Origin of the sequence: Actimicrobium sp. CCC2.4 (assembly GCF_034347385.1) — a bacterium.
Classification (GTDB): Bacteria; Pseudomonadota; Gammaproteobacteria; order Burkholderiales; family Burkholderiaceae_D; genus Actimicrobium.
Map to the genome: position 1 here is coordinate 4,023,423 of NZ_CP133777.1, position 115,343 is coordinate 4,138,765.

At 56.4% G+C, this 115,343-nt stretch carries 90 protein-coding genes and 2 tRNA genes (2 of these 92 cut by a window edge); 25 read left to right on the forward strand and 67 right to left on the reverse strand.

Annotation, left to right across the window (positions count from 1 at the left end):
• The 27 genes from RHM62_RS18485 to rfbB all read right to left on the reverse strand — a co-directional run.
• Positions 1–990, reverse strand: partial view of a nucleoside-diphosphate sugar epimerase/dehydratase gene (locus RHM62_RS18485; protein ID WP_322123487.1) — the 5' portion only. The gene continues 933 nt to the left of window position 1, outside the view; the window shows 990 of its 1,923 coding nt (coding positions 1–990); it begins with the start codon at positions 988–990; its stop codon lies off the left edge, out of view.
• Positions 991–1,092: 102 nt separating this feature from the next.
• Entirely contained in the window at positions 1,093–1,653 is a 561-nt protein-coding gene (locus tag RHM62_RS18490; protein WP_322123488.1) for a sugar transferase, read from the reverse strand.
• Positions 1,650–2,615 carry an SDR family oxidoreductase gene (locus RHM62_RS18495; RefSeq protein WP_322123489.1) on the reverse strand — a complete coding sequence of 322 codons (966 nt, stop codon included), beginning with the start codon at positions 2,613–2,615 and terminating at the stop codon, positions 1,650–1,652. The genes RHM62_RS18490 and RHM62_RS18495 overlap by 4 nt, the downstream gene beginning before the upstream one ends.
• Positions 2,616–2,714: 99 nt before the next feature.
• Positions 2,715–3,881, reverse strand: coding sequence for a glycosyltransferase (locus RHM62_RS18500; RefSeq protein ID WP_322123490.1), 1,167 nt, complete (start codon positions 3,879–3,881; stop codon positions 2,715–2,717).
• Between the two features lie 34 nt (positions 3,882–3,915).
• Positions 3,916–4,809 (reverse strand): hypothetical protein, encoded by an 894-nt coding sequence (locus tag RHM62_RS18505; RefSeq protein WP_322123491.1) that lies wholly within the window; start codon positions 4,807–4,809, stop codon positions 3,916–3,918.
• 79 nt (positions 4,810–4,888) lie between these two features.
• Positions 4,889–5,485, reverse strand: a complete 597-nt coding sequence (locus RHM62_RS18510) for a histidine phosphatase family protein (RefSeq protein WP_322123492.1) — start codon at positions 5,483–5,485, stop codon at positions 4,889–4,891.
• 8 nt (positions 5,486–5,493) lie between these two features.
• A complete protein-coding gene (locus RHM62_RS18515; protein WP_322123493.1) occupies positions 5,494–6,507 on the reverse strand; it encodes a glycosyltransferase family 1 protein in 1,014 nt (337 codons plus the stop codon).
• 43 nt (positions 6,508–6,550) lie between these two features.
• On the reverse strand, positions 6,551–7,537 hold the full coding sequence (locus RHM62_RS18520; protein WP_322123494.1) for a glycosyl transferase family 1: 987 nt from the start codon (positions 7,535–7,537) through the stop codon (positions 6,551–6,553).
• Positions 7,534–8,580: a glycosyltransferase gene (locus RHM62_RS18525; RefSeq protein ID WP_322123495.1), complete on the reverse strand. Its 1,047-nt coding sequence runs from the start codon at positions 8,578–8,580 to the stop codon at positions 7,534–7,536. Before RHM62_RS18525 ends, RHM62_RS18520 begins: the two co-directional genes overlap by 4 nt.
• The gene (locus RHM62_RS18530; protein WP_322123496.1) at positions 8,577–11,537 is read right to left on the reverse strand and encodes a glycosyltransferase; all 2,961 of its coding nucleotides are present in this window, start codon (positions 11,535–11,537) and stop codon (positions 8,577–8,579) included. The genes RHM62_RS18525 and RHM62_RS18530 overlap by 4 nt, the downstream gene beginning before the upstream one ends.
• A 3-nt stretch (positions 11,538–11,540) precedes the next feature.
• Positions 11,541–13,718, reverse strand: coding sequence for a glycosyltransferase family 2 protein (locus RHM62_RS18535; RefSeq protein WP_322123497.1), 2,178 nt, complete (start codon positions 13,716–13,718; stop codon positions 11,541–11,543).
• Positions 13,715–14,701: a glycosyltransferase family 4 protein gene (locus tag RHM62_RS18540; RefSeq protein WP_322123498.1), complete on the reverse strand. Its 987-nt coding sequence runs from the start codon at positions 14,699–14,701 to the stop codon at positions 13,715–13,717. The genes RHM62_RS18535 and RHM62_RS18540 overlap by 4 nt, the downstream gene beginning before the upstream one ends.
• On the reverse strand, positions 14,698–15,903 hold the full coding sequence (locus tag RHM62_RS18545) for a glycosyltransferase (protein WP_322123499.1): 1,206 nt from the start codon (positions 15,901–15,903) through the stop codon (positions 14,698–14,700). Before RHM62_RS18545 ends, RHM62_RS18540 begins: the two co-directional genes overlap by 4 nt.
• The gene (gene wecB / locus RHM62_RS18550) at positions 15,896–17,020 is read right to left on the reverse strand and encodes a non-hydrolyzing UDP-N-acetylglucosamine 2-epimerase (RefSeq protein ID WP_322123500.1); all 1,125 of its coding nucleotides are present in this window, start codon (positions 17,018–17,020) and stop codon (positions 15,896–15,898) included. The genes RHM62_RS18545 and wecB overlap by 8 nt, the downstream gene beginning before the upstream one ends.
• Entirely contained in the window at positions 17,017–18,594 is a 1,578-nt protein-coding gene (locus RHM62_RS18555) for a polysaccharide deacetylase family protein (protein WP_322123501.1), read from the reverse strand. Before RHM62_RS18555 ends, wecB begins: the two co-directional genes overlap by 4 nt.
• Positions 18,591–19,964 (reverse strand): phenylacetate--CoA ligase family protein, encoded by a 1,374-nt coding sequence (locus RHM62_RS18560; RefSeq protein ID WP_322125448.1) that lies wholly within the window; start codon positions 19,962–19,964, stop codon positions 18,591–18,593. The genes RHM62_RS18555 and RHM62_RS18560 overlap by 4 nt, the downstream gene beginning before the upstream one ends.
• A 58-nt stretch (positions 19,965–20,022) precedes the next feature.
• A complete protein-coding gene (locus tag RHM62_RS18565; RefSeq protein ID WP_322123502.1) occupies positions 20,023–20,772 on the reverse strand; it encodes an ABC transporter ATP-binding protein in 750 nt (249 codons plus the stop codon).
• Between the two features lie 4 nt (positions 20,773–20,776).
• Entirely contained in the window at positions 20,777–21,607 is an 831-nt protein-coding gene (locus RHM62_RS18570; protein WP_322123503.1) for an ABC transporter permease, read from the reverse strand.
• 109 nt (positions 21,608–21,716) lie between these two features.
• Entirely contained in the window at positions 21,717–22,103 is a 387-nt protein-coding gene (locus tag RHM62_RS18575; protein ID WP_322123504.1) for a GtrA family protein, read from the reverse strand.
• An 11-nt stretch (positions 22,104–22,114) separates the two neighbouring features.
• Entirely contained in the window at positions 22,115–23,935 is a 1,821-nt protein-coding gene (locus RHM62_RS18580; protein WP_322123505.1) for a hypothetical protein, read from the reverse strand.
• Between the two features lie 213 nt (positions 23,936–24,148).
• The gene (locus tag RHM62_RS18585) at positions 24,149–24,904 is read right to left on the reverse strand and encodes an SDR family NAD(P)-dependent oxidoreductase (protein WP_322123506.1); all 756 of its coding nucleotides are present in this window, start codon (positions 24,902–24,904) and stop codon (positions 24,149–24,151) included.
• Between the two features lie 3 nt (positions 24,905–24,907).
• Positions 24,908–26,203, reverse strand: coding sequence for an FAD-binding oxidoreductase (locus tag RHM62_RS18590; protein ID WP_416172273.1), 1,296 nt, complete (start codon positions 26,201–26,203; stop codon positions 24,908–24,910).
• Entirely contained in the window at positions 26,197–27,630 is a 1,434-nt protein-coding gene (locus tag RHM62_RS18595) for a UbiA family prenyltransferase (RefSeq protein ID WP_322123508.1), read from the reverse strand. The genes RHM62_RS18590 and RHM62_RS18595 overlap by 7 nt, the downstream gene beginning before the upstream one ends.
• A gap of 100 nt (positions 27,631–27,730) precedes the next feature.
• On the reverse strand, positions 27,731–28,276 hold the full coding sequence (gene rfbC, locus RHM62_RS18600; RefSeq protein ID WP_322123509.1) for a dTDP-4-dehydrorhamnose 3,5-epimerase: 546 nt from the start codon (positions 28,274–28,276) through the stop codon (positions 27,731–27,733).
• A complete protein-coding gene (rfbA, locus tag RHM62_RS18605) occupies positions 28,273–29,163 on the reverse strand; it encodes a glucose-1-phosphate thymidylyltransferase RfbA (protein WP_322123510.1) in 891 nt (296 codons plus the stop codon). The genes rfbC and rfbA overlap by 4 nt, the downstream gene beginning before the upstream one ends.
• A gap of 8 nt (positions 29,164–29,171) precedes the next feature.
• Complete coding sequence (gene rfbD / locus RHM62_RS18610) at positions 29,172–30,062, reverse strand: dTDP-4-dehydrorhamnose reductase (RefSeq protein WP_322123511.1); 891 nt, start codon at positions 30,060–30,062, stop codon at positions 29,172–29,174.
• The gene (gene rfbB / locus RHM62_RS18615) at positions 30,059–31,126 is read right to left on the reverse strand and encodes a dTDP-glucose 4,6-dehydratase (RefSeq protein WP_322123512.1); all 1,068 of its coding nucleotides are present in this window, start codon (positions 31,124–31,126) and stop codon (positions 30,059–30,061) included. Before rfbB ends, rfbD begins: the two co-directional genes overlap by 4 nt.
• 395 nt (positions 31,127–31,521) lie before the next feature.
• Between rfbB and RHM62_RS18620 the strand changes: the two genes are divergently transcribed.
• A complete protein-coding gene (locus tag RHM62_RS18620) occupies positions 31,522–32,892 on the forward strand; it encodes a Fic family protein (RefSeq protein WP_322123513.1) in 1,371 nt (456 codons plus the stop codon).
• Between the two features lie 36 nt (positions 32,893–32,928).
• Here RHM62_RS18620 and RHM62_RS18625 read toward each other — a convergent pair whose 3' ends face one another.
• On the reverse strand, positions 32,929–33,633 hold the full coding sequence (locus RHM62_RS18625) for a pirin family protein (RefSeq protein ID WP_322123514.1): 705 nt from the start codon (positions 33,631–33,633) through the stop codon (positions 32,929–32,931).
• A gap of 132 nt (positions 33,634–33,765) precedes the next feature.
• On the reverse strand, positions 33,766–35,502 hold the full coding sequence (locus tag RHM62_RS18630; RefSeq protein ID WP_322123515.1) for a Fic family protein: 1,737 nt from the start codon (positions 35,500–35,502) through the stop codon (positions 33,766–33,768).
• Positions 35,503–35,865: 363 nt separating this feature from the next.
• On the opposite strand from RHM62_RS18630, the gene RHM62_RS18635 reads away from it, so the two are divergent.
• The gene (locus RHM62_RS18635; RefSeq protein WP_322123516.1) at positions 35,866–36,150 is read left to right on the forward strand and encodes a hypothetical protein; all 285 of its coding nucleotides are present in this window, start codon (positions 35,866–35,868) and stop codon (positions 36,148–36,150) included.
• Between the two features lie 558 nt (positions 36,151–36,708).
• Here RHM62_RS18635 and RHM62_RS18640 read toward each other — a convergent pair.
• The 13 genes from RHM62_RS18640 to nirB all read right to left on the reverse strand — a co-directional run bounded on the left by RHM62_RS18640 (position 36,709) and on the right by nirB (position 54,420).
• Positions 36,709–38,223, reverse strand: coding sequence for a DEAD/DEAH box helicase (locus RHM62_RS18640; protein ID WP_322123517.1), 1,515 nt, complete (start codon positions 38,221–38,223; stop codon positions 36,709–36,711).
• Between the two features lie 6 nt (positions 38,224–38,229).
• Positions 38,230–38,308 (reverse strand) — tRNA-Ile (locus RHM62_RS18645).
• Between the two features lie 126 nt (positions 38,309–38,434).
• Positions 38,435–40,948 (reverse strand): RNA polymerase sigma factor RpoD, encoded by a 2,514-nt coding sequence (gene rpoD / locus RHM62_RS18650; protein WP_416172274.1) that lies wholly within the window; start codon positions 40,946–40,948, stop codon positions 38,435–38,437.
• 267 nt (positions 40,949–41,215) lie between these two features.
• On the reverse strand, positions 41,216–43,012 hold the full coding sequence (gene dnaG / locus RHM62_RS18655; RefSeq protein WP_322123518.1) for a DNA primase: 1,797 nt from the start codon (positions 43,010–43,012) through the stop codon (positions 41,216–41,218).
• Between the two features lie 9 nt (positions 43,013–43,021).
• Positions 43,022–43,471 carry a GatB/YqeY domain-containing protein gene (locus tag RHM62_RS18660; RefSeq protein ID WP_322123519.1) on the reverse strand — a complete coding sequence of 150 codons (450 nt, stop codon included), beginning with the start codon at positions 43,469–43,471 and terminating at the stop codon, positions 43,022–43,024.
• Between the two features lie 105 nt (positions 43,472–43,576).
• Entirely contained in the window at positions 43,577–43,789 is a 213-nt protein-coding gene (rpsU, locus tag RHM62_RS18665; RefSeq protein ID WP_008451879.1) for a 30S ribosomal protein S21, read from the reverse strand.
• A 111-nt stretch (positions 43,790–43,900) separates the two neighbouring features.
• Positions 43,901–45,097: an NAD(P)/FAD-dependent oxidoreductase gene (locus RHM62_RS18670; RefSeq protein ID WP_322123520.1), complete on the reverse strand. Its 1,197-nt coding sequence runs from the start codon at positions 45,095–45,097 to the stop codon at positions 43,901–43,903.
• Between the two features lie 47 nt (positions 45,098–45,144).
• Positions 45,145–46,317, reverse strand: a complete 1,173-nt coding sequence (locus RHM62_RS18675) for a YbdK family carboxylate-amine ligase (RefSeq protein WP_322123521.1) — start codon at positions 46,315–46,317, stop codon at positions 45,145–45,147.
• 11 nt (positions 46,318–46,328) lie between these two features.
• Complete coding sequence (locus RHM62_RS18680) at positions 46,329–47,534, reverse strand: cation:proton antiporter (RefSeq protein WP_322125450.1); 1,206 nt, start codon at positions 47,532–47,534, stop codon at positions 46,329–46,331.
• Positions 47,535–47,849: 315 nt separating this feature from the next.
• Positions 47,850–48,839 carry a DNA-binding protein YbiB gene (gene ybiB, locus RHM62_RS18685; RefSeq protein ID WP_322123522.1) on the reverse strand — a complete coding sequence of 330 codons (990 nt, stop codon included), beginning with the start codon at positions 48,837–48,839 and terminating at the stop codon, positions 47,850–47,852.
• 9 nt (positions 48,840–48,848) lie between these two features.
• Positions 48,849–51,638 carry a molybdopterin-dependent oxidoreductase gene (locus tag RHM62_RS18690; protein ID WP_322123523.1) on the reverse strand — a complete coding sequence of 930 codons (2,790 nt, stop codon included), beginning with the start codon at positions 51,636–51,638 and terminating at the stop codon, positions 48,849–48,851.
• Positions 51,635–51,964, reverse strand: a complete 330-nt coding sequence (nirD, locus tag RHM62_RS18695) for a nitrite reductase small subunit NirD (RefSeq protein WP_322123524.1) — start codon at positions 51,962–51,964, stop codon at positions 51,635–51,637. The genes RHM62_RS18690 and nirD overlap by 4 nt, the downstream gene beginning before the upstream one ends.
• A gap of 20 nt (positions 51,965–51,984) precedes the next feature.
• The gene (nirB, locus tag RHM62_RS18700; RefSeq protein WP_322123525.1) at positions 51,985–54,420 is read right to left on the reverse strand and encodes a nitrite reductase large subunit NirB; all 2,436 of its coding nucleotides are present in this window, start codon (positions 54,418–54,420) and stop codon (positions 51,985–51,987) included.
• A gap of 259 nt (positions 54,421–54,679) precedes the next feature.
• Between nirB and RHM62_RS18705 the strand changes: the two genes are divergently transcribed.
• From RHM62_RS18705 to RHM62_RS18720, 4 genes are all read left to right on the forward strand, one after another.
• Entirely contained in the window at positions 54,680–55,894 is a 1,215-nt protein-coding gene (locus RHM62_RS18705; protein ID WP_322123526.1) for a nitrate/nitrite transporter, read from the forward strand.
• 1 nt (position 55,895) lies between these two features.
• Positions 55,896–57,596, forward strand: a complete 1,701-nt coding sequence (locus tag RHM62_RS18710) for a bifunctional protein-serine/threonine kinase/phosphatase (protein WP_322123527.1) — start codon at positions 55,896–55,898, stop codon at positions 57,594–57,596.
• A gap of 106 nt (positions 57,597–57,702) precedes the next feature.
• Positions 57,703–59,067, forward strand: a complete 1,365-nt coding sequence (locus tag RHM62_RS18715) for an NAD-dependent succinate-semialdehyde dehydrogenase (protein ID WP_322123528.1) — start codon at positions 57,703–57,705, stop codon at positions 59,065–59,067.
• A 383-nt stretch (positions 59,068–59,450) separates the two neighbouring features.
• A complete protein-coding gene (locus RHM62_RS18720) occupies positions 59,451–61,721 on the forward strand; it encodes a hypothetical protein (RefSeq protein WP_322123529.1) in 2,271 nt (756 codons plus the stop codon).
• A 207-nt stretch (positions 61,722–61,928) separates the two neighbouring features.
• Here the strand turns inward: RHM62_RS18720 and RHM62_RS18725 are convergent, their stop codons facing one another.
• The 3 genes from RHM62_RS18725 to RHM62_RS18735 are packed head-to-tail and all read right to left on the reverse strand — an operon-like array spanning position 61,929 to position 64,922.
• Positions 61,929–62,735: an ABC transporter ATP-binding protein gene (locus RHM62_RS18725; protein WP_322123530.1), complete on the reverse strand. Its 807-nt coding sequence runs from the start codon at positions 62,733–62,735 to the stop codon at positions 61,929–61,931.
• A gap of 2 nt (positions 62,736–62,737) precedes the next feature.
• A complete protein-coding gene (ntrB, locus tag RHM62_RS18730; RefSeq protein ID WP_322123531.1) occupies positions 62,738–63,661 on the reverse strand; it encodes a nitrate ABC transporter permease in 924 nt (307 codons plus the stop codon).
• 10 nt (positions 63,662–63,671) lie between these two features.
• Positions 63,672–64,922 carry a CmpA/NrtA family ABC transporter substrate-binding protein gene (locus tag RHM62_RS18735; RefSeq protein WP_322123532.1) on the reverse strand — a complete coding sequence of 417 codons (1,251 nt, stop codon included), beginning with the start codon at positions 64,920–64,922 and terminating at the stop codon, positions 63,672–63,674.
• A 239-nt stretch (positions 64,923–65,161) separates the two neighbouring features.
• On the opposite strand from RHM62_RS18735, the gene tsaD reads away from it, so the two are divergent.
• Together tsaD and RHM62_RS18745 are read left to right on the forward strand one after the other, a co-directional pair.
• Entirely contained in the window at positions 65,162–66,196 is a 1,035-nt protein-coding gene (tsaD, locus tag RHM62_RS18740; RefSeq protein ID WP_322123533.1) for a tRNA (adenosine(37)-N6)-threonylcarbamoyltransferase complex transferase subunit TsaD, read from the forward strand.
• Positions 66,189–67,451 (forward strand): putative Na+/H+ antiporter, encoded by a 1,263-nt coding sequence (locus RHM62_RS18745; protein ID WP_322123534.1) that lies wholly within the window; start codon positions 66,189–66,191, stop codon positions 67,449–67,451. Before tsaD ends, RHM62_RS18745 begins: the two co-directional genes overlap by 8 nt.
• A gap of 106 nt (positions 67,452–67,557) precedes the next feature.
• On the opposite strand, the gene plsY is transcribed toward RHM62_RS18745, so the two are convergent.
• Complete coding sequence (gene plsY, locus RHM62_RS18750; protein WP_322123535.1) at positions 67,558–68,160, reverse strand: glycerol-3-phosphate 1-O-acyltransferase PlsY; 603 nt, start codon at positions 68,158–68,160, stop codon at positions 67,558–67,560.
• Between the two features lie 19 nt (positions 68,161–68,179).
• Positions 68,180–68,674, reverse strand: coding sequence for an aminoacyl-tRNA deacylase (locus RHM62_RS18755; RefSeq protein ID WP_322123536.1), 495 nt, complete (start codon positions 68,672–68,674; stop codon positions 68,180–68,182).
• 37 nt (positions 68,675–68,711) lie between these two features.
• Here RHM62_RS18755 and RHM62_RS18760 point away from each other — a divergent pair, with 37 nt between their 5' ends.
• The gene (locus tag RHM62_RS18760) at positions 68,712–69,692 is read left to right on the forward strand and encodes an endonuclease/exonuclease/phosphatase family protein (RefSeq protein ID WP_322123537.1); all 981 of its coding nucleotides are present in this window, start codon (positions 68,712–68,714) and stop codon (positions 69,690–69,692) included.
• Between the two features lie 6 nt (positions 69,693–69,698).
• Here RHM62_RS18760 and RHM62_RS18765 read toward each other — a convergent pair whose 3' ends face one another.
• The 6 genes from RHM62_RS18765 to RHM62_RS18790 all read right to left on the reverse strand — a co-directional run bounded on the left by RHM62_RS18765 (position 69,699) and on the right by RHM62_RS18790 (position 74,774).
• Positions 69,699–69,923, reverse strand: coding sequence for a hypothetical protein (locus RHM62_RS18765; protein WP_322123538.1), 225 nt, complete (start codon positions 69,921–69,923; stop codon positions 69,699–69,701).
• A gap of 152 nt (positions 69,924–70,075) precedes the next feature.
• Positions 70,076–70,990 carry a site-specific tyrosine recombinase XerD gene (xerD, locus tag RHM62_RS18770; protein ID WP_322123539.1) on the reverse strand — a complete coding sequence of 305 codons (915 nt, stop codon included), beginning with the start codon at positions 70,988–70,990 and terminating at the stop codon, positions 70,076–70,078.
• Positions 70,983–71,480, reverse strand: a complete 498-nt coding sequence (locus tag RHM62_RS18775; protein WP_322123540.1) for a methylated-DNA--[protein]-cysteine S-methyltransferase — start codon at positions 71,478–71,480, stop codon at positions 70,983–70,985. The genes xerD and RHM62_RS18775 overlap by 8 nt, the downstream gene beginning before the upstream one ends.
• A 369-nt stretch (positions 71,481–71,849) precedes the next feature.
• Complete coding sequence (locus RHM62_RS18780; RefSeq protein ID WP_322123541.1) at positions 71,850–73,130, reverse strand: TRAP transporter large permease subunit; 1,281 nt, start codon at positions 73,128–73,130, stop codon at positions 71,850–71,852.
• The gene (locus RHM62_RS18785; protein WP_322123542.1) at positions 73,127–73,687 is read right to left on the reverse strand and encodes a TRAP transporter small permease; all 561 of its coding nucleotides are present in this window, start codon (positions 73,685–73,687) and stop codon (positions 73,127–73,129) included. Before RHM62_RS18785 ends, RHM62_RS18780 begins: the two co-directional genes overlap by 4 nt.
• Positions 73,688–73,796: 109 nt before the next feature.
• On the reverse strand, positions 73,797–74,774 hold the full coding sequence (locus RHM62_RS18790) for a TRAP transporter substrate-binding protein (RefSeq protein WP_416172340.1): 978 nt from the start codon (positions 74,772–74,774) through the stop codon (positions 73,797–73,799).
• 166 nt (positions 74,775–74,940) lie between these two features.
• Here RHM62_RS18790 and RHM62_RS18795 point away from each other — a divergent pair, with 166 nt between their 5' ends.
• The 3 genes from RHM62_RS18795 to RHM62_RS18805 are packed head-to-tail and all read left to right on the forward strand — an operon-like array spanning position 74,941 to position 78,502.
• The gene (locus tag RHM62_RS18795; RefSeq protein WP_322123544.1) at positions 74,941–76,977 is read left to right on the forward strand and encodes a PAS domain S-box protein; all 2,037 of its coding nucleotides are present in this window, start codon (positions 74,941–74,943) and stop codon (positions 76,975–76,977) included.
• Between the two features lie 30 nt (positions 76,978–77,007).
• Positions 77,008–77,595, forward strand: a complete 588-nt coding sequence (locus RHM62_RS18800; protein ID WP_322123545.1) for a response regulator transcription factor — start codon at positions 77,008–77,010, stop codon at positions 77,593–77,595.
• Positions 77,596–77,611: 16 nt separating this feature from the next.
• Positions 77,612–78,502, forward strand: a complete 891-nt coding sequence (locus RHM62_RS18805; protein ID WP_322123546.1) for an AEC family transporter — start codon at positions 77,612–77,614, stop codon at positions 78,500–78,502.
• 598 nt (positions 78,503–79,100) lie between these two features.
• Here the strand turns inward: RHM62_RS18805 and queG are convergent.
• On the reverse strand, positions 79,101–80,189 hold the full coding sequence (queG, locus tag RHM62_RS18810) for a tRNA epoxyqueuosine(34) reductase QueG (protein WP_322123547.1): 1,089 nt from the start codon (positions 80,187–80,189) through the stop codon (positions 79,101–79,103).
• Positions 80,190–80,239: 50 nt separating this feature from the next.
• Between queG and tsaE the strand changes: the two genes are divergently transcribed.
• From tsaE to RHM62_RS18825, 3 genes are all read left to right on the forward strand, one after another.
• Positions 80,240–80,725: a tRNA (adenosine(37)-N6)-threonylcarbamoyltransferase complex ATPase subunit type 1 TsaE gene (gene tsaE / locus RHM62_RS18815; protein ID WP_322123548.1), complete on the forward strand. Its 486-nt coding sequence runs from the start codon at positions 80,240–80,242 to the stop codon at positions 80,723–80,725.
• Positions 80,689–82,053, forward strand: a complete 1,365-nt coding sequence (locus RHM62_RS18820) for an N-acetylmuramoyl-L-alanine amidase (protein WP_322123549.1) — start codon at positions 80,689–80,691, stop codon at positions 82,051–82,053. The genes tsaE and RHM62_RS18820 overlap by 37 nt, the downstream gene beginning before the upstream one ends.
• Positions 82,054–82,262: 209 nt before the next feature.
• On the forward strand, positions 82,263–83,837 hold the full coding sequence (locus RHM62_RS18825) for a methyl-accepting chemotaxis protein (RefSeq protein WP_322123550.1): 1,575 nt from the start codon (positions 82,263–82,265) through the stop codon (positions 83,835–83,837).
• A 56-nt stretch (positions 83,838–83,893) separates the two neighbouring features.
• On the opposite strand, the gene RHM62_RS18830 is transcribed toward RHM62_RS18825, so the two are convergent.
• Positions 83,894–84,547, reverse strand: coding sequence for a VTT domain-containing protein (locus RHM62_RS18830; RefSeq protein ID WP_322123551.1), 654 nt, complete (start codon positions 84,545–84,547; stop codon positions 83,894–83,896).
• A 115-nt stretch (positions 84,548–84,662) separates the two neighbouring features.
• Here RHM62_RS18830 and mutL point away from each other — a divergent pair, with 115 nt between their 5' ends.
• The 3 genes from mutL to RHM62_RS18845 all read left to right on the forward strand — a co-directional run bounded on the left by mutL (position 84,663) and on the right by RHM62_RS18845 (position 87,577).
• Positions 84,663–86,501, forward strand: coding sequence for a DNA mismatch repair endonuclease MutL (gene mutL, locus RHM62_RS18835; RefSeq protein WP_322123552.1), 1,839 nt, complete (start codon positions 84,663–84,665; stop codon positions 86,499–86,501).
• Positions 86,498–87,463 carry a tRNA (adenosine(37)-N6)-dimethylallyltransferase MiaA gene (gene miaA / locus RHM62_RS18840; protein WP_416172275.1) on the forward strand — a complete coding sequence of 322 codons (966 nt, stop codon included), beginning with the start codon at positions 86,498–86,500 and terminating at the stop codon, positions 87,461–87,463. Before mutL ends, miaA begins: the two co-directional genes overlap by 4 nt.
• A 37-nt stretch (positions 87,464–87,500) precedes the next feature.
• Positions 87,501–87,577 (forward strand) — tRNA-Met (locus RHM62_RS18845).
• A 108-nt stretch (positions 87,578–87,685) separates the two neighbouring features.
• On the opposite strand, the gene RHM62_RS18850 is transcribed toward RHM62_RS18845, so the two are convergent.
• Complete coding sequence (locus RHM62_RS18850) at positions 87,686–88,090, reverse strand: DUF393 domain-containing protein (RefSeq protein ID WP_322123553.1); 405 nt, start codon at positions 88,088–88,090, stop codon at positions 87,686–87,688.
• A gap of 526 nt (positions 88,091–88,616) precedes the next feature.
• On the opposite strand from RHM62_RS18850, the gene hflK reads away from it, so the two are divergent.
• The 5 genes from hflK (at position 88,617) to RHM62_RS18875 (ending at position 92,556) form a co-directional block, all read left to right on the forward strand.
• Positions 88,617–89,678, forward strand: coding sequence for an FtsH protease activity modulator HflK (gene hflK / locus RHM62_RS18855; protein WP_322123554.1), 1,062 nt, complete (start codon positions 88,617–88,619; stop codon positions 89,676–89,678).
• Positions 89,675–90,649: a protease modulator HflC gene (hflC, locus tag RHM62_RS18860; RefSeq protein WP_322123555.1), complete on the forward strand. Its 975-nt coding sequence runs from the start codon at positions 89,675–89,677 to the stop codon at positions 90,647–90,649. The genes hflK and hflC overlap by 4 nt, the downstream gene beginning before the upstream one ends.
• Positions 90,650–90,827: 178 nt before the next feature.
• A complete protein-coding gene (locus RHM62_RS18865; RefSeq protein ID WP_322123556.1) occupies positions 90,828–91,088 on the forward strand; it encodes a hypothetical protein in 261 nt (86 codons plus the stop codon).
• A gap of 58 nt (positions 91,089–91,146) precedes the next feature.
• The gene (locus tag RHM62_RS18870; RefSeq protein WP_322123557.1) at positions 91,147–91,485 is read left to right on the forward strand and encodes a CzcE family metal-binding protein; all 339 of its coding nucleotides are present in this window, start codon (positions 91,147–91,149) and stop codon (positions 91,483–91,485) included.
• Positions 91,486–91,689: 204 nt separating this feature from the next.
• The gene (locus RHM62_RS18875) at positions 91,690–92,556 is read left to right on the forward strand and encodes a mechanosensitive ion channel family protein (protein ID WP_322123558.1); all 867 of its coding nucleotides are present in this window, start codon (positions 91,690–91,692) and stop codon (positions 92,554–92,556) included.
• A gap of 245 nt (positions 92,557–92,801) precedes the next feature.
• Here RHM62_RS18875 and RHM62_RS18880 read toward each other — a convergent pair whose 3' ends face one another.
• From RHM62_RS18880 to RHM62_RS18930, 11 genes are all read right to left on the reverse strand, one after another.
• The gene (locus tag RHM62_RS18880; RefSeq protein WP_322123559.1) at positions 92,802–93,572 is read right to left on the reverse strand and encodes a DUF6683 family protein; all 771 of its coding nucleotides are present in this window, start codon (positions 93,570–93,572) and stop codon (positions 92,802–92,804) included.
• Positions 93,573–93,713: 141 nt separating this feature from the next.
• Complete coding sequence (locus RHM62_RS18885) at positions 93,714–96,809, reverse strand: efflux RND transporter permease subunit (RefSeq protein WP_322123560.1); 3,096 nt, start codon at positions 96,807–96,809, stop codon at positions 93,714–93,716.
• Positions 96,810–96,811: 2 nt separating this feature from the next.
• The gene (locus tag RHM62_RS18890; RefSeq protein WP_322123561.1) at positions 96,812–97,954 is read right to left on the reverse strand and encodes an efflux RND transporter periplasmic adaptor subunit; all 1,143 of its coding nucleotides are present in this window, start codon (positions 97,952–97,954) and stop codon (positions 96,812–96,814) included.
• 40 nt (positions 97,955–97,994) lie between these two features.
• Positions 97,995–99,317, reverse strand: a complete 1,323-nt coding sequence (locus RHM62_RS18895; RefSeq protein ID WP_322123562.1) for a TldD/PmbA family protein — start codon at positions 99,315–99,317, stop codon at positions 97,995–97,997.
• Positions 99,317–100,750, reverse strand: a complete 1,434-nt coding sequence (locus RHM62_RS18900; protein ID WP_322123563.1) for a TldD/PmbA family protein — start codon at positions 100,748–100,750, stop codon at positions 99,317–99,319. The genes RHM62_RS18895 and RHM62_RS18900 overlap by 1 nt, the downstream gene beginning before the upstream one ends.
• 373 nt (positions 100,751–101,123) lie before the next feature.
• Positions 101,124–102,812: an ABC transporter ATP-binding protein gene (locus tag RHM62_RS18905; protein ID WP_416172276.1), complete on the reverse strand. Its 1,689-nt coding sequence runs from the start codon at positions 102,810–102,812 to the stop codon at positions 101,124–101,126.
• An 8-nt stretch (positions 102,813–102,820) separates the two neighbouring features.
• Positions 102,821–103,975 carry an ABC transporter permease gene (locus RHM62_RS18910; RefSeq protein ID WP_322123565.1) on the reverse strand — a complete coding sequence of 385 codons (1,155 nt, stop codon included), beginning with the start codon at positions 103,973–103,975 and terminating at the stop codon, positions 102,821–102,823.
• An 11-nt stretch (positions 103,976–103,986) separates the two neighbouring features.
• Positions 103,987–104,925 carry an ABC transporter permease gene (locus tag RHM62_RS18915; protein ID WP_322123566.1) on the reverse strand — a complete coding sequence of 313 codons (939 nt, stop codon included), beginning with the start codon at positions 104,923–104,925 and terminating at the stop codon, positions 103,987–103,989.
• Positions 104,926–104,942: 17 nt separating this feature from the next.
• Positions 104,943–106,937 (reverse strand): M3 family metallopeptidase, encoded by a 1,995-nt coding sequence (locus RHM62_RS18920; RefSeq protein ID WP_322123567.1) that lies wholly within the window; start codon positions 106,935–106,937, stop codon positions 104,943–104,945.
• Positions 106,934–108,724, reverse strand: coding sequence for an ABC transporter substrate-binding protein (locus tag RHM62_RS18925; RefSeq protein WP_322123568.1), 1,791 nt, complete (start codon positions 108,722–108,724; stop codon positions 106,934–106,936). The genes RHM62_RS18920 and RHM62_RS18925 overlap by 4 nt, the downstream gene beginning before the upstream one ends.
• Positions 108,725–108,814: 90 nt before the next feature.
• Complete coding sequence (locus RHM62_RS18930) at positions 108,815–110,602, reverse strand: ABC transporter substrate-binding protein (RefSeq protein WP_322123569.1); 1,788 nt, start codon at positions 110,600–110,602, stop codon at positions 108,815–108,817.
• Positions 110,603–111,149: 547 nt separating this feature from the next.
• On the opposite strand from RHM62_RS18930, the gene RHM62_RS18935 reads away from it, so the two are divergent.
• Both RHM62_RS18935 and RHM62_RS18940 read left to right on the forward strand, forming a co-directional pair.
• Positions 111,150–113,948, forward strand: coding sequence for a TonB-dependent receptor (locus tag RHM62_RS18935; protein ID WP_322123570.1), 2,799 nt, complete (start codon positions 111,150–111,152; stop codon positions 113,946–113,948).
• Positions 113,949–114,567: 619 nt separating this feature from the next.
• A protein-coding gene (locus RHM62_RS18940) for a TonB-dependent receptor (protein ID WP_322123571.1) crosses the window boundary here: on the forward strand, positions 114,568–115,343 show its start. 2,077 nt of this gene lie beyond the right edge of the window; only the first 776 of its 2,853 coding nucleotides appear in the window; its start codon is at positions 114,568–114,570; the stop codon falls past the right edge of the window.

The following is a 115,343-nucleotide window of genomic DNA, read 5'->3' on the forward strand; positions in this document are numbered from 1 at the left end:
TTTCTTTAACGAATTCAATTCCTGTTCGATTGTGTACAACGCGAACTCGGACAGCTCGAACAGGATCAGCCGTGACGGCCGTTGCCGCAGTATTTGCCGGCACAATTCGGAACCGATCGAACCGCCCGCACCGGTGACCATCACCGATTTCCCGGTAATGCATTTCGCCATCAGTTCCTGCATCGGCTCGACGGCATCGCGCCCGAGCAAGTCCTCGATCTCGATTTCGCGCACGTCCTGCACTTGGGCAAGGCCGCTGATCAGGCTTTTGAACGGCGGCGTTACCAGCGTCCTGATCTTCAGCGGTTCGAGCTTGTCCAGGATACGGCGCTGGCTCCCCTTCGACAGCGAAGGCATCGCCAGCAATATCTTGGTGATTTGCATGTCGGCGACCAGCTCCGGCAATGCATCCGGCGCATAGACACGAATCCCGGCGACGGTCGAACCTTGCAGTTCTTGCTTGTCATCGATGAACGCGACCGGACGATATTCGTTCGAATTCGCCAGCGCAATCGCCAGCTGATTACCTGCCGATCCAGCCCCATAAATCGCAACCCGCATGCCACCAGCCACGCCACTGACCAGCATGAAGTAACCGCGCGCCAGAAAGCGGCCCGCCGCAACGTACATGATCGTGGTGATCCAGTAGATGCCAAATACCCCGCGCGAGATACCGTTCATGCCGGTGGTGAACACGACCAGCATGACCAGCAAAATGACGGACAGCGTTACGCCCACGGCCACTGCGTACATGATGCGATGGTCGATGAAACGGATGACAGCGCGGTACAGACCGAGCTTGATGAAAATCGGAAGGGAAATCAGGGGAGCGAGCACGATCAGCCAGAGGTACGGCTGCACGACGGCCATCGAAAAACTATCGTAGCGCAGCCAGATCGCCAGGCAAAAGGTCAGCGGCAGGCACAACAGATCGACCAAAACGAACAAGATCTTTTTTTGCAGACGAGAAAAATCAGACAGCTTCATCATGGTGAGCAACCCGGAAAATGGACAACTGGCATTGAGCTGCAGACATAGTTATTTGAGCGGGATGACAATCACCCACTTCGGAAAATCAGGCTAGCAGCTTAATCAATGTGTAACACCATCTTTGCGAATAACTTTCAAAAAAGTCCGGAAAATGATGATCAGATCGAATCGGAAGGATTGATGCGTCAGGTAAAACTTGTCGAGCATGACCTTCTCCGGAATCGGCAATTCATCCCTGCCGTTAATCTGCGCCCAGCCTGTTAGCCCCGGTAATATCTTGTCGATCCCGTGTTCGGTACGTAATGCGATCAGGTCAAACTGATTAAACAATGCCGGACGAGGACCGACGAAACTCATGTCGCCGACAAGGATACTCCACAGCTGTGGCAATTCATCGAGACTTGACTTGCGCAAGAAGGAGCCGATCGGGGTAAGAAACTGATCGGGGTCAGTCAGCAGGTGGGTAGCGACGGCAGGGGTGCCCACACGCATGGTGCGGAATTTAGGCATGCGGAAGAGTTTGTTGTGGCGGCCGACGCGGTCGGACCAGTACAACACCGGACCCGCTGAAGTAAGCTTGATCGCAATTGCCAGCAATGTGGCGGGAATGAATAAAGCCAGAAAAGCGAGTAATGCCAAACCAATATCAAATGATCGCTTCATGAATTCGACGGGTAGTAACGCGAAAGGAAATCGGCAACCGTTTTGTCGATCGCATCCTGAACACTGATTACGGGATGCCATCCCAACAGAGATTTTGTCGATGTGATGTCAACTTGCAAAGAATCCAGCAACCTGCTCGCCTCCTGCGACCGCCCGGCTAGCGTAGCAATAAAAGAAACTACCGAGGCTGGCAAAGGAAATAACCGGGCAGGCTTTCCCATCGCCTTCGCCAGCATCCGCAACAGATCGGGCGTACTCAAGTCGGCATCATCAGAAACACAAAGAGTATTTCCGGCGGCCGCCGGATGAACACAGCAGACAATCAACAGGTCGGCGAGATTTTCTACGGCAACCATGCTGCGCTTGTTCCGGATCGCGGACAACGGAAGAGGAAGTCCCGCATGCACGAATTGCAACAACCTTAAAAAGTTGGCACGGACACCAGGGCCATAGACGAGCGGCGGGCGAACAATAACAAGCTCCAAACCTGTCTTCCGAGCCAGTTCTCGTAATGCTATTTCAGCCTCGTATTTCGAAATACCGTAAGCATCAAGCGGATTGGGAATATCAAACGAAGAAAATGGATTGGCCGATGTCGACTCACCGTTGACTTTAATGCTGCTGACATAAACGAATCGCCGCACTCCTGCGTCACTAGTTTGACGGGCAAGGTTCAGCGTCGCGTCCACGTTTATCAATCGAAAAGCAGCCAATGAATCAGACTTCGACTCCGTCATTACATGAACACGGGCAGCAAGGTGGATGACAGCATCACAACCATTAAGTGAATTGCCCCAATCCGTTTTCGACAACAAGTTACCGATAGGAACATCGGAAGGCTGGCTCTTGGTTCGTGTGGTCGACACAATTTCATGATGCCGCAATCGCAACATCTCGCAAACTGCACGTCCAACAAAGCCGTTAGCACCTGTTATTAATATTTTTGCCACAGCTAAACCCAAAAAAACTCGCGCCACGAGATTAATTAATCTATAAACAAATCGTTATTGAACAATAAATTTTATAAATATTAATCGTAAAAAAATTAAATATTTTTTTTATCAAGAAAATTTTTTTTCAATATGTTTCGGTCGAACCTCATTATATAAATTTAAATAATTCAAGCCAAGAGCATTACCGGAAAAAAACTTTTCATATCGAGCACGCGCAGCATTACCCATCTTTAATGCCAATACTTCGTCCTCGAGCAAACGGTTACAAGCGTACGCAAATTCGTCAGGTGATTCGGGAGAAACAACAAATCCGGTCTGTTCATTTAGATTCACATAGGACGTGCCGGACCCGACCTCACAACAAACCATCGGCTTGCCAAACATTGCAGCCTCCACCAATACCATTCCGAACGCCTCCGACCGGACATGAGACGGTAAAACTAATGCGCGACAACGATTTAACAGAGCAATTTTCTCGATATTGCTAACCTGCCCGGCAAATATGATGTTCGAAACATCAAGCGACTGCGCAAGATTTTTCAGCGCGACCTTTTCCGGCCCAGATCCGGCAATCACGATCGTCCCGGATATCGCTTTCGCAGCTTGAACTAGGGTATGCAGACCCTTGTAATAGCGCAACACTCCCAATGACAACAGGAAAGGCTGGTCGCCAATAGGGAGGCGGGAAAGCACATCATCAGAGCTGCCGACGGCCTCGCCTCTGTAATCGACAATACCCAACGGAATCACCCGCAAACGAGAACCGACTACGGAGCTATTCAGCACCACGCTCGTCTTCGCGTAGGCAGGCGACGTTGCCACTATCACCGACATCGCTTTTAACATGCGCCGCATTAGCGGTGCATAAAAAACCCCTAACAACTTCTGACGAACAATGTCCGAATGGTACGTCATCACCGATGGTTTGCCGCGACCTGCTAGCTGATGAAGGACATCTGCAAATGGCCACGGAAAATGATAATGAACGACATCTGCCCAAGCCAACAGCTTGCGAAAACGACGAAAAGCATCGACCCCACCCAAATCACAAGAGGCAGGTGCGATCACTGATCGCGCGCGAACAACCTCCCCTTCCGGCGCGTTGATCGAATGAGGATCAGGCTGAGGAGAAAGTACAAAAATTTTTGCCTCGACGCCAAGCGCTGAAGTGGCAAGACAAATTTGCCGAATTGCCTCTTGCAAGCCGCCAGGAGGGTCCGGGAAATAGGTTCTATAAACATGAAGAACACGCAGAGGTGGATTGTTCTCAGTCAATATCAACTTTCAAATCAAACTGAACATCAATTATTTAACACGCATCATGTTTGGGCACTATAGATCCTGTGTGCGGATGGATGTTAGAGGCAAAAAAGTCATTGAAATGTTGTTGCCACAATGTAGAAACCATTTCCATCTTAAAAATTAAATCTGGAGTAAATTCTCCTTTGAAATCTGCTTCGAGTATTTGAGAGCGCATCCGATCATAAAGTATTTTTTCATAATCGGTAACACAATAGGATAACAATTTATTGTCATCTATTGGATATGAAATATATTTCCAACCTGATGTTATTGAAAGAAAGGTACTGAAAAGTCGCTCAATAATAAACGGAAGAAAAGGGGTAGGACTAGTATGCCCTGTTTCCTTCATAACAGCGCGAGTTACAGTATGCTCCGGATTATTTTCTAAAAACTCCGCTATTGGCAGTAGCCAGCCTCCCACAAAACCTGTCCAAAACTTCTCCGAACCTACCCAAAAATTCGAATATAGCAAAATGTTCGGACCATGCCTAGGTACAAGTTTTAAATTAATATCCAATTTACAAACGTCAAATAATTTTTGAGCCAGAGTACAGAGCCCAGGATGCGCAATTTCACCCTGCATCCAAACGTTAAATGACCAGTATGCTATTTGAGGAAACGGATTTATAAAATAAACGTCATAACCTGGGTTGTCGTGAATTAAATTCAAAAATTCAGTAGAACTTATTTTGCACTTTAAGGAAAATTTCGGAGAAAAAACCCCGGTTTGACTCTTGTTCCTATACATACCGTTACGATAAATCTCCAAGAATATTTGAAACTCACGCCAATCAGGACGACTATTTTCTAAACGAATTAAAGGCGAAAAGTTTTTATCGGAGATAGATTGATCAATCCGGTAAATTGGCTCATAAATAGATACAGAAAGATTTTTATTCATTTTTATTAACAATCAGCAATAAGAACCAAAAAATTAAATAAATGAATAAAAATTATATAAAAAATCCATGCTACGACACTTATACATGTCCAACGCGTTCAAGACAATATCGATTTAAATCATATCGCCATCGTACATTTGTGAAAGATGCGTTAGGGACAGTGAAGGATGGATAACTAAGTTCAACCTTCATTCCAAGAAGTTTCTGAAGGATCACACTAATTGGTCCACCGTGAGCAACAATGGCTATCAGGCCAGGCTCTTGCGAAAGAGGCATTAGTATGGTGTCGACCCAATTACATACCCGAGTACTCATTTGAAAATGTGATTCCCCATCTGCGTATTCATTTTTTATATTTTTGGAAAACTCTGGATATTTCAAATTAAAATCAGCCTCTAACCAAGTTCCGAATTTTCCAGGGTTTGTCTCGGCAAGTCGTTCGTCAAACCGTATTAAATATTTTTCTGAAAATATCAATTCTGCAGTTTGTTTTGCACGCAACCAAGGACTACTAAAAATCAACGATGGCTTATTAAAATTGAAAATTTCTAACGTTTTAGCCAAATTTAAAGATTGTTGCCTACCAATCTCTGTTAATTGATCATCACGATTAGATATCAGTAAGCCTTTTGCATTTGCGTTTGATTGTCCATGGCGAATTAATAATAAATCCATGCTTGTACCTATTCAATAAATGATGAGGTTAATATTTTATGAAATACCTGTGCAGATTGGGCTAGCCCAAACCTATTTAACGTATCGTTAAATGCATTTTCCCTCATGGTTTGACGCAATTTATCGTTAGAGTAAAGTTCCTCCATCGCAATGGTCCAGTCGTCATAATTATTACTTGCGAGGAAACCAGTGTCGAGATGAGAAATTACATTTTCATAAACTGGGGACTTGGAATAAATTCCAGGGATACCAAGGCTGCCGTAATCAATATACTTAATACAAGATTTACAGCTGTTAAAAAATAAGCTTTCGTTATCTTCACGCCCACCCAAAGGTACGATACCAAATATATAACCTGCTTGCCTTAGGGCCAGTTTATATTCGACATTACCAAGGAACCCCATTGGTTTTAATCTTGGAATTATTGACATTTCCGGAAACTCATCACCCCAAAACTCCAAAACTACTTCTGAATGTCGATTCATAAAGTCGATAACAGCCTTGAAGAAATCTTTCCGGAAATTAATTAGTTTAATACCATCTGTATTTGAAAACAATATTTTACTAGGACTTGATTCTTCCCAACCAATTGAAATTTTTTTCGCAACATTACTATCAAACCCATTTTCTATTATTATTGAACTAGGTCGAATTCGATGTAATTTTTCTTTTAATACCTTATTTGAAACTGTAATAAATTTTGAACTTCGAAGAAACCATATTATATTCGCTAATAAGTCATCATTCAAATTTGTTACGCTATATGTTGGGAGATCAATAATCCAATCATCAAGATCGTAAATCGTAGTTAACCCAATATTATTTGCAAGGCGCATTATTTCAATCGCACGACTCGACGTATGCTTATTAAATAAGACAGCATCGAAATTTTTCAAATGATTGATTGTTATGTCATCTTCAACGATTTGTTCCCACGTAATCATCTCGTTATTTTTCAAATATGCAAGTAACGGTCCAAAACGTGCCGATATCGAACGAGAAAGCAACTTGTCATGAGACAAGGAAACTCGCTGGACTACTAGTAATCTTGGAATTAGAGCCACTCTAAACACTTTCTTTCGCTAATATCCTGACGAAAAGGGAACCAAAGGCCTTGGCTGTATGGCGACCAATAACTCGCTGATAAGCAGCCGATATCATATTTTCACGTTCTACCGACGATATAACGACCTGCTCAATAACTTTGGCCAAATCAACATCCGAATTTGTGGGTGCATACCATACATCATTTTCAAAGTGCTCCCGCTGCCATTCACCATCAGATAATATAAGTGATTTCTTTAATAGCGCACCCTCCAAGCTAGAACGAGCGGGGGGATCTAAACTTATCTCTACCATTAAATTACAATTAGCTATCATTGAACGTAAAAGTACGCTACAGGGCTGTATAAATGGAAAAAATACAATCCCGGCATGAGCTTCTTTTGTACATTGAAGATAGTATTCGTAATCTCTCATTCCTCCAACAAAGACCCCATTCATATTTAATTTATTAAGCGCTCGAATGACTTGAAGTTGATTTTTTATTGGCTCTATTAACCCCATACATAACACGAAATCTGAAACATCGGAAATCGTACAAAATACATCTAGATCAACTGGTGATAAAAATCTATCAGAGATGCCTGCAAATAAAACTCTAATTTTATTATCTTGAATCGGTATGTATTGAATAAAATTATTTAGTTCGGATTGCGATTTAAAAATAATGATATTCGCATTATTACAAAATTCAGTTATTCTTGTAATTTCTAGATTTGAGGGCGACTCATTCCACCAAACGTTAGGAAATAAAACCACTTTTTTATGTTTTATTAAAGCCTCTTGTACAATAGCCCATCCGTCAGGATGTACAGAAAAATGAATAATTCCGTCATAGTAATTTAATGGGCGACTACCAACTCCATAAATATCAGCTTTAACACCGTGCTCATTTAGTATCTCGGAAATCTGGACTTGCTCTGATTCACCACCACCGCTTGTAGTGAACGCAGTACTATATGTCGTCAATAAAAATTTAAGATCCGTCATTGAATATGTCTGCCGTCTATAAAAAGAATATCAGCCCAAATTCCATCATTTGATCGCTCTAAGAATAATTGGCCTTTTTTTGTGTACAAGTCTGGCCTCGGGCTATTCAAACGTTCAAGCAACACTTCAACCCAGCGACTTAAATCATCATCAAATCGCATTACGTCATTCGACAAACAAATTTCTTCTGCTGCGGTTCCTCCTCGAACGACGACGCTGGTACCAAAATGCATTGCCTCCAAAACCGGTACGCAGTAGCCTTCATGTCTACTCATTACGATTAATGCATCTGAATTTTCATAACAATAAAATAAATCGATATCGTCCAAAGTTCCATTGAATTCAATAGTGTCGAGAATATTAAGATTACGTGCAAAATTAATTAAATATTTGACATATTCATAATTTGGCATGGATCCAACGACGGAAAGTGTTGCAGGAAATTGCAATTTTCGAAGCATTGACACGAGACTAATTCCATCTTCAATACACTTATGAGGAACAACTCTCCCAACCATTAATAGCCGTTTGGCAGAGGAATCAGAACCACGAATCACCGGTTTATGCTGAAATATTGGCATATCATAAAATACAGGTGGGATAACTGAAACAAAAGAACCATTAATAAATCCGGATAAATAGTTTTTTGAACTTAGTGAGTTGGCAACTACAACATCAAATCCACACAATTTCGGCAACTGATCAATAGACCGTTGACATAATTCTGCAGTAACAGGATCAATATCTTGCAGCAGCGCTGGCTGGGTCACCCCGTGGAAATAGCATATTTTTCGACAATTAATTTGCAGTAGTCTGTCTAAAAATGGATCCAATATGGAATAACTAACTACTAAAATATCGTCACTTCGGATGTCTTTGAAAATATTTTCCACCGGCCGAATATCATGATTTCCAACCGTAAAACGCTGCGCATAAATTTCGGCATCGTATCCTAAACGCCTGACGCATCGAGCAATACCCAAACAATGATTGCCAACTGCATCGCCTGAAAAAATATCGGGAGCGCATATGAATATCGTCATTGTAACGAGCCCATGATGCCAATTTCTCGTAACCTCGCTGAATAAGCTGCTGCTACGGTAGAAATGGAATAATCACTAATAATTCGTTGCTGACCGGCGTAAGCCGTTCGCTCTCTTAAGGTGACATTTTCAAAAACCAAACTAATTTTCTCGGCAGCGACATAGACGTCAGGATCGCACCAGTATTGTCCCTCATGAAACAAATATTCACCAGGTTGCAAGGGTACAAGAACACCATCCACCAAAAATGAAGTTTCCGATTCGCAATAATCGATGTTGCCAGAAAAGTTAGTTACGATAACTGGCTGTCCAATTAGCATCGCTTCAGCAATAACACGTCCAAATCCCTCGCTACGGTGCAGCGATATATAACAGTCACAAGAAGCCATTAAATTAATCGCATCTTGCCGAGGTAGTAATTCTGTAAGTATGCTTATACGCTTGTCCGCTTTGGCAATAGCTACGATCTTCTGCCAGATGGGATCGGACTCGACAATGTTCATCGCTTTTACTACAAGACCTACCGGAGCATCTTTTTTCGAAAATGCGAGTTGAAAAGCCTGAATTCCTGCTAGCGGATTTTTTCTAGATAGCCAGGACTTGCCATCAAACAAAATATAAAACAGGAAGTGATCTTCATGAAGACCAAAGCGTTTTCTTGTATTTTCTGTTACGACAGGCAATGAAACTGCCATCGGCATTTTGAATACCGGAGTGTCTGAATTACGGGAAAATGCTGATCTCACATAGTCGCTTTGCGCCCAGATTTCGTCAACGAATTGCCGTACCCGACTAAAGGGAGCTGGCCAATGCGGTAACTCCCAAGGCCATGCACCGATTTTATAAACTGCGGAATCGATCAGATGAATACCACCTTCAAGAGGAAGCCGCATCATCTCGGTTGGAGGTAGGCAAAAAAGAGTGACTGGATATTTAATTACGTCCGTAATCAAATGATTCATCGAGTTATCAACTCGTTGCGGCCCATTGATAGGTGCATTAATCAATGCACATGGAATTGAAGCCAGTTCCAAGGCTTGGGCGGCCATGCGTGCATCTTCACCAAGACCAAGTACACCTTGAGGGAATCCGACAATATTTACCCCAGGTAGCGTTGTATTTCTCCTAACTACCTTAGCTATATACGAACTTGTCCCGTGATTTTGAGAAGCATGCTCTATTTCAAAACATGAAAATAACGGGTACTCCATTTTTCCATGCAAATTCCACCAGGAAATCAACTGGATTGAGGAGTCGTGGCTGACCAAGTCTATTGTTGACTGTAGATCGGGCCTATCTCTCCATATCAGAAAAATGAATAACGGAAGCGACTTCTGCTCACCTGAAATTTCCCAAATATAAGGAGTGCATAGTGTTTTAAGTAGCGAATCAACCGACCATTGGACCCTGACATAGGTCCCTTGTCCATGAATCGTCCACCATTCCAATAATGCAAGCACACCATTAAGACAAGTTAAATCAAATGCTTTTTGCAGATCTGATCGACTATCAACGATGGTAAGAAGAAATCGAGGTACAGGCAATACGCAATGACTCCCCGTTTCACTATTATCCAAAAGATAATCTGTCCATCCACTCTTTTTATCTAATTCATTCCCAGTTGGGCTGCAAAGCCAAAAGATTAAACCTACGGCACAGTGTTTTGATAACTCGGAAGATTCGATTTTATTCAAAAATTCGACATCCTGCGATCGCAGCTTCCAAAACAATGCTGGATATTGCGTCGCTCCCAAAGACTTCCACCAGAAATACAAGTCCAAACGCCCGTAGGGCGATTGAATATCAAATTTAACGGTCTCAGGACGAGTTCGTACTAGATATTTAAATCTACGGGGTACTGCAAATAATGTGGATTCAGAATCAGTCTCATAGGAGTGCAGCCATGCTTGTGCTGACCATCTAATTTTTTTGTAAGCTAATTGACCGTGCTGATCCCACCAGTCAAGCAAACCTGTCCAGCCGTCATAGGAAGAAATGTCGAAAATTTCACGCAGATCTGATCTATTTTTATAGAGCAATAAAATAAATCGCGGAACAGGAAATTCCAAGCTGTCTTGAATGTCGGCCTGCTCTGTCAAGAAGCTCAATAGGCATGCATTATCCAAAAAGAAATCTTTTCCGCAACTTCTTAACCAAAACTCAATAGATTTGGAGTGCAGACTGTAAAAATCTTCATAGTTTACATTTTTAAGATATGCTTGATCTTGAGATCGAGGGTCCCAATATAAATCTGGATATTCCTTGTATCCCAGACTGCACCACCAAATATAAATTCCTAGTCGATCTTCAATGCAATTACATTCGAATTCACTTGGATTTAATCGATACTTCAACAATAATCTGATACCCAGAGGAACTGCAAATAACATTTCGCTTGATATTCCAGTAACGGTTTTTAGCCAATCGCTCGCCGACCAGAAAATTCTTGTGTAAGTATTTTTACCATGCTTGTCCCACCAAGTTATCAGACCCAAGCGGCCTTCGAACGTACTTTGATCAAACGATAGTTCAAGATCTGTACGCGCCCGAAGAATTAACAATAAAAACTGCGGGATTGGAAATTCGGGAAGAGTTTTAAAATTTACCGGTGCCATCAGACAATCCATCAGCCCGGGATTATTGGCTAGCAATCCTTCAACGTTACTTCTTAACCATAATTCAATACTGCTGGAATGCAAACTAGTCAGTTCATAAGGCGTACTGTTATCTATATATGCTTTATCTTGAGAGCGTAATTTCCATGTGAAGTCTGGATATTCCTTATACCCGAACGCGGACCACCAGAAATACAATGTCAAGCGCTCGTCAAGCGTAGCATAGCCGTAGCTCTTTAAGTCCTGCCGAAATTTGAGTAGAAAATAAATACCATTTGGCAAAGCGAATAACTTTTCAGGGGATGGATGCTCCTGAATTAGTAGCCACGTAGAGCGAGCCATCGCTTATTTCACCATAATATTTTCGACTCTTGGAGGCCATGCATAAGCAAAATCCTCACTTTCAAGAGTCAAATTCGGAGAATAACAAGGATCGCGCAATAAACTTTCTCCCCATCTGGATTTAATATAATCCACCTCGGAATTGAATCGAGATATTTTTTCGGGCGTATCTTCATACCCGCGAGTGGCAGATTCATGATGATAAAGCTCGGCATAAGGCGTCCAGATATTTCTGTACCCCTGATTTTTTACCCTGAGACAAAAATCTACATCATTGAACGCAATCTGTAATTTCTCATCGAGGCCACCAACATCCTTGAAGATAGTTTGACGTACGACCAGGCAAGCGGCCGTTACTGCACTCATTGAACTTCTAAGCACCGCACGGGCAAAATAGCCTGGGCTAGAACCGGGAAAACGTTTATGTGAGTGCCCCGCAACGCCACCGACACCGATGATGACACCGCCATGCTGCAATCCGCCATCCGGATAAAGCAACTTGGCCCCGACACAGCCAACATTGGGCTGGATCGCGAGTGAAACCATCTCGCTTAGCCAGTTATCATTGATCACTTCAATATCATTATTCATCAGGCAAACAAAATCAGCCTGACTTGCAAGTGCAATTCGATTATTTAAGGCAGAGTAATTAAATGGCAATTCATCACGAACTACTCTTATTCTGGAGTCGCTTTTAATTTCATCAAACAATTCGAATGTCGCTTCTTCTACCGATCCGTTATCGATAATAGTAATCGAATAATTTTTGTAATCGGTCTTTTCAACAATCGATTCGATGCATTGACGTACTAATTTAGCCGCATCTCGCGTCGGGATAATGATTTCGACCGATGGCAATATCGCTGGCAAGGCGTAACAAACCTGGTTAAAACCGTTTTGGGATGGCGCTTGCCTGACTGTCCCGACGACACCTTTTCTGTCGAGATGCTCGGCAATAGCGCGTAAGGCTGAAACTTGCGCGTACGGCTTGGATTCATGGCTGGCAGAAGTGCTAAGTGCATGCAGACGCCAGTGGTACAACACGCGAGGGATGTGCTTTATCTTCGCCTCGCCAGCGTGATCGAGGACGCGAAGTGCCAGATCGTAATCCTGGGCACCTTCGAAACCCTCCCTGAAACTACCTATGCTTCGCATTACTTCGGCGTTATAGACGCCAAAGTGACAAATCATGTTTTGGCCCAGCATCAAGTCATAATTAAACGAGCATTTGAAATAGGGATCCGACCGCGAACCATCTTCGGCTATCTTGTCCTCGTCAGTATAAATTAAAGCCACATCCGGATTTTTATTAATTACTTCAGCAACACAATATAAAGCCAACGGATGCAAGACGTCATCATGGTCTAACAGGGCGATATACGATCCTGTAGCCAATTCCAGGGCAGAATTGGATGCCGCGCTAATATGGCCATTTTCGCTTCTGAAAACCACCTTGATTCTCGGATCACTTTTCTCGTAGGCGATCAGTTTTTCTTTTAATTCCGTATCTGTGGAAAAATCATCTGCTATGCAAAGCTCCCAGTTTCCGTAAATTTGGTTTTTTACGGATTCAATTGCTTCCTTTAGATATTTTCCCGGTGTATTGTACGTAGGCATCAAGATGCTAATCAGTGGATCACTCTCTGATTTCTCCGATAATTGACGTATTTTCAGGATTTCATCGCGTCTCGGTTCATGTGCCGTTATCCACGCCTGATAAGAGCGACTATTTGCCAGGCTATTTGTCGTTACCGCCACATTTTTCTTGAACAGCTTTTTATTTATTTTCTTGAGTGTTGATATATAAAAACTGTCTTTGGCTGGCAGCAACTTAATTTTCATGTCCAGAATTGAAAAAAAACCTTTGTGCGACAACGGGTCGAATCTCAAGCCCTTTAAATTAGCCGGAAATACAATTTCCTGGCTAACAATGCCATTTTCAAATAATTCAAGTGTGATGGCTGATGATTCGGTAAGACCTTCTCCAGAATCTGGATAAATTTTTATTGGTGAAATTATGGGATCTCTGGATAATACCCTAAAATTAATTTCTACCCTGCGTCCTGCCAGCCTCTGCCATTCTTGAAATTCAAACTGCGGATCACCATTTGTCGCTTCCCATTGATAAGCCTGGTCAGATGACTTTACAACATTTCCCAAAGGGAGAATCTTTACATTCATTTTTTAATCCGTGATCGATAAATATTTTTCAAGGGCTGAGTAACTGAATTCCAGTTTAAAAAATCAGGATTTTTTGCTGGAGTAACGAGCCTGTCTGGCATTTCCCTTACTTCAATAATTTCAATTATCGCCTTCACAATACTGGCATCATCATCAGGATCGACATAATTTACATTATCAAAAAAGTATTCTTTGGCGGAGCCAATTGCGGTAACGGCGATGGAGCACCCCGATGCATAGGCCTCCAGTGCGGCCAATCCCGGTGTTTCCAGCGTACTTGGCAAACAGAATAACTCACATGCGCTGTATGCCGAGCGCAGCAGCGGTGAATAATGATCGATCGGACCGACGTAGATTACCTGGCCGCCACCTACCGCGATGCATTGGTCTGCATACGCAACATCGCGCTTGTGACCGATTAGTACGAGCTTCATATCCGGAAAATGTTTCATTGCCCGAATCAACGCCAGCTGATTTTTTCTTGGTTCGATATTTCCTACGTTCAGAACAAATTTTTCCTGTATATCGAAATTATTCCTGAACAATTCAGGAGGAACTGTTTGAAAAAAAATATCGTCAACGCCGTTATAGACAGTTTCAAACTTATCCAGGGGCAAGCTCAGTACCCGGGATAGCATCTGCGACTCCAGGTCGGAATTGGTCACCACACAATCTGCCAGCTCCAGCTGGATTCGTATTTCATCCGCCGGATAGAGGTGTTTTGTTTCTTCCGTCATCCACAGACTCGACGACACGAACAATGGCAGACCAAGTTGTTTTATGAACCGGCAAAAATGCGATGAACCACCGATACACGAAAAAAAATGCACTGCGTCATAGTCCATGAAGCAAGGATTCCAGGGATCGAACAGCGATACCTCGACACCATGCGATGACAGATGCTTTTTATAGGCAAGCAACTGAACCTCTCCGCCACCCGGCGTATGAAACGCCATCGGGTAAGTAGCAAATAATACTTTCAATTACTTTTCCTCAAAATTGACAACATCGCGGTCATTCTTTGTCCCCACGTATTCACACCCACAAACTTGATTGCTTCCGCGGCGGTCAGTTTCCCGCGGATGATCTGTTTTTCAATGGCGGTCACAAATGAGTTCGCATCGCTCCCTACTTCAAGACCGGAGTGACACGTCTTGCTAAAATCCAGCGGCGTGGTGACTACGGGCAAGCCCGCCGCGAGGTATTCATAATATTTCATAGGGAACATTGATTTTGTGTAGTCATTCAACAGTGTTGGCAATAAGCCGACTGCCATATGCGCCAGATATCGCGGTAAATCGTCGTAATCCTTGTAGCCCAAAAAATGTACGTTGGATCGCTGGCGTAGGGTTTTTATCGCCGTATTGTTCTGGCCTTCGCGCTCTTCTCCGATAAATATCCATTGCCAGTCGGGCCTCAATCGAGTCGCCTCATTGATCAGCTCGAAATCAACTTTAAAATCCGACAGAACGCCGTGATAGACGATACGAGGTTCGGCAACATGCGTCAGGTCCAACGGTATTTCTGTTTTATTCAGCGCGCTATTGAAGTGCACAAAATCAACTACATTCGGGTGGTAATACGTATTGCTGTTATGCGGTGCGCACTTCAATCTTAACGATTCGGAAGTTGTGAAAACGGCATCACATCGGTTCAATAGCAACAACTCTTCACGGTTAAATGCCTGCGCATCCACTCCTGGCACAGCGGCTAGGTCGTCGACGCAGTGATACGCCAATTTCCCGGTCTCCAGGCTATCAATCGCACCAAGCATGAACGGGTGATAGGTCCATACCAGCGGTTGCACGCTATGTTTATTTTTCAGGAACCGCGCAATCGTGGACCTGAGCAAGGCCTGATTAAACAGGCGAACCACGGGAACATGGTGCTTGCCAGGGAACATTAATGGCGGCAACACCCACAGGTTCGGCTCCACTTCTTCTGGCCCGGCAATCAGGGTATTGACTCCCCTGATCAGGCGGCGAAACAGTCGGTTCCAATCCCGACGACTGGACGCAGCGGGATTACGCAAACCAACACTTTCAACGTACAGTATTCGCCATCCCCTTTCAGCCATCCAGCGGGCAGTGTGCTGCTTGTTGGTCCAGTACGGCGTGTGCCAGTCTGCCGTTGAAAACAGGATGCAATCGCCAGGCGGCACACAATCTTGCGCCTGATCATCCATGAAACTCCTCGAATTCCTCATCAAGCAGGCTGGAGACGATCCGCTGCGCTGCATGACCATCGCCGTACGGATTTGCCCTGTTTTTCAGATTGGCACCTTGCTCCGGATGATCCAGCCAATGTATGACCGCTTGCGCTATCCGATCAGGAGACTGTCCGGCTAGCGTGGCAAAGCCGGCATCGACGCCTTCCCGGCGCTCGGTATGCGTTCTCATGACAACCACCGGAACACCAAAATAGGGGGCTTCTTCCTGGATCCCGCCAGAGTCACTCACAATTAATTGACTGCGACTGATCAGGTAGAGACTGGTCTGGTAGCTGACCGGCGCCAGCAACATCAGGTTAGGAATATTGCCCAGCAAGCGCAAAACAGGCTCTTGCACAGCCGGATTCAAGTGGACCGGGAACACCCACTGGTGATCGGGATAGCGGGCACACAAACCCTTGAGCATGCGGCAGATGCCGTCCAACATTTCGCCAAAATTTTCCCGGCGGTGACAGGTGATCAAGACGATGGGCCGGTCACCGGATAGCGTGCGAACGACATCCGGTATCGTCACGGCCAGTTGCTGCGGCGCCTTTTGAGATTGCACGATGGCATCGACGACGGTATTACCCGTGACGACAACATCCTTGCGTTGTATTCCCTCCGACAACAGGCAATCCCGTGCCAATCCGGTTGGTGCGAAATGCCGGGTAGCGATCCTTGTGAGCAAAGTTCGATTCGCTTCTTCAGGAAACGGATTAGCAAGATCCCCCGTTCTCAATCCCGCTTCGACATGGCCAATCCGAATGCCGTGATGAAAGGCGGCAAGGCCACAGCAAAAGGCGGTTGTCGTATCGCCCTGCACCAATATCCAGTCGGGCCGCTCCCGAACCAATGCTTCATCCATCTGAAACAGGAGACGAGACGACAAGATATTCAACGACTGCCCCGGACTCATCGTATCGAGTGACATGGTCGGGCAAATCCCGAAAGCCTCCAATGCCTGCAGCAGCATTTCCCTGTGCTGGCCGGTCGAACAAATAACCAGGTCAACGCGGCCACGCAATGCTGCAATGACAGGTGCCAGCTTGATCACCTCCGGGCGCGTACCTAATGCAACCATCACCTTCATGCGAACTGGTCTCCATGAATGGCTTTCATATGACGGCCCTTGAATTCAACCGCAAGGTCGTAGTCCGAACGACCGTTTCGACTGCACGGAATGTCGATACTGAATCCACCGGCAGCGCCAACGACTTTCGCTTCAGACTTCATGCCGAGGAAATCAAGCGCATCGTTTTCGTTCATGAAGAGGGGTTGCGATGCCCGCGTGCGTATGTGCTCAACGAATCGTCGATGGGCATCAATGCGTGAGTCTTCATCTTGCCAGCCATACTGGTAGCGATCAGAAAACGGGTGATCAAGGTAGCCAAACAAGGTATTCGTTTCATAGGCAACATCAAACGCCTCCTTGAAAATGCGCAGCGAATCACCTTCCGACAGCATGGATTCGCCATGCAACATGCATTGCTGGCTATGCCCCACAAATCCTTGCGGCAGATTCGCAAGATATCCGCCGCGAGCCAGGTTAAATTCCGGATCATTGCGAATAATTCCTCCGATGCATCCCTGATAGCCCGCATCTGCCAGCGCGGCGAGTGCGTAGTCCGGACTCTGATGGAATGGCGATACCGCATATTTCACGGTTATTCCGGTAACTTGTTTGATCTCGTCCGCCGACATGGCACCTTCCACCATTGCGGCATCGTAATTGCCGCCCCAGTTAGGCGCATGCGTCTTCGTGTGGGACAGCACGCTGCCGCCACTATCGATTAACTCGCGCAGAATGCCGTGGTTTTTTTCTGCTTCAAGATTGCTGGTGTGAACAGCCAGCGAAAAAGGCACGTCCATTTCGCGGTAGGCATTCCACAACGCGCGTGCAGACTCGATATCCTCGTCACAATCCAACCGCATGGTGATGGCTGCATCGTATCCCCAGGGAATCTCCCGAAGGACCGGATGACAAGTCAGTTCCTGATGGCGATAGGACGACAAAAAGCTTTCCACAAGTCGCCATTCAAAAGAATCGATCGGTCCGACCGCCCGGTTAAACCAGAGAATCGACGTAGTCGAACGATCAAAAAGTGCTGCGTAACTGCCGTGGGAAACGTCATTGATCTGCAGGCTGGCGAGTTCGTTTTGAACTGGAACTTGCCAGGCACTTCCCAGTCCCCACGCCGAGCCGTCAGCACGTATCGCCCCGTATCCGAGATTATTCCACTCATCCGTGAAATCAAATCGCATCAGCGGACGTCTCCACTCCCTGCCGTCCAGACGATGCGCCAGCGCTGAATACCTGATCGATGCGGCACTCTCGGCGAGTCCATAAGCCGGAGCAGGAACGCTGATACTCCAACCGTCAGAGCCTTCCGGCCACTGGGCAGGCACACATCCAAGCTCCGAGGCGAATGACTCGGGCATATCACCAAGCAAGAGCAACTTGCGCGAACCCTCTGCCAACCAGTCACGGAGATTCCCGCAGTCACGGGGCGTGGCGTTAATCACGACCACGGTATCAATTTTGTTGGTACCGAGCGACGCAATACTGGTCCGCACAGCCTGCGTCGAAGTCACCGAACGCCGGAGGGCGGCAAGCGCAAGTTGGCCCGCCAGCAGATCTTTTGTCTGAAAAAGTACGCCTATCATGCCGTCACCACATGTCTGAATTTTGATCGGTGACCAACGCGAATGAATGCATCATGATCCACATAGTCGATCGCAAACGCGTCCGGCCAGAAGGCGTTAATTTTTGCCGATATCTCAGCAGAATTTGCATGGGGTTCCAGAACGATCCGCAATAGTGGCGGAGAAACGCGAAGGTCAATCTGGAACTCTTGAATGCCACCTACGCGATGATCCAGCATGTCCTGAATATGGTGAGTTGGATGAGCGACCCCGTTAATCGGCACGACATCATGAATGCGCCCGACAACGTTCTCCAGAAAAAAACCATTATCCCGTTGAGCTACCTCGGCAAGGTCGCCGGTCGCATAACGAATTAACGGCATCAAGCGATTCCGAAAAGCCGTAAAAACCAGTTCATGACCACCCTCTTCGAGTGCCCGACTCTCTGGCCAACCCTCGGATTCGAATACCTGCAATCCACCATCGCTGTCATTGACCTCGTAGGCCATGACACCCAATTCGGCAAGGCCATACCGGTCCACGACCCGACAGCGCAATGCACGCGCAATCGTCTCTCGCATGTAAGGCTCGAGTAACTCGCCACTGGACTCGAACACCTCAAATGCTTTGCCACCGCCGTATTGTCGTTCGACATAACAGGCCAGCGCATAAATTGTCGACGGATGAGCATGCGCCATATACGGACGACGACGCAATAACGTCGACCAGATTTCTTCAAGTCCCTGATCGTCTATGCGATCAAAAAAGATATTGCTCCGATTCATCGCAAAACATTTGAAGTCTTCTCGCGTAGGCCATTGCTGGACTGTTCCATCAGGGAACTTGCAAGCAAAATGCAGTTCGTTCCTGAATTTCAGTTTTCCGACGCGCTCACGCGCATAGAGCGTCACCGCCGAAGAATAATCAGCACCTTCTTGGTCGTAGTAAACAACGCAGGAAAGTCCGGTCGATCCGCCGGTTTTACAAGCATGATGAGGAATCTCCGACAGCGGCTTCGAATACATTCGCGCGCCTTGCTCCCGGATGATGTCTTTGGTCAAATAAGGCAAGACATTGAGGTATGCGATATCTTTCCTGACCATTTCCGGATAAAAATTCAGTTCGGCAAACAAATCCCGATAGTAAGGAACCGACTGTTGCGCGAAACACAGGCTATTAACAAGCTCATCTCGTGCTATTTGCAGACGCTGCTGAAATGGCAATTTATAGTGCCGCCGAAGTGCCGCCAATTTTGAACGGACAACACGTTTCTCGCGACTTTCGGCGATCGGATAAGCGATATAGGCGCTGGCTAACCCTTTCAGTGCTTTGAAAGGTTGATTGGCGAATACGCTTTCACCAAATTTTAATAAAGGATGATCTGCTCGAATCATGAATACAGCTTGGCACCAGTTAGATTATTTACAAATAGATAATTGAAAAGGAATTTTATTCCTTCACAAGATTTGCCGCCTTGGAGGGAATGATGACTTCATCAGACACAATGCGACCATGTTCAAGACTGATTTTCCGGTTACATAGCCGTTTAATTAATGCAGGATCATGCGTGGCAACCACCAGAATCGCCGCTTTGCCAACTAACCTTTCTAGGCGCACGGCAGCTTTGGCGCTGAATGCCGCATCACCAACGCTCAACCATTCATCCATGATGATGATATCTGCCTCGATGCTGGTCGAAATAGCGAACGCCAATCGCAGCATCATCCCGCTTGAATAGGTACGAACAGGCAGATTCAGATATTCACCTAACTCGCTAAAGTCGGCAATCTCATCGATTTTGTCTCTGATCTTCGCTGGCTTTAAACCATCCAGGATGCCACGCAAATAAATGTTTTCAAAACCGGTCGCATCTGGATCCAGACCCATCGATACATCGAGCAAGGACGCTATCCTGCCTTGCAACTTCAGCTCCCCCCGCACCGGCGCATAAACACCTGCCAGCACACGAAGCAGCGTTGTCTTCCCGGACCCGTTATGTCCAACCAATCCGACACGAGCGCCCTCGTCGAAGTTGAAACTCAAATTATCAAGCGATCTAACAATTGAATGCCGGCCAGCATCCTTACCGATTTTTCCGCCTGTGGAAATATTTAGTACTACCTTTTTGAGCGATCGATGGGAGTTCTCATAAATGGGGAATTCGACTGAAATATCTTTTGCAGCAATAAAAGTAGACATAGCATTACAACCAGTAAGGAACACGATTACGATAACGACGCATCAAAAACTGAGCGAAGAAGAAGCCAATGACCAGAAAACCGATCGACCATGCCCACGACTCCCAAAGTATTGGACGTCCGGTAATCGGTGCGCGGATTAATTCAATCATGTGATACAGCGGGTTGTAATGGGCAACCCATGCTCTGTCTTTCAAAATTTCCGGTGACCACATTACAGGAGTGAAAAAGAAGGCTACTTGAACCAGGTTAGTGACAATCGGCGAAATATCGCGGAACCTGGCAGATAACACTCCAAGAACTATACCAAGCCAGACTCCGTGTAAAAGGAGGATGAAGAGTCCTAACGGAAGTAGCAAAAATTCAATAGTTGGCCATTTACCAAAAATGATCAGCATTACTACAACAACAGGAAGACTATGCAGGAGGATGGCAAAGTTTCGCCAAGCAATGCGACACACATGTACTGTCAAAGGCAAGCGGATTTGCTTGATCAAATAAGTAGAGCCAATGAACGCAGTACAACCTTCGGTTACCGACGCTGCAAGATATTGCCAAACTACCAAACCAACAGCCAGATAAGGCAAATAATTATGTATCTCTTGGTTGAGCAACGTTGAATAAAGTGCTCCCAGCACAAGTACTAAGATGGCGGTACTGAGTGTGAACCAGAAGGGACCTAATACGGATCGGCGGTAGCGTTGTTTGATATCGTGCCAACCGAGAGTACCCCAGACTTGATAGGCGGCGATGCCTCTTAACAGGTCGTTTTTTTCGTCGTGTGATGCGAGATTTTTAGCACTGTTTTCAGTGCTATTGGTTTCTAATATACTCATTATTATGCTACCTTGACTTATTCATCAAAAATTTTTAGAAATTAACTTCTTCATGCGATAAAAAAATATCTATATTTTTTTCTGACAATAATAATAATAATTTATTTCATCATGAGAATGACAACCACTTATGACCAAAATAACTAGTGAACGCAGGTACTAAAATTCCGATAGAGTGGGCTATTTCTAAATTATAAAAGTCAAATTCCAAAATAGGAAACAGATAATTGACGAGACCAACGCTAATCAGCCATGCCTGCAATATCCCCACAAGGTTGACCAAAATAAAATATGCACCAGAGCGAAATGTATATTGCCTTTGTACTTTAAATACAAAAATACGAAATAAAAAATATGCAAAAACCATTCCGGTAATGTATGCAAAAACTATTGCAGCAGAATATCCCATCCATAAGCTATAAAAAATTCTTGACGAAAAATTTATTAATGCAGAAATTCCACCAACCAATAAAAATAGAAATACTTGCCTAGTCATGATTTATGTAATTAGTAAATCTTTACTAATGACCAAAAAGCCCACGCTGCATCACAAGATGCCATGCAGGTTGTTTTAAAAATCAACGCATCACCTTTATTGATTGATAATGGCAAAGATTTACTCTTTAAAAAGTCAATTTTTTTCGACTGTTTGTTTATACAATCGTTCATCAATGTTTGACCGTTCGATGCTTTTATGATTTCAAAACAAACACCAAAATGCTTTCCCTCAGCGTCTTCCTTGAGCCCATATGTCACGTCAATATTTTCAGAATTATCTGGAATAATATATTTCATCAAACTTGGGGCATGAGCGAATAAATTTTGTCCCTCCATCATCACATATGGTGCGCCTATTTCACTGGACTTCTCCATTAGTTCAAGTACCCCAACCGTTCTTTTTTCATTTTTTGCAAATTTTTCAATATCTAAATCACTACCTTGGGTTGTTTTTTTCAACAAAGAAAATCCTGCAAATTTAAACTTCTCTACTGACTCATAATATTTCTTTACTTCAAGTGACAGCACACTTTGCTCATGAGGCCATACTGGTTGGTGTCTTAGAATGTAATCTGGCTGATAATGTGTAAGCCACCCAAAAAACTCTCTATTTCCAATATGATCTGCATTGTATTTATTGACCAATCCTAAAATATCTACAATTTTTCTGTCGGCGTACCAACCCACTGTGCCAATTTCAACCATAGCAATAGACGCATTTTTTGGGGTGTTTTCTTTAATCCACAGACCAATTTTCTGGTAATTATCGTTACCACCTTTAAGGTCAAATGAAACTGTTTTTGATAGTGAAATTAATACCATTGAAATTAAAATAAATATACCTGCCGTTCTGGTAAAGTCATTTTTGATATTTTTCAAAATTAGAAAAGCCTCCCAAATACCTTTGCACGAAAAAATTAGCAGCAAATAGAAAAAAGGAGCGTAGTACCAATGGTAATTAGGTATATTTAAAATAAAGTAAAAAGAAAACAATAAAACTGCAAATATCACAGAAATAATAGCGATTCTCTCTTTAATTAATAAGAGGAACCCATAAAAAGAAAAAGAAATATTAAATAGCAAAGAAAAATAACTACCTGAAAATGCCCAGTCTATTAAATATTTTACATTCAAAAAAATTCGACCATCACCCCACAATCCAGATTTTCCTTGTCCGATTTTCGCGCTACCAGTAGCAGGTAGTAAATCACCATAATAATAATAGTTCACCATGAATGGAAGTGAAAAAATGATAATTGAGATCACAATTATATTAATCTTTGGAAGTTTTTTTTCTCGAATTATATAATCTATTAAAATTACTGCAGCAAGGAAAACCCCTTCACTTCTGGTAATAACCAACAGAGTGAGTGCTATGAATACATATATGGATTCAATTTTATAAAGGTAAAGTGATAGACCAATAAGCATCAAAAATAAAGGCGTCTCCATACCAAATGTCAGATAGAAGAAAGAGAATGATCCAATTACAACTACTGTTAGAATCTCAGCGCCTAAGTCTTTACTAAATATTTTTGCGGAAAAAATGACTGACAAAGAAAATAGTACCGATGACACCAAAATTGTGGCCGCTTGCAAATCTTTAAAGACAAATGATGCCAGCAAAATAATGTAAGAAAAAAGCGGTGATGTTAGTCCGTTAAATTTCTCACCTGGATTATAAACAAGTCCCATTCCCTCTTGAAAATTTTTAATATATCTCAAATAAATTAAGGCATCATCTAATTGGTAGGAACGAGCCAGATATGAAAATGACCCCACTACAAATATTGATACAAAAAACAGAAGATAAATTTTTATATTTCTCATAATTATTTTAAAATATTAAATCCAAAATGAAGGTGACATACACAACTAATGGACATTAAATCTATACAGCTTTATAAACTACAAAAATCTAAGCTATATCAATTAGATGCTATGCTTACGAAAATCAAAGAACAAGCATTTAGGCGATGTTATGCTAATTAATTTGAAAAATCGGTAGTAAATTTTTTTATATCTACCTCACAACGAGATGCTCTAAATATCCATTTTATTAAATATAAACCTCGGCAAATGCCGAATAACCATCATCACAACTTCCCATTTTGCGGGTGCATACACAACAGGCTTGCCTTTCGCAATTCCCGTCACAATGCATTGCGCAACGTCTTCAACGCTAGCCATGCGCCCCCCCTGTTGCTTCAACTGCGCCGTCATTGGCGTGTCGGTTGGACCCGGCTTCACTAACACCACCTTGACCTTCGTTGCGGCCAACCGATGTTGCAGACCTTGGGCATAACGAGTCACCAGTCCTTTGGCGGCACCATAGACATAGTTGGATTTGCGTCCCCGATCGCCGGCTACCGAACCAATGATTGCCAGTGTTCCATGATTTTCCTTTTGCATTGCTCCTGCAAACGCCTCTGCGAATAACACTGGAGATATGCCATTGATGTTCAGTGCTTCGAAGTTGAGGGCAAGGTCTTGCTGGCAATTAGCCTGATCTGGCAAAGATCCGTGAGCAATCAAGACAACGTCAATGACACTCTCGGCAACGATCGCGGCAGTTAATTCGGTAATTGTTCTCGGATCGGTAAAGTTGGTTTGAATCACACGAATAAGCGATGCAGGGCTGCGCACCCGCAGATCAGCGGCTACGCGTTCTGTTTTGTCAGCATTACGCCCCACCAGAACCAGATCAACAGCCCCCTCCTTGACCCACAGCCGCGCACAATGTTCGGCCATGGACGAAGTAGCGCCAATAATAACGATCCGCTTTTTTGTATTTGACACGAATTAATTTCCTAATAGTCTGCGTGAAAGCGCCGAGCTGATGCCCGAATCGCGATATTTTATAAATTCCGGGAGCCGGGGATACCCGGCTTCGAACAGGTCACGCGGCATGCGCGCATCCTTGGCTGGATAGATACGTCCACCTGCCTCACGCACAATCCTGTCTAGACGATCAAACAGTTTCAAGGTTCGGCCACCCCGATTCGGGAAATCGAGCGCAAGAGTCACTCCAGGTTGCGGAAAACTGAGCATTCCGATAGGTTGACGGTCGCCAAATGTTTTTAAAACAGCAAGAAAGGAGCCATCTCCAGAACGCGCAATTTCATGCAACATTTCTTTTACTGCATCCTGCCCGACCGCTCGTGGCACGACACTTTGATATTGATAGAACCCCCGTGGCCCGTACATACGATTCCATTCCAGCAAGTTATCTAATGGATAAAAAAAGGACTCATAGTGCGATACGCTCGAACGTGCCTTCCACTTTTTCAGATGGAAGTAGGCCGTATTAAAGGGTCGTAACGACAGGCTATTGACCAAGGAGATTGGGGGTACCACAGGCATCGTACGCTTGCGATTGACTGGTGCCGGGCGGTCTCCGACGTCATGCGGATTGCCGCGCATGAACAAGCCGCGTCCGCTACCCGAGAGGCAATCAATCCAGGAAACGGTATGTTCCCACTCCGACTCCGACTCATCGGCAAGATTGAAAAACTGATTCAGATTTTCATAAGGAATCGTTTCTGTTGCCAACCATGGTCCGACGACTCGGCGCAGTTGTATCGTGGCGTTTAATATTATTCCGGTTAATCCCAAGCCTCCGACTGTCGCTGCGAACCAGTCGGATAACAGTTCAGGGCCACACTCAATAAACGTCCCATCTGTACGTATCATCTGAAGCAATTGCACGTGATCACCAAATGAACCACGTACATGATGGTTTTTGCCATGGATATCGTTGGCAATTGCACCGCCGACAGTCACCATCTGCGTACCGGGAGTGACCGGAAGAATCCATCCTCTTGGAATTGCCATCCGCTGGATATCTCGCAGCAGCACCCCCGCCTCGCAGATAAGTAGACCGCTCACCGCATCGAACTGAATAAAGCGGTCCATGCCAGTGGTCTGCCACAAGACACCATCAGGATTCAGACAACTGTCTCCGTAGCTGCGACCCATGCCGTATGCCAGCCCAGGACTAGGGGTTATCAACTGCTTCGCCACATGCCTAGGATCTGTTAATGCGCGAACTTCATGTTCCCACCGACCGAGCCTGCCCCAGGAAGATACGGCTACCACGGCCAACCCACCGTACCGAGCACTAATACAACAACGAATACAGCCCCCGCAAAGAGACTGGCTTTGTCCTTGACCGCAAACACAACAGGATCGTCATGCATGTTTCCACGGTGTGCTTGCATCCAGATCCAGCTCACCCAGAACAAAATGACGGGCACTGCACCCCAGATGAATTCCGGCGTGCGGTATAACTGCAGAACGACTTCGCTATTGAGATACATCGCAAGAACGACTACTGCCGCATAACCGGATGTGATGCCAAGCGTTTGCACCAGCGGTGCATCGGATGTGTAGTAGCCGCGACCATGTACCTTTTGCTTTCCATTGCCTACTTGCACTTGCAATTCTGCATAACGCTTAACGAAAGCCAATGACAAGAAAAGGAAGACCGAAAAAGCGAGAAGCCAAAATGATAACGGCATCTCTGCGGCTGCTGCGCCCGCAACAATACGCAGGGTGTACAGCATTGCCAAGGTCAAGCAATCCAGCAGCACCAGACGCTTGAGTCCCCAGGAATACGCGCATGTCAGCAAAAAATAGAACGCCAACCAAGGTAGAAAAGTACCCCCGACCTGGAATCCAAGAACCACGCTGATCAGCAACAATATTGGTGCCAGTACTACGCCCATCCAGGCAGGTATTAATCCGGAGGCAAAGGGTCGTTTGCACTTGCGTGGGTGTTGACGGTCACTTTCGAGATCCAGCAAGTCATTCGCAATATAGACCGACGAGGCACAAAGACTGAACGAAACAAATGCCAGAATCATGGCCATCCATGTGTCTATCTCGGCAACTTTGTGAGCTGCGAACAGCGGGACAAATAACAGTAAGTTCTTCATCCACTGGTGCACGCGCAGGACTCGGCGCCATCCGGATAAACCCGCTTTAGCGGCAGGAAACACGCGCTCTACTTCACAATTCTGCGCAGCCAAGTGGGTCAACTCCGACGACGCATTCACGACGATGGCTCGACGAGCGCTTTTCCACACCAAAAGGTCGGCACTTGAGTTGCCGACATAATCAAATCCGCCCTTGCCGAAACGCTGTTCTAACGCGTCTGCCTTGTGCTTACCGGCTAAATTTACTGCACCGTCACTCGCCATTACTTCATCAAAGAATCCGAGGTGCGTTGAAATGGCTAGCGCAATTTCCCGGTCGGATGCGGTGCAAAGAATCAACGTGCGTCCTAGCTCTTGTTGCTCCTTCAACCACACGATCAAGCTGACGTTGTAAGGTAAATTGGCAGGATCAAATTCCGTACGGGTAGCGAGTTGTTGCTTGAGCGCTGCCTTCCCTTGTAATAGCCAATATGGAATACGTAACGTATCAAGAGGGAAATCTCGTACTGCTCTCAATGTCGATTCATGGAGCATATCCGTGTGAATCAGGGTGCCATCAAGATCAACTATCAGTGGACAAGCGATCAATGCAAATTCCTTTAATGTCATCCCAATAATTGATCAAATTAAAACTTCAGATGCGTCTAAATTTTAATTAATTAATATTTATTAATTACTCGTTATATTTTTATGAAAATTTTTCCGCATCATGCAATGTCATTCCTTGACTGTCTTTCGCCGATAAATTCGGCGCACTTTGCATGGGCCAATCAATCCCAATCTCTGCATCATTCCAAGCAATACTCCGCTCAAACTCCGGCGCCCAATAATCGGTCGTCTTGTAAAGAAACTCCGCCGTCTCCGACAGCACCACAAATCCGTGTGCAAAGCCTTCCGGCACCCACAGCATGCGTTTGTTCTCGGCCGACAATTCCACGCCAACGTGCTGGCCGAAAGTCGGCGAGCTTTTGCGGATATCGACCGCGACATCAAACACAGTGCCTTGCACCGCACGCACCAGCTTGCCCTGTGGCTGCTGGATCTGATAGTGCAATCCGCGCAGTACATTCTTCGCAGAGCGGGAATGGTTGTCCTGGACGAATTGCACGTCACGCCCCACCGCGTCGTTAAACTGGCGACTATTGAAACTCTCAAAAAAGAAGCCGCGCTCGTCACCGAACACCTTCGGTTCGATAATCAGGACATCGGGAATACTGGTTACGATGATGTTCACCGGATGGTCCCTTCTTTCAACAAGCGCAGCAGGTACTGACCGTAGCCATTTTTTGCCAGCGGCTGCGCCAGCTTTTCCAGCTGCGCCGCGTCAATGAATCCCTTATGAAAGGCAATCTCTTCCGGGCAGCACACTTTCAAGCCTTGCCGATGCTCGATGGTCTGGATGAAGTTGCTGGCTTCGATCAGGCTTTCGTGGGTGCCGGTATCGAGCCACGCATAGCCCCGCCCCATGATTTCGACATCAAGCTGCTTGCGCTCGAGATAAACGCGATTGAGGTCGGTAATTTCCAGCTCACCACGCGCCGACGGCTTCAGATCTGCCGCGATACCGGTGACCTGGTTGTCATAGAAATACAGGCCGGTCACGGCGTAGTTACTCTTTGGTACTGCCGGCTTTTCTTCGAGGCTCGTGGCATGACCTTGCGCATCGAAATCGACAACGCCATAGCGCTCGGGATCTTGCACGTGATACGCGAAGACGGTAGCGCCGCTGGTGCGGGCATCTGCTTGCTCCAGTTGCTTGTGCAGGTCGTGACCGTAAAAAATGTTGTCGCCGAGGACCAGCGCACTAGGCGCATCGCCGATGAAGTCCTTGCCGATGATGAAGGCTTGGGCGAGACCATCTGGACTAGGCTGCACCGCATACTGAAGATTGAGGCCCCAGGCACTGCCATCGCCGAGCAATTGCTCGAAGCGCGGTGTGTCTTGCGGTGTCGAGATGATCAGGATGTCGCGGATACCGGCCAGCATCAGGGTGCTGAGCGGGTAATAAATCATCGGCTTGTCGTAGATCGGCAGCAGCTGCTTGGAGACGACCTTGGTCACCGGATACAAGCGGGTGCCGGAGCCGCCGGCGAGAATGATACCTTTGCGTTGTTGGGTCATGGTGGCTTCTAAAGGATTTCGGTAAGCAGGCGGGCGACACCCATTTGCCAGTGCGGCAAGGTCAGGCTGAAGGTCTGCTGCAGTTTGTCGGTATTGAGGAGCGAGTTATTGGGGCGCGTGGCAGGCGTTGGAAACGCACTAGTTGCCACGGGCAGGATCGCTTCCTGCGCCACCTTGATATCGACACCCGCTTGCCGCGCGAAGTCGACGACAAAACTGGCGTACCCGTGCCAGCTGGTCTGACCACCGGCAACCAGATGGTACAAGCCGCTGACATCGGGGCGCTGCAAGGCAGTGCGGATGGCATGTGCGGTGACGTCGGCGAGCAAGTCGGCACCGGTCGGCGCGCCGATCTGGTCATCGATGACGGTGAGGCGATCGCGCTCTTTGGCCAGGCGCAGCATGGTCCTGGCGAAGTTACCGCCGCGCGCCGCATACACCCAGCTGGTGCGGAAGATCAGATGCTTGCAGCCGGAGGCGCGGATAGCGTCTTCGCCGTCGAGCTTGGTCTGGCCGTAGACGCTTAACGGTCCCGTCGGGCTGGTCTCTGTCCATGGTGCGGTGCCACTGCCGTCGAACACGTAGTCGGTCGAATAGTGGACGAGCCAGGCACCGAGTCGCTGCGCTTCCTGCGCGAGTACCGCCGGGGCTAAGGCATTGATGGTGCGTGCCAGTTCAGGTTCGCTTTCGGCCTTGTCGACCGCGGTGTGGGCGGCGGCATTGACGATGATGTCGGGAGCCACCGCACGGATGGTGTCGGCCAGGCCGGCGAGATTGGTGAAGTCGCCGCAGTAATCGGTGCTGTCAAAATCTACCGCGACCAACTCGCCCAATGGTGCCAGGCTGCGCTGCAGTTCCCAGCCGACTTGCCCACCTTTGCCGAGGAGCAGGATCTTCATGCGGCGCGCTCGGCGTAATTCTTTTCTACCCATTCGCGGTAACTGCCGGACTGGACGTGGGCGACCCAGTCCTGGTTGTCGAGGTACCAGGCGACGGTCTTGCGGATGCCGGTGTCGAAGGTCTCGGCGGGCTTCCAGCCGAGTTCACGTTCGATCTTGCTGGCATCGATGGCGTAGCGGCGGTCGTGGCCGGGGCGATCGGTGACGTAGGTGATTTGTTCGGCGTAGCGCTTGCCGTCGGGACGACCGCGCAGTTCGTCGAGCAAGGCGCAGACGGTGTGGACGATGTCGAGGTTGGGTTTTTCGTTCCAGCCGCCGACGTTGTAGACCTCACCGACCTGGCCGGCTTCAAGCACGCGGCGGATCGCGCTGCAATGGTCCTTGACGTAGAGCCAGTCACGGATTTGCTGGCCGTCGCCGTAGACCGGCAGTGCTTTGCCAGCGAGCGCGTTGACGATCATCAGCGGGATCAGCTTTTCGGGGAAATGGAACGGGCCGTAGTTGTTCGAGCAATTAGTGGTCAGCACCGGCATGCCGTAGGTGTGATGGTAGGCACGCACCAGGTGATCGCTGGCGGCTTTGCTGGCGGAGTACGGGCTGTTGGGTTCGTAGCGGTGCGTCTCGGTGAAGGCCGGCTCGTCCTTTGACAGGGAACCGTAGACTTCATCGGTGGAGACATGCAGGAAGCGGAAGGTGGATTTCTTATCCGCAGGCAATAGTGACCAGTAGTTACGGGCGGCTTCGAGCAGGCGGAAGGTGCCGACGACGTTGGTCTGGACAAAATCTTCCGGGGCATGGATCGAGCGGTCGACGTGGCTTTCGGCGGCGAAGTTGAGGATGGCGCGGGGTTGATGTTCGGTTAGCAGGCGGGTGAGTAGCGTGCTATTGCCGATGTCGCCGTGGATGAAGATGTGGCGCGGGTCGTTGGCGAGGGCAGCGAGGTTCTCGCGGTTGCCGGCGTAGGTTAGCAGGTCAAGGTTGATGACCGGCTCGTCGGATTGTGCCAGCCAGTCATTGACGAAATTCGCGCCGATGAAGCCGGCACCACCTGTTACTAAAATCATTTGTTGCCTTTCAAATCCTGATTATCCGGGACAGTTATGGCAGCGTGGGCTGCGGTATTTCGCCTCTTCCGGTGGACTGGATTGTCGTTTTCGGGACAGGCGGCGAGTGGACAGCCAGCGTTTTGTGTCTCTAAAACCGAGTGATTTTACCTTAGCAGCGCTCTAGCCCTGATGTTTTGCCTACTAATTATTACAAATAGCTGGGGCAAGGACTGCGAGCAAATCAAGATTGCGATTTTTGGGTGATGTTTCGCGAGACTTGATGTCGCGCAATCCCCTCACAAATCTTGTCAAGAACTCGCTCATCATGACGAGATTAGCCTGAAATCTCGTCATGATGATGAGATTCGCTCTATAATCTCGTCAAATGATGTGATTGATAGGATTGTTATTCGATGACTATTTCTCCCTTTTCAGCTCGCGATGAAGCACTGCTACGTTATGTCCTTGCCGCCGGCGCACCCACAAGCCCTGGTTCATTAGAACAAGTTCTCAACGTTTCCCGGCCCACCCTCAATCGGACAGTGCGAGACCTTGTAGCCGCTGGCTTTTTGGACAAACAGGGAGATGGGCGGTCGACTCGTTACGTGGCTTCCGAAGCAGCGCGTGATGCGCTGGCAGCCTCTACTCCTTACCCACCTACTCCGACAGGCTCAAATCTGCTCTGGTGGTCACAGGCTGCCCTGCTGTTGGTTGAATCACTTCGTGCGCCGCTTGGAACTCGCACTCCAGTAGGCTATGACCGAGCCTTCGTCTCCGACTACATCCCAAACCAATCCAGCTTACTTCCCTTGCAGCTGGCCACAGAACTGTACAGCGCCGGCCGTAGTCAGGACCAGCACCCTGCGGGGACCTATGCACGAGAGGTTCTGGAGCAGTTACTCATCGATTTGTCCTGGTCGTCGTCGCGCCTGGAGGGCAACAATAAGAGCTTGCTCGATACCAAGGCGTTGTTTGAACTGGGGGAAGGCACCGATGCCATGGACGAAGACACCTTGATGCTGCTCAACCACAAGAACGCCATCGAATTCATGGTCGAGGCCGTCCCGACAGAAGGTATTACCATGCCCGTCCTCGTTGACCTGCAGGCCAAGCTGATGCGGGACCTTTTGAAGGACGCGCGGGACATTGGTAGCATCCGCCGGCGTATTGTGAACATCGATGGATCTGTCTACTCTCCGAGCAACATCCCGACGCTCCTGGAAGATACGCTGCAGGACATCATCGACAAGGCCCGTCAAATTCGAAACCCCGTGGAGGCCGCCTTCTTTTTATGGGTCAACGTGGCGTATCTCCAGCCATTTGCTGACGGCAACAAGCGCACAAGCCGCCTGAGCGCTAACATGCCGCTCCTGCTGTACAACTGCGCCCCGTTGTCCTTCCTGGACGTGGAGCGCACAGACTATGCAACAGCGATGATGGGTGTCTACGAACAGCGCAACGTTTCTGCAGCAGTAGAACTGTTTGAATTTATCTATCGTCGCTCGATTCAAAAGTACAGCGTACTGCGCGCCTCGCTGTCCGTACCTGACCCGCTTCGAGCGCGCTACCGGAAAACCTTGAATGAGCTCATGCAGTTTGTCGTCTTCTACGGCAAAACGTTATACGACGCACTCTCGGAGGTACCCGTCGATACTGCAGACCTGGCGGCATTGCGCGCCATCGCCAATACTGAACTCGACCAGCTTGAACAATACAATGGTGCCCGGTACAACCTTGCGCGAGGCATGACGCAGCGATGGATTGACGCCGGACGGCCCAGATAAGCGGGCCTGCCGGCTCACACTGACGTCAAGTCGAGATCAAGATGTCGGCAAATCGAACACCAGCACATGCGCCTGTTTGGCATCACCAAGGCTGAGCTGCGTTTCTGCCGTTACACGCACAGCATCACCCGCTTCGAGCTGCACGCCGTTGACGACAACCGCACCGGTGGCTACATGCACATAGGCAAGGCGTTCCGGATCGAGCGACAGGCTGGCGCTTTCGGTGCCATCGAACAAGCCCGCATACACGTGGGCGTCTTGGTGCACGACGACCGAGCCATCGCGGCCATCCGGACTGGCGATCAGGCGCAGAAGGCCGCGCTTTTCTGCATCGTCAAAATGCTTTTCTTCGTAGCCGGGCGGGATGCCTTGCACGTTAGGCTCGATCCAGATCTGCAGGAAATGGGTCTGGCGATCCTTGGCGTGGTTGAATTCGGAATGCATTACGCCGGTGCCGGCACTCATCCTTTGCACGTCGCCGGGACGGATCACGCTGCCGTTGCCGATATTGTCCTTGTGCGCCAGTTCGCCATCGAGCACGTAGCTGATGATTTCCATGTCGCGATGGCCATGCGTACCGAAGCCGGCGGCGGCATCGACGCGATCTTCGTTGATGACGCGTAGCGGGCCGAAGCCCATGTGGGCCGGGTCGTGATAACTGCCGAACGAGAAGCTGTGGTGGGAATCCAGCCAGCCATGGTTGGCGTGGCCGCGGTCGTTGCTTTTGCGAATTTGCAGCATGGTGGGGTCCTTTTATTGGCGTTAGTGGAATGATTTAGTCCCTGCACTATAGGCGCTGGGCGGGAATGGGTTGGGGAGTCAATTCTGGACGGACTTGGCATCATCGACATTAGCGATCGCAATAGAGGTTTGCTAGTGCGGTAATGGGTTTGAATCGGGGAATAGTAGTTTGTAATTCTTGAGGTCTTCCTCGAAGGCATTGCATCGCAGGAGCGCCTCGTAGACATCGTTTCGGGTCAGACTGTAATCAAACGCGACAGTCCAGGATTGAATACGGGTCATGGCACGAAGGTACGGCGTCGCATCGCTGTTGTTTGACATTGCCTTCAACGGCAACAAGTAATCTTCCCGGTAGACCGTTGGCACGATGATGCGCGACCGGCCGGCGGCACTGAGTACACAGTTCATGGCCAGGCGCGCGGTTCGGCCATTGCCGTCCTTGAACGGGTGCACCTCCGAGATGACGAACATCGTCATCAACGCCCGGGCAAGCGGGTCTTCTAGTGCAACAATCCGTGCGAAGCCTTCGCGCAACGTGCCCTGGACGAGTGTAGGGTCGACGAACACCGTGGCACCGGCCTGGTTGTTTTGGTCTTTCCATTCGCCGGGGTTCTTGTCCAGGCGCGAGCGCATCACCAGCGCGTTGACGCTCTTGAGCCAGTGCAAGAACTCGTCGGCTGTGCCTGGCGGTTGGTCTCGCCAAGGAGGCTGCATCGCCGCCTGGAATGTGCCGAGCACGTCATGCGAGTCTTCTGCTCTGTTCGGGATAAGTTTGCCCTCAAAAACGATTTCTTCGGCTTCGCGCACCAGGAAGGTCGTGCCTTCGATGGTGTTCGAGAAGTAGGCCTCGAAGAACGCGAACGTTTCTCGCGCGCTGCCGGAGTCTGCTGCTGCGGGCAATTCAGGCAAGGCCTCCACACGCAAGCGGCCGAACAGGGTGTCGAACAATTCCAATCGAGCGGGGTCGTAGGGTAAGCCACCCGCCCGAGCGAGCGCTTGCTTGCTCCGGAGCTTTTTACTCTCGTGCGTCCCCAGCAACGCACCCATGATGCCGTCCAGCCGCTTGAATTCCTTGTCTCGCCCAAGGACAGCAGCCAGTGCGCGGCAGTTATCGCGGAGCTCATTGAACCGATACTCCCCGCGAATTAACAGCATTTTGTCCAGTTGGGCCTCAAGGTCCTCTGCACTCAACACGCGCTCGCTGACCCCACGGCCGGTAGCCATGTTCTCCAGCAACCACCAGGCTTGACTGGCCAGAAATAGTTTCTTGTAGACCACGTCGCCAGTGACAGCGACGGGACCTGGAAGGACTCGAACGGTCAGCCCGGGCAACTCGATGGTTCGCGGGCGCTGTCCACGGGTCATGTACAGACGACCAGCGAAAGGCTTGGCGTCGTGGGCGCTCCGATAGCTGATTACACCGCCGGGGAGTAAATGGCCGACGATATTGAGCCAGTTCCGCGTGACCACCGCCTCTGGCGGACTGGCAAGGTTGCTCGTGTAGACGCCCTGGTACAGCTTGCGCAGCTGCCCTTCCTCTGCCATACGCAGGATGCGGCGATCTACTGCTGCATCGTCACCTCCGGTGAAGAGCACCTCGGGCATCAAGATGTCGGTTTTCTGTTTGATAGTCACCGCTAATCCTCTTCGCATGTCTGAAAAGTGTTTAATTATGGGTCGCTTCGTCTGAAAAGTGTGCTGTTCTGCCGCAAGGAGTTTGTCGGAATTTTTGTGAATTGGTGCTTGTTGGGCAGGCGATATGTCTGAATAGTGTATTTTATTTGAATAATTTGTCGGATATTTGTATTTTTCTGTGAAGAGGAGCATCTTGTCTGCGCTATGCGCTTGTGAGTAGGTGTCGCGCATCATGCGCACATTCGTGCTCCGGGATCTGGCGTGCAACCGCCGGCCTGATCGATGCAGCTGTCGGTTGCGGGTCCTATCGTCATGCCAGACACGAACACGAGCGATCGCAATACAGGTTTGCTGGTGTGGTTGTGGGTTTGGATCGGGTATCGAACTGCTTGGATGTAGTAACTTGTTGGAGTGATAGGCTTGTCCGGGCAGCTTGTTTCCTGCAGATTCAATGAGTGGCTGTTTGCGCCAGAAACATCATTAGACGAAGCGTGTATCAACAGCGCGTTATCTTCTACAGCGTGAGCAGCTATGCCGCTCTAAACGTATGGATAATTTAATTTCCTGGACCTCCGACTTTCCACGACCGAATCTGACTTGATAGCACTGCGTCCCTATGCCAGCAAGTATATCTGGTGGAAGACGCCAGACGAGGCAATGCTCCTGCCCGAGCGCGTGGTCGCGCAAGTGATGAATATTGGCGATTACAGTGATGTGCAGACCGTTGCCAACCGCATTGGCGACACGTATTTGCGCTATGTCCTGCAGCATGTCGCGATTGGTCAATTTTCCGAACGATCCTGGGCTTACTGGCATTATCGACTTGGGCTGACATCGGCGATTGAGGTGATGCCGGCGATGCTGAAACGGAGGCTTGAATAATGGGCTGCTTCAAACCGTGGATGGATATTCTTCCCGAAGCACAACGACAATTGTGGGGCCAATTGCAACCGACGCAAGCGTTCGGGCTGGTTCTTTACGAGATGAAAAAAAGACCTTGATCAATGCCGCGAGTGACATTCGAGACCTGCCGGATGTGGCGATCACAACACGGAAGCTGTCATTATCGACGCTGGCCTGACGTCCTTAAGCGCTCTACAGATATTTTTTATTTGCGTTGTCTCTTCGGTCCCCCACCCAACAACACCGCCATACGTGACTTGTTCTTGTTCGCCGGCACCGTTGTACTCGGAAACCGTTCGTTCTGATCTTGTCGAAGGCGTTACGGACGGTTCGCCTTCGACAAGCTTCCTTCGACAGGCTCAGGACGAACGGGAGGTGTTGTCGCTGGACTGTGCGCCTTCGCCAAGCTCAGGACGAACGAGCGGTGGTGCATACGGTGCCCGCAACCAGAGCACTACGAACAACGGGAGCACAAAGATCCGCACATTTATTCTGCGCAAATTCCTGTGCTCCCGTTAATTTGACCTACAAAACGTCTTACCCCTTCGGCACCCCACCCAACAACACCGCCCTGCGCGGCTTGTTCTTGTTTGCTGCTGCGGTGGCACTAACCGGTTCGACCGGTGCGGCAACGTTCGGCTCGTACGGTTTGGAAAACCATGGGTCGACTTTTTCGCGCCGCTGAAATGGCGGACGGGAGGTATCGGTTCGGGACGACTCCGAATGACTGGAATCTTCGCGGAAAGGACGCGGCGGACGCACCGGACGCTCCGTCGGCGCCTGCGCTGAAACAGCACCTGCCGCGAGCGGCGCAGCGGCAGCTTCCGCATCACGCCGCGGCCGTCGCTCGGCGCGCTCCACCGGCGGCGTGTAGCCGACCAGCTCTGCCGGCACGAACTTGTGGTTGATCAACTTTTCGATATCAAGCAGCAGCCGCTCATCCTTGGTCGTGAACAGCGAAATCGCATCCCCCGACGCACCCGCACGACCAGTGCGGCCGATGCGGTGAACGTAGTCTTCGGCGTTGTACGGCAAGTCGTAATTGATCACGCACGGCAGGTCAGAGATGTCGAGGCCGCGCGCCGCCACATCAGTCGCCACCAGCACGTCAATCTCGCCCCCCTTGAACGCTTCGAGCGCGGCCATGCGTTCGGACTGGGTCTTGTCGCCATGAATTGCCGACGCTTTGACGCCGCCTTTTTCCAGTTCGCGCGCGAGGCGTGATGCGCCTATCTTGGTGTTCGAAAACACCAGCACCTGCTTGAGCTGGCGACCGCGGATCAGGTGCGCGACGATGTCGCGCTTGGCATCGTCGCTGTCGACCTTGTAGACCACTTGCGTGACACGGTCGGCGGTCTGGTTGCTGCGGGCGACTTCGATAGTGACGGGATTATCCAGAAAACTGCTGGCGAGCTTTTTGATCTCGCCGGAGAACGTGGCCGAGAACATCAGGTTCTGGCGCTTCTTCGGCAGCAAGTTGATGATGCGTTGCAGGTCCGGCAGGAAGCCCATGTCAAGCATGCGGTCGGCTTCGTCCATGACCAGGATCTGGGTTTGCGACAGGTTCAGCGTTTTTTGCTGGACGTGATCGAGCAAGCGACCCGGCGTGGCGATGACGATCTCGACACCCGCGCGCAAGGCGGCGGTCTGTGGTGCCATGTCCATGCCACCGAAAACGACGGTCGAGCGCAATGGCGTATGACGGCAATAAGCCTTGACGTTTTCAGCGACCTGGTCGGCCAGTTCGCGGGTTGGAGTCAGGATCAAGGCGCGCACCGGATGGCGCGCCGGCGAGGCACTGTTACTGGCATTGGCCAGCAACAACTGGATGATCGGCAATGAAAAACCGGCAGTCTTGCCGGTTCCGGTTTGCGCTGCACCCATGACGTCGCGGCCTTGCAGGACCACGGGAATTGCCGCCGCCTGGATAGGGGTGGGATGCTCGTAGCCCTGATCAGCGAGGGCGCGCAGGATTTCAGCGGATAGTCCGAAATCTTCAAAGCGGAGGGCGGGTTCCCTGTCAGGAACAGCGTCGGTCTGGATGTCAGTCATGATATATGGTGGGCCTCCCGTGAGTCGAACACGGCACCAACGGATTATGAGTCCGCTGCTCTAACCAAGCATGAGCTAGAGGCCCATTTTCTTTCGTGCGGATTTGCATCCGCGGGTTGCGTCTGGCTCAGCGAACCAGACAAATGTTCGGGTCAGCTACTGCGGGGCGAACTGTACCGTGATTTTAACCGGCCGTCCCGCAGTGCCGTCATTAATTTCCTTCGAGGAAGCTTTTCAGGCGATCGGAACGCGATGGATGACGCAGCTTGCGCAACGCCTTCGCTTCGATCTGCCGGATCCGCTCGCGCGTGACGTCGAATTGCTTGCCGACTTCTTCGAGGGTGTGGTCGGTCGACATCTCGATGCCGAAACGCATCCGCAGCACCTTGGCTTCGCGCGGCGTCAGTGAATCGAGCACGTCCTTGACCACGCCACGCATCGACGCATGCAAGGCCGCATCGGCCGGGGCCAGCGTGTTGTTGTCTTCGATGAAGTCGCCCAGATGCGAATCGTCGTCATCACCGATCGGCGTTTCCATCGAGATCGGTTCTTTGGCGATCTTCATGATCTTGCGGATTTTTTCTTCCGGCATTTCCATCTTGATCGCCAGCGTGGCCGGATCCGGCTCGGCACCGGTTTCCTGCAAGATCTGCCGCGAGATGCGGTTCATCTTGTTGATCGTTTCGATCATGTGCACCGGAATCCGGATCGTGCGGGCCTGGTCGGCAATCGAACGCGTGATCGCCTGGCGAATCCACCAGGTGGCATACGTCGAAAACTTGTAGCCGCGCCGGTATTCAAACTTGTCAACCGCCTTCATCAAACCGATGTTGCCTTCCTGGATCAAGTCCAGGAATTGCAGGCCACGGTTGGTGTACTTCTTTGCAATCGAAATCACCAGCCGCAAGTTGGCTTCGGTCATTTCGCGCTTGGCCTTGCGGGCCTTCATTTCGCCGGCCGCCATGCGCCGGTTGATGGCACGCAAATCCGGCAATGGCAGCACGACGCGCGATTGCAAATCCAGCAGCTTCTGTTGCAGTTCCTTGACCGTCGGCACGTTGCGACCGAGGATCACGCTGTACGGATGATTGCCGCTGACTTCGCCATCGACCCAGTCCAGATTAGTTTCATTGCCCGGGAAAACCTTGATGAAATGGCTGCGCGGCATGCGGCATTTGTTGACCGCGACATCGAGGATCTGCCGTTCGATATGACGTACTTCTTCGACCTGGCCGCGCAAGGTATCGCAGAGCTTTTCGACCACCTTGGCCGTAAAGCGGATTGCCAGTAATTCACTGGAAATCAGTTCCTGGGCCTTGACGTAGGCCTTGGAGTTATAGCCTTCTTTTTCGTAGGCCTTGCGCATCTTGTCGAACTGAGTCGAAATCGCCTGGAACTTCACCAGCGATTCGCGCTTGAGCTGTTCGATCTGCTCGGCTGTGAAGCCGGCTGCACCGGAGGCGTTGGTTTCTTCTTCTCCGCCGGATTCTTCTTCTTCGGCTTCTTCTTCCTCTTCCTCGTCATCGTCTTCGCTGACCACTTTTGGCGGTGGCGGCACGACAACTTCAATCACCAGCATGTCCACCAGACCATCGACGATTTCATCGATCTTGGTTTCGCCGTTGGTGATGCGCTCGGCCGCCGCGAGGATTTCGGAGATCGTGGTCGGGCAGGCCGAGATGGCCTGGATCATGTCTTTGAGGCCGTCTTCGATACGCTTGGCGATTTCGATTTCGCCTTCGCGGGTCAGCAGCTCGACCGAACCCATTTCGCGCATGTACATGCGCACAGGATCGGTGGTGCGACCAAAATCGGAATCGACCGTCGACAGCGCTGCTTCGGCAGCCGCTTCGGCTTCATCGTCGCTGGCAACCGTAGCAACGTTGTCAGTGAGCAGCATGCTCTCGGCATCCGGCGCGTGCTCGTAGACGGCGATACCCATGTCGTTGAAGGTCCCGATGATGCCTTCGATGGCTTCGGGATCGACAATGTTTTCGGGCAGGTGATCGTTGATTTCGGCGTAGGTCAGGAAGCCGCGGTCTTTACCGAGCTTGATGAGGGTCTTGAGCTTCTGGCGACGACGTTCGAGTTCTTCTTCGGTGGCTTCGGTGTCGGACGAAAAGGCATCCTTGAGCAGCGCCTTTTCCTTGGCTTTGCGGTCCTTGGCCTTGGCCTTGTCGACCGCCTTCAGTTCGGCCCGTTCGACCGCATTGAGTGCGGCGACTTCGTCGTTTTCCGGCTGGAATTCTTTTGGCTTGCGACCGCGACGGCCCGGCACCTTGATCGATGGCAGGATGTAGCCGGAGGTATCGATCGCGGCCAGCGTGGCGGCATCAGTCGTCTGGCTCACCGTGGCCGTGATCATCACGTTCACACCGGGCTTGTTCTCGACCTTGACTTCCGCTTTGGGGTCAGTCCTGGCAGTGGCTGCCTTGGCGGATGGCTTGGCGGCGGTTTTGGTTTCGGATTTCTTGGTTGTCACAGGAGCTTTCAATTGCGCTGATACCGGGCTTGCAGCCAATACGGTTGCAGCGTTGGTCGTTGCTTTGGAGCCGGCCTTCGGGGCTGCGTTAGTCGGTGGTGTCGCTGACCTGCCGGACGGTGTTTTTCCTGCTGCAACGGGGGTCGCCTTAGCGGGCTTGACCGGCTTGACCGGCTTGGCCGGATTGGCGTCATCGACAGGGAGCGTCGCAGTTTTCGAGGTTTTCTTCATTGCGTTTGCCATGGGTCAACTACCAAAAGGTTCTGGATACAGGGTCGGGTCGTACGTGGCTTCACGCACATCATCACCGGAATCGCAACTACGCACTGTTCTTGTTTTTCGCCCTGCGCTGCGAATGCCGCGACGCCGGACAGCTGCTCTGTGGCCTTGAATCAAAAGCCCGACAGAATACCATATGACAGTGTTTTTTCTGCCCAAAGTGACCAATTCGCACCATGGAAAACACCTCGCCACTACACCTTGCCGCGTTCGACGGACGGGCGCTTTTGCTTATCGCCGGCTGATTTCTGCCTCGGCATCGCGTCGTAATTGCTCTTGTTTCAGGGTCAGCTCACGGTAACGTGTGCGTGCTTCATCATGTCCCATTCCACCCGCGGCCAGCTGATCAAGCTCGGCCTTGAGCACCTTCATTTTTGTCTGCCTGACCGCACCAGCCAGTTCCAGACGGGCAGCATCCCGATCCGATTCCGGCTCAGCGGCGACCTCGGCGATCATGCCGTCGAATTCCGGACCACCGGCCCGCAGGTTTTCGGACAACATCGCGAAACTGGCTTGCGCGCCCATCTCCTGTCCGGCAACCACCAACTGCATCAACATCACGGCGCTGTCGGGCACAAAATGCAGCATCGCATCGAGCGCGTCCTGATCCAGCTCGGAGGCCAGCACCGGATGCGCAACCAGCAGGCGCATCACCTGCAATTCCAGCCCGACCGGTGCAGTGCGTTTTCCGCGCGGTGGTGCGGCGCGAACACGTGCGGCCGGACTGGCCAGTTCAAACAGCGTTTCGATCTCGGTCGGCGTGGTCCGGGTCAGTTGCGCCAACTCACGTACGATTTGCAATCGCAACGACGATGCCGGCATCGCCTGCAACAGCGGCTTGGCATCGAACTGCACCTTGGCCCGCCCTTCCGATGTCGTCAGGTCGTTGTCATCGGTGACTACTTTCAGCAGGAATTGCGACAGCGGCATCGCATCCCGCACCTGCTGCTCGAAACCCGCCGTGCCGTGCTCGCGCACGTAACTGTCGGGATCGTGTTCCGACGGCAGGAACAAAAACTTGATCGTCTTGTTATCGGCTGCATACGGCAGGCTTGCTTCCAGCGCACGCCGCGCCGCACGCCGGCCGGCACCGTCGCCATCGAAACTGAAGATCACATGATCAGTCTGGCGCGACAGCTTTTGCACGTGAACCGCTGTACAGGCCGTACCCAAGGTTGCCACCACTTGCGGAAATCCCAGCTGGGCCAGCGCCACCACATCCATGTAGCCTTCGGTCACCAGCACATATCCCGCATCGCGAATCGCCTGGCGCGCTTCGAACAGGCCGTACAATTCACTACCCTTTTGAAATAAGGGCGTCTCCGGAGAATTCAAGTATTTCGGTTCACCACTATCCAGAATACGGCCACCGAAACCAATTACCTGCCCCTTGGTATTGCGTATCGGGAACATTATCCGGTCACGAAACCGGTCATAGCGCTTCCGGTTGCCACCTTCTTCATCGGTCCGGTCGATCACCAGCCCTGCTTCGACCAACGCCGTCAATTCGTAGTCCGGAAACACCGACCGCAAGCTGTCCCAGCCTTCCGGCGCATACCCGATACCGAAGCGGGCAGCAATTTCGCCTGTCAGCCCGCGCCCGATCAGATAGCTCTTGGCGCGCTCGGCAGTACGCAACTGCAACCGGTAGTGATCACAGGCCTGCGTCATCGCCTCCGACAGCGCCAGGCTCTTGGCCTGGTATTCGGCGCGTTGGGCCGGCGGCATCTTGTCGTCGCTCTCGGGCACCACCATGCCGACGTTTTGCGCCAGATCCTTGACCGCGTCGACAAAGCCCATGCCCGAGTACTCGATCAGGAAACCGATCGCGGTCCCGTGCGCGCCGCAACCGAAGCAGTGATAAAACTGCTTGGTCGGGCTGACCGTAAAGCTGGGCGACTTTTCATTGTGAAACGGGCACAGGCCCATGAAATTCGCGCCACCTTTTTTCAGGGGCACGTAGCGACCCACCACGTCGACGATATCGACGCGGTTGAGCAAATCCTGGATGAACGATTGCGGGATCAAGGTGAGTGATTACGCCTTGGTCAGCGCGGCTTTCACCAGTCCCGAGACGGCCGTCATGTCGGCGCGACCGGCCAGTTTCGGCTTCAGGATGGCCATGACCTTGCCCATGTCCTGCGGTCCGGCAGCACCGCTTTCGGTGACTGCGGCAGCGACTTCGGCCTGCACTTCGGCGTCCGACAACGAGGCTGGCATGTAAGCCACGAGAATGGCCAGTTCGGCCTTCTCGATATCAGCCAGGTCCTGGCGTGCGCCTGCTTCAAACTGACCGATCGAATCCTTGCGCTGCTTGATCATTTTTTCAATGATGGCGAGGATCATGGTGTCGTTCAGCTCAACCCGCTCGTCGACTTCCTTCTGCTTCATTGCCGCGGTAATCAGGCGAATGGTGCCAAGCTTGACGGCTTCCTTGGCGCGCATGGCTGCCTTCATGTCATCGGTGATCTGTGCTTTCAGGCTCATGCTGGCTCCGGTCAGTGAAAAAGCGAAAACCCGCTGCGGACTTGCACCGGAGCGGGCTTGCGTATTAGTCGCAGTACTGGACTTCCGTACTTGCGACCAAATGAATCAGAACAGTTTTTTAGGCAATTGCTGGCTGCGAATGCGCTTGTAATGGCGCTTGACCGCGGCGGCGAGCTTGCGCTTGCGCTCTGCAGTCGGCTTTTCGTAGAACTCCCGCGCACGCAGTTCGGTCAACAGACCGGTTTTTTCAATGGTGCGTTTGAAGCGGCGCATGGCGACTTCGAAAGGCTCGTTTTCTTTTAGGCGAATAGTTGTCATGTGTTAGGGTTTTAAGCCGACGATTCAAGGGAAGACGGCGAGTCTATCAGATCCCTTCGCCGAAAGAAACCCTGTTAACCGAATTATCTAAACTATTCAAGCCGAAATTATTCACGCCGCCGAGCCAGCCGCGAAACCCGACGCCCAGGCCCACTGGAAGTTGTAGCCCCCCAGCCAGCCGGTGACGTCAACGGCTTCGCCCACGAAGTGCAAGCCGGGAACGCTGGTGACCATCATGCTCTGCTGCGACAGCTCGCGGGTATCGACACCGCCGACAGTGACTTCTGCCTTGCGGTAGCCTTCCGAGCCGCTCGGCGTCACGCTCCAGGCATTGAGCGAATCGCCGAGCCGGCGCAATTGCTTGTCTTGCATGTCGGCCAGCTTGGCTTCCGGATCGAAGCCGTTGGCGGTCAGCCAGCCGGCCGACAAGCGTGCGGGCAGCAGTTGTGCGAGTACGTTGCCCAGATTTTTTTTGACGCTGCTCTTGCTGTTGATCAGCTCGGTGCCGAGATCGGTTTGCGGCAGGAAATTGAGCATCAGCGGCGTGCCCGGCTGCCAGAAACTGGAAATCTGCAGCACCGCCGGACCGGACAAGCCGCGATGCGTGAACAGCAGGTCTTCGAGAAACGCCGCGCGGGTTTTTTTGGCGCCGGTGCTGACATCGACTTCCAGCGCAATCCCGGCGAGCTCGACAAAGGGCAGCCAGGATTGCGGATCGAAGGTCAGCGGCACCAGCGCCGGACGTGTCGGAACCATCTTGAGCCCGAACTGCGTGGCGATGCGATACGCAAAATCGGTCGCGCCTATCTTGGGAATCGACAGCCCGCCGGTAGCGATCACGACGCTGGCAGCCGCTATCGTGCCGGCACCGGTATCGATGACAAAACCGCCCTCGCCCTTGCTGATGCCATGGACCTTGCACGGCATGCGCCAACTGACGTGGCCGACCTCACATTCGGCCTTGAGCATCGCAATGATGTCTTCGGCCGAGTTATCGCAGAACAGCTGGCCCTTGTGCTTTTCGTGATAACCGATCCGGTAGCGCTTGATCAGGTTCAGAAAATCCTGCGGCGTATAGCGCGACAGCGCGCTTTTGCAAAAATGCGGGTTCTGCGACAGGAAATTGGCAGGGCTGGCTTGCAGGTTGGTGAAGTTGCAGCGACCACCGCCGGAGATACGGATTTTTTCGGCCAGCTTTTCGGCGTGATCGATCAGCACGACCTTGCGTCCGCGCTGGCCAGCCACGGCTGCGGTCATCATGCCGGCCGCGCCTGCGCCAATTACTGCCACGTCAACATGCTCTGCCATCAACTTGCCCAGATCCGGAAAAACCGTGATTGTAAGCCAGCTACGCGCTAGACCACCGGCATCACGTCGGTCATCCACAACTGCGATGACAAGCGCATCAGGTCGCTATGCGATCCGCGCTGACGGAAGGTGCTGCGCAACCAGCCGGCATCGTTGACTCTTTCATAGGCCAGCTTGCGCAAGCGGCGCAAGGCATCGACTTCGGCGTCATTTTGCGTGAAACGCGCCAGGTCTTGCAGGCGGTCCAGCAAATCCGTCGCGATGGCGGTCTTGGCCATCGGGCGGCCGTTTTCATCGAGCACGGCCATACAACCCTCGAGCCCGTAGCGACTGGCTTCGAAGCGGTTGTATTGGTACAGCAGATAAAAATCCTCATTGATCACCAGCGGCCGCTCGGTCAGTAACCAGCGTGCCAGTAGTTGCGCGTAACAGCCGAGCAAAGCGGCATGACCGGTGGTCAGCGGCGTATCGCAGACACGGATTTCGACGGTGCCGAATTCGGGCTTGGGCCGGATGTCCCAGTAAAAATCCTTGATGCTGTTGACCACCCCGATCGCGCGCAGATTGTCGTAATAGCGCTCGAACTCGGCCCAGGTCGCCATCACCGGCATCGTGCCGGACATCGGAAAGGCCCGCACCACGGTGCTGCGTGACGAATCGAATTCGGTATCGACGCCCTGATAAAACGGCGACGCGGCCGACAGCGCAATGAAGTGCGGCACGAAGCGCGCAAAGCCATGCGTGAGGTACATCGCGTCATCGCCGTTGGGCACGCCGACATGGATGTGCTGTCCGAAGACGGTGAAGCTCTTCGCCAGGTAGCCGTATTTCTTGTGCAGATAATGAAAGCGCTCGTCCGGCGAGATGCGCTGCTCGTTCCAGCGCTGGAACGGATGTGCGCCGCCACCGGCGACGTCGATATTGAGCCGCTGCGCGCCGTCGACCAGTGCCTGACGTAACTGCTTGAGCTCCTCGTCGAGCTCGTCGACGCGGGTGTGGACTTTCGAATTGAGCTCGATCATGCCCTGCGTGATTTCGAGCTTGATCTGGTCCTGCAAGCGCCGTGGCTCGATCAGGCCCCACAGATCGACGGCATCGGTGGCCAGGTTGTAATTGCGCCGGTTCACCAATTGCAGCTCAAGCTCGATGCCCATCGTGAACGGGGCCGATGGCGTGAAAGGCAGGATGGCGGCGGGCAAGTGCGGGTCGGGTGCGTTCATCGGGTTCTCCATCAGGTGCGGCCGCTCTCGCCGGACAATTTCAGGGCCAGCTGTGTCGCCACAGGCCCGACAAATTCCAGCGCGATCAGGCAACCAGCCAGCAAGGGGGCAATTTCGGCGGCGGTGTGCGGATACAGGTAGCTGATTTGCGCCAGCCCCAAGCCGGCTTCGGCCATCGGCAGAGTCGCCAGTGTCAGCAAGGCCGAATGTCGCAGGCTCAGCCTGGCCGGTTTTGAGAACAGGAAAATCCCGCACGCGTTGGCGATAAAGCGCGCGACGATCAGCACCGTCACGACACCGCCTATCGTGGCCAGACTCGACAGGCGCATGCCGGCACCAATACTGATGAACAGCATCACAATGAACAGCTCGTTGGCGATGCCGAATTCAAGCTCCATCAAATCGTATTGGCGGTCGAGGTTTTTCGACAGCACGGCAAAAATCAGCATCGTCAGCAAGACCGGCAACTGCAACGCATGGGCCGCACCGATGGTCAGCGTGATCACCGCGATCACCAGCACGAACTGGCTGCTGCGGCGACGTCCCAGCCAGCGCGCCAGCGGCATCATCAGCCAGTACGTCAACGTGGCCAGCAAGACCGAGCCGAATAGCGAATACAGCGTATGCGTCACCAGCATCGTCAACGGCGTGCCACTCTCGGCAGCCACCACCGGCAGCAGCGCATACGCCACCAGCAAGGCGACAATATTGTTGAGCGCCGTCATCGCGGCCAATCGCCGCGTGATCTGGCCCTCGGCCTTCAGGTCGCGCAGCACGACGAGCACCACGGCCGGGCCGGTCGCAATCGCCAGCACGCCTCCCAGCAAGGCCAGCGTGGTCGACGTGCCGTACCACAGCAAGGCCAGCGACACGAATCCAAAGCACAGTGCCGCACACGCGAGCACGGTGGCCAGCAACCATTTTTCGCGCATCAGCCAGCGCACGTCAACATACCGGCCCAGCTGATAGACCACGAGCGCCATGGCCATGTCGGCAAAGATGCTCGCCACCTGCAGCACATCGCCCGACAGCCAGTTCAGCCCACCGCCACCGAGCGCAAACCCGACCAGCAGGTATCCGGTCAGGCGGGGAATCCACTTGCTTTTCTGGACGACATGGCCGGCGATCAAGCCAAACAGCAGCAGCGTGCCGAACAGCAGCAGCGCATTCCATTGCAGCGGCTGCGACAACGAAAAAGAAGGGAGAGACCATGACAGCATGGATGCTCCTGGAGAGAAAAATATCGGGTGTTGGTCGGGAGAACCGGAGTGGAATTCCGGTAATGTCGAAGAGCATACTCCAGCCTCGCAAGCGTTTTGGCAAGCGCCCGCTTTGATCCGTAGCGGACAGCAAAAGTTCCGGAAGCGACAGTAACCCAAGCCCCCAAGCTCCCTAACGTGGCAAAAATACAAAATCAGGGTCAGAGTCAATTAAAAAATCAGGGTCAGAGTCAATTAATTTAATTGACTCTGACCCTGATTATTTGAATTTTTAATTGACTCTGACCCTAATTATTTTTTCGCTGTGGGCAGTCAAGTTGGGCGCTGCCGGACTGCCCGGGCTACCTGCAGGCAATGGGCAAGTTGCTCCGCAATCGGTTCCGGCACGGCCACTTCACCGGCCAGTACGCGCTTGATCCAGTGGGCGGTTGTATCGGCATCACGCTCGGCCGGTAGCTCCGGTGTGACGTCTGCGGCGAGCTGTTTTTCGACTAGCGTGCTGCGCCGGCCTTGATGCAACCAGTCGATCTGCTGCGGACGGCGGGCGTTGGCGACGGTTTCGCCTTCGGTGCCGCGCATCAGGAAGATGTCGCCGCGTTCGACCGGCGCGGCGGTCGTGAAGTAGGTGCTGAGCATTTCCAGGTATTCGGGGTGGGTGTATGACGACATTCGTAGTGCCGGCTGGAGAAACGGTTGCATGATCTTGACCAGCGTGTGGGTCGAGTTGCGTACACCAAGGATGCGTCGCATCGCCAGCAAGCGCGCCATTTTTGGAGCCAGCACGTCGATGGCCATGAAGACCGGTTCCTGCCGCGCGAATTGGGCTTCGGCCTGTGCGACCGAGCTCGCCAGTGGCATGCCGAGGGCCACAAAAATCTCGGCACTGGTGACGCGTCCCGGATCGGTCAGTACGCCATGCATCAGCACCGGTGCACCGGCCCGCGCCAGCAGGATCGCCAGCAGCGGCGTCAGGTTGGCCATGTGGCGCGCGCCGTTGTAGCTGGGGATGACGATAGGTGCGTAGTGCGCATCGGCAGGTACCGACAAGGGCGCGAACGATGCTTCGGAGGCATCGAGAAAGCCGGCGATTTCGGCGATCGATTCGCCTTTGATCCGCATCGACAACAGGATCGCGCCCAGCTCCAGATCCGACACCCGCCCGTCGAGCATCGCGCCATACAGCAGGCAGGCATCCTCGCGATTCATGCTGCGTGCGCCGTCCTTGCCGCGGCCGATGACCTTGATGAATTTGGCCGCGGCCAGCGGCTCCGGTGGTTGACTCTGCGATTGACTGTTTTCCATCGCCGAAGATTACACCGAAGCGATGGCCCCGACCGGCAGGATGGCGATGATTTTTTTCAGTTCCGGCAGACAGGAACCGCAATTGGTGCCGCACTTCAGGCGCCCCTGCAAAGCCGCCAACCGGGCATCGGGCGGGCCGTCGAGCTCGCCCAGCAGCTCGTTGATTTCAGTCTCGGCGACATTGAAGCAATTGCAAACGATGCGACCACGCGACTTGAATCCCTGCGGTGCCACCGCCGACGGTTGCAGCAGCAAGCGCCCGAGTGCGGCGACCGGCTGTTCGGTTTCGAGATACTCGCGCAACCAGCGTTCGGCCGCGACATCACCGGCCAGCGACAGGGCCTGCAAAGTGCCGTCGCTAACGACGATGTGACGCGCATTGCCGCGCCGCTTGTCGTCGTAGCGCAAGACCATCGGTCCGGTGATGCCGAACAGCGCTTCGATTTCGGCGATCAGTTCGGGCGTGGCCGGATAGTCGTCGGCGGCACGGAAAAATACCCCCGTGCGCTCACGGCCAAACAGCGTGCAGGACGCATACGCAAACTGGCGCAAGTAAGGTTTTAGCGCCGACTGCAAGCGCAGCACCTGCTGCGGCGCGATCCAGCCGAAGACAACGAAGCGCCACGGCAGTTCAGCCTTCAAAATCTTGATTGCCGCATGCTTGAGTTCAGGCTGTTTCGAGCTCGGGTCCAGTGCCGGCGAGGTCAGTGCATTGACGCCGTGCGAGCCGTCGCCGGCATGGCCACGACCGGAGACATATTCTTCGCCCCAGTGCATGCCGATGAAAGCCTGGCCGGCACGCATGTCATCGCCGGCGTGCACCGGAAAAATTTGCGAACCGCGCCGGCTGGTTACGTGCACCATGTCGCCGCCGGCGATCATGCGCCTGTCCATGTCGGCCTGCGCCATCACGATGGCCGGTTCGGCCGCATGCGCGAACAGTTGCGCGACGGTGCCGGTGCGGCTCATGCCGTGCCACTGGTCGCGCAGGCGGCCGGTATTGAGCCTGAACGGAAAACGCGCATCGATCGCCTCGGCCACCGGCTTGTACGGCGTGTCGACAAAATGCGCGCGGCCGGTCGCGGTCGGGAAAATCCCGTCTTCGTACAGGCGCTGCTTGCCGGTCGTGGCACCGGTCGGATAGGGCCACTGCTGCGGCCCCTGTTCGGCCAGGATTGCGTACGACAAACCGGTGATGTCGAGGTCGCGGCCGCGGGTCGATTCGCGGTGTTCGTTCCAGATCGATTCGGCGCTGTCGTAGGCAAACAGCGAGCGTTCGCGCCCCAGTAATTTTTCCAGCCGCTGCGCAAAATCGACGACGATCTGCCAGTCATGGCGGGCTTCACCGGGACCGGCGATGGCCGCATTAAGGCGCGAAATCCGGCGCTCGGAATTGGTCACCGTACCTTCTTTTTCTCCCCATGAAGTCGCCGGCAACAGCACGTCGGCATAGGGTGCGGTGGCAGTCGTCGCATAGGCTTCCTGCAGGATCACTAGCTCGGCATTGACCAGCGCTTCGCGCACCAGCTTCTGGTCCGGCATCGACTGCGCCGGGTTGGTACAGGCAATCCACAACAGCTTGATCTGGCCTGTGCGCACTGCCTCGAACAGGTCGATGGCGGTCTTGCCGGGCGTGGCGGGCACGTCGTCGACACCCCACAGTGACGCGACTTCGGCACGGTGCACAGGGTTGCCCAGGTCACGATGCGCCGACAGCAAATTAGCCATGCCGCCGACTTCGCGGCCACCCATTGCATTGGGCTGACCGGTCAGTGAAAACGGTCCGGCACCGGGCTTGCCGATCTGATGCGTGGCCAGGTGCAGGTTGATCAGCGCGGCATTCTTTGCGGTGCCCGATGCCGATTGATTGAGGCCCTGGCAATACAGCGACAAGGCCGCTTTCGATTCGCCGAACCAGCGCGCCGCCGTGACCAGATCGGCTTCACTGATGCCGCAGATGTCGGCGACGAACTTCGGCGTGTAATCGCGCACCGTGCGCTTGAGTTCGGCAAAGCCATCGGTATGCGCCTCGATGAAGGCAGTATCGGTCAGCTCTTCCCACAGGCACAAATGCAGCATGCCGTTGAACAGCGCGACATCGGTACCCGGCAAAATTTGCAGGAACAGGTCGGCATCGCGCGCGGTGTCGGTGCGACGCGGGTCGGCGACGATGACCTTCATCTGCGGATTGTTCTTGCGCGCTTCTTCAAGCCGGCGATACAGGATCGGATGGGCATACGCCATGTTCGAGCCGACGATGAAGACCAGTTCGGCCTGCTCGATGTCTTCGTAGCAGGCCGGCGGCGCATCGGCACCCAGCGTTTGCTTGTAGCCGGCCACCGCGCTGGACATGCACAGCCGTGAATTGGTGTCGACGTTGTTGGTGCCGATCAGGCCCTTGGCGAGCTTGTTGAAGACGTAGTAATCCTCGGTCAGCAACTGGCCGGAGATGTAGAAACCGACGCTGTCGGGACCATGCGTGCGGATCGTGTCAGCAAATTTTTGCGCCATCGCATCGAGCGTCGCATCCCAGCTGGCAGCGGTGCGCGGCAGGCTGCGGTCGCTGCGCATTTCGGGCACCAGCGCGCGCGCCTGTTGCTGCAGCAGCGGTTGCGCACTGAGCGCTAGCGTGCTGCCCTTGGTGCACAAGCGGCCGAAGTTGGCCGGGTGATCGGGGTCGCCGCGCACGCCGGTAATTTGCGTGCCGGTGGTCTCGATCAGGACGCCGCAACCGACGCCGCAATAGCAGCAGGTTGACTTGATCTCGCGGCGCTCGCCGGCGATGAGGGGTTCACTCATGCAGCAGCCAGCTCCTGCAAGTCGAGCGCCACGTCGCCATTGTCGATGCGCACGCTGAAGGTTTGCGTGCAGCCTTCGTCGGGCGCCAGCGCGCAGCCGGAAGCCAGTTCGATGTTCCAGTTATGCAGCGGACAAGCGACCTTTTCGCCGAACACGATGCCTTGTGACAGCGGCCCGCCCTTGTGCGGACACTTGTCGAGCAGCGCAAAAATCTTGTCTTCGGTATTGCGAAAAATCGCGACCGGCACCTTGCCGCCGCGCTGCACGATGCGCGAACCGAGGACCGGAATATCGTCGACCCGGCAAATGACTTTCCATTGATTCATGAGAGGGTTCCTGTTCGGGTTCAGACGGTCAGCGGCGCAAACTGGCGCACATCGACCTGGGCTTGTTCGGGTTGGTGCCACGGATCGGGCTGGCCGTCGAGCGAGAAGAGCAGGCGCTCGTAGAGCTCCTTGCGATTGACGTGGTCCTCGATCATGCGCTGCTTGACGTAGTCCAGGCCGACCCGCGCCAGATAGTGCACGGTGCGCTCGAGGTACCAGCCTTCTTCGCGATACAGCTGCAGGAACGCACCGGTATATTCGAGTACTTCGTCATGCGTTTTCAGCTTGACCAGGAACTGCGCGACTTCGGTCTTGATGCCGCCGTTGCCGCCGACATAAATCTCCCAGCCCGAATCGACCCCGATCACGCCAACGTCCTTGATGCCGGATTCGGCGCAATTGCGCGGGCAACCGGAGACCGCCAGCTTGACCTTGTGCGGCGCATACATCAGTGCCAGCTGGCGTTCCAGCTGCTGGCCCATCAGCGTCGAATTCTGTGTGCCGAAGCGGCACCATTCGGAACCGACGCAGGTCTTCACGGTACGCAAACCTTTCGCATAGGCGAGACCGGACGGCATGCCGAGATCGCTCCAGACTTCACGCAAATCTTCTTTTTTTACGCCGAGCAAATCGATACGCTGACCACCGGTGACCTTCACAGTCGGGATCTTGAACTTGTCGACCACGTCGGCAATACGGCGCAGTTCGGACGCATTGGTTTCGCCGCCCCACATGCGCGGGATCACCGAGAACGTGCCGTCTTTCTGGATGTTGGCGTGCGCGCGCTCGTTGATGTAGCGCGATTGTGGATCGTCCTTGGCTTCATGCGGCCAGGTCGACAACAGGTAATAGTTCAGTGCCGGCCGGCAGCTCGCGCAACCGTTCGGCGTGCGCCAGTTCATGAAGGCCATCGTGCCGGCGATCGTCAGCAGCTTTTCGGTACGGATTGCGTCGCGTGCTTCCTGATGGGTGTGGTCGGTGCACGAACACATCGGCTTGTTCTTGGTGGCTTGCGAATAATCGCCGCCGGCGGTGAACATCAGGATCTGTTCGACCAGGCCGGTGCACGATCCGCACGAGGCCGAGGCCTTGGTGTGCTTGCGCACATCATCGAGCGTGAACAGGCCTTTTTCCTTGATCGCCTTGACGATGGTGCCTTTGCAGACGCCGTTGCAACCGCAGACTTCGGCGCTGTCCGGCATCGCCGCGGCCTTCGTGAAACCCTCATGGCCGACATCGCCTGGACGGCCCGGATTGGATTCGCCGAACATCAGCGTGTCGCGGATTTCGGTGATGTCCTTGCCTTCGCGCACCAGACTGAAGTACCAGCCGCCGTCGGCGGTATCGCCATACAGGCAGGCACCGATCAGCTTGTCGCCGCGCACCACCAGCTTCTTGTAGACGCCGCCTATCGGGTCCGACAGGATGATTTCTTCGGTGCCCTCGCCGCCCATGAATTCGCCGGCCGAGAACAGGTCGATGCCGGTGACTTTCAATTTGGTCGAGGTGACCGAGCCCTGATAGCGGCCGATGCCGAAATTGCCGAGGTGGTTGGCGCAGACCTTGGCCATCTCGAACAACGGTGCGACCAGGCCATACGCAGTACCGCGATGGTTGACGCATTCGCCGACCGCATAGACACGCGGATCGTAGGTCTGCATCGTGTCACTGACGACGATGCCGCGATTGCAGTACAGGCCGGTGGCTTCGGCCAGCGTGGTATTCGGGCGGATGCCCACCGCCATCACGACCAGCTGCGCCGGCACTTCAGAGCCATCGGTGAAACGGATGACGGTGACATGGCCATCGATACCGATCAGCTCCTTGGTATTTTTACCGAGCAGGAAATGCAGGCCGCGGTCTTCGAGGGATTTTTGCAGCATCTTGCCGGCGACCGGATCGAGCTGGCGTTCCATCAGCCATTCGGGCAGATGCACGACGGTGACATTCATGCCGCGCAACTTCAGGCCGTTGGCTGCTTCAAGGCCGAGCAGGCCGCCGCCGATGACGATCGCATCGGTATGCGTTTCGGAGGCGGCGATCATCGCGTTGGTGTCGTGGATGTCGCGGTAAGAAATCACGCCGGCCAGGTCCTTGCCCGGTACCGGCAACATGAACGGGTTCGAGCCGGTGGCCATCAGCAGGCGGTCGTATTCGGCCGTCGTGCCATCGTCGGCAATCACGAGGCGCTTGACGCGATCGATCTTGACGACCTTCTTGCCGAGGTGCAGCGTGATGTCGTTGTCTTCGTACCAGTCGACATCATTCAACATGATGTCCTTGATGGTCTGCTCGCCGGCCAGCACCGGCGAGAGCAGGATGCGGTTGTAGTTGGCATACGGCTCGGCACCGAACACCGTGATGTCGTAAATATCCGGGGCAATCTTGCGTAGCTCTTCGAGCGTACGCACACCTGCCATTCCGTTCCCGACCATGACCAGCTTGAGCTTCTTCATACTTGTCCTCGAAAAAAATCTTGTCGTCGCCTCGCGACGTGCGTAATCCTCTTTAAGCAAAAGCGGTGCCAGACGAGATTGGCGTCGTCGCACCAGGCACCTCTGGAAAACGCACCCGAATCAGGCGCACCGCCGCACTGTTTGGTGCAAGCGCGATGAATGCACCGTGAAGTCCATGCAAACTGGCCTGACAGCAAATTTTAGATGGCACAGGGCTTGCGTTAGCAGGTCCATCTCCACTCACCGCGGTCCCGCCATCATGCAAAAAACTTCATTCTGGAAAGCCGGGCACACGCCCACGCTGCTGGCTGCTTTTTTCTACTTTGACCTCAGCTTCATGGTCTGGGTCATCCTCGGGCCGCTCGGCGTGCAGATCGCCAAAGACCTTGGCCTGACTGCCGCCCAGAAAGGCTTGATCGTCGCCACCCCGCTGCTGGCCGGCGCGCTGCTGCGCATTGTCATGGGCGTGCTGGTCGATCACCTGAAACCCAAACGCGCCGGCGCCATCGGCCAGGTCATCGTGATTGCCGGTATGGTCTGGGCCTGGCAGGGCCAGCTCGACAGCTACCACAGCATCCTGGCGCTAGGCGTGATCCTCGGCGTCGCCGGTGCCGCCTTTGCGGTGGCCTTGCCGCTGGCCTCGCGCTGGTATCCGCCCGAGCATCAGGGCACCGCACTCGGGATTGCCGGTGCCGGCAATTCGGGTACCGCCTTCGCCGCGCTGTTTGCGCCGACGCTGGCGCTGGCCTTCGGCTGGCAAAACGTGTTCGGCCTGTGCCTGATCCCGCTCGGCATCGCACTGGTGGTGTACATGGTGTTTGCCAAGGATGCGCCGTCGGCACCGCCGCCGAAATCGATGCTCGAATACCTGCAGGTCCTGAAAGACAAGGATGCGTGGTGGTTCATGTTTTTTTACAGCGTGACCTTTGGCGGCTTTTCGGGACTGGCCTCGTCGCTGACGATTTACTTCAATAGCCAGTACGGGCTGTCGCCGGTGACCGCCGGCTACTTCACGGCGGCCTGCGTGTTCGCCGGGTCGATGGTGCGGCCGATGGGTGGTCGGCTGTCGGATCGCATCGGCGGCATCAAGACGCTGTCGATCATGTATGTACTGGCGGCGATCTTCCTGTTCATCGCCAGCCTCGGGCTGGACTCGGCGGTGCCGGCGGTGATCGTGTTCGTCGGTGCGATGCTGGCGCTGGGCACCGGTAATGGCGCGGTGTTCCAGCTGGTGCCGCAGCGCTTTCGCAAGGAAATCGGCGTGATGACCGGACTGGTCGGGATGGCCGGCGGCATCGGCGGTTTTTATCTGGCGTCCAGCCTCGGCTTTTCGAAGCAGATGACCGGCAGCTATCAGATCGGCCTGACGATCTTTGCCGCGCTGGCCGTCATCGCGCTGATCGGCCTGTCGTCGGTAAAAGGCCGCTGGCGCACGACGTGGGGCAGCGCCGCGATGACGACTGCCAGGATCTGAAATGGGACTACGCCTCGCCATCGGTCATGCGACGCAAGCCGGCCCGCGCGCGCGCAATGAGGATTTTGTCGGCGTTGTCACGCCGCGCGAACCGGACCTGCTGACCAAGGGCGTGCTGGCGGCGATTGCCGACGGGGTTTCCGGTCACGACGGCGGGCGCGAAGCGGCCGAGTACACGGTGCGCGGCCTGCTGTCGGATTACTACGCCACGCCGGACACCTGGCCGGTATCGCAAGCGCTGGACCGGGTCCTGACCGCGACCAACAGCTGGGTCCAGCACCAGGGTTCGGTGCGTGCCGAACTGAGCGGCATGGCCACCACGCTAACCTGCGTGGTGCTACGCGGTGGCTTCTATTATTTTGCGCATGTCGGCGACAGCCGCTTGTATCTGCTGCGCGCCGGTGTCCTGACCCGGCTGACCACCGACCATGTCTGGGACAAGCCCGAAATGCAGCATGTGCTAACCCGCGCGATCGGTCTCGATTCGCGGCTGGCGGTCGATCACGGCATGGGCGAGCTGCAGCTGCGCGATGTGCTGCTGCTGGTCACCGACGGCGTCTGGGGCGCGCTGCGCGATCAGGATCTCCGCGACCATTTGTGCGCGCTGGCGCTCGACCAAGCCGATGCGGATACCTGCGCGACAGCACTGGTCCGGGCCGCACTTGACGCAGGCGGCGGCGACAATGCCAGCGCCATGGTGCTGCGGATTGACGCGTTGCCGGAACAGAATTTGCGCGATGCGCTGTCGAGCCTGCACGCGCTGCCGGTACCGCCGCGCTTCAAACCCGGCCAGACCATCGACGGCTACCGGATCGACAGCGTATTGCACGACTCGCGCAGCACGCTGCTGTATCGCGTCACCGACCTGCGCACGCAACGCGCGCTGGTCCTGAAAACCCTGCAACCGAGCTGCGGCAGCGACCCGCAGGAACGCGCCGCCTTTGCCCACGAAGAGTGGCTGGCGCGGCGCGCGGTGGCGCGTTTTTTTGCGCAGGTGATCACGCCCGAACAACGCAGCGCGCTGTATTTCCTGACCACCTGGCACGATGGCAGCACGCTGCAGCAGCAGCTTGACGGTGCCACCCATTTCACGATTCCGGATGTGATTGCGCATGGCACGCGGCTGGTCCGTGCGGCCGGCGCGCTGCACCGGCGCAGCATCCTGCATCGCGACATCAAGCCGGCCAACGTGCACATCGGTAGCGATGGCGAATTGCGCCTGCTTGATTTTGGTGTCGCGCAATCCGGCCTCGATGGCGCGCAGCAAGCCACCTCGCAAGCCGGCACGCCGTCGTATCTCGCGCCGGAACAGTTCGACCAGGCACCGGCGTCGCGCCAGACCGACCTGTATGCGATCGGCGTCACGCTGTACCAGCTGCTGACGCGACGCTATCCGTACGGCGAAATCGAAGCATTCCAGCGCCCGCGTTTTAATGAACCGGTACCACCGACGCGGACCCGTCCCGAGATCCCGCACTGGCTCGAAAACGTCATCCTGAAAGCCGTCGCGCGCGACGCCGGCGCCCGCTTTGAAACCGCTGAAGAATTCCTGCTGGCGCTGGAGCGCGGCGCCACCCGCGCGCTCGACAAGGCCCCGGCGCTGCCGCTGCTGCAGCGCGATCCGCTATCGATCTGGCGCAGCGTGGCGGTGATTTCGGTGGTGCTTAATGTGTTGTTGCTGTATTTGCTGGTGCTGCGCTGACATGCTCTCCATGCTCAGACGGGTCGACTAAGTGCGCCACCGCACGACAATCCCCGATCAATGCGCAGATGATGATGGTCCAATTACTGCAATGTGAAGAGGACCTATGGCCTATCAAAGCACCAATCCCTATGACGGAAAAGTACTGGAACGTTTTACCGAACTCGATGGCGCACAACTCGAAGCCCGGCTGGCACTAGCCGCCAGCTGCTTCACGACCTGGCGCACCACCAGCTTTGCCGAACGCCGCACCGTGCTGGCCCGTGCCGCCACGCTGATGCGCGAACGCCGCGATGAATTCGCGACCCTGATCACCCTCGAAATGGGCAAGTTGATCGACCAGAGCCGCGGCGAAGTCGAGCTCAGTGCCGCGATCCTTGACTACTACGCCAACAACGCCGAAGAATTCCTGGCCACGGAAAAACTACCCGTCAAGACTGGCGAAGCCATCGTCGAAAGCGCGCCGGTCGGCGTGCTGTTCGGCGTCGAGCCATGGAATTATCCTTACTACCAGATCGTCCGTTTTGCTGCGCCTAACCTGATGGCCGGTAACGTCGTGATGGTCAAGCACGCGTCGAACGTGCCGCAATGCGCCCGCGCATTCGAACAACTGATGGCAGAAGCCGGTGCCCCGGCCGGTGCTTACACCAACCTGTACATCTCCAAAGACCAGGTCAGCCAGGTCATCGACGATCCGCGCATCAAGGGCGTGGCACTGACCGGCAGCGAAGGAGCCGGTGCGATCGTCGCGGCACGCGCCGGACAGAACCTGAAAAAAACCACGATGGAACTTGGCGGTAGCGATGCCTTCATCGTGCTCGAAGATGCCGACCTCGACGAGGCCGTCAAGCAAGGTGTGATCGGCCGCATGGGCAATGCCGGCCAGGCCTGCACGGCATCAAAACGCTTCATTGTTGTCGAGTCGCTGGCCGACCGTTTTCTGGCGCAATTCATGGCCGCGCTGGCCGCCTTCAAGCCGGGTGATCCGATTGATCCGAAAACCAACCTGGGACCGCTGTCATCGCAAGAAGCGCTAGACAAGCTGCTCGATCAGGTCAAGCGCGCCGTCGCTGCCGGTGCCAAAGCCGTGGTCGGTGGCGAGCGCGCCGATGTGCCGGGTGCCTTCATGCAACCGACCATCCTGACCGACATTGACAAGACCAACCCGGCCTACAAGGAAGAGTTCTTTGGTCCGGTCGCACTGTTCTTCCGGGTCGCCGATGAAGCCGCCGCGATTGCGCTAGCCAATGATTCGCCGTACGGTCTGGGCGGATCGGTGTTCACGAAAGATATCGAACGCGGCAAGCGGGTCGCCAGCCAGATCGATACCGGCATGGTGTTCATCAACAAGCCGAACATCACAACGCCGGATTTGCCATTTGGCGGCGTCAAGAATTCCGGTTACGGACGCGAGCTGTCGCGCGCCGGGATACAGGAATTCGTCAACAAGAAGCTGATTCGGGTGGAGTAAGTCCGTCCTGACTGCGTGACGCGTTCACGCAGTCCCGTCAAAAAGCCACCTGCTTATCGCGGTGGCTTTTTTTATGGGCGATGCCGGCGCGCTCACGGCAATGGCGATGTGAGCAGACAACGGAACCAGCGCAGGAGAGGGGCCACTCACGTGCAGTTCACTTTATCCATGCCAAATATTCGGTGCGGTTTGCGCTGTGTATTCACATTCGTTGAGAAATTTCCATGACTTCTAAAATCCGACAATTATTTTTTAACTGTTTTACTGCGGGTAGCAATCAGCCGCCGGCTGCCCAACCGGCATCACCACGAACCTGCATCCCGGTGCGGGAGCCCAACCGGATAGCCGGCCTGTTCGCCAGGGTCGAAGGAGCCGGAGCCCGAATGAGAACACTGGTTACCGGAATGACCACGTCAAACAAGGGCAAGTCCGGTCCGGCCGCCGAAGCAGATGAAGGATCGCCGAGTAGGGATTCACCAGTGAACCCGGAACGCGTTTCGATGGACGGTCAATCAATATTCTCATCCAGTACCGGCACGCCAACCGGCGCTAACCACAGTCCATTTAGCCTTCGTTCTGAGGGGCCACATTTACTAACATCCCATTTTTTGCCGCAACAATCCAGCAATGACGGGGATAATTTCGAACGTATCAACTCGCCGCTGCCGTCCACCGCTAATACCGAAAGCCTGAGCACAGAAACAGCCGACTCGCTCACTCCCCCCATTAGTACGGCATCTACTGAGGAGATTCACACGCAGCCAATCCTGAAGACTAGCGGAGATGTCGCTGGCCCGATCTCGAGTGGCAGCGATAAAAAAGAAAAACTTGACGAGATAGACCGGGAACGCGGGGATGACTGGGATCTCATTCCTAAACTGCCCCCCGAACCTGAGACACCAGAAGCCCCCCGGTCCAGGTTGTCAGTCATCGCCGAACAGTCCGAACCGGAACAAAGTGCATCCAGCTCCAGGCCGGACAAGGGAACTGGCGACACCGCCTCGCGCGCCCTGCCAATACCGATTAGCCATGGCACACAACCCGCCAGCGACGATACCAATTCCCCGACGTTAGGAGAGCGGATCACTGCAGCGATAGCGTATGTTGCCGATTGCAAAGGCCGCGTCAGAGATACATTGCAGTTGCCTTCGACCAGACAGATCGTGAGTTCACAAAGCTCGCGTCAGGCGCCGGGCGTCTTCGCTGAAATTCACACGTTCAACAATCACAGGGACACCCTCGATCAGTATCTGGAGAACCTGCAAGCTGACTTGCAGGTTCTCGAACAGCGCAATAATTCGTCCTCGCAGGGCATGTCGCCAATAGAGATTCAGGCAGAATTGACGCAAATTCTGCAATACGTGGATGCGGCTTTGGTAAAAGCACAAGACCGTAAAGAGGAAGTCATCGCGCTACTGAATGCAGCGTCGGAGCAGGCGTCGGAGCCGGAGCCTGCAACTCGACCAACCGTTACAACGAGACCAACGGCATGGCAATTGCAGCCGCTTGGCTCGCCGGCTTCCCAGGCTACTGATGTACAAGATTGGGTGGATAAACATGCATCCGCCGCGCACGGCGACGCGGCTGGAACCCGCATCCCGCAAGCAGCGTCATCCGAGAAAAGACCATTCGATGCTTCGGCAACACAGCCGCAGACGTCAGCGTTTGATGATCCATGGCAGGCCGGACAGTCGCTGGCCGCCGTTGCTGCCCCACACGGCACCGAAGCGTCTCGGGACGTTGCCGTACGTGCAGTTCAGGGCGGTCTGCCTGGCACGCAGCATTTTGCATCACCGTTTGTCACGCAACCGGAACCCGCAGCTGCGGGCATATTAGGGGCATCGGCGTTGCCTAAGTTACCGACGGGACGGAAACCCGGGATCAAGGAACGACCGAAGAGTACGGAGTCAATCTCCAGCGAAAATTGTTACTCCATGTATGAACCCGAGGAAGATAAACAATACTGGGGGATGTCAGCCCAATTAAGGGAAAAAGAACGAAACCTTTCATCGCTGGTCAAGAAGCAACTGATGCGCGAATTCACACCAGTCAACACGGTCAAGCACCTGCCACAAGCAGTGAAAAACCTGCTCACGCCAATGACCTTCTTGCTCGATGAGATAGAACTTTTTCGCGAGAAAAAATACGACTCGACACATTCCGGCCGTGAGGCAGCAAAGCCGAAAATCGAAGTACTGATCAAGAAAACCGACATACTGGAGAGTAAGCTGTCCGCTGAAGCGAAGAAGGATTTTGACGTCAAACAATGGGTATGTTCGCCGAGATCGATAGCGAGAGATAACAGAATACGCTTGCATGCCGTGGCCAGTAGCGTTCTTACGGATGGACTCGCCCATCATGCAAAAAAATCACACCCCGGTGTAATAAACGACAAGGCCGGTGCTGCATTGCACCGCATCGAACTCCTGGTCGCTGAGCTTGAAAAATCGGACAGCGGCATGCTACCAGAGCCGGACGACGCTCGTCAGCCACGCAAATATAACGTTGGAACAACTATGTTCGCCCGAAAGCTGGAACTCGAAAGCAAACCGGCGCGCTTAAAGAAAATGGCAAGAAAACCAGAACTGGCGCTCAGGGAATACGCCACGCTCAACAGCATGCGCAAATCAAATCCGAAGCCAGCATGGCGATGACAGGAAGCCCCCTCGTTCGCCAATAGTGCATTCGGTGCAATACCCCGCGGATATTGCACCTTACGCGGAAGTGTCGGGGTTTTCGTGACGGCAAGTCTGGCTACCTCGAAGGCGCGCCGGACTGTGCGCCTTCGGCAAGCTTCCTTCGACAAGCTCAGGACGAACGGCCCGTAGCATATTGACCGGCGTCGACGGCAAGCGATGTTCTTACGCCGCTTCTTTTGCCACCGGCCGCGCCTGCCGGTGATACAAAAACTCCAGCACCGACGTCCGGTATTCCATGTACAGCGGATCCGCCGCCAGCGCGACCCGTTCGCGCGGGCGCGGCAGGCGCACGGCGAGGATGTCGCCGATGGTGGCAGACGGTCCATTCGTCATCATCACGATACGGTCCGACAGCAGCACCGCTTCATCGACATCATGCGTGACCATCACGACCGTCGATCCGGTGGTAGCAACGATCTTCAGCAATTCATCCTGCAGATGCGCGCGCGTGAGCGCATCGAGTGCACCAAACGGTTCATCCATCAGCAAGACCTTCGGCTCCATCGAGAGCGCGCGGGCAATACCGACGCGCTGCTTCATGCCGCCGGAAATCTCGTTCGGCCGCTTGTGTTCGGCATGGGTCAGGCCAACCAGGGCGAGCGCAGCGCGGGTGCGTTCCTGCAATTTGCTCTTCGGTTCTAGCGCCCCGAAAACACGCTCGACAGCCAGATAGACATTGTCGTGACAAGTCAGCCACGGCAGCAGCGAATGGTTCTGGAATACCACGCCGCGTTCCGGCGACGGGCCGGCGATTTCGCGGTTGGCGCATAGCAGCGTGCCGCCGGTCGCGATTGTCAGGCCGGCGATCATGTTGAGCAGCGTCGATTTGCCGCAGCCCGAATGCCCGATCAGCGTGATGAATTCGCCCTTGGCCACATTCAGATTGACGTCGACCAGCGCCTGGAAGCTGCCTTTCTTGACCGGGAAGGACATGCTGGCATTCTGGATTTCAATGAATTTGTCGTTCATGTTCAGCTCCCTGCATCTTCGTAAGTGAAGGCCCGCGCCAGGGCGACCAGCGCCTGTTCGAGGATCAGCCCGACCACGCCGATGACGACGATGGCGATGATGATGTGCGGCACGTTGAGGTTGTTCCATTCATCCCAGACCCAGAAGCCGATGCCGACACCGCCGGTCAGCATTTCGGCCGCGACAATCACCAGCCAGGCGGTGCCGATAGCCAGCCGCACGCCGGTCAGCATGTAGGGCAGCACCGACGGAAACAGGATCTTGGTCAGGACTTTCCATTCCGACAGATTGAGGACACGCGCCACGTTCATGTAATCCTGCGGCACGCGCTGCACGCCGACGGCGGTGTTGATGATCATCGGCCAGATCGAGCAAATGAAGATCGACCAGATCGCCGCCGGATCAGCCGCCTTGAAGACCAGCAGGCCGATCGGCAACCAGGCCAGCGGCGACACCGGTTTGAGCAGGCTGATGATGGGGCCGAACATGCCCGACATGAACTTGAAGCGACCAATCGCAAAGCCCAGCGGAATGCCGACCACGGCAGCCAGGCCGAAACCCATACCAACCCGCTTCAGCGACGCCAGGATATTCCAGCCTATGCCCTGGTCGTTCGGACCATTGCGATAGAACGGATCGGAAAACAGCTTGATCGCTTCGGTCAGCGTGACCATCGGCGTCGGAAAACCGCTGTTGCGCGCAGCCACGATCTGCCACAGCAGCACCAGCAAGGCCAATCCGACCAGCGGTGGCAAGCCGGCCATCACATACGGCGTGAGCGGCGATTTGTGCCGGGCGGTGCGCGGCACGTCGGCACCGACGGCACGACGGCGCTGGCTTTCGGCCGTAACCGGTAATGCATTGGCAGTCGCTGGATGGGCCGGTTCGTCCGGTGCGTGGTTCAGGGTGTCGATGACGGCACTCATGGTGATTTCCTCAGGCTTTGATCTTGAAGGAAGCCGCGTAGGCTTGCGGGTTCTTGCCATCCCAGACCGTGCCATCCATCAGCTTGCTGGAACGCATGGTGTCTTTCGGTACGCTGACCTTGGCCATCGCGGCAGCGTCCTTGTAGACGTCGATCTGGTTGATCGCCTTGGCTACGGCGAGGTAATCGACATCGGCCTTGAGCAAGCCCCAGCGCTTGTGCTGGGTCAGGAACCACATGCCGTCCGACAGGTACGGAAAATTGACGGCACCGTCCTGAAAAAAGTGCATGCAGTTCGGGTCGTCCCAGGTCTTGCCCAGGCCATTCTGGTAGCGCCCGAGAATGCGCTGATTGATTACGTCGACCGAGGTATTGACGTACGATTTTTCGGCGATGGTGTCGGCCATCTTGTTCTTGTTCGATAGCGATGCGTCGATCCAGCGACTGGCATCGAGCACCGCAGCGGTCAGTGCGCGGGCAGTGTTCGGATATTTCTTGACCCACTCTGCGGTGGTGCCGAGGACTTTTTCGGGATGGTCTTTCCAGATGTCCTGCGTGGTGGTCGCGGTGATGCCGACACCATCAACAATCGCCCGATGGCCCCATGGCTCGCCGACGCAAAAGCCATCCATATTACCGACGCGCATGTTGGCGACCATTTGCGGTGGCGGCACCGTGATGACCTTGGCATCTTTCATCGGATCGATGCCGTTGGCGGCCAGCCAGTAGTACAGCCACATCGCGTGGGTACCGGTCGGGAAGGTCTGGGCGAAGGTGTATTCGCGCTTCTCGGTTTGCATCAGCCTGGCCAATGACGCGCCATCGACGGCGCCCTTGTCGGCCAGTTTTTTCGACAGCGTGATGGCCTGGCCGTTTTGGTTAATCGTCATCAGCACCGCCATGTCCTTCTTCGCGCCGCCATTGCCAAGATGCACGCCATAGATCAGGCCATACAGCGCATGGGCCGCATCGAGTTCGCCATTGGCGAGCTTGTCGCGCACGCTGGCCCAGGAGGATTCTTTGGTGGGAACAATCTTGATGCCGTATTTTTTGTCGAAGCCGAGTACCGAGGCCATCACCACCGAGGCGCAATCGGTCAGCGGAATGAAGCCGACCTTGACCTCTTCCTTTTCGGGCTTGTCGGAACCGGCGGCCCAGACGCCTTGCGTGGCGAGTCCGCCAACGATGCCGGCACTGGCGACAGCGCCGGCTTTGAGCAGACTGCGGCGGGTCAGGTCAGGGATCGGGAGTTTGCTGGTCATGAAGTCCTCGGGAAGTCGACATAAGAAACGCATTACGGCTCTGCTATCAGCGCCGCGCCTACCTTCTCTTTGCAATTGGTATGCCAGCCCGATCACGGCGAATTCGACATAAAAGCCACCAACAATAAGCACATTGCTGCGCCACGATTGTGCGTCGCACCAAGGCAGTGCCGCAGCGGCACGCCGCCGTCTATCCCTTACAATGGCGCTCTTTCCAATCCCGCCCCCCTGCTCCCACCATGATTGTTCTCGGCGTCGAATCTTCCTGCGATGAAACTGGCCTGGCTTTGTATGACACCAACGCCGGCCTGCTCTCGCATGCGCTTTACTCGCAAGTTGCGATGCACGAGCAATACGGCGGCGTGGTGCCCGAACTGGCTTCGCGCGACCACATCCGGCGCGCCATTCCGCTGCTCGAACAGGTGCTGCACGAGGCGGACCTGACGCGCGACCGCATCGATGCGATTGCCTACACGCAAGGTCCGGGGCTGGCCGGTGCCTTGCTGGTCGGTGCCTCGGTGGCCTGTGGCCTCGGGCTGGCGCTGGACAAACCGGTGCTCGGCATCCATCACCTTGAAGGCCATTTGCTGTCGCCGCTGCTGGCTGCCGATCCGCCGGCGTTCCCGTTTATTGCGCTGCTGGTGTCCGGCGGTCACACGCAACTGATGCGCGTTGATGGTGTCGGCCGCTACACACTGCTGGGCGAAACCCTCGACGACGCGGCCGGCGAAGCCTTCGACAAGTCGGCCAAATTGCTCGGGCTCGGTTATCCGGGCGGACCGGCGATTTCGCGGATGGCCGAGTTCGGTGATCCACTGGCTTACAAACTGCCACGACCGATGCTGCATTCGAAAGACTTCAATTTCAGCTTTTCGGGACTCAAGACGGCCGTACTGACCGTGGTCAAGAATCATCCGGGCAATGTCTGCGAACAGGACAAGGCCAATATCGCGCGCGGCTTTGTCGATGCGATGGTCGATGTACTAGTGGCCAAATCGCTCAGTGCGCTCAAGCACACCGGCCTGAACCGACTGGTGGTGGCCGGCGGCGTCGGTGCCAACCGGCAGTTGCGCGCCGCGCTCGATGCCGCCGGTCTGAAAAAGCGCTTCAAGGTGTATTACCCGGAGCTGGAATTCTGTACCGACAACGGCGCGATGATCGCCTTCGCCGGTGGCTTGCGGCTGGCGCAGGACCCGACGCTGGCGGTACGCGATTACGCCTTCACTGTCCGGCCGCGCTGGCCGCTGGCCGAACTGGAAGCGCCGCGTGGCTGATCCGACGCCGATCCAGCTGATCGGCACCGCCCTGTTCGCGATGGCGGTACTGCATACGTTTTCAACCAAATTTTTTCATCAACTGGCGCAGCGCCAGTCGCGCCTGTCCGGCGTCTGGCATTTGCTGGGCGAAGTCGAAGTCGTCTTCGGACTATGGGCAATGGTGCTGGTGCTGTGCGTGCTCGGGCTGAGCGGAGCGGACGACGCCTATGCCTATCTGGAACAGCAAAATTTTACCGAGCCGCTATTCGTGTTTGTGATCCTCGTGATTGCCGGCACGCGGCCCATCCTGACACTGGCGCAAGGGCTGGTCGAAACCCTGACCCGCTGGTTGCCGACGCCGACCGCGATCACCTGCTTCGTGCTGACGCTGGCGCTGATCCCGCTGCTCGGTTCGCTCATTACCGAACCGGCCGCGATGACGCTGGCGGCGCTGATGCTGCGCGAGCGCTATTACCAGGCGGGCCTGTCGAACCGGTTCAAGTACGCGACGCTGGCGGTGCTGCTGGTCAATGTCTCGATAGGCGGCGTACTCACGCCGTATGCCGCGCCGCCGGTGCTGATGGTGGCCGACGCCTGGGGCTGGGACTTGCACTTCATGGCGACGATGTTCGGCTGGAAAGCCGCGGTGGCCGTCGTGACCAACACCCTGGTGCTGGCGCTGCTGTTTCGCAAGGAACTGGCAGGCATGGCCGCGCCGGATACGACCAGCAAGGAAGCACCGATGCCAACCGCTATCGTGCTGGCCCATGTGCTGTTTTTGGTCGGCACCGTGCTGACCAGCCATCACCCGGTGGCATTCATCGGCCTGTTCCTGTTTTTTCTGGGCTTTGTCGAGGCTTTCGACAAGCATCAGGAACCCTTGATGTTGCGCGAAGGATTGCTGGTCGGGTTTTTCCTGGCGGGACTGGTCGTGCTGGGCAAGCAGCAAACCTGGTGGCTGCAACCGGTTCTGGCCGGACTGGATGCGACGGTGCTGTTTTTCGGCGCGGTCGGCCTGACGGCGATTACCGATAATGCCGCACTGACTTATCTCGGATCGCTGGTGGCCGGCATCAGTGACCCGGCCAAATATGCGCTGGTCGCCGGTGCCGTCACCGGTGGTGGGCTGACCGTCATCGCCAACGCGCCTAACCCGGCTGGTTTTGCCATCCTCAGAGGCCACTTCGATGACGAATCGATCAACCCGCTGTGGGTGTTGCTGGCAGCGCTCGGGCCGACGAGCGTGGCGGGATTGTGTTTTATGGTGTTGTGAGGGCGAAGTCAATCGCGAGCTTCTTCAGCACATGCGGTGCAATGCCCTGCGGTTATTGCACCAGGCACACCGATCACCGCCGCCAATACCGGTGACCTGCAAATAGTCAGCCCTTCTTCCCCAGCCGCCCTTCCTTCCCGTTCAACAAATTCGCAATATTGCCCCGATGCCGGTAAATCAGGAGCGCACTCATCACCAGCACCGCCATCAGCATCGCATCGACACCGAACAGCAAGCCGTAATAAAACGGCGCAAACACGGCGGCCACCAGCGCCGCCAGGGATGAATAGCGAAACGCAAACGCAATCGCCAGCCACGTCACTGCGGTCCCCAGCCCAAGCCACGGGTTGATCCCGACCAGCACACCCAGCGCGGTCGCGACGCCCTTGCCACCGACAAAGCGAAAGAACACCGGCCACAGATGTCCCACAAACACCGCCAACGCGACCAGCGCAATACCGCTGTCGGGCAGGCCGGCCTGCGGTCCGAACCGGTACGCCAACCAGACTGCCAGCCAGCCCTTGAAGGCATCGCCCAGCAGCGTCAGCACGGCAGCGGCCTTGTTGCCACTGCGCAGGACATTGGTGGCGCCGGGATTTTTTGATCCGTAGGTGCGCGGGTCGGACAGGCCGAACAGTTTGCTGACGACCACCGCAAAGGAAATCGATCCGACCAGATAGGCGGCGAGAACGGACAACAAGGTAATCATGAATACTCCGAAGTAGTTTTTATTGATCGTCGAGCGCGCAGTGCACCGCGACAGCGGCCACCACCTGCGTCAGCACTGCCGGCGCGATGCCGATCAGGAATCCGCGCCGGCCGCCATTGATATAGATTTTGTCGAGCGCCAGGATGCCGTCCTCGACATACACCGGCAACGCCTTGCGGGTAGCAAACGGCGAGGTGCCGCCGATCTGATAACCGGAGTGACGCTGCGCCACGTCCGGCTTGCACGGCTCGACCGACTTGCAGCCGATCTGGCGCGCCAGGTTCTTGGTCGAGACCTTACAGTCGCCATGCATCAGCACAATCAGTGCATGGCCTGCCTCGTCCTGCATCACCAGCGTCTTCACGACGGCATGCTCCGGCACCCCGAGTTCACGCGCCGACACGCCGGTACCGCCATGCTCTTCATAGTCATACGGATGTTCGCTGAAGGCGATTCCGAGCTTGCGCAACAGGGCTGTGGCCGGGGTCGCGCTGATGTGATCTTTTTTTGCCATGCGTGCTACGCTGATCCGAAAAACAAGGAGCCTGATTATGCCGCATGAAATCCGCTTCGCAAGCTTCAATGTCTTCAATCTTGCGTTACCGGGTGCCCGTTTTTATGAAGGACAGGAGCCGTACTCGATCAGCCAGTACGACGACAAGATCAGCTGGCTGGCGCAGCAGATCGACCGGCTCGATGCCGACGTCATCGGTTTCCAGGAAATTTTTTCGCAGGATGCGCTGCGCGACGTGCTGGCCCGTACCCGTTATTTCCGCGACGCCCACCATGCCGGCAGCGATCCGCAGCCACGCGATGGCCCGCTCACGCCGAGTGTCGCGCTGGTGTCGCGACTGCCGTTTGCGGGCGTGCCGGTATTACACCGGAACCTGCCGCGCCAGCTGGCGGTCGCGCTGCCCGATACGGCCGTGCCGATGACGCAATTCACGCGGCCTATCCTGCAAGTCCCGCTGGAACTGCCCGACGGCGGCACGCTGCAAGCTTTCGTCACGCACATGAAATCAAAACGCCCCGACTGGAATCCGGGCAACACCGAAGACGACCCCTATCATCTGGGCATGGCATCGCTGCGCTCGCTGATCCGGCGCGGCACCGATGCGCTCGGACTGCGCTACCTGCTGACTGACCTGCTGCTGGCACAGCGCGTGCCGCTGGTGGTGATGGGGGATTTCAATGATGATGCCGGCGCGGTGACGACCCACCTGGTGATGGGCACCGGACGTCGTGGCAAGAGTGCGCTGTACGAACGGCTGTTTGACTGCCTGCGGATACAGACCGGACGCGATCCGTCGCGCGATGTCGGCTACACCCATCTGCATGACGGCGCGTACCTGACGCTCGATCATGTGCTGGTGTCGGAAGAGTTCCATCCCGCATCGCGCTATGCGATCGGCGAAGTGCTGGAAGTGATGTACCTCAACGACCATCTCGGATTACGCCTTGCGGCGGCGTCGGATCATGGTCAGGTACTGGTGCGTATCAGGCTGTTCGGGCAGGATGCCAAACCAGCCTGACCGGGTTTATTTCGGTACTACCGCAGCGTCGTCGCCGTCGTCGCTATTGCTGCTGTTGTCATCCGCATCATCGGCTTCGTCGGCATCAACGCCATCCACCGGCTCCGCGCCCTCGACACCCTCGCCCGGCTCATCTTTCTTGTCGGCCTTGCGCTTGAGTTTCTCTTCCTTCTTGCGCTTTTTTTCGAGGTCTTTTTGTCGACGTTCGTACTGGAAATTTGTCTTTGCCAATGTCTCACCCTTTTAGCGGTACCGATAGGAGATGGCGTGCCACCGTCTGTCCTGCATGATGCTGCGCTGCAGGTGGACGCAGGATACAGGATTCCGGCGGACCGAGAAACCACCGGCGTTAAATCGTTTATATTATTTCGCGGCTCGGCCGGCTAGCCGCGCGGATGGTGCGCCGCATGCAGGACTTTGAGCCGCTCGCGCGCGACATGCGTATAAATCTGGGTAGTCGAAATATCAGCGTGACCGAGCAGCAATTGCACCACCCGCAAGTCGGCACCGTGGTTCAGCAAATGCGTCGCGAACGCATGGCGCAACGTGTGCGGCGACAGCGGCGCATGGATGTCGGCGCGGACTGCGCATTTTTTTACCACCACCCAGAACATCTGCCGCGTCATCGGTCCACCGCGCGCGGTCACGAATAGCGCATCATCCATCTGGCCGTCCAGGATCTGCGCACGCGCCTCCGACAGGTAGCGCTCTATCGAGCTGCGCGCTTCTTCGCCGAACGGCACCAGGCGCGTTTTGTTGCCCTTGCCGGTCACGCGCACCACGCCGTCATTGAGGCTGACCTCGATCGATTTCAGCAGCACCAGTTCGGTCACGCGCAAGCCGCTGGCATACATCAGTTCGAGCATCGTGCGGTCCCGCAAGCCGAGCGGCGTGCTCACATCGGGCGCTGCCAGCAACGCTTCCACATTCGCTTCGGACAGCGTCTTCGGAAAGCGCGGTGGCTGTTTGGCCGAATGCAACTTCAGGCAGGGGTCGTCGCTGATCTGCTTGTTGCGCAGTGCCAGCTGATAAAACCGCTTCAGGACCGCCAGCCGGCGATTGGCGGTAGTGGCTTTGGAGGCGTCGTGGCGGGCAGCAAAATAGGCATTGATGTCGGCACCCGTCACCGCCAGCAAGCCGGTCTGCGACGCCTGTGCGAGCCAGAGCGCGAACGCAGTCAGGTCGCGCCGGTAAGCTTCCAGCGAATTTTTGGCGAGGCCATCTTCGAGCCAGAGCGTGTCGCAAAAAGCATCGATGTGCTGGCGGCTGTCGGCATTCAGGGTAGTCGCTTCAGACATCGGTGACCCCCTCATGGGCCAGCAGCCAGCGTTTCACGCCAAGATGAAATCCTGTCGCCTTGTCGTCATGCGAGAAACCGCCCAGTCCGCCTGCCGCTGTGACGCGATGGCAGGCAATGACCAGCGGGAACCAGTTCGCGCCACAGGCCTGACCCACCGCGCGCGGTGCCGAGCCGATGATTTTGGCGACCTCGCCGTAGGTCAGCACGTCGCCGCGCGGGATCGCGGCGATGACTGCCCAGACCTTGCGCTGGAACGCCGTGCCGACGTCGGCCAGCGGCAAATCAAAACGAAAATCGGGATCGGACAGGTAACGGCTGACCTGCTGTCCGGCCAGTTCGGCCAGCGCATCGGTGGGCGAACTGGCCGCAAACGACGGTGGCAGGTAGACCAGTTCGCGCACCACGCCAGTGCTCGTACGCAAGCCGACCGCGCCAAAAGGAGCCGGAACAATCACGGAAAAAAGGGAACTGCCTGGGGGAGTTTTCATCAGCAGAAGGATAGACCAGATACGCGCGGAATAAAAAAGGCGCATCGTCTGATGCGCCCTAAGCCATGCTTGTGTTTCTGTGCTGTTTAGACAGCTTTTTAGAAACACGCGTCTCCTCTTCACTGCGGCATCAATGCCGTTTTATCAGCGCCATCCACCTCATGATTCTGTACTGCCTGGCCAACTGACCGAACAATCATGGCTGGCCGAATTGCACCATTTGAATGCCATTTCTGTAACGCTGGCCGGAGTCTCAGACATATTGAATCGCGCGTCAAGCAAGATATTTCATAATGTGCATTGCCGTTTCATGGTGCTGCAACGCACCACGAAAGTGACCGGTCAGTCACCATGAAAGTGACCGACGGGTCAGTTGTAAATCAGGTTAGGCAACCACAGTGAAATCGCCGGCACATAGGTCACCAACCCAAGGAATGCGAGCATCGTCAGCAGCCACGGCCAGACCGCCACGGTCAGTTCGGTGATGCCCATCTTGGTAATTCCGGACGCGACGTACAGGTTCAATCCCACTGGCGGATGGCACATGCCGACTTCCATGTTGACGATAATCAGGATGCCGAAATGGACCGGATCGATGCCCAGTTTCATGGCCACCGGGAACAGGATAGGCGCCATGATCAGCACGATCGACGAGGGCTCCATCACGTTACCGGCCAGCAGCAACAACACGTTCACGACCAGCAGGAAACCGATCGGTCCCATGCCCATGTCGGTGATGACTGCGGCCATCGATTGCGGGATGTTTTCGCTGGTGATCAGGAATGAAAACAGGACCGCGTTGGTGATGATGTAGAGCAGCATCGCCGACATCGCCGCCGAATCCAGCAAGACCTTGGGCACCTGCTTCATGCTCATGTCCTTGTAGACGAACACGGCGACGATGAACGCATACACCGCAGCCATCGCGGCCGCTTCAGTCGGCGTGAACTTGCCGCTGTAGATGCCGCCCATGACGATGACAATCAGCAGCAGACCCCAGGCGCTTTTGCGAAAAGCCGCACCGCGTTCGGCCCAGGTGGCTTTCGGCAGCTTCGGATAATTGTTCTTGCGTGCCAAGTACCAGGTCGTCAGTCCAAGAAAAAACGCCAGCATCAGGCCGGGAATCACACCGGCCATGAACAACTTGCCGACCGAGGTATTGGTAGAGACCGAATACATCACCATCACGATCGATGGCGGGATCAGGATGCCGAGTGCGCCCGAGGTGGTAATGACACCGGCACCGAAACTCTTTGGATAGCCTTGCTTGACCATCGCCGGCAGGATGATCGAACCGATCGCCACCACCGTCGCCGGCGAGGAACCCGAGACCGCCGCAAACAACGCACAAGCCATCACGCCGGCCAGTGCAAGACCGCCATGCCAATGCCCGACCATCGACGAGGCAAAGTTGATCATGCGTCGCGCCACCCCGCCATGGGTGAGGAAATTACCCGCCAAAATGAAGAACGGGATCGCCATGATTTCGAACTTCTCGATACCGGTGAAGAGCTTCAGGGCGACCGATTCGATCGGCACGTCGGTCATCGTAAACAGGAAGGTCAGTACCGTCAGGCCGAGCGAAATCGAAATCGGCATGCCGGTCAGCATCAATACAAATAACAGGACAAAAATAATTAGCGCGTTCATGCCTTGCCTCCGGCAACTTCTTCTTCGAGACCTTCGACGAACGAATGGTCATGCTTGGGCAATTCGCCGGTCTTGATAAAGGCCCAGGTCACTTGCAGGAAACGGAATGACATCAGGTACGAGCCCAGTGGTACCGCCAGATAGACGATCCACATCGGCACCTCCATGACTTCCGAGGTGCTGGAATGCTGCGCAATCTGATACACAAAACTGGCACCCAGCGTGCCGACGATGGCGGTGAAGGTGGCACCGGCGAGCAAGCCGAAGATGATGAATTTATTGCGCCATGGCGTGTTGAGCTGGTTGATCAGGACATCGACGCCGACGTGGATGCCGGTACGCACGCCATAGGCGGCACCGAACTTGGCCATCCAGACGAACAGATAAATACAGAGTTCCTGCGCCCAGCTGGTATTAAGGCTGATCAGGTAATCCTGCATGTAGGGAATCGGCAAGCCGGACAGATAGCGATGCACCACGGCGACAAAAATGATCACGGTGGCCGATGCCATCAGTGCGGCAATCAGCCACTCCTCGAGATGGTCGAGCAATTTCATGGGAGAGTTCCTGCAAAAAAATTGTTTTTATTGTGATGCGTGTGAACAGCGGCAGCGGGACGAGTGCCCGCTGCAGTACAGCGATACAGCGTGAAGAGAGTGACGAAAGTTACTTGTAACCGAGTGCAGTGGCTTCCTTGCCCACGGCCGTGATCAGGTCCTTGCCGATGCGCGATTCCATGTCTTTCTGAACCGGCAGCAAGGCCTTGCGCCATTCGGCTTTTTCCTTGTCGTTCAAGACGTAGACATCGGTCTTGCCGGTCTTGCGCACGGCTTCCAGTGCCTTGTCGTTCTCTTGCTGCGCAATCGCGTTGGCGTACTTGGTGGCATCTTTCATGGCCGCTTCGAGACCCGTGCGCACGTCGGCTGGCAAGCCATCCCAGAACTTCTTGTTGACGATCACGGCATAGCCCAGATAACCATGGTTCGAGACGGTCACGTTGCTTTGCACTTCATGCATTTTCTGGGTGTACAGGTTCGATGGCGGGTTCTCGGTGCCGTCGACCACGCCGGTCTGCAGCGCCTGATAGACCTCAGAGAACGCCAGCACTTGCGGGTTGGCACCCAGTGCACGCATCTGTGCGTCAAGCACCTTGGACGACTGGATACGCATTTTCAGGCCCTTGAAATCGGCCGGGGTTTTCAGTGGCTTGTTGGCCGACATGACCTTGAAGCCATTGTCCCAATAGGCCAGTCCGGTGATGCCTTTTGATTCGAGCTTCTTGAACAAGTCTTTGCCGATCGGACCTTCGGTGACGCGGTACAGCACGTCTTTGCCCGGAAAAATATACGGCAGGTCGAACAATTCGAATTCCTTGACGCCCAGCGGACCGAACTTGGCCAGCGACGGGGCCAGCATCTGGACCGCACCCAATTGCAGTGCCTCGAGTTCTTCCTTGTCCTTGTACAGCGTGCTGTTCGGATACAGCTCGACCTTCACGCGGCCCTTCAGGTTTTTTTCGACCAGCTCCTTGAAACGTTCGGCAGCCTTGCCCTTGGGCGTATCGTTGGCAACGACGTGGCTGAACTTGATGACGATGGGGGTCTGCGCCAGCGCATTGCCGCTCATGAGCAGGGCGGCCGACATGGCCAGTGTGGACAGGGTGAATGTGCGTCGTTGCATGAAATCTCCAGGGTGATTCATCGGGTGAATTTTTTCTGACGCTATTGTCGTGAGCGACTCCGCACCGATCAAGTGTGGATAACCACAGTCGCGCTCGGCTACACTAGGTCTCCCTTTCCGTGTGCCGACCATGATCCCATTGCCTTCGCTGTTCAATCCGCCGGTGACTGCACGCCGGCAAACCTGGCGCTGGGTGCTGCCGGGCGTGCTGGTGCTGTTATTTCTCGGCATCCTGACCGGCTTGCCATGGCAAGCCCAGCGCATGGAAAGCACCGAACGCCAGGAACAGCTGATCGCCGACACGCTGTGGGTCGAGCAAACCATCCGCTTCCAGCTCGATCGCAGCAATGAAAGCCTGCGGCTGATCGCCTCCGAAATCGGCGATGGCCAGTTGCTGCCGCAAAAATTCAATGAACGCGCTGCGGCGCTCCTGTCGGGCGCACGTGAAATCAAGCGGATCGGCTGGCTTGCTGCCGATGGCCACACCGTCGCCAGCAGCGACACCGCCGACCTCTCGCTGTCGCTGTCGCAATGGCCGCTGGCAGCGCAGGAAGCGCTGGCACACGTGATTGATAGCCGGGTACCGGCCTACAGCCGGCCGATGGCACTGCCATATTCGCTGCGACCAGTACTGTTCGATTATTTTGTGCCGATGTTTGCAGACAAAAAATACGTCGGTGCGCTGGTGCTGACCTATTACGCCAGCGCCATCCTCGAGGAGATGGTGCCGTGGTGGTTTGCCCAGGAAAACCAGATCGACCTGCTCGATCTCGATGACAAGCTGATCGCCCGCCGCGCCGCCGGTGGCCCCGGTCGCGGCGTCTACACCCATCAGCGCACGCTCGACCTGAGCGGCCAGAGCGTCACGCTGCGCACCAACAGTGTCAAGGGCACGCCGCGTCTGCTACCTAATTTGCTGATGGGCTCGGTCATTGCGCTGTCGCTGGGACTGCTTTGGAGCTTGTGGGCGCTGTGGCGCGATATCAATCGCCGGCTCGCCACCGAGGGGGCGTTGCGCGAACAGGTGACCTTTCGCACCGCCATGGAAAATTCGCTGGTAACCGGTCTGCGCGCGCGCGATCTGGAGGGCCGCGTCACGTACGCCAATCCGGCGTTCTGCAAGATGGTCGACATGCCGGCCGAACGCCTGCTCGGCAAATTGCCGCCTATGCCGTACTGGGCACCGGAAGCCACGCCGGATTACGAACGGCGCTTTGCCGAGGTACTGGCCGGTACCGTTACCCAGAAAGGCTTCGAAACCATTTTCCAGCGCGCCAATGGCGAGCGCTTCCCGGTGCTCATTTTTGAATCGGCGCTGCGCGACCTCGATGGCAAGCAGACCGGGTGGATGGGCTCCATCCTCGACATCTCGGAGCGCAAGCAAGCCGAAGAGCTGAACCAGCGCCAGCAGGAAAAGCTACAGGCCAGCGCGCGCCTGGCCAGCATGGGCGAGATCGCCTCGACGCTGGCGCATGAACTGAACCAGCCGCTGGCCGCCATTTCGAGTTACACCACCGGCGCCCTGAACCTGCTGGGCGACCCGGCTAGTAGTGGCGATGACCATCGGGCGCTGCTCAAGCCGGCACTGGAAAAAGCTGCCGCTCAAGCGCTGCGGGCCGGCCAGATCATCCGTAGCGTGCATGCGTTCGTCAAACAGCGCGAACCGCTGCGCGAAGCCGTCAGCATGGCCGCCATCATTGACACACTCGAACCGCTGATCGCGTTGCAGGCCCAGCCCTCGTTCACGCACGTCGAGATCGCCATCACCACCGGCCTGCCGGCCGTGCTGGGCGACCGGGTCCTGCTCGAACAGGTCTTGCTCAACCTGACCCGCAACGCGATCGAATCCATGCAGCAGATGCCCCCGGCACAGCGTCTGCTGCGCATCAGGCTGAGCCGCACGCTGACCGCGACCGGCCAGCCGGCCGTACTGACCGAGATCATCGACCAGGGCCACGGCATACCGGAAAATGTTGCAGAGCGTCTATACTCGCCCTTTTTTTCGACCAAATCGGAAGGCATGGGGATGGGCCTCAATATTTGCCGCACCGCCATCGAGTTCCATGGCGGCTACCTGACCCATACGATCAATCCGGCCGGCGGGACGATTTTCCAGTTTGCCTTGCCTTTCGCCGACGACAACCCGACCGCCGCACTGCCGGCATGACGGCCACCACTTTCAGAGACAGGATTTCCGATGCTGCATATCGTTGATGATGAAGAAGCGATCCGCGACTCGCTGAGCTGGCTGGCCCGTTCGCGCGGTATCACCGCCAAGGCCTATGACGGTGCCGATGCCTTCCTGGCAACACTTGACCAGGTCGCGTTTGATCCGGCGGGCGACTGCGTGCTGCTTGACATCCGCATGCCCGACACCAGCGGCGCGGTGCTGTTCGACATCATGGCCAGGCGCAAGCTGACCCTGCGGCTACCGGTGATTTTCCTGACCGGCCACGGCGACGTACCGATGGCGGTCGATAGCCTCAAGCGCGGCGCCTTCGACTTCTTTGAAAAACCGTTCAACGACAACACGCTGATCGACCGTGTTGAAGAAGCCCTGGCCGCCTCGCGGGAAGCCGGCGTGCGGGCGCTGGTGCAGGTACGGCTCGACAGCCTGTCGGCACGCGAACGCGAAGTACTGGACCTGATCCTGATCGGCAAAATGAACAAAGTCATCGCCGACCAGCTCGGCATCAGCATGCGCACCGTCGAAGTCCACCGCGCCCATATCTTTGACAAAATGAATGTAAAGACCGCCGTCGAACTTGCCGGACTGCTGAAATAATCCTGATCGACCCGCCATGTCCCTTGCCTTCCTGCTGTTACCTGATTTCACGCTGATTCTGCTGGGCCTGGTGCTGTTCCGTGTAACCCGCTGGGAACCGGCTTTCTGGGCCGGCCTCGAAAAGCTGGTGTACTACGTGCTGTTTCCATCGCTGCTGTTTTACGCCACCGCGCGCGCGCCGCTCGACTTTTCCAGCACCGGCAGGATGCTGCAGGTGGCGCTACTGACCTGCCTGTCCGGCGTCGCGCTGGGCTGGCTGGCCAAGCCGCTGTTCCGGCCCGGACCGATGCTGTTCGAGTCCGGCGTGCAGACGGCATTCCGCTTCAATTCGTACATCGCGCTGGCCGTGGCGTCGCGGCTCGGTGGCGATACCGGCACCGCGCTGATGGCGCTGATCATTGGTTTTTCTGTGCCGCTGTGCAATGTCGCGGCGGTGCACGCGCTGGTCCATCGCAAGGGTGGCCTGCTGCGCGAGCTGATGAAAAACCCGCTGTTGCTAGCGACCGTGCTGGGCCTGGCCATCAACTTTACCGGTATCCCGATTCCCGAATTCATCGGTGCCACGCTATCGCGCATCGGCAATGCCGCGATCGCAATCGGCCTCATCACGGTCGGTGCCGGGCTGCGCTTATCGGGGCTGCATCAGGCCAAGGGGATGGCAACCTACTTCATTGCCATCAAGCTGGTTGCGCTACCGGCCATTGCCTGGTTCCTGGGCAGCCGCCTCGGCCTGCCGCAGTTGCAACTGCAGATCGTCGTGATGTTCAGCGCGCTACCGACGGCTTCGAGCGCCTATGTGCTGGCGGCGCGCATGGGCGGCAATGGTCCGTTCGTGGCGTTTCTGATTTCGGCGGGGACGCTGTTGTCGGTGTTGACGTTGCCGTTGTGGTTGGGGGTGATTGGGTGATGGGTGGTTGCGGGTTGCGGGTTGCGGGTTGCGGGTTGCGGGTTGCGGGTTGCTAAAATTTTAGGCACTCCGCCACGACCAAGCCGGGAGCGGCCCGGCAGCCGGACCGGCATGCGGTCCCTTCTTTTTGCTTCGCCAAAAAGAAAGTAACCAAGAAAAAGGCGACCGCGAGGCGGCTGCCCTTCGGGTTCCCAAAAACGGTAGCCAGTCAGGGGGAGGGCCGCAAACTCGCTTCGCTCAAACAGTGCTGCCCTCTTATCCCCTGCCTGGCTACCGTTTTTGGCAGCTGCCTCAATGCGGGGTACTTCAAAAGCCACTTCAACTTCAACTTCAACTTCAACTTCAACTTCAACTTCAACTTCAACTTCAACTTCAACACCTCGCTTTGCAGTCAAATTTCAGAAACGCGCTTCTGCCAACCGTCGCAAACCCCCATGGTAGCAACCGGGGTCAGAGTTTTTTTTCGCAGCTTCATCGCGAAAATTACTCTGACCCTGCTTGCGGATTCGGAGCGCGCGCCATTCAATTTCCGTGCTGCTGTTTCTTGACTGGCTTCTGCTCCGTCATGACCTTGCCGCGCTGACCCACCGCTTGAAGATCAAGCCGACCCGCAACCAATCGCCCATTCCACATGCTCCCGCACCAGCGCCGAAGCATGCCCCCGCCGCGCCTCCAGCGCCGCCAGCAGCGGCTCCGGCGGAGCACCCGCCGTCAGCGCATTACCGAGCCCGACCGCGACATTGCGCAACCACCGCTCATGCCCGATACGCCGGATCGGGCTGCCTTCCAGATAGCGGTTGAACTCGTCCTCGCTCCACGCGAACAAGCGCACCAACTCGGCCTGATCCAGTCCGTTGCGCACATCGAAATCCGGCAGCACCGCCCGTTGCGCGTACTTGTTCCATGGACAAACCGTCTGGCAATCATCGCAACCGTAAATACGATTACCGATCAGCGCGCGCAACGCCAGCGGAATACTGCCCTTGAGTTCGATGGTCAGGTACGAAATGCAGCGTCGCGCATCCAGCCGGTACGGGCCGATGATCGCGCCGGTCGGGCAGGCCGTGATGCAGGCGTGGCAAGCACCACAGTGGGCGCTAATTGGCGCATCGACCGGCAACGGCAAGTCGGTCAGTAACTCGCCCAGAAAAAACATCGAGCCCGCCTCGCGGTTGAGCAGCAAGGTATGCTTGCCGCGCCAGCCCAGACCGGCCTGCGTGGCCAGTTCGACCTCCATCACCGGCGCCGAATCGGTGAACACGCGATAACCAAACGGGCCGATTTCGGTGCTGATGCGGGTCGCCAGTTGCTGTAATCGTGACCGCAGAATCTTGTGATAATCCCGTCCGCGCGCATACACCGAGACGACTGCCGCGCCCGGCTCGGTCAGCCGCCGCGCTTCGCTGGCGCGCCAGTCGTCGTTACCATTGGCCGGCAAATAATTCATCCGCGCCGTGATCACGCGCACGGTGCCCGGCACCAGTTCGGCCGGACGGGCGCGCATGGTGCCATGGGCGGCCATGTAATCCATCCCGCCGTGGTAGCCTGCCGCTAGCCAGGCCAGCAATCCCGCCTCGGCATGCTGCAGGTCGATATCGGCAATGCGCAGTTCGGCAAAGCCCAGCTCCTGTCCCCACGCCTTGATGGTGGTGGCAAGCGCAAGCAAGTCGGTAGCCGGCAAAGTCATGTAAGCATCCTGGAACGAGTCGCAACGAAAATGGAAAGTCATTCTACGAGATGCAACACACCACCGCCCACCTGAAAGACGAAGCCGGCACGCTTGCGCTCGGTGCCGCACTGGCACGCGCACTGGTGCCGGGCCTGACGATTTACCTGCACGGCGACCTCGGTACCGGCAAGACGGCGCTGACGCGCGCGCTGCTGCACGCGGCCGGCTACGCCGGTCACGTCAAGAGTCCGACCTACACGCTGGCAGAGCCGTACACAATTCAATTGCACGCGATTGAAGTGGACGTGATCCATTTCGACCTGTACCGGATGCTCAGTGCGGATGACTTCCTCGACGCCGGTTTCCGCGAATATTTTAATAACAGCAACATCTGTATCGTCGAATGGCCGGAAAAAGCCGATGGCGTGTTGCCACCCGCTGATATCGACGTGTTTTTGACCGTGGCCGGTGCAGGTCGTGAGGTAGAATTGCTCGCGCATTCCGACCAGGGTTCTCAATGTCTCGACCGTCTCAAATTCGCTCCAAACCTGTAACGCCACTTTCCAGCCGCATGCGCCGCACTGTCCTGCAGGCCGGCGGCACCCTGCTGCTGTCGGTGATTGCTCCCGGACTCGCCCGCGCCGCGCAAATCGTTGCGGTGCGCGTCTGGCCTGCCGATGATTACACCCGCGTCACGCTCGAAAACGATAGCGACCTGAAAGCCACCCACTTCGTGATCAAGGATCCGGAACGGCTGGTGATCGATATCGAAGGGCTGGAACTCAATACGACGATGAAAAGCCTGGTTGCCAAGATCCAGTCGAATGATCCGTACATCAAGCAGGTCCGGGTCGGCCAGAACCGGCCGAACGTGGTGCGTCTGGTGTTCGACCTGAAGGCTGAAATCACGCCGCAGGTGTTTACACTCAAGCCGGTCGGCGATTACCAGCACCGGCTGGTATTTGACCTGTATCCGAAACAGGAACTCGATCCGATTGCCGCACTGATCGAAAAAGGCGAATGGTCGAAAGACCAGAAATTCGATCCGTCTGCCCCGGTAGCGCAAGCTGCTCCCGAATCCAGACCCAGCGGCAGGAATGACCCGCGCCTGAAATTCCTCGATCCGAACGTGGCCCGTCTCGAGCCGCGCGAAGAAAAAATCCCGCCGCTGACACGGCTGCTGACCATCGCGCTCGATCCCGGGCATGGCGGCGAAGATCCGGGGGCAGTCGGCCGTAACGGCAGCCACGAAAAAGACGTGGTGCTGGCCATTGCCAAGCGCCTCAAGGCAAAGATCGAGGAGCAGCCGAACATGCGCGTGATGCTGACCCGCGATGGCGACTATTTCGTGCCGCTGCATGTACGCGTCGAAAAAGCCCGCAAGGTGCAGGCCGACCTGTTCGTGTCGATCCATGCCGATGCCTTTGTCGAACCGACCGCGCGCGGCTCGTCAGTTTTTGCGCTCTCCGAAAAAGGGGCTACGTCGACCGCCGCGCGCTGGATGGCCAACAAGGAAAACGCCGCCGACCTGATCGGCGGCGTCAATATCAAGGACCACGACCGGCAACTGGCCAGCGTGCTGCTGGACCTGTCGACCACTGCGCAGATCAGCGACAGCATGAAACTGGCCAAGGCCGTACTGGGCGAAATCGGCGGCATCAACCGCCTGCATAAAGGCTCGGTCGAGCAGGCTGGCTTTGCGGTCCTCAAGGCACCGGATATTCCGAGCATCCTGATCGAGACGGCCTTCATTTCGAATCCCGAAGAAGAAGCCAAGCTGAGCGATAACGCCTATCAGGACCAGATGGCGATTGCGATACTCAAGGGTATCCGCATCTACTTTGCCAAGAATCCGCCGCTGTCGAAAAACCGCATGACCTGAGCAGACCGGGCTGACAGCGCGCCGGCCCGCACTTCCTGACAACGCTCCCCGGCAACACGCTGCAGGAGAGCGATCGGGCGCAATATTACTTTTGATCACCCGCAAAAGGTAATCGATTCGATCGACATGGACAGCTACACTGCCCCGAAACATTCCCAGTGGCAATACTGTCACTCACTCTTACCGCGCTCCTGAGCTCCTCCTCCCCCATGACATCGACCACCATGAAAGTCAGCACACGGCTGACGATCGGCTTTTCCTTGCTGCTGTTGCTGCTCGCTATTGCTACCGGCATCGGCTTGCACCGCATGGGACAGATCGAGCAGCGGCTTGAAAAGATTGTCAATGTCAATAATGTCGAACTGAGCTACGTGCTGGAAATGCGCCTGACCGTCTACGACCGGATGGTGGCCATTCGCAACATCATCCTGCAAAGTGACGTCAACGAGATGCGACCTGAAGAAGCCAGGATCAAGGAGGGCGCGGCAAAATATGACCGCGCGGAAGTGCAACTCAAGACGCTGATCGCCGCATCGGGTGACGTCAATCAGGAACAGGACGCGGCGCTGGTGCGCATCGGCGAACTACGACTGATCGCGTTGCCTCTGTTTGCGAAGGCGACCGAATTGGGGCTGGCAGACAAGAATGACGAGGCCCGTGACGTGCTGTTCAATGAGGTGCGTCCGGTGCAAAAAAAGTGGCTCGATGCCCTCACTAACCTGATCAACCTCGAGAAAAAGTACAACGAAGCCGCCGCACAGGAGGCCGCCGCGGAATATGCCAGCGCCCGCATCCTGCTGCTGGCCTTCTGTGCATTGGCGCTGGTGGTCGGCATCGTCGCCGCAGTCATGATTACCCGTACGCTGATGCGCCAGCTCGGTGGCGAACCGGACTATGCCGCCGACGTCGTCAACCGCATTGCCGCCGGCGACCTGACGGTTCAGGTGGCATTGCGCCCTGGTGACAACGGCAGCCTGCTGTTTGCAATGAACCAGATGCGCACCAATCTCAACGGGATCGTTGGCCAGGTGCGCCAGGGCACCGACACCATCGCGACCGCCTCGGCCGAAATCGCCAGCGGCAACCTCGACCTGTCGTCGCGCACCGAACAGCAAGCCAGTTCGCTGGAAGAAACCGCCTCGTCGCTGGAAGAACTGACCAGTACCGTCAAGCAGAATGCCGACAATGCGCGCCAGGCCAACGTGCTGGCACTCTCGGCCTCCGACATTGCAATCAAGGGTGGCAGCGTGGTCGCGCAAGTCATCACGACGATGAGCGCGATCAATGATTCGTCGCGCAAAATCGCCGACATCATCAGCGTCATTGATGGCATCGCCTTCCAGACCAATATCCTGGCGCTGAATGCGGCCGTCGAGGCGGCGCGTGCCGGCGAACAGGGACGCGGCTTTGCTGTGGTGGCAACGGAAGTGCGCAGTCTGGCGCAGCGTTCGGCAGCAGCGGCCAAGGAAATCAAGCTGCTCATCAATGACTCGGTCGACAACGTCAGCAATGGCAGCAAGCTTGTTGATGTCGCCGGCCAGACCATGGGCGAGATCGTCGGTAGCGTCAAGCGCGTCACCGACATCATTGGCGAGATCACCTCGGCCAGCCAGGAACAGACCGCCGGCATCGAGCAGATCAACCAGGCCGTGGCACAGATGGATGAAGTCACGCAGCAGAACGCAGCGCTGGTCGAACAGGCCGCCGCCGCCGCGCAAAGCCTGCAGGAGCAGGCTGCAGCGCTATCGGGGGTTGTCCATGTTTTTCAGGTGAGTAGCAAGTAGGGTGCAAAACCGCAGGGCATCGCACCAGGCGCACCGGTCAAGCCGGCACCAACCCGTCAGCTAGTGCGCACCCGCGTCATTTTCCGGTAGACCTTCCACAAGCCGCCCAGTACGACCGGTACGACGGCCGCGCCGACGCCAACCAGCACGATCGCGCTGAGGTGATCACGGATGACCGGAATATTGCCGAAGAAATAGCCGGCTACCGTCAGGCCGGTGACCCAGGCGACGGCACCGGTGACGTTGTAGAACTGGAAGGCGGCAAAGCGCATGCCGGAGACGCCGGCCACGAACGGCGCGAAGGTTCGCACGATCGGCACGAAGCGCGACAGCACGATGGTCTTGCCGCCGTGTTTTTCATAAAAGGCGTGAGTCCGGATCAGCGCCGCCTGGTCGAGCCAGCGGTAATTGTGGGTGAATACTTTTTGCCCGATCGCGCGGCCGACGAAGTAGTTGAGCGTGTTGCCGGTGATGGCAGCGGTGATCAGCAGGACGTTGAGCACCAGCAGGTTCATCTGGCCTTCGGCACTGAATGCGCCGGCAATGAAGAGCAAGGTATCGCCCGGCAGGAAGGGCAGCACGATCAGCCCGGTTTCGCCAAAAATGATCGCAAACAGGACTGCGTACACCAGCGTGCCGTATTCGGTAATGAAGGCACCGAGGTATTTGTCGATGTGCATGACCATGTCGAGCAATTGCATGAAATCCATAGTTTTCCTGGGGAACTCTTTTGAGGTGGGACGGCAGACAGCTTGAGCCGGAATAGTACACTACCGACTCTTCAGCCAAGCCGGTTTGCCCGACGCGCACCGGTATAATCGCCCGATGAATTCTCCTCTGACAGCCCCCCGTTCGATCGCCGCCCTGCCCGACCAGTTGATCTCCCAGATTGCCGCCGGCGAAGTGGTCGAACGCCCTTCCGCCGTGGTCAAGGAATTGCTCGAAAACGCGCTCGACGCCGGTGCCACCCAGATCACCATCCGTCTCGAACAGGGCGGCATCAAGCGTATCGCGATCACCGATAACGGTCGCGGCATCCCGGCCGATGAAATCCCGCTGGCACTGGCGCGTCATGCGACCTCGAAGATCGCCTCGCTGTCGGACCTGGAGAACGTCGCGACGCTGGGTTTTCGCGGCGAGGCGCTGGCCTCGATCGCCTCGGTCGCGCAACTGACGCTGACCACCCGCACCGCCACCGCCGCGCACGCCTGGGAGATGAGCGGTAGCCAGCCGGCACCGGTGCCATCGTCCGGCGCGCCCGGCACCACCATCGATGTGCAGGACCTGTACTACAACACGCCGGCGCGGCGTAAATTTCTGAAGTCCGACCAGACCGAATATGGCCATTGCGCCGAGGTCGTGCGCCGCATTGCGCTGTCGCGGCCGGACGTGGCGTTCTCGCTCACGCACAACGGCAAGACCGTCGATCACTGGACACTGGCCGACATGGACCGGCGCAGCGCGCACATCCTCGGCAGCGATTTCAGCGCCGCCCGTCTGTCGCTCGACGAAGCCGCCGGCCCGCTGCGCCTGCACGGCTATGCCGGCTTGCCGACCGCCTCGCGCGGGCGTGCCGATGCGCAGTATTTTTATGTCAATGGCCGCTTCGTGCGCGACAAGCTGCTCACGCATGCGGTGCGTTCGGCCTATCAGGACGTGCTGCATGGCGACCGCTATCCGTCGTACGTGCTGGCACTCGACCTTGATCCGGCGCTGGTCGACGTGAACGTCCATCCGTCGAAAATCGAAGTGCGGTTCCGGGATAGCCGCGCCGTGCATCAGTTCGTTTTCCATGCCGTCACGCGCGCGCTGTCGCAGACCTCGGCCACCGCCGACGGCATGGTGCCGGCACCGCAAGCGGCCGGCGCCATGCCATGGCACAGCACGCAGCAGACTCCCGCCCAGCCTTACACACGACAAGGCAGCTTCAGCCAGCAAGCCGAGCCGGGCATCGCCCAAAATAGCGCCCGCTACGGCGCGCTGTTCGGTGGCGCATCCGGTGACAGCAACGAAGCTTTCGAACAGGTCGCGGTGGCGGGCTGGCAACCGTCGCCGTCTGCCGCACCATCGGGCACGGCGGAATTCCCGCTCGGCTTTGCGCTGGCCCAGCTGCAGGGCATTTACATCCTCGCGCAAAACCTGACCGGACTGGTGCTGGTCGACATGCACGCCGCGCACGAACGCATCCTGTACGAACAATTCAAGACCGCGCTCGATACCGACGCCGTCGTCGTGCAGCCGCTGCTGATCCCGGTGACCTTCCATGCCGATGCGATCGAGGTCGGCACCACTGCCGAGAACCAGGCCACGCTGGCTGCGCTCGGCTTCGATATCACCGCGCTGTCGCCAACCACGCTGGCGGTGCGCGCCATCCCGGCCTTGCTGAAGAACGCCGATGCGCAATCACTGGCCCGCGATGTCCTGCGCGACGTACGCGAATTCGGCGGTTCGCGCGTGCTGCTGGAACGGCGCAACGAATTGCTCGGCACGCTAGCCTGCCATACCGCCGTGCGCGCCAACCGCATCCTGACCCTGCCTGAAATGAACGCGCTGCTGCGCCAGATGGAAGCCACCGAGCGCGCCGACCAGTGCAATCATGGCCGGCCGACTTGGGTGCAGATGGCCTTGTCGGACCTCGATCGCCTGTTCCAGCGCGGCCAATGACGATGCCACACCTGCCACTGGCGATTGCCATCATGGGGCCAACCGCCTCCGGCAAAACCGCCGCCGCGCTGGCCATCGCCCGCGTGATCCCGTCCGAAATCATCTCGGTCGATTCGGCGCTGGTATATCGCGGCATGGATATCGGCACGGCCAAGCCGACGGCTGCCGAACGCGCCGCGGCACCGCATCACCTGATCGATATCCTCGACCCGGCCGAGTCCTATTCGGCGATGCAGTTCCGTACCGCGACGCTGCAACTGATCAGCGAGATCCTCGCGCGCGGCAAGCTGCCGCTGCTGGTCGGCGGCACGATGCTGTACTTCAAGGCGCTGCGCGATGGTCTCGATACACTGCCCGAAGCCGATCCCGACGTGCGCGCCGCGCTCGACGCCGACGCCGCCCTGATCGGCTCGCCGGGCATGCATGCGCGGCTGGCGCTGGTCGATCCGGTCACCGCCGCCCGGCTCAAACCGAACGATGCGCAGCGCATCCAGCGCGCCCTCGAAATCCATCACCTCACCGGCCAGCCGATGAGCAGCCTGCTGGCACAAGCAGCACCCGTCGAACTGCCATTCACGCTGCTGCCGATCGGACTGGAACCGTCGGACCGCCGCGTACTGCACGAGCGCATCGCCAAACGCTTCGATGCGATGCTGGCCACCGACGGCCCCAACCTGATCGACGAAGTCATCGCCTTGCGCGGGCGCGGCGATCTGCATCCGGGACTGCCGTCGATGCGCTGCGTCGGCTATCGCCAGGCCTGGGAATATCTGGACGGCCAGATCGACCTGGCCACGCTACGCGAAAAAGGACTGGCCGCTACCCGCCAACTGGCCAAGCGCCAGCTGACCTGGCTGCGCGCGATGCCGGAGCGGCACGTCATCGACTGCCTGGACCCGCAGGCCAGCGCACTGGTACTGGCGCAGATAGAAATTGCCCGCCAACAGCAAATTTCGGCTTGACAGACATAGACTGAAACCCGATACTCTCGGGCTGTTTGGTGATATAGCTCAGTTGGTTAGAGCACAGCACTCATAATGCTGGGGTCGGTGGTTCAAATCCACCTATCACCACCAAAGACACGCTGCAAGAAGTCCCGCAATAGTCAAAAAACCGCGTTTCTCATCACGAGAACGCGGTTTTTTTGTGCCTGCGCGCTTCCGCCGTTTCCGGCGGAAAAACCCTCATTTCCCCGGCATCGGATCGGGATAGATTTTCCTGAATATCCACTGAATTCCGGGACGGACCAGCAGGAATCCCCGATAAGCCCCCTCGAGAATCGACGGCATCAACGGCAGCGACCCAATCCGTCCCAACCAGCGCCAGCTCGGGAACAGCAGCCACAGCGCGATGAAAGCACGCGCGCCGCTTAGCACGATACCGTCTGAAGTACGCACATGAAACCGGGACATCAGTTGGGCGCAGCTTCGTCCGGTGGTGTTTTCCGGCAGGTCGGAAGAGACGTCGATCCAGCTGATCGGCACGGTCGACGGGATCTTCCGGTACATGCGGACTTCACGCTGGCACAGGGGGCAGGAACCATCGAAGAAAACACTGACGGGGGCGGGGGCGTTGGAGGGGGAATTCATGCGGGTGACCGGATAATTACAATGACATCACTGTAAAGCAATCCGCGAAATCATTTTTTCGTGCTGCGATTTTCGCGGGCGGGAATGCCCGGAGAACGCGTGTATTCGAGACAGCCCATGCACCAAACGTCATCGGATAGACCTCGGAAAAATAGCAAAAGTATTCATTTTCGACACTTTGCCTCTGTTTTTCAATGCCCTCGCGGGTTGACATGAACTTGCATATCGACGAGCATGACCGTTGTTACATTTGATACATTTGATGCAACAGAGTTCAGACAAGCCAGATCAGACGACGACCGTCACACCGCAATCAGACTATTCACAGCGGTCCTTCTCCACCCGTCACCAGTGCCTGTGCAGTAGCCGGGCACGCGACGCATCGCCACGACCGGCATCCTCCCACGCGCCATGTTGCTCCGCTAGACGGGGCGCACGGCACCTCACGCATCGGCTGGCATGCCAGCAGATATTCCAATGATTCATCGGGCCGGCAATAGCGGCCCCACACCCAAGGAGACGATCCATGCCACCACCAGATATTGACGATATGGCCAAAGAGTTCCGCCAGCGTGCAGCGCGATTCGGCACCCGTCGCATTGCTCTCATCATTGCCGGATTGGTATTTCTGGCCTTCATGATGTCGAGCTGGTTCACTGTGCAGCCGGAAGAAACCGGCGTCATCCAGCGCTTCGGCGCTGTCAACCGCACCGTCGGTCCCGGTTTGCATTACAAATTTCCGATCGGCATAGAGCGCGCCACGATGGTCCCCACCGCACGCGTCCTGAAAGAGGAATTCGGCTTTCTCACGACCGCCACCAGGGCCGGCGAGCGCTCCCAGTACGCCTCTGAAAAAACCAAGTTCAAGGAAGTGTCGCTGATGCTCACCGGCGACTTGAATGTGATCGACGTGCAATGGATCGTGCAGTACCGGATCGAAGACCCGGTGCAGTTCCTGTTCCAGGTACGCGATTCGCGTCAGACGATACGGGACACCGCAGAAGCCGTGATGCGCCAGGTGGTCGGCAACCGCCTCGGTAGCGATGTGCTGACCGTGGGCCGGGTTGCCGTATCAACTGAAGTGAAGGAAGAAATGCAGCGCCTGCTGACCGGATACCGGACCGGTGTCCGTCTGGTGACGGTCGAGCTGCAGGACGTGACGCCGCCTGATCCTGTCAAGCCGGCGTTCAATGAAGTCAACAAGGCGCGCCAGGACCGCGAACGCATCATCAATCAAGCCCAGGAACGCGCCAATCGTGAAATCCCGCAGGCACGCGGCGAAGCGAACCGGACCATCAGCGAAGCCGAAGGCTATGCGGTCGAACGGGTCAACCGGGCGCAAGGGGAAGCAACGCGCTTCACGACCATTCTGGCCGATTATCGCAAGGCGCCCGAAGTGACGCGACAACGCCTGTACCTGGAAGCGATGAGCACGCTATTGCCCGGCGCAAAATCGCTGTATGTGGTCGATAGCGACCAGAAAGCCATGCTGCCGCTGCTGCGCATGGAAGGTGGCCAGACGCCCGTCACGCCAAACAGCGCACCCGCAAGTACGCCCGCGGTAACCCAAGGAGGGACACAACCATGAAGAAAGCCATCAACATCGGCGTCGGTGTCATCGTGCTGGCGGCAGTCATCGGATTTTCCGGCACGTTCTTTACACTGCAGGAAGGCCAACAAGCGGTCATCGTTCAATTTGGTAAGCCGGTAGGAGAAACACTGACCAAGGCCGGCTTGCACATCAAGGTGCCACTCATTCAGGACGTACGCGTGTTCGAGAAACGCTTGCTGATCTGGGACGGCTCGCCGAACCAGATCCCGACCAAGGGCCGCGAATTCATCTGGATCGACACCACTGCACGCTGGCGCATCGCTGACGCCAAGACCTTCCTGGAAAGCGTCGCTTCCGAAGCCGGTGCCCGCTCGCGGCTCGATGACATCATCGATTCGGTTGTACGCGACCAGGTGTCCGGTAGTGAACTGCGCGAACTGGTGCGCAGCGCATCGTGGGTCGTTCCCGAAGGCGAAATCATGGACGAGGTGCCCAGCGAAGTACGCGATGCACTGGAACAGAAAATCGTGCGCGGCCGCGAGGAAATCACCCGCACCATCCTGACCGAAGCCCGCAAGATCATCCCGCAATACGGCATCGAACTGGTCGACGTGCGTATCAAGCGCCTTGACTACATCGAGAGCGTGCGCGAAGGGGTCTACGCGCGGATGATTTCGGAGCGCAAGCGGATCGCCGCCCAGTTCCGCTCCGAAGGCGAAGGCCGCAGCGCCGAAATCCTCGGTGAAATGGAAAAGGACTTGAGCCAGATCCGCTCCAGCGCCTACCGCCAGGTCCAGGAAGTCAGGGGCAATGCCGACGCCAAGGCTACGCGCGTGTATGGCGATGCCTATAACGCCGACCCGGAATTCTATGCATTCTCGCGTACGCTGGAATCGTACAAAGAAGAGCAGAACAAGAATTCGGTGATGATCCTCACCACTGACAGCGACTATTATCGTTATCTGAAGCGCTCGGGCGTGACGCCCGCAACGCGACCAAAACGCTGACCGGAAGCCTTCCATGAAACCCGCCCTGCCGTCATGCAGCGGCGGGTTTCCGATCGTTTTGACCCTGACAAATCACGCGCAACGCGAAGTAGCATTCTCCGGCACACTGTAATCAAACGTAATTAGCGCGATCCCGGCAAAGTCGATTTCTATACTGGCCAATTCAAAGGAGCCCATCATGAAACCCGCATCATTGATTTTGCTGGGAGCGGTTTCTGTCTTGCTCGGGGGATGCGCTGTCTACGGGCCGCCGCCCGCTTACAACGGCTATTACGAGCGCCCATACTATGCCCAACCAGGCCCGGTCTACTCCTCCGGCCCCGTGTATTACCAGGCCCCGCAACCCGTTTATGTCGGCCCGCCCGTTATTCTGGATTTCGGATTCGGCTTCCGCGGTGGTCGCGGTGGCTACGGCGGCGGATGGGGCGGTCACCGCTGACCAGGCTTGCCCGCCAATCCGGCAACCTCCATTTCAACCGCATTAAAGGAACTGCATCATGCAAGCCCGACTTATCCCTTTCCTGTTCGCCGCCGCCCTGAGCGCCGGCTGCGCCACGACTTTTCCCGAGCAACCACTGAGCCTGCTCGGCATTGCGGCTCCGCCCGAAGCCGCCATCAAGACCATTGTGCTGACACCTGGAACGGAGCACGTCAACGTCACCGGCGGCGAAGTCGTCCGCTTCGTCTCGGGAAACAAAACCTTCGCATGGAGTTTCGACGGACCGCTGCAGGTATCGCGCGTCGACCTGATGCGCGTCGCGCCGCCGGGCTTTCTTGGCCATCCGGTGATCGCGTATATCGCGCCTAATCCGATGTACATCGGTAGGGACGAGTAACGACAGCGAAGCATAGTTACCCACGCGTGCGAGCCCGGTTTCTGCGCCAATTCCGACGGTTCGTCGGTGCGTTCGCGTGGGTACGATACCCCCCGAGTCAGCACAGCTGGCATGGCGCTGCGAGATGACCTGTTGACGCCACCAATCTATTACGCCACCCTCGTCTGGTCCGGCGCTCGGCGCCCTCCTCCATAAAGTGCATTCATGAATGACCAGATCAAACACCTCATCGACATCCTGACCGGCTATCTGCTCAGCTATGGCATCAACGTGATTGGTGCCATCGTCACGCTAATCATCGGCACACTGGTGGCGGGCTGGGTCGCACGCCTGATCGACCGGGCGATGCGCCGCTCGAGCCGGATCGATCCGGTATTTCACTACCTGCCCGGCAAGATAGTCCGGGTCGCGATCCTGATCTTCACGCTGGTGGCGGTGCTCAACCGTTTCGGCGTCGAGACCACCAGCCTGATCGCGGTGCTCGGTGCCGCCGGCCTGGCGGTCGGCCTGGCCTTGCAGGGCACGCTGAGTAATGTCGCCGCCGGCGTGATGATTTTGTTCTTCCGGCCGTTCAAGATCGGCGACGTAGTCCAGCTCGATAGCCAGGTCTACATCATCGACGCGGTCGGTTTCTTCATCTGCAAGGGCCACTTGCCGGACGGGCCGGCGGTCTTCATTCCGAATTCCAAAATCTGGGGCCAGACCATCGTCAACCTGTCGGTCACCGACAATGACATCCGCCGCATCGACGAGGGCTACGGCATCGCCTATACCGACAGCATCCCGACTGCGCTGGCCATCCTGCAGCAGATCGCCGCGGCCGATCCGCGCATCCTCGCCACGCCGGCGCCATTGATCAAGGTCGACAAGCTGGGCGACAGTTCGGTCAACATCCTGTTCCGGGTCTGGACCAGCCGGTCCGACTGGTGGGATACCAAGCTCGACCTGGTGCAGCGCTGCAAGGAAGGACTCGAAGCAGGTGGTTGTTCGCTGCCGTATCCGCAGCGCGATGTGCATCATTTTCATGAGGCGGGTGCGGTGCGGAAGACGGGGATGACGGTCGACGAATAAGGATCAGGACAGTGCTGGCTTGCGTTTCTTGCGCGAGGCCGGCAACGGGGATTCGCCTAGGCGTTCGTTGGCAACGGGGGCTGCCGGCTGCGCTTCGCTTCGTCGTGCCGGAGCATCAACAGTTTCATCAACCGCAAGCGAACCATTCGGTGCAATGCCCTTCGGTTATTGCGCCCTACGACCCTTGATGCTTGCTGCCGCACCCGGCATTTTTTTAGGTTGTGCAAACCCTATTCATTGCTCTGTCAGCCAACAAATCCGTTGTTACTGAGCTTCAAATTGCGCAAATGGAGCCCGATTTTCTTGAGTCCTTCGTGCGTTGCGGCCGACATCCGCGCCATCGAATCTTTCTTGCCTTGCTTCAGATAAGCCTGGTAATTCGCCTTCTGCACGATGAGCGGATAAGCAAGCTGCTCAATAAATTCCTGACGTTGTTTGCTATTCATCTGCGACCACTGGGGCGAATTTTTCATACTCTTGCGCAACTGATTGGCGATGCCTTGATACTGCTGTTTTGATGGCATGGGTTGCTGGTTTGCAATCGCCCATGCCTGTCCATACCACAGTGCCATCATGCCTTCCATGGTGCCGCTATCGAGCCCCTCAATCTGCGCAAATCCCGCCATGGCTTGCACCAGATCAGTCTTTTCCGCAGCTTCGCGGATGTCATCGACAGCGTCCGGCATTTGTTTCGCGAAGTCGCGCAAAAAAGTTTCGCGGATTTGTACAGAGAGCGCCTTATCGCGCGAGTAAGGCAGCGGGTTGTTGTTCGTGCTGGCGCGGCGGTTAGTGTTGCCCGACGCTGGCGGCGGTGCTTCTGCCCCCCGTTTTTTCGGCGTACTTCCGGGTTGAGACCATTTTTCGCCCGGCGACGGTGCCAGGCTCGGATAATTAAACTGGTTGCTCAAAAACGATGAAGATTGGTAATAGTCATATTGCGCCATTGCCGGAGATGCAAACAGCGCCACGATAAACCCTGCCAAGGCCGCCCGGATAAAAACGAATGTCATTTTCATAGCAACTCTCCGTATCAAGTTAAACCACGAAGAAATTGAGTGCCACGCGTCGACAAGGTTCAATATTGCCGAAATGCTGAGCACAAAAAGATTTGCAAATCCGCCCGGGCAAAATCTTCACGGAAATGACACTGCGGCACCTCACTCTCCGCAAATCGATGGCGCCTCCGCCCCCCGAAAAAACCCCTTCGCCCGCCGCCCCCACGCATCCAGATACGTATAAGCCACCGGCACCACCAGCAAGGTCAGTAGCGTCGAGGTGATCACGCCGCCGATCACCGCGCGCCCCATCGGCGCCTGCGATTCGCCGCCATCCCCGATCCCCAGCGCCATCGGCAGCATCCCGAAAATCATCGCCATCGTCGTCATCAGGATAGGCCGCAAGCGCACTTGCCCGGCTGTCAGGATTGCGTCGTGCTGACTTTGTCCGGCCAGCTGCGAATGGTTGGTGAAGTCGACCAGCAGGATTGCGTTCTTGGTCACCAGCCCCATCAGCATGATGAAGCCGATGATAGAGAACATGTTGAGCGTGCTGCCGGTGATCAACAGCGCGAGCAGCACGCCGATCAGCGACAGCGGCAGCGAGACCATGATCGCCACCGGTTGCAAAAAGCTGCCGAACTGCGAAGCCAGCACCAGGTAGATGAAGATCACCGCGATACCGAGCGCAGCCACCGCCGCGCCCAGCATGTCCTTCATCTGCTCGGCCTGCCCGCCGACATCGAAGCGCACGCCGTCCGGCAGGTCGATGGTCTTGATGATGGCTTGCACTTCCTTGTTGACGTCGCCGGCCGGTCGGCCTTCGACATTGCCGTAGATGCCGACGCGGCGCTGCAGCGCCTGCCGCTTGATGACTTGCGGGCTGGTCGCCGGGATGAACTCGACGACCTGGCGCAGCGGCACCATGATGACGCGGCCATCGGGCGTCAGGTTCTTGCTGGCGACCGACAGGTTGCCGAGGTCGGTGATGCGTTCGCGTCCGGCTTTCGGCAGCTGCACATTGACCTCGTAATTCTGGCCATCCTGCGCCAGCCAGTAGCTGGTGGTGTCGCCGGCGACGAAGGGCCGCAGCGCCGCGCCGATCTGCTGCTGCGTCAGGCCGAGGTCGCTGGCGCGCTCGTTGTCGATCTTCACGACCACCGACGGGGTCGATGCGGCGAGGCTGTTTTCGAGATCGGTGACGCCCTTGATCGTGGCCAGTTTCAGCATCACCTGCTTGGCGACTGCATCGAGTTTGGCGATGTCCTGGCCGAGGATGGCGATGTAAATCGCCTTCTGAAATCCGACTGAAAGCTCCAGTCCGGCGATCGGTTTGAGGCGTTGGCGAATCAGCGCTTCGAGGTCTTTCTGACGGCGTCGCCCGGTGCTTTTGCGGTCGGTCAGTTTCAGGCTGACTTCGGCAGTATTGGCCCCATCCTGCCCGCCAACGGTGGTGATGACGCTGGCGATTTCGGGGAAGTCTTTCAGCGCGGTTTCGACCTGGCGGATTTTTTCATCGGTGTAGGCCAGGCTGGAACCGACCGCGGTCTTGAACTTCAAGGTGACGAAACCCTCGTCGGTTTCCGGGAACATCTCGGCACCGATCAGCGGCACCAGCGCGAGGCTGCCGACGAACAGCAACAGCGCCGACAACAGCGTGACTTTGCGCCAGCGCAGCGCCCACTCCAGCGCACGGCCATAGCGCACATGCAGCCGGTCGATGCCGTGCTCGATGCGTTCCATCAACCTGCCCAGCCAAGGCAGATAGCGGAAGCGGTTCTCGACCGGATCGCGCCAGACCGACGACAGCATCGGGTCCAGCGTGAAGCTGACGAACAGCGACACCAGCACCGCCACCGTCACCGTGATCCCGAACTGCAAAAAGAAGCGGCCGATGATGCCGTCCATGAACGCCACCGGCACGAATACCGCGACGATGGCGAAGGTCGTTGCCATCACCGCCAGGCCGATTTCACTGGTGCCGTCGTTGGCAGCGTCCTTGTGGCTCTTGCCCATGCCGAGATGGCGCACGATGTTCTCGCGGACCACGATCGCGTCATCGATCAGCAGACCGATGCACAGCGACAGCGCCATCAAGGTCAGTGCATTGATCGTGAAGCCGAACGCCTTCATCGCGATGAAGGTCGCCATCACCGAGATCGGCAAAGTCAGGCCGGTGATGATGGTGCTGCGCCACGAATGCAGGAACAGGAACACGATCAGCATCGTCAGCACCGCGCCTTCGAGGATGGTGGCCTTGACGCCATCGAGCTGGCGTTCGACCGAATCCGAATTCGAATTGACGATGGTCAGCGTGCTGCCGGCGGGCAGGGTTTTTGCCATGTCGGCAACGGCTTTTTTCAGGCCGGTGCCGACTTCGATGATGTTGGCGTCCTGCACCTTGGTGATGTTGATGTTGATCGCGCGCTGGCCATTGACGCGCGAGATCGAGGTTTCTTCGCGTTCGCCATCGACGATGTCGGCGACCTGATCCAGAAACACCGGACCGCTGGCACGGCGCGCGACGACGATCTTGCCGAACGCGCGCGGGTCCTTGATCTTGCCTTCGACCCGCACCAGCTGTTCGGACGGCCCGCGGCTGATGACCCCGGCCGGCATGTCCTGGTTGGTGATCTGGATCGCGCGCAGCACTTCGTCGATGCCGATGTTTTGCGCGGTCATGCGCGACGGGTCGACGTTGATCAGGATCTGCCGGCTGGTGTTGCCGCCGGTGGTGACCTGGCCGACGCCGGCGACGTTTTGCAGGCGCTTGACGACGACCTGTTCGGACAGCGTCGACAAGGCGCGCATGTCGCCGCTGGCCGAGGTCAGCGTCAGCGTCGCGACCGGCTGGGCGTTCTCTTCCTGACGCGCGACGAACGGTTCCTTGGCGTCTTTCGGGAAGGCAGCGCGGACGGTAGCGATCTTGTCGCGCACTTCCTGGATGCCGTGGTCCATGTTGGCCGACAAATCAAATTCAATGAAAGTCAGCGAGCGGCCTTCGAACGAACTCGAGACGATTTTCTTGACGCCGCGCACCGTGTTGACGACGTTCTCGATCGGCTTGGTGATGTCGTTCTCGACCGCTTCCGGCGACGCGCCCGGATACAGCACCTGGATGAACACGAACGGAAACTGCACATCCGGCATCTTCTCGACGCCGAGGCTACGGTACGACGCCAGCCCCAGCACCATCAGCGCCACCATCACCATCGTCGCAAATACCGGATTGCGGATACTGACCTTGGTGATCCACATGGTCAGCCTTTCGTCGCAGGCAGTTTGACCAGCGAACCGGCCTTGATGCCATCGAGCTTGACGGCCAGCACCGGCATGCCGACCGACAGGCCAGCGGTAATTTCGACCATGCCTTCATCGTCATTGCGCAAGCCGGGCCGGACCACCTGTTCAATGATCTTGCCGTCGGCGATGCGCAGCACCGTAGTCACGCCGTCCTTGCTGCGCAATGCCGCCACCGGCACCGCCGGCACCAGCGATGATTTGCCGAGCGTGATGCCGCCCTTGGCATACATGCCCGACTTGAGCGCGCCGTCGGCATTGGCCACCGCGACATACACCATGATCGCGCGCGAGCCGGCTTCGGCGGCCGGATTGATGCGCACCACGTCGCCGGTGAACACGCGCGGGCCGAAACCGTCGACCGCAAAAGTCACGCCCTGCCCGACCTGCACACGCGGAATCTCGCTGGCCGGCACCGGCGCTTCGAGGATCAGCCGCGACAGATCAACGACAGCAAATAGCGCCATGTCGGGCGTGGCTTTTTCGCCGGCCTGCACGTAGCGCTTGCTGATGATGCCGTCGATCGGCGAACGGACTTGTGCATCATCGAACGCACGACGGGCGATGTCGAGCTGGGCGCTGGCCGACTTGACGGCGGCCTGCGCGAGGTCGACGCCATTTTGCGTGGTGTCGAGCGCGTTCTGGGAAATGAATTTTTGCTTCAGGAGTTCGTTGCTGTTTTCGCGGTTCTTGCCGGCCAGCGCGAGGCGGGCACGGGCGTCATCGAGCGCGCCTTCCTGCACACCGACACGCGCCTTCAGATCGGCCGTATCGAGCCGCACGACCACTTCACCACGACGCACCCGGATGCCTTCGGCGACCGGTGCTGCGCGCACTTCGCCGGCCACTTTGGACTTGACGATGGCTTGCTGCTGCGCGGTCAGCGCGCCCGACATCGGCAGTTGTACGCGCAGGTCGCGCGCGATGACGGTGAAGACATCGGCGGCGGCCAGTTCCATCACGGCCGGTGCAGCATTTTTTTCCGGCTCGACCGGTTTGGCCGGACGCATCGACATCACGCCACCGGCGACGGCAATCACGACGACCACGGCGACGGGAATCATCCAGCGTTTGGACGGAGGGAGTGGCTGGTCATTGTTCATTGTTCTTGTGGCCGGTCAGAGGTTGGAAAGCATAAAAACATTACAACACGAACGTGAAATCCTTCACCAGCGCACCCGGCAAGCGCGCGCTGCCGTTGGCCCGCTCGCCATACGAATCGCTGTCGAGCAGCAGTTCGCGCTCGCTCGTCAGCGCCAGCAGTTTATCCCCCAGCAGGCGGAACACCGACTCGTCAAAACGCATCACGTTGAGCGGCGCCTTGATCTCGCCATCCTCGACCCAGAAGGTGGCGAAGCGCGTCATGCCGGTGATGCGGCAATTGGCCCGGTCCGAAAAATTCAGGTACCAGAGATTGCTGACAAAGATGCCCGTGCCCAGCTCGGCCAGCGCGTTCGCCATCGGCAAGGTACCACCGGCCAGGTCGATTGAACTCATCGCTTCGCCGCTGCCGGCCCCGTTGTTGACGAGTCCGTACTCCATCGCCGTGCGCGGTGAAATCATGCTGCCGGTCAGTACGCCCTGCTCGATCAGCGCAATGCGCGGCGGCTTGATGAAGCCATCGGACTGGAAGCCGGGCGCGACACCGCCCTGCGTGTCTTCGCTCAGCGTGATCGCCGGATTGAGGCGCAAGCCTTCGTCGCGCATGCGTCGCAGCGCACTCTGGCGGGTGCGCAGCGACTTCTCCGACAATCCATCCCAATTGAACATGCCGACGATTTCGTGCAGTGCCGTCGGTGTCAGGAAGGCGCGATACGCGCCCGGCCTGACCGTCACCGGCGCGCGCTGCAGCATCGCCAGTTGCACGATGGCGTCCTGCATCTTCGTGGCGAATTCGAGGCTGTCCCAATCGCTGCCGGCATACGACGTCTTGACCGCCTTGTCGCGGCTTTGATAGAGGCTCCAGTCGAGGTTGAAGGTCGCGCTCTGATGCCAGTTGCGCTGCCCGGCGGCATTCGCAAAACCGCGCATCATCGGACCCATCGCGAGGATGCCGACCAGGTCGACGGTGGTCGATGCACGCAGTACCTGATCGACGATGGCTTCGGCCGATGGCAGGCGCGAGGGTTCGATGAATTCGGTCGAGTTGACCTCGGTGGCGACCAGCAAGTGCGGGTCTTCCGGCAGGTCGGGCAATTGCCCGCGCAGTGTCGCGATCAGCTGTTCGATGGTCGCGCCGTCGGCGGCGATATGACCGGCCAGCGCGGCCGTGGCCGATCCATGGCGACGGCCATCGATCAGGTGCAAGGTCAGCGCGGCTTGCTGTACATGACCGCTCTGGCGGATCGCGCTGACGTTGAAGCGCACGAAGTCCGAGGCCTCGGCCGAGTACCAGCATTGATACTGCTCGCTGCCCTGCAGGCGCGCGGCGATGAAGTCGGCCAGTTGGTAGAAATAGGTTTTCATCAGGCTTCTCCGCCGAACACATCGACATTGCCAAACAGGCAGGCCGGTGATGCATGGCCGACCCGGATCACTTGCGACGGCTCGCCCTTGCCGCAAAACGGCGTGCCCATCACATCGGCAGTCGACGCATTGCCGACGGCTTTGAGCGAGCGCCAGAACGACTCCGAGACGCCGCGATAATTCGGATTCTTGACCACGTCCTTGAGCTCGCCATCGACGATCAGCCGGCCGGTTTCGCAACCGAACTGGAACTTGTTGCGCGAGTCATCGATCGACCACGAGACATTGGTATCCATCAGCACGCCGCGTTCGACCGAACGGATCATGTCGTCGAGCGAGCTATCGCCGGCTTCGATATTGAGGTTGGCCATGCGGTCGATAGGCGCGCGGTTCCAGCTGCAGGCGCGCGCGTTGGCGACGCCGTCGATACCGGCGCGGGCTTGCGAAATCGCGCCGCCCAGCGGACGCTCGAGTATGCCGTTCTGGATCACGTAGGTCTTCTCGGCAGGCTGGCCTTCATCGTCCCAACCGTAGCTGGCGAACTGCTCGCTGCGGGTCGGATCGTAGGTCACGTTGAGCAGCGGCGAGCCGTACAGGAAGGTGCCGAACATGTCGAGCGTGACGAAGCTGGTGCCGGCAAAATTGCGCTCGTCGCCGAGGATACGGTCGAGCTCGATCGGATGGCCGATCGACTCGTGGATCTGCAACATCATCTGTTCCGGCATCAGCAGCAGGTCCATCGTGCCGCTCGGGCAGTTCGGTGCGGCCAGCAGTTCGATAGCCTGCGCAGCAACACGTGCGCCACTGCCATAAAAACCGGCATCGGCCAGTACTTCCAGGCCACCCTGCCGGCAATAGCCGTTGTACTGGCCGCCAAGGCTGCGGGTCTGGGTATCGGCACCCTGATTGGCGGTGACCGACAGGTTCGGGATCACGTAGCGGAACTGCTGTTCGAGCTCGCCGCCACCGCTGGTCAGGTACAACTGATGCGTGCTGATGGTGCCGACCGAAGCTGACCAGTCGACGATGCGCGGATCGATCCGGCAGGCCTGCGACTCCTGCATCAGCAGTGCGATCAGGTCCTTGCGGTTGGTGCCGGTGCTGGCGGCACTGGCATAGCGGCCGACCGGATGCGGCATCGTGATCGTCGAGTAGTCGATGACGGAGCGCCCGGCACTGGCGGCGGCCCAGGCCTGCGCGCGGGCGATCGCGTCTTTCAGGCCGGCGCTGCTCAGGTCGCTGGTGGCGGCATAACCGTAGCCGCCGTGATGGATGATGGTGACCATCGCGCCGCGGTCGATGCTGGTGGTGAGTGGCTGCAGGATGTTCTGGCGGACAGTGATCTGCTCGCCTGATTCGTCAACTATGCGCAGCGAGCAAAAGTCGACTGCGGGGATGAGGGTGTGGAAGAGGTGGCGCAGTGTATCGAACATGGGTGGGGGCCTCGAAAAAATCAGGGAAACAAATGACAAAACGAAGTACTGCGGGTATTCCAAAAGTCGCAAACCACATCAGAAGCAACCAGCGCGCCATGCAGAGGTCGCAAACCAGACCAGCAGCAACCAGGGTCAGAGTTTTTTTTCGCGACGCTTTACCGCGAAAATTACTCTGACCCTGCTTGCGGATTCGGAGCACAACCGCACGCGACCGGCTGCACTCCGTCGTCCGTTGTCGGGGTCAGAGTAATTTTCGCGATACCCCCTGCGAAAAAAAACTCTGACCCCGACAACTCTGGCTGCGGTTCACTGCGTAGGGTGCAATAACCAACGGGCATTGCACCGGATGCCCTGACTCCGCACCCCAATCCTAATGCTTCAACCCCTTCGGAATCGCACTCAGCAAAGTCCGCGTATAAGCATGCTGCGGATTACGGTATAGCTCGTCCGAATTGGCCAGCTCGACCACGCTGCCCTGGTTCATCACCATGACCTGATCGGCGATGTACTTGACCACTGCCAGATCATGCGAAATGAAGATGTAGCTCATGTTGAATTCTTCTTGCAGATCCTGCAGCAGGTTCAGCACCTGCGCCTGCACCGAGACATCCAGCGCCGACACCGACTCATCGCAGACCAGTACTTCGGGCTTCAGTGTCAGGCAGCGCGCAATCGCGATCCGTTGGCGCTGGCCACCCGAGAATTCATGCGGATAGCGATGGAAGGCCGCTTCCGGCAATCCGACCTTTTTCAGCAGCGCATACGCCATGCCGGTGCGCTCCTTGTCGTCGCGACCGATCGCATGGATCTGCATCGGTTCGAGCAATATCTGGCCGACCGTGAAGCGCGGATTGAGCGAGGCATACGGGTTCTGAAAAATGATCTGGATGCGCCGCTTGTAGGCCATGAACTCCTTGTTCGACATCGCCAGAATATCCTTGCCCTCGAACAGCGCCTGACCCGAGGTGGCCTGATGCAGTCGCAGCAGCGTCAGCCCGACCGTGGTCTTGCCGGAACCGGATTCGCCGACCACGCCGAGCGTCTTGCCGCGCGCCAGCTTGAACGAGACATCGCTGACGGCCTTGAATTCCTTGCGACCGAACAGGCCTTCGCGCGTGTAAAAACTTTTGCCCAGATTGCGCACGTCGAGCACGATGTCTTCGCTACCGTTCAAGCCGCGGCTGCGCTGCTCGAGCAGGCCGGCCGGTTCGCCATCGCCCTCCAGATAATCGGCGATCACCGGCAGGCGCATCGGGCGGGCGTCGAGCGATGGCCGGCAGCGCAGCAAGGCCTTGGTGTACGGATCTTTCGGCGCTTCGAAGATCTGGCGGATCTCGCCTTTTTCGCGCACTTCGCCGTTGCGCATGACGATCACCGAGTCGGCAATTTCACCAACCAGCGCCAGGTCATGCGTGATGAACAGGACCGACATCTGGCGCTTTTTGCGCAGCGCATCGATCAGATCGATGATCTGCTTCTGGATGGTTACGTCGAGCGCGGTGGTCGGCTCGTCGGCGATCAGCAGTTTCGGTTCGCAGGCGATCGCCATCGCGATCATCACGCGCTGTTGCTGGCCGCCGGACAGCTGGCTCGGGTAGTCGTCGATCTTGGTCGCCGGCGATGGAATGCCGACTTCCTCGAGCAGCGCCAGCGTGCGCGCGCGCGCCTGCCGGCTATCCATGTTCATGTGCAGCTGAAGCACTTCGGCGATCTGGAAGCCGACCGTGAAGACCGGATTCAAGGACGTCATCGGTTCCTGGAAGATCATCGAGATCTCCTTGCCGCACAGATTGCGTCGTTCGGCAATCGATAGCGCGAGCAGGTTGCGGCCTTCGAATTCGATGACGCTGGTGGGATCGACAATCGAGTTCTCGGGCGACAGCAGCCCCATCACGGCCAGCGAACTGACCGACTTGCCGCTGCCGGATTCACCGACCAGTGCGATGGTGGTATTGCGCGGAATATCGAACGAGATGCCCTTGACGGCTTCGACGCTGTGGGTCTTGTCGGTGTAAAAACTGACGCGCAGGTTCTTCACTGAAAGCAGAGGTGTGGTCATCGTCATTCCTATTTGAGCTTCGGATCGAGCGCATCGCGCAAGGCATCGGTAAACAGCGAGAACGCCGTCACCAGCACCGCCATCGCAACACTCGCGGCCACCAGTTGCCACCACTTGCCGAGGATCAGTTCGTTCTGCGCTTCATTGAGCATGCTGCCCCACGACACGGTGCCGACCGGCACGCCAAAACCCAGAAAGCTCAGGATCACTTCGGCCTTGATGAAACCCACCACCAGGATCGACACCTGCACCAGCGCGACGTGGCTCACGTTCGGAAAAATATGCGTGAACATCTTGCGCATGTGCGACGCGCCGATCGCGTCGGCTGCCCAGACGTATTCGCGGTTCTTGTGCTTCAGGTATTCGGCACGGATCAGCCGGTAGGTGCCGGTCCAGCCGGTCAGGCCAAGGATCAGCACGATGGTGACCACGCCTTTTTGCTGCAGCACCGCGGCCACTGCGAGGATCAGCAGCAGATACGGCACCGACGTGAAGATGCTGTAAAACCAGTTGAACAGGTCATCGACCTTGCCGCCGAAATAGCCCGAGAACGCACCGAAGACGGTACCGAGGAAGGTCGCCAGCAGGGCTGCCACCAGACCAACGACGATCGAGGTTTCAGCACCCTTGATGGTTTTCTGGAGGATGTCGTGGCCCCATTTGTCGGCCCCGAACGGCAGCGTTTCCTTGCGCACGATGGCGGCCTTGGCGGCACCGCCCTTGGCGATGTCGGCACGCACTTCGGCCAGCTCGGCACCGATCGGATCGGGGATGCCGTAGTCATTGACGATCACCGGCTGCTGCGACACTGTCTGCGCGCGCAATTCGCGGATGATGTCTTTCAAAGGATCGAGCGGGTTCTCGGGCGGCAGTGCCGCCAGGCCGGGCTCGATCGGCGAGGCACCGCGTTCGGCCGCCGATTGCGCTCCCATGAAGGTCGGCGGAGCGTAATTCACGCCGACTTCGTCAGCCCAGTTGGACGCCACCAGCCCGGTCGCCGACAGCGCCAGCGTCACCAGATAGGCGACCACGATGGCCAGCGCCACCATGGCCACGGTATCGGCGCGCAAACGCCGCCATGCCAGTGCCCATAGTCCAGGCGAAATTCCCGGAGAAATTCCAGGCGAAATTCCCGGCGAAACTGCTGTATCGATATGTGCCATGAATCCAGTTCCTACTTCAGTTGTACGCGTGGATCGACGGCCTGGTACATCAAGTCCGTGAGCAAATTAAAGATCATCGTGGCGGCGGCGACATAGACCGTGATCGCCTTGATGACCGGGAAGTCACTGCGTTCAACAGCCAGAATGACTTCGCGGCCTATGCCCGGGATCGAGAAAAAGCGCTCGATCAGGAAGGCGCCGATCAGCAAGGCCGGCAAGTTCGACATGACGTGCGTGATGATAGGGATGGCGGCATTGCGCAAGACATGCACCCACAGGATGCGGCGCTCGGACACGCCTTTGGCGCGCGCGGTGCGGACGTAATCCTGATTGACTTCATCAAGCACGAAGGTGCGGAACAGCCGCAGTGTCGGCGCGACGCTGACGGCCAGGCCGATGATGATCGGCAGCAGCGAATACTTGAACAGGTTTTCGAGGAAGCTGTCGCCCCAGCCCTGCACCGGGAACAGGCCCAGCTTGTAGGCAAAGAAGTACTGGAACACGATGATGTAGACCAGGATGCTGATCGACATGCCGATGGTACAGGCGACCATGATGGCGCGATCGGTCAATGAGCCGCGCACGAAGGCGATGCCCAGTGCCAGGCCGACTGCCAGCACGGTCTCGAGGATGGTCAATGGGATGAGCACGGTGAGCGACGGGCCGAGGCGCGACAGGATCACATTCGAGACTTTTTCGCCGGTGCTCCAGCTGCTGCCGAAATCGAAGGTGGCGATCTGCTTGATGAAGATCCACAGCTGCACGTAGAACGGCTGGTCGATGCCGAGCTGGGTGCGGATGTTGGCAATCTGTTCGGCGTTCGACATCTTGCCGGCCAGGATGTAGGCCGGGTCGCCGCCTACCCAATTGAACAGCAGGAAGACCAGCAGGATCACGCCCAGCATGGTCGGCAGCATTTGCCACAGGCGCCGCAATATGTAGGAAGTCATGGTGTGCTCGGGTCCTCTCAGTGCAGCCGTTGGCCGGAAATTTCGTCGAAAAATGCCTTGCTGTCCGGTGCGCGTCCGAGGAATTCGCGCACCATGTCGGCACCGCGCACTTCACCGCCGCGCGACAGGATGGTCTGGCGATAACGCTGGCCGACGACCGGGTCCATCAGCTTGTTCTGGTACGCCGACAGCATGTCGAGGGCCAGCACTTCGGACCACATGTAGCCGTAATAGCCGGCCGAATAGCCGCCCATGATGTGACCGAACTGGCCGGGGAATTCGGTGCCGGCGACATGGCCGAGCGGGGTCGCGGCTTCCATCGTGTTCCAGATCGCCAGCGGATCGCCGGACTTCATGGTGTAGACGTTCATGTCATAACGCGCGTACAGCAACTGGCGGCCGTAGCGCAGACCGCGACCGAAGTTATGTGCTGCCGTCAGGCGCGACAACAAGGCATCGTCGACCACCGGACAAGGCGTGCTGCAGAAGTTTGCCAGCGATACCAGCGACTCCTTGCGACGCGCCCATTCTTGGTACATCTGCGACGGCGCTTCAACAAAATCGCGCTCGACGCGGGTGCCGGCCTGCGACACGTAACGGGTCTGCGACAGCACGCCATGCAGCACGTGGCCGAACTCGTGGACCATGGTTTCGAGTTCGTCGCTGGACAGGCCGGTGCGATTGAAATTGGTCACCAGTACCGATACCGGCGTGCGCTGCGCCAGCGTGCTGACACCACGGATGCCAAACGCAGCGGCATGGCCGTATTTGCCTTCGCGCGGGAACGGATCGAGATAAATGCCACCGATGCGCTGTGCCGATCTGGTGTCGAAGACATCGTAGTACTGGACGTCGGCATGCCAGACCGGGACCTCCACGCGGGTGAAGCTGACACCGTACAAGCGCGCCGAGACATCCATGATCCAGGCCAGCGCGGCCGGTGTCGGGAAGTACGCACGCAGCGCATTCTGGTCGACGTCGTAGCGCGCCTTCTTCAACTTCTGCTGCCAGTAACCGGCGTCCCAGCGTTCGATACGGGTGTCGGCCAAGGCGGTCTTCAGCGTCTCCGCCTTGAAGGCGCGCAGTTCGGCGATTTCCTTTTTCTCCAGCGCGGTGACTGCTGCCTGAACTTCATCAAGGAAGCCGAACACCGCTGCCGGTGTTTTTGCCATGCGACGGCGGATCACGTAATCGGCATAGGTCGGCAAACCGAACAGGCCGGCAAGTTCCTGGCGCAAGGCCATCGCTTCTTTCAGCATGGGTGGATTGGCCGTGGTGCCGCGATTGGTGTAGGCCGCCTGATAGCGCTTGCGGGCATTGGCATCGTCGGCGTATTCCATGAACGGCAGGTATTCCGGCGTGGCGTAACCGAGCAAATAATTACCCTTGTCGTCACGCTTGGCGCGCGCCAGATAATCGGCCGGCAAGCCGGTGACTTCCTGCGCGCTGAAGACTTGCTGCGTGCTGTTGTCGCGCACGTTGCGGGCGAAGGCTTGGCCGAGTTCTTCGAGCTGTTTCAGGATTTCTTTCAGGCGGACCTGCTGCGCCGGGGCGAGCGCGGCACCGGTGTCTTCAAGGCGGTCCAGCACATCCTGACGCAGCTTGGTTTCGATCGCATCACGCGGGGTGACGGCCTTGAATTGCGCGTACACGACCGGGTTCTGGTTCAGGTCGGTTTCGAACTGGCTGATGTCGACCAGGCAGGCTTCCATTGCGCTGCGGGTGGCCTTGTCCGGCGAGACATTGCTGAGGATATCGAACGGGCCTTCGACATCCTGCAAGGCGATCTGCAGGCGATTCCATTCGGCGAACAGGACGCCGGCATCACGCGCTTTTTCGGGTGGCAGCGCGGGCATCGCGGCGGCGCGCAGGCGCAAGTCGGCCAGGCCGGACTGGCACAAGGGCGCGACTTGCGCGGCATCGATCAGAGGAATCAGCGGACGGGCCGGTGCGGCACTCGCCAGCTGGCCAACCAGCATCAGCGAACTCAGGGTCAAGGTACGCAGCATCATTTGGTTTTCTCGATATCAAAGTACATCCACTCGCCATGCACGATCGGATGCTTCTTGAAGCCGATCACGCGCGCTTGCGCCACCATGTTGCGGTAGCGTGCATAGCCCAATCGCTGGGCCGAATACAGTTCCATGATGCGGGTCATCTTGTGATAAATCAGGTCGCGCTCGGGACCGTCCGGTAGCTTTTGCGAGGCCCGGTACAACTCGTCGTAGGCCGGAATCTTCACGCAGCCATTGTTGTTCTGGCCGGTGTTCGGGCCGTAGTACAACTGCATGAAATTATCGCCATCGGGATAGTCGGCAATCCATGGCGAGGTGCGGGTTTGCAGCTGGCAGGACTTTTCGGCTTTCAGCAAATCCGGGAACGGGCGCACGTCGCCGCTCATGCGGATGGCGATCGAGTCGTAGGTCTTCTTCCACATCTCGGTTTGCTGCTGGCCGGTGCTGTCGTTGCGGGCCGAATAGCGGATCGTGAATGGCTGGCCGTTGGGCAGGTTGCGGTAGCCGTCACCGCCTTTCTTGTAGCCGAATTTGTCGAGCAGGGCATTGGCGGCGACCGGGTCGTACTGGATCGAGCTCTTGTACGACGGGTCGTGACCGACCACGCCGGGCGGGATCGGATACTGCAGTGCGATGGCTTCACCATTCCAGACTAACCGGATTTCTTCTTCGACGTTATGCGCCATCGCGATGGCGCGACGCAGTGCGATGTGCTGTTTTTCGAATCCGCCCAGCACCGGGTCCTGCATGTTCCAGTAGTAGTAGCTCGATTCGGGGTCGACGATGCGCGAGAGCTGATAGCCCTTTTTGGCAAACTCGGGTTTGAGCTTGCCACCACTGAGCAGTTGCGGTGCCAGCGGTCCCTGCAATTCGAACAGGTCGATTTCATCATTCTGGAAAGCCAGCAGGCGTGACTGGTCTTCGACCATCACGGCGATCTCGACGCGACCGATCTGCGGCATGCGCTTGCCTTTCATTTTCGCGACGATGGCCGCGTCTTCAGGATCGCTGCCGGCCTTGAAGTCCCAGACATACCCGCGATAGGCCGGGCTGGCCGTCAGTGCGATGCGCGACGAGCGCACCCACTCGGTCAGGTGATACGGTCCGGTGCCGACCGGATTGGCCATGACCTGGCCACCGGTGTCGCGGTATTTTTCGATCACTTCGCGCGCGACGGCGCCAGTCGGCTGGTGCGCCAGGATCATGCCGAGGTTGAAGTCGGGCTGGGTCAGGCGGATGCGCAAGGTGTACGGATCAAGGAGTTCGAAGCCGGCGATCGGGCTGTCGTAGTCAAACTTGCCGGTCTTCTTGGCTTCTTTCGCGAGGTCGTCGAGACCGATGACCTTGCCCTCGAACAGCCAGGTGTGCGGCGAGGCCAGTTTCGGGTCGAACAGGCGACGGTATGAGTACACGTAATCGGCCATCGTCAGTTCGCGCGGCTTGCCGTTGAAGGCAGCGTCGGGATAAAAAAAGATGCCTTTTTTCAGGCGGATCGTATAGACCTTGCCTTCCTCGGTCACTTCCGGCATGCCATCGGCGGTCAGTGGAACGAGCTTGGCGGGCCGGGCCAGGTAATCGTAGGTATAGAGCGTCTCGAAGACCGACTGCAGTACTTGTGCCGAATACAGGTCACGGGCGATGGCCGGATCAAAACCGGTCTCGGCGGCCGGGAAGACATAGCGCAAGACCTTGCCGGGATCGGCCGGACTGGCCGCATGCGAAGCCAGCGGCAGCAGCGCGGCGGAGCCCGCGAAGATCAGGGTGCGTAACCAGAGTGATGTCATGTGTTTCCTAGCAGGTCAAAGCGATGTAAGTGTTCCCGGCGCAGGCGGACATGGCCGGTGCGCTCGCGAGCGCGTGCGCACCGCGGAGCCTCAACGCCCCTGCTCCACCAGCCGCTTGTCGATGTCGATGTATTCCCAACCGGAGTGCAGCAGCGGATGCTTCTTGAAGCCTAGCACCCACGGCCGGCTGACCCAGTTGCGGATGCGCAGTACGCCCAGCTTCCAGGCAGTATCGGCTTCCATCTGCCGGTTCATCTGCAGATACAAGGCCGTGCGTTCGGCACCCGGCGGCAGCGCGATGGCTTGCTTGAACAAGGCATCATAAGCGGCAGACTCGTAGCAGCCGTTGTTGCCCTGATGGGCGTTCGGTCCGTACAGCAGTTGCAGGAAATTTTCGCCATCCGGATAGTCGACGCTCCACGCACCGCCCCACATCATCAGCTCGCATTTGTTGGCGGCTTTCAGGTTGTCGGCAAAATTACTGACAGGATGTTCGGCACGGATGCCGATCTCGTCGAGTCCGCGCTTCCATAACTCGGCCAGCTCCTGATAGATCACCGATGCTTCGCGGTTGATTTTGAGCTTCAGCGGTTTGCCATCGGGCAGCGTGCGATAGCCGTCGGGACCGCGCTTGTAGCCGAAATGATCGAGCAATTTGTTGGCCAGTACCGGATCGTAGCCGATGCTACTGCGGTAGCCCGGATCGTAGCCGACTACGCCCGGCGGGATGACCATCTGGGCATCGATGGCCTGGCCGTGGCGGATGAGGGCGACGTCCTCGGCGGTGTTGTAGGACATCGCAATGGCACGCCGCAGCGCATTTTTTTCGATCGTATAGCCGCCGACTATCGGGTCATGCATGTTGAAGAAGGTGTAGCTGATGGCCGGCTCGGTGAAGCGCTGCAGGCGGATTTTTTGCGCGACGAATTCGGGCTTGAGCTTGGCACCATCGAGCGCGGTGCGCGAGGCCAGTTGCGGGATCCAGTCAATGTCGATCTGCTTGTCCTGGAAGGCCAGCCAACGCGCCTGCTCTTCTTCGATCACGCTGACTTCGATGCGGCCGACCTGCGGCATTTTTTTGCCCTTCATGTCGCGCACGATTTGCTGGTCCATCGGATCGGACGATGGCTCGAAATTCCAGACCGATCCGCGATAAACCGGATTGGCGACCAGGATGATCTTGCTGCGCGGGACATAGCGCTCCAGCATGTAGGCACCGGTGCCGACCGGATGCTGGCCGCTTTGTAGTCCATAAGCATCGATGACTTCGCGGGCGCTGCCGGCCAGTGCGCCGTAAGCGATCACGTACAGGAAGTTGTAGTCAGGGGCATTGAGTTGTATCTGCAAGGTGTAGCGGTCCGGCGTCTGCAAGCCGGTGACGGGCGCATCGTAATCAAACTTGCCGCTCTTTTTGGCGGCAGCGACAACGGCGTCCATGCCAACGATTTTGCCTTGCAGGAAACCGGCCGACGGCGAGCGGTTGGCCGGATCAAGCAATCGACGAAACGAGTAGGCGAAGTCTTGCGCAGTCAATTCACGCGGCTTGCCCTTGAAGGCAGGATCGTCGCTGAAGAAGATCCCTTTCTTGAGATGAAAGGTGTAGGTCTTGCCGCCATCGGTGACCTCGGGCATCGCCTCGGCAACTTTGGGCACGAGCTTGGCGGGACTGGCCAGGTAATCGTAGGTGAGCAGCGTTTCGTAGATGGATTCGGCGATCAGGCCGGAGTAATAGTTCGACGTACGCACCATGTCGAAACCATCATCGGCGGCCGGCATGGCGAAATGGATGACCTTGTCAGGATCGGCCGGACTGACGGCGCGGGCCGGGCCGGCAATTAGCAACAGGGTGACGCAGGCTTGCGCTACAAATTTCCACATCGATCGACATCCTTTATACGCTGCCGCCATGCGGGCCTGCCCTGAAAATGCCGGATGACATGACAGAACCGGATGGCCCGATTGATCGTTGGACCGTTACGAAACGGCATGTGGCCGAGACGTAAAAGGACGACACCATAACGCAAGTCAGCACGAATCGGGCACGTGAAAAATATATTTTCATGGTGCTGCGCACAAGAAACATTCACACCAATAGTCGTCGGCCATCAGTAGTCCACCAGGTGCTTTTAGCTATCGTAACGAGTTGTCCGGAATCGATTTATAAAATTTAGCGTTTTTTGATATTCGCCATATATCCCGACAGTAACCCCACCTCCTGCCAAGTATTCCCGCTGACCCGCAGCGCCATTTCCGCAGCAAATCGCCCGTTGCAATATCGCACATACCACTTTGGTCGCTAATTGACATGGACCGATACGCAATGGTTCCATTGCCCACCAATCGATTTCGATACGGATTGATTGTCAAGCGACGAAAGATCGCTTCCAACTAGTGATGTATGAATTTCCCCCCAAGGAGTGTGGCAATGATGATGGAAACCGTGATCTCGCGATCAATCCGGGTGATGTTTGCAGGTGGTGTGGTGCTGGGGCTGGGATTGACGACTGCCGCGCAAGCGCAGGAAGTCAGCTCGACGCAACGGGTTGAAGTTACCGGCTCGAGTATCAAGCGCATTGCCGCCGAAAGCTCGCTGCCTGTGACAACGCTGACCAAAGACGACATCGCCAAAAGTGGTGTAACGACCGTTGAAGCACTGCTGCAATCAGTGACCTCGACCTCGACGGCGGGTGCGACGCAAAATTCCCAGTTGGCCGGCTTGTCGACCTACGGTGCATCGAGCGTGTCGCTGCGTGGACTCGGTGACGCGCGCACGCTGGTGCTGGTCAACGGCAAACGCCTTGCCGTGTTCGCTGGTACCGGCGGTGCCGTTGACGTCAACTCGATTCCGTTCGGCGCGATCGAACGCGTTGAGATCCTGCGCGATGGTGCTTCCGGCGTGTACGGCAGCGATGCGGTCGCCGGCGTCGTCAACTTCATCCTGCGCCAGGATTACAAGGGCCTCGAAATGAGCGCCGGTTACAACGCCCCGACCCGCGGCGGCGGCACGACCCAGAAAGCCAGCATCCTGTTCGGGGCCGGCAACCTGGCCGAAGACCGCTTCAATGTCATGCTGTCCGGCGAGTTCGAAAAAGCCGAAGCCTTGTTTGGTCGTCAGCGCGACTTCGCCAACACCGGCAATATCGCCCCGTTCATCCAGTCGGCAGCCACCGAAACCGGTCGCATCGAAGGTATCTGGGTACCGGGTCAAACACTTGCACAGAACGCGCGCACCACAACAACTAATCCATACGGATATAGCTCCCGAGGCTATGGCAATCCAAAAGCACCAGCCAATTGCGCTGACATCTCGATGTTTTCATCCGGCAAAGGCGGTGTCGGCGGCGCGTATGACAATTGCAAATATGACTCGGCACCATTCGTTGGCCTGTTTCCGGAAGTCGAGCGCGTCAATCTTGTCGGTGCGGTGAAATTCCAGCTGACGCCAGATCATCAGATCTATGCCGATACGCTGTATGCGCGCAACAAGGTCGTCGAGACGTATCAGCCATCACCAGCCCGTATCGGATTTTTCCAGACCGATAATGCCTTCGCGGGCAGCGGCGTCGATGCGGCGCTATTGATCCGCCCTAGCAATCCGAACTACGGCACCTACATCACGCCCTACCTGCTGTCACACGGCCTGTCGGCAATGAATGGCCAGACCCTGGCAATTACCTTGCGTTCGTTCCTCGCCGGCTTCCGTCAAGAAACCGATGTTAATACCCAGTCACGCGTCAACGTCGGCATGAAAGGCGTGATCTTCAAGAGCTGGGACTACAACGTTTCGCTGATCGCCAACGAAGCCAAGACCGATGGCCGGTTAACTGACGGCTATTACTCGCAACTGGCGCTGGCGCGTGTCCTCAACGACCCGGCCAACAACTGGAATCCGTTTGCCGTCGGCGGCATCCAGGACGCGGCACTGACTGCCAAGCTGCAAGCCGCCAAATATACCGGCTCGACCATCACGGCCAAATCTAAAAGTACCGGCTTTGACAGTTCCGTCACCGGCACTCTGACCGATCTGCCGGCCGGACCGCTGCAACTGGCGACCGGTTTCAGTGTTCGCAAGGACAGCTATGCGGTCAACGTTCCTGACATCCTCGGCTCGGGTGACATTGCCGGCCTGGGCGGCGCGACCTTGCCGGTTGATGCCTCGCGTACTGTCCGTGCGCTGTTCGCAGAATTGAACATCCCTATCCTGAAGACCCTCGAAGGTAACGTCACGGCCCGCACCGACAGCTACAGCGACGTCGGCAGCACGACCAACGGCAAGGCCAGCTTGCGTTTCAGCCCGACCCAAACGATGCTGTTCCGTGCTTCGGTTGGCTCCGGATTCCGCGCACCGTCGCTGGTCGAACTGCATCGCCCGCAGTCGACCGGCGCGACCGAAGCCTTCATCGATCCTAAGTTTGTTGCAGATGGCCCGGTCCAGGCAGTTGCCATCATTGGTGGCAATCCGAACCTGAAGCCGGAGAAATCGAAGCAGGGTAGCGTCGGTATGGTGTTGCAGCCAATTTCCAGCGTCTCGATCGGCATCGACTACTTCAACATCAAGATCGACAACCTGATCGCCGCACCATCGGCGCTGTCGCTGGTCAATGCGGCCCGTGCCGGCAAACCACTGTACGGTCCGGATGACGTCGTATTTGCACCGGATGGCACCGTCGATACCGTCAAGCAGATTGGCCGCAATGCCAATGGCGCGACGGTCAGCGGATTCGATGTCGACCTGCGCTTCAAACAAGCGGTCGCTACAGGCAAGGTCTCGGTCGCCCTCAATGGCACCTATACCAGCAAGTACGATTACAAGACGCTGAACGGTACCCAGGGTAGTGTCGGGACCATCGTCCAGCCGGACGGTTCTCCCCTGGACATCGCTCAATCGGGAGTCGTGTTCCGCTGGAAGCACAACCTGGCATTCAACTACCAGAGCGGCCCATGGTCGACCACGCTGGTACAGAACTACCAGTCGGGCTACCGCGATGCCAACGACCTCAATGACAACCAGCATCATGTCGGCTCCCTGACACTTTATGATGCCCAAGTCGCCTATACCGGGATCAAGAACCTGACCCTCAGTGCCGGCATGCGCAACCTGTTTGACAAGAACCCGCCTATCTCGATCGGCAACGGTACGCAGTTCCAGGCAGGTTACGACCCGACTTATTACGATGCTCGGGCACGTACTGCTTACCTGACTGCAAACTATAAGTTCTTCTGATCGGCATAAAACCGTGGGGTACGTGGAAGGCCACTCCCGCGTACCAGATGCCTGATTAAATATAAAGACAGGATCACCCGCCATCCGTGCGGGGCAGATCCGACAAAATGCCAGAACACCAGCGCCGGGTAATTTACCGGCGTTTTTTTGTTTACTTGCTCAATGGCAGCCAGCCTGCCAGCGCGTATCACCCTCACCGCCACCACGTTATCGCTGGATAAAAAATATATTTCGATGCTGCTGCGCACAAGATTGCAAGCCAGTTCATCCCGCTCAACCGGTATAGAGTTCCCCACGTAAAAGTATCGCAACGGCAATTCTTTTATCGATATATAAAATTCAGCTTCTAGCGTCAATCACCATACAAACACACTGACACCCTTTCCTGAGCAGGGAAATTCATCTGCGGAATCGCGGCTTTCATCGCTAAAAACCACCGTTGTTTTATTGAACTACAACCATCGGTCACTCAACTTTTCGTACTGACACAATCGAGTTTCAAATGGTTCCATGTTCTGCGTAAACTCAATTTCCAAAAGAGATTGTTTTTCGGGCCGGCAATAGCCAGCAAATAAAAATCGATTGTTAAAAAATACACCCCCCCCGAAGGAGATTGGCAATGATGAAGGAAACCGTATTGTCGCGATCGATGCGCCTGATGTTCTCAGGCAGCGTCGTCATGGGTCTGGGCATGATCGCCATGCCCGTCCTCGCACAGGAAGCAGCTGCTACACAACGCGTTGAAGTGACCGGTTCTAACATCCGTCGGGCGCAGGCAGAAACTGCTTCCGCCGTACAGGTCCTGAGCCGTACGGACATCGAGAAATCCGGCAAAGCCAGCGTTGCTGAATTGCTGCAATCACTCGCCGTCGACAACCAGGGCTCAGTGCCGACAACCTTCGGCAACGGTTTTGCTGCGGGCGCATCGGGCATCTCGCTGCGCGGCCTCGGTACTGCATCGACGCTGGTGCTGGTCAATGGCCGTCGTGTTGCACCGTATGGTCTGGCCGATGATGGTCAAAAAGTGTTTGCCGACTTGAACCTGATTCCACTGGAAGCGGTCGAGCGTGTTGAAATCCTGAAAGACGGTGCATCGGCTATTTACGGTTCCGACGCGATTGCCGGCGTCGTCAACGTCATCCTGCGCAAGGATTACAAAGGCACCACCGCCAAAGTCAGCTACGGTCAGACTACCGGCTACAGCGACGGCAAAGACGTACGCGCCACTATCACCCACGGTTTTGGCGATATCGATACAGACAAATACAACGTCTTGTTGAATTTTGAATATGGCAACAAGGGCGATGCGAATTACCGTGATCGCAGTGACCGCCGTTATGTCGGCAAATCCGACTTGCGGCCCTACGGGTTCAGTGCACAGGAAAGCCTCAGTGG

Excerpts from the sequence above, each read along its gene's own strand:
- RHM62_RS18580 (WP_322123505.1), bottom strand. The coding sequence starts at position 23,935 with ATGAGAAATATAAAAATTTATCTTCTGTTTTTTGTATCAATATTTGTA.
- RHM62_RS18520 (WP_322123494.1), bottom strand. The coding sequence starts at position 7,537 with ATGACGGATCTTAAATTTTTATTGACGACATATAGTACTGCGTTCACT.
- xerD (WP_322123539.1), bottom strand. The coding sequence starts at position 70,990 with ATGTCTGAAGCGACTACCCTGAATGCCGACAGCCGCCAGCACATCGAT.
- RHM62_RS18570 (WP_322123503.1), bottom strand. The coding sequence starts at position 21,607 with ATGAGTATATTAGAAACCAATAGCACTGAAAACAGTGCTAAAAATCTC.
- RHM62_RS18760 (WP_322123537.1), top strand. The coding sequence starts at position 68,712 with ATGCCGCATGAAATCCGCTTCGCAAGCTTCAATGTCTTCAATCTTGCG.
- RHM62_RS18530 (WP_322123496.1), bottom strand. The coding sequence starts at position 11,537 with ATGGCTCGCTCTACGTGGCTACTAATTCAGGAGCATCCATCCCCTGAA.
- RHM62_RS18755 (WP_322123536.1), bottom strand. The coding sequence starts at position 68,674 with ATGGCAAAAAAAGATCACATCAGCGCGACCCCGGCCACAGCCCTGTTG.
- RHM62_RS18900 (WP_322123563.1), bottom strand. The coding sequence starts at position 100,750 with ATGTTCGATACACTGCGCCACCTCTTCCACACCCTCATCCCCGCAGTC.
- RHM62_RS18935 (WP_322123570.1), top strand. The coding sequence starts at position 111,150 with ATGATGATGGAAACCGTGATCTCGCGATCAATCCGGGTGATGTTTGCA.
- tsaE (WP_322123548.1), top strand. The coding sequence starts at position 80,240 with ATGCAACACACCACCGCCCACCTGAAAGACGAAGCCGGCACGCTTGCG.
- RHM62_RS18820 (WP_322123549.1), top strand. The coding sequence starts at position 80,689 with ATGTCTCGACCGTCTCAAATTCGCTCCAAACCTGTAACGCCACTTTCC.
- rpsU (WP_008451879.1), bottom strand. The coding sequence starts at position 43,789 with ATGACAACTATTCGCCTAAAAGAAAACGAGCCTTTCGAAGTCGCCATG.
- RHM62_RS18830 (WP_322123551.1), bottom strand. The coding sequence starts at position 84,547 with ATGGATTTCATGCAATTGCTCGACATGGTCATGCACATCGACAAATAC.
- RHM62_RS18660 (WP_322123519.1), bottom strand. The coding sequence starts at position 43,471 with ATGAGCCTGAAAGCACAGATCACCGATGACATGAAGGCAGCCATGCGC.
- RHM62_RS18920 (WP_322123567.1), bottom strand. The coding sequence starts at position 106,937 with ATGATGCTGCGTACCTTGACCCTGAGTTCGCTGATGCTGGTTGGCCAG.
- RHM62_RS18720 (WP_322123529.1), top strand. The coding sequence starts at position 59,451 with ATGAGAACACTGGTTACCGGAATGACCACGTCAAACAAGGGCAAGTCC.
- RHM62_RS18925 (WP_322123568.1), bottom strand. The coding sequence starts at position 108,724 with ATGACATCACTCTGGTTACGCACCCTGATCTTCGCGGGCTCCGCCGCG.
- RHM62_RS18715 (WP_322123528.1), top strand. The coding sequence starts at position 57,703 with ATGGCCTATCAAAGCACCAATCCCTATGACGGAAAAGTACTGGAACGT.
- rpoD (WP_416172274.1), bottom strand. The coding sequence starts at position 40,948 with ATGGCAAACGCAATGAAGAAAACCTCGAAAACTGCGACGCTCCCTGTC.
- hflC (WP_322123555.1), top strand. The coding sequence starts at position 89,675 with ATGAAGAAAGCCATCAACATCGGCGTCGGTGTCATCGTGCTGGCGGCA.
- RHM62_RS18885 (WP_322123560.1), bottom strand. The coding sequence starts at position 96,809 with ATGTGGATCACCAAGGTCAGTATCCGCAATCCGGTATTTGCGACGATG.
- RHM62_RS18670 (WP_322123520.1), bottom strand. The coding sequence starts at position 45,097 with ATGGCAGAGCATGTTGACGTGGCAGTAATTGGCGCAGGCGCGGCCGGC.
- RHM62_RS18825 (WP_322123550.1), top strand. The coding sequence starts at position 82,263 with ATGACATCGACCACCATGAAAGTCAGCACACGGCTGACGATCGGCTTT.
- RHM62_RS18510 (WP_322123492.1), bottom strand. The coding sequence starts at position 5,485 with ATGGATTTATTATTAATTCGCCATGGACAATCAAACGCAAATGCAAAA.
- RHM62_RS18565 (WP_322123502.1), bottom strand. The coding sequence starts at position 20,772 with ATGTCTACTTTTATTGCTGCAAAAGATATTTCAGTCGAATTCCCCATT.
- RHM62_RS18795 (WP_322123544.1), top strand. The coding sequence starts at position 74,941 with ATGATCCCATTGCCTTCGCTGTTCAATCCGCCGGTGACTGCACGCCGG.
- queG (WP_322123547.1), bottom strand. The coding sequence starts at position 80,189 with ATGACTTTGCCGGCTACCGACTTGCTTGCGCTTGCCACCACCATCAAG.
- plsY (WP_322123535.1), bottom strand. The coding sequence starts at position 68,160 with ATGATTACCTTGTTGTCCGTTCTCGCCGCCTATCTGGTCGGATCGATT.
- RHM62_RS18490 (WP_322123488.1), bottom strand. The coding sequence starts at position 1,653 with ATGAAGCGATCATTTGATATTGGTTTGGCATTACTCGCTTTTCTGGCT.
- nirB (WP_322123525.1), bottom strand. The coding sequence starts at position 54,420 with ATGAAGAAGCTCAAGCTGGTCATGGTCGGGAACGGAATGGCAGGTGTG.
- RHM62_RS18850 (WP_322123553.1), bottom strand. The coding sequence starts at position 88,090 with ATGAATTCCCCCTCCAACGCCCCCGCCCCCGTCAGTGTTTTCTTCGAT.
- RHM62_RS18630 (WP_322123515.1), bottom strand. The coding sequence starts at position 35,502 with ATGATGCGCGACACCTACTCACAAGCGCATAGCGCAGACAAGATGCTC.
- RHM62_RS18725 (WP_322123530.1), bottom strand. The coding sequence starts at position 62,735 with ATGAACGACAAATTCATTGAAATCCAGAATGCCAGCATGTCCTTCCCG.
- ybiB (WP_322123522.1), bottom strand. The coding sequence starts at position 48,839 with ATGGAAAACAGTCAATCGCAGAGTCAACCACCGGAGCCGCTGGCCGCG.
- RHM62_RS18690 (WP_322123523.1), bottom strand. The coding sequence starts at position 51,638 with ATGAGTGAACCCCTCATCGCCGGCGAGCGCCGCGAGATCAAGTCAACC.
- RHM62_RS18880 (WP_322123559.1), bottom strand. The coding sequence starts at position 93,572 with ATGAAAATGACATTCGTTTTTATCCGGGCGGCCTTGGCAGGGTTTATC.
- RHM62_RS18675 (WP_322123521.1), bottom strand. The coding sequence starts at position 46,317 with ATGAACGCACCCGACCCGCACTTGCCCGCCGCCATCCTGCCTTTCACG.
- RHM62_RS18890 (WP_322123561.1), bottom strand. The coding sequence starts at position 97,954 with ATGAACAATGACCAGCCACTCCCTCCGTCCAAACGCTGGATGATTCCC.
- RHM62_RS18535 (WP_322123497.1), bottom strand. The coding sequence starts at position 13,718 with ATGAATGTAAAGATTCTCCCTTTGGGAAATGTTGTAAAGTCATCTGAC.
- RHM62_RS18930 (WP_322123569.1), bottom strand. The coding sequence starts at position 110,602 with ATGTGGAAATTTGTAGCGCAAGCCTGCGTCACCCTGTTGCTAATTGCC.
- RHM62_RS18735 (WP_322123532.1), bottom strand. The coding sequence starts at position 64,922 with ATGACCAGCAAACTCCCGATCCCTGACCTGACCCGCCGCAGTCTGCTC.
- RHM62_RS18910 (WP_322123565.1), bottom strand. The coding sequence starts at position 103,975 with ATGGCACATATCGATACAGCAGTTTCGCCGGGAATTTCGCCTGGAATT.
- RHM62_RS18790 (WP_416172340.1), bottom strand. The coding sequence starts at position 74,774 with ATGTCGGCCGCCCTGCTCATGAGCGGCAATGCGCTGGCGCAGACCCCC.
- RHM62_RS18545 (WP_322123499.1), bottom strand. The coding sequence starts at position 15,903 with ATGGATGATCAGGCGCAAGATTGTGTGCCGCCTGGCGATTGCATCCTG.
- RHM62_RS18505 (WP_322123491.1), bottom strand. The coding sequence starts at position 4,809 with ATGAATAAAAATCTTTCTGTATCTATTTATGAGCCAATTTACCGGATT.
- RHM62_RS18620 (WP_322123513.1), top strand. The coding sequence starts at position 31,522 with ATGACTATTTCTCCCTTTTCAGCTCGCGATGAAGCACTGCTACGTTAT.
- RHM62_RS18625 (WP_322123514.1), bottom strand. The coding sequence starts at position 33,633 with ATGCTGCAAATTCGCAAAAGCAACGACCGCGGCCACGCCAACCATGGC.
- miaA (WP_416172275.1), top strand. The coding sequence starts at position 86,498 with ATGACGATGCCACACCTGCCACTGGCGATTGCCATCATGGGGCCAACC.
- RHM62_RS18640 (WP_322123517.1), bottom strand. The coding sequence starts at position 38,223 with ATGACTGACATCCAGACCGACGCTGTTCCTGACAGGGAACCCGCCCTC.
- wecB (WP_322123500.1), bottom strand. The coding sequence starts at position 17,020 with ATGAAGGTGATGGTTGCATTAGGTACGCGCCCGGAGGTGATCAAGCTG.
- rfbA (WP_322123510.1), bottom strand. The coding sequence starts at position 29,163 with ATGACCCAACAACGCAAAGGTATCATTCTCGCCGGCGGCTCCGGCACC.
- hflK (WP_322123554.1), top strand. The coding sequence starts at position 88,617 with ATGCCACCACCAGATATTGACGATATGGCCAAAGAGTTCCGCCAGCGT.
- mutL (WP_322123552.1), top strand. The coding sequence starts at position 84,663 with ATGAATTCTCCTCTGACAGCCCCCCGTTCGATCGCCGCCCTGCCCGAC.
- RHM62_RS18905 (WP_416172276.1), bottom strand. The coding sequence starts at position 102,812 with ATGACCACACCTCTGCTTTCAGTGAAGAACCTGCGCGTCAGTTTTTAC.
- RHM62_RS18775 (WP_322123540.1), bottom strand. The coding sequence starts at position 71,480 with ATGAAAACTCCCCCAGGCAGTTCCCTTTTTTCCGTGATTGTTCCGGCT.
- RHM62_RS18555 (WP_322123501.1), bottom strand. The coding sequence starts at position 18,594 with ATGATAGGCGTACTTTTTCAGACAAAAGATCTGCTGGCGGGCCAACTT.
- rfbB (WP_322123512.1), bottom strand. The coding sequence starts at position 31,126 with ATGATTTTAGTAACAGGTGGTGCCGGCTTCATCGGCGCGAATTTCGTC.
- RHM62_RS18805 (WP_322123546.1), top strand. The coding sequence starts at position 77,612 with ATGTCCCTTGCCTTCCTGCTGTTACCTGATTTCACGCTGATTCTGCTG.
- RHM62_RS18875 (WP_322123558.1), top strand. The coding sequence starts at position 91,690 with ATGAATGACCAGATCAAACACCTCATCGACATCCTGACCGGCTATCTG.
- rfbD (WP_322123511.1), bottom strand. The coding sequence starts at position 30,062 with ATGAAGATCCTGCTCCTCGGCAAAGGTGGGCAAGTCGGCTGGGAACTG.
- tsaD (WP_322123533.1), top strand. The coding sequence starts at position 65,162 with ATGATTGTTCTCGGCGTCGAATCTTCCTGCGATGAAACTGGCCTGGCT.
- RHM62_RS18895 (WP_322123562.1), bottom strand. The coding sequence starts at position 99,317 with ATGAAAACCTATTTCTACCAACTGGCCGACTTCATCGCCGCGCGCCTG.
- RHM62_RS18800 (WP_322123545.1), top strand. The coding sequence starts at position 77,008 with ATGCTGCATATCGTTGATGATGAAGAAGCGATCCGCGACTCGCTGAGC.
- RHM62_RS18785 (WP_322123542.1), bottom strand. The coding sequence starts at position 73,687 with ATGAAATTGCTCGACCATCTCGAGGAGTGGCTGATTGCCGCACTGATG.
- RHM62_RS18710 (WP_322123527.1), top strand. The coding sequence starts at position 55,896 with ATGGGACTACGCCTCGCCATCGGTCATGCGACGCAAGCCGGCCCGCGC.
- RHM62_RS18525 (WP_322123495.1), bottom strand. The coding sequence starts at position 8,580 with ATGACGATATTCATATGCGCTCCCGATATTTTTTCAGGCGATGCAGTT.
- RHM62_RS18575 (WP_322123504.1), bottom strand. The coding sequence starts at position 22,103 with ATGACTAGGCAAGTATTTCTATTTTTATTGGTTGGTGGAATTTCTGCA.
- RHM62_RS18705 (WP_322123526.1), top strand. The coding sequence starts at position 54,680 with ATGCAAAAAACTTCATTCTGGAAAGCCGGGCACACGCCCACGCTGCTG.
- RHM62_RS18915 (WP_322123566.1), bottom strand. The coding sequence starts at position 104,925 with ATGACTTCCTACATATTGCGGCGCCTGTGGCAAATGCTGCCGACCATG.
- RHM62_RS18870 (WP_322123557.1), top strand. The coding sequence starts at position 91,147 with ATGCAAGCCCGACTTATCCCTTTCCTGTTCGCCGCCGCCCTGAGCGCC.
- RHM62_RS18865 (WP_322123556.1), top strand. The coding sequence starts at position 90,828 with ATGAAACCCGCATCATTGATTTTGCTGGGAGCGGTTTCTGTCTTGCTC.
- nirD (WP_322123524.1), bottom strand. The coding sequence starts at position 51,964 with ATGAATCAATGGAAAGTCATTTGCCGGGTCGACGATATTCCGGTCCTC.
- RHM62_RS18780 (WP_322123541.1), bottom strand. The coding sequence starts at position 73,130 with ATGAACGCGCTAATTATTTTTGTCCTGTTATTTGTATTGATGCTGACC.
- ntrB (WP_322123531.1), bottom strand. The coding sequence starts at position 63,661 with ATGAGTGCCGTCATCGACACCCTGAACCACGCACCGGACGAACCGGCC.